The sequence below is a fragment of the Pseudomonas qingdaonensis genome, assembly GCF_018398475.1.
GTDB lineage: Bacteria > Pseudomonadota > Gammaproteobacteria > Pseudomonadales > Pseudomonadaceae > Aquipseudomonas > Aquipseudomonas palmensis.
In genome coordinates, this window is record NZ_CP074676.1 from 3,989,353 (window position 1) to 4,102,757 (window position 113,405).

105 protein-coding genes, 3 tRNA genes and 1 riboswitch (2 of these 109 only partly in view) are annotated in these 113,405 nt (G+C 63.8%); of the genes, 56 read left to right on the forward strand and 52 right to left on the reverse strand.

The genetic code is table 11. The features are described 5' to 3' along the window. The 7 genes from KH389_RS18095 to KH389_RS18125 all read right to left on the reverse strand — a co-directional run. Positions 1-147, reverse strand: partial view of a SurA N-terminal domain-containing protein gene (locus KH389_RS18095; protein WP_054915281.1) — the beginning only. The gene continues 1,725 nt to the left of window position 1, outside the view; only the first 147 of its 1,872 coding nucleotides appear in the window; the start codon lies at positions 145-147; its stop codon lies off the left edge, out of view. Between the two features lie 196 nt (positions 148-343). Then, positions 344-616: an HU family DNA-binding protein gene (locus tag KH389_RS18100; protein WP_003183171.1), complete on the reverse strand. Its 273-nt coding sequence runs from the start codon at positions 614-616 to the stop codon at positions 344-346. 146 nt (positions 617-762) lie between these two features. Further along, complete coding sequence (gene lon / locus KH389_RS18105; protein ID WP_043864491.1) at positions 763-3,159, reverse strand: endopeptidase La; 2,397 nt, start codon at positions 3,157-3,159, stop codon at positions 763-765. A 152-nt stretch (positions 3,160-3,311) separates the two neighbouring features. Continuing rightward, a complete protein-coding gene (gene clpX, locus KH389_RS18110; RefSeq protein WP_043864492.1) occupies positions 3,312-4,595 on the reverse strand; it encodes an ATP-dependent Clp protease ATP-binding subunit ClpX in 1,284 nt (427 codons plus the stop codon). Between the two features lie 105 nt (positions 4,596-4,700). Further along, positions 4,701-5,336, reverse strand: a complete 636-nt coding sequence (gene clpP / locus KH389_RS18115) for an ATP-dependent Clp endopeptidase proteolytic subunit ClpP (protein ID WP_043864493.1) — start codon at positions 5,334-5,336, stop codon at positions 4,701-4,703. Positions 5,337-5,427: 91 nt separating this feature from the next. Then, positions 5,428-6,738: a trigger factor gene (gene tig / locus KH389_RS18120; RefSeq protein ID WP_043864494.1), complete on the reverse strand. Its 1,311-nt coding sequence runs from the start codon at positions 6,736-6,738 to the stop codon at positions 5,428-5,430. A gap of 263 nt (positions 6,739-7,001) precedes the next feature. Further along, a complete protein-coding gene (locus tag KH389_RS18125) occupies positions 7,002-7,307 on the reverse strand; it encodes a DUF6388 family protein (protein WP_043864495.1) in 306 nt (101 codons plus the stop codon). Between the two features lie 226 nt (positions 7,308-7,533). Here KH389_RS18125 and KH389_RS18130 point away from each other — a divergent pair, with 226 nt between their 5' ends. The 3 genes from KH389_RS18130 (at position 7,534) to KH389_RS18140 (ending at position 10,969) form a co-directional block, all read left to right on the forward strand. Further along, entirely contained in the window at positions 7,534-9,363 is a 1,830-nt protein-coding gene (locus tag KH389_RS18130) for an SLC13 family permease (protein ID WP_058541306.1), read from the forward strand. Positions 9,364-9,506: 143 nt separating this feature from the next. Continuing rightward, a complete protein-coding gene (locus KH389_RS18135; protein ID WP_043864497.1) occupies positions 9,507-10,025 on the forward strand; it encodes a sigma-70 family RNA polymerase sigma factor in 519 nt (172 codons plus the stop codon). Further along, the gene (locus KH389_RS18140; protein ID WP_213605992.1) at positions 10,022-10,969 is read left to right on the forward strand and encodes a FecR domain-containing protein; all 948 of its coding nucleotides are present in this window, start codon (positions 10,022-10,024) and stop codon (positions 10,967-10,969) included. The genes KH389_RS18135 and KH389_RS18140 overlap by 4 nt, the downstream gene beginning before the upstream one ends. A 13-nt stretch (positions 10,970-10,982) precedes the next feature. Here KH389_RS18140 and KH389_RS18145 read toward each other — a convergent pair whose 3' ends face one another. The 6 genes from KH389_RS18145 to KH389_RS18170 are packed head-to-tail and all read right to left on the reverse strand — an operon-like array spanning position 10,983 to position 17,919. Continuing rightward, positions 10,983-11,747: an ATP-binding cassette domain-containing protein gene (locus KH389_RS18145; RefSeq protein ID WP_213605993.1), complete on the reverse strand. Its 765-nt coding sequence runs from the start codon at positions 11,745-11,747 to the stop codon at positions 10,983-10,985. Continuing rightward, positions 11,748-12,758, reverse strand: coding sequence for a FecCD family ABC transporter permease (locus KH389_RS18150; protein ID WP_054915286.1), 1,011 nt, complete (start codon positions 12,756-12,758; stop codon positions 11,748-11,750). It lies immediately after the preceding gene. Further along, positions 12,755-13,537 (reverse strand): heme/hemin ABC transporter substrate-binding protein, encoded by a 783-nt coding sequence (locus tag KH389_RS18155; RefSeq protein ID WP_052504327.1) that lies wholly within the window; start codon positions 13,535-13,537, stop codon positions 12,755-12,757. The genes KH389_RS18150 and KH389_RS18155 overlap by 4 nt, the downstream gene beginning before the upstream one ends. A gap of 50 nt (positions 13,538-13,587) precedes the next feature. Continuing rightward, entirely contained in the window at positions 13,588-14,532 is a 945-nt protein-coding gene (locus tag KH389_RS18160) for a ChuX/HutX family heme-like substrate-binding protein (RefSeq protein WP_213605994.1), read from the reverse strand. Positions 14,533-14,560: 28 nt separating this feature from the next. Further along, positions 14,561-15,493, reverse strand: coding sequence for a ChaN family lipoprotein (locus KH389_RS18165; RefSeq protein WP_213605995.1), 933 nt, complete (start codon positions 15,491-15,493; stop codon positions 14,561-14,563). Between the two features lie 17 nt (positions 15,494-15,510). After that, positions 15,511-17,919, reverse strand: coding sequence for a TonB-dependent receptor (locus KH389_RS18170; RefSeq protein WP_213605996.1), 2,409 nt, complete (start codon positions 17,917-17,919; stop codon positions 15,511-15,513). 268 nt (positions 17,920-18,187) lie between these two features. Between KH389_RS18170 and KH389_RS18175 the strand changes: the two genes are divergently transcribed. Together KH389_RS18175 and KH389_RS18180 are read left to right on the forward strand one after the other, a co-directional pair. Beyond that, a complete protein-coding gene (locus KH389_RS18175) occupies positions 18,188-18,373 on the forward strand; it encodes a hypothetical protein (protein WP_054915290.1) in 186 nt (61 codons plus the stop codon). 100 nt (positions 18,374-18,473) lie between these two features. Beyond that, positions 18,474-18,866 (forward strand): RidA family protein, encoded by a 393-nt coding sequence (locus KH389_RS18180; RefSeq protein ID WP_058541313.1) that lies wholly within the window; start codon positions 18,474-18,476, stop codon positions 18,864-18,866. A gap of 99 nt (positions 18,867-18,965) precedes the next feature. Here the strand turns inward: KH389_RS18180 and KH389_RS18185 are convergent. From KH389_RS18185 to KH389_RS18195, 3 genes are all read right to left on the reverse strand, one after another. Next, positions 18,966-19,050 (reverse strand) — tRNA-Leu (locus KH389_RS18185). A gap of 53 nt (positions 19,051-19,103) precedes the next feature. Then, positions 19,104-19,179, reverse strand: a tRNA-His gene (locus tag KH389_RS18190). Between the two features lie 41 nt (positions 19,180-19,220). Further along, positions 19,221-19,297, reverse strand: a tRNA-Arg gene (locus tag KH389_RS18195). A 285-nt stretch (positions 19,298-19,582) separates the two neighbouring features. Here KH389_RS18195 and folD point away from each other — a divergent pair. The 11 genes from folD to KH389_RS18250 all read left to right on the forward strand — a co-directional run bounded on the left by folD (position 19,583) and on the right by KH389_RS18250 (position 30,215). Then, complete coding sequence (gene folD / locus KH389_RS18200) at positions 19,583-20,437, forward strand: bifunctional methylenetetrahydrofolate dehydrogenase/methenyltetrahydrofolate cyclohydrolase FolD (RefSeq protein WP_043864505.1); 855 nt, start codon at positions 19,583-19,585, stop codon at positions 20,435-20,437. A gap of 118 nt (positions 20,438-20,555) precedes the next feature. Then, positions 20,556-20,758: riboswitch (cobalamin riboswitch) on the forward strand. A gap of 121 nt (positions 20,759-20,879) precedes the next feature. Then, positions 20,880-22,814 (forward strand): TonB-dependent receptor plug domain-containing protein, encoded by a 1,935-nt coding sequence (locus tag KH389_RS18205; protein ID WP_058541314.1) that lies wholly within the window; start codon positions 20,880-20,882, stop codon positions 22,812-22,814. 98 nt (positions 22,815-22,912) lie between these two features. Then, positions 22,913-23,254 carry a (2Fe-2S) ferredoxin domain-containing protein gene (locus KH389_RS18210; protein ID WP_043864507.1) on the forward strand — a complete coding sequence of 114 codons (342 nt, stop codon included), beginning with the start codon at positions 22,913-22,915 and terminating at the stop codon, positions 23,252-23,254. Further along, positions 23,251-24,177: an ABC transporter substrate-binding protein gene (locus KH389_RS18215; protein WP_213605997.1), complete on the forward strand. Its 927-nt coding sequence runs from the start codon at positions 23,251-23,253 to the stop codon at positions 24,175-24,177. The genes KH389_RS18210 and KH389_RS18215 overlap by 4 nt, the downstream gene beginning before the upstream one ends. A 133-nt stretch (positions 24,178-24,310) precedes the next feature. After that, complete coding sequence (gene ctlX, locus KH389_RS18220; RefSeq protein WP_043864655.1) at positions 24,311-25,228, forward strand: citrulline utilization hydrolase CtlX; 918 nt, start codon at positions 24,311-24,313, stop codon at positions 25,226-25,228. A gap of 23 nt (positions 25,229-25,251) precedes the next feature. Beyond that, the gene (locus tag KH389_RS18225; RefSeq protein WP_213605998.1) at positions 25,252-26,298 is read left to right on the forward strand and encodes an ornithine cyclodeaminase; all 1,047 of its coding nucleotides are present in this window, start codon (positions 25,252-25,254) and stop codon (positions 26,296-26,298) included. Positions 26,299-26,572: 274 nt separating this feature from the next. After that, positions 26,573-27,352 carry an ABC transporter substrate-binding protein gene (locus KH389_RS18230; protein ID WP_054915295.1) on the forward strand — a complete coding sequence of 260 codons (780 nt, stop codon included), beginning with the start codon at positions 26,573-26,575 and terminating at the stop codon, positions 27,350-27,352. A 74-nt stretch (positions 27,353-27,426) separates the two neighbouring features. After that, entirely contained in the window at positions 27,427-28,152 is a 726-nt protein-coding gene (locus KH389_RS18235) for an ABC transporter permease (protein ID WP_213605999.1), read from the forward strand. Further along, on the forward strand, positions 28,149-28,862 hold the full coding sequence (locus KH389_RS18240; protein ID WP_043864512.1) for an ABC transporter permease: 714 nt from the start codon (positions 28,149-28,151) through the stop codon (positions 28,860-28,862). Before KH389_RS18235 ends, KH389_RS18240 begins: the two co-directional genes overlap by 4 nt. A gap of 3 nt (positions 28,863-28,865) precedes the next feature. Beyond that, positions 28,866-29,708 (forward strand): ABC transporter ATP-binding protein, encoded by an 843-nt coding sequence (locus tag KH389_RS18245; protein WP_229589384.1) that lies wholly within the window; start codon positions 28,866-28,868, stop codon positions 29,706-29,708. 12 nt (positions 29,709-29,720) lie between these two features. Further along, on the forward strand, positions 29,721-30,215 hold the full coding sequence (locus KH389_RS18250) for an Lrp/AsnC family transcriptional regulator (RefSeq protein ID WP_043864513.1): 495 nt from the start codon (positions 29,721-29,723) through the stop codon (positions 30,213-30,215). Between the two features lie 49 nt (positions 30,216-30,264). On the opposite strand, the gene KH389_RS18255 is transcribed toward KH389_RS18250, so the two are convergent. Beyond that, positions 30,265-31,962 (reverse strand): putative bifunctional diguanylate cyclase/phosphodiesterase, encoded by a 1,698-nt coding sequence (locus KH389_RS18255; protein WP_043864514.1) that lies wholly within the window; start codon positions 31,960-31,962, stop codon positions 30,265-30,267. Between the two features lie 21 nt (positions 31,963-31,983). Continuing rightward, complete coding sequence (locus KH389_RS18260) at positions 31,984-33,549, reverse strand: methyl-accepting chemotaxis protein (protein WP_213606000.1); 1,566 nt, start codon at positions 33,547-33,549, stop codon at positions 31,984-31,986. A gap of 186 nt (positions 33,550-33,735) precedes the next feature. On the opposite strand from KH389_RS18260, the gene KH389_RS18265 reads away from it, so the two are divergent. The 5 genes from KH389_RS18265 to KH389_RS18285 all read left to right on the forward strand — a co-directional run bounded on the left by KH389_RS18265 (position 33,736) and on the right by KH389_RS18285 (position 37,569). After that, positions 33,736-34,050 (forward strand): helix-turn-helix domain-containing protein, encoded by a 315-nt coding sequence (locus tag KH389_RS18265; RefSeq protein ID WP_043864657.1) that lies wholly within the window; start codon positions 33,736-33,738, stop codon positions 34,048-34,050. A 251-nt stretch (positions 34,051-34,301) separates the two neighbouring features. After that, positions 34,302-35,615, forward strand: a complete 1,314-nt coding sequence (locus tag KH389_RS18270; RefSeq protein WP_043864516.1) for a C4-dicarboxylate transporter DctA — start codon at positions 34,302-34,304, stop codon at positions 35,613-35,615. 36 nt (positions 35,616-35,651) lie between these two features. Further along, positions 35,652-36,356 (forward strand): FadR/GntR family transcriptional regulator, encoded by a 705-nt coding sequence (locus KH389_RS18275; RefSeq protein ID WP_054915296.1) that lies wholly within the window; start codon positions 35,652-35,654, stop codon positions 36,354-36,356. A 14-nt stretch (positions 36,357-36,370) separates the two neighbouring features. Then, the gene (locus KH389_RS18280) at positions 36,371-37,057 is read left to right on the forward strand and encodes a GntR family transcriptional regulator (RefSeq protein ID WP_043864518.1); all 687 of its coding nucleotides are present in this window, start codon (positions 36,371-36,373) and stop codon (positions 37,055-37,057) included. Positions 37,058-37,203: 146 nt separating this feature from the next. Continuing rightward, positions 37,204-37,569, forward strand: a complete 366-nt coding sequence (locus tag KH389_RS18285; RefSeq protein WP_063612014.1) for a DUF7079 family protein — start codon at positions 37,204-37,206, stop codon at positions 37,567-37,569. A 17-nt stretch (positions 37,570-37,586) separates the two neighbouring features. Here KH389_RS18285 and KH389_RS18290 read toward each other — a convergent pair whose 3' ends face one another. The 4 genes from KH389_RS18290 to KH389_RS18305 all read right to left on the reverse strand — a co-directional run bounded on the left by KH389_RS18290 (position 37,587) and on the right by KH389_RS18305 (position 42,146). Then, a complete protein-coding gene (locus tag KH389_RS18290) occupies positions 37,587-40,013 on the reverse strand; it encodes a TonB-dependent siderophore receptor (protein WP_213606001.1) in 2,427 nt (808 codons plus the stop codon). A gap of 98 nt (positions 40,014-40,111) precedes the next feature. Further along, the gene (locus tag KH389_RS18295; protein WP_043864520.1) at positions 40,112-41,086 is read right to left on the reverse strand and encodes a FecR domain-containing protein; all 975 of its coding nucleotides are present in this window, start codon (positions 41,084-41,086) and stop codon (positions 40,112-40,114) included. A gap of 4 nt (positions 41,087-41,090) precedes the next feature. Next, positions 41,091-41,621, reverse strand: coding sequence for a sigma-70 family RNA polymerase sigma factor (locus KH389_RS18300; protein ID WP_043864521.1), 531 nt, complete (start codon positions 41,619-41,621; stop codon positions 41,091-41,093). A gap of 84 nt (positions 41,622-41,705) precedes the next feature. Beyond that, positions 41,706-42,146 carry a PACE efflux transporter gene (locus KH389_RS18305; RefSeq protein WP_213606002.1) on the reverse strand — a complete coding sequence of 147 codons (441 nt, stop codon included), beginning with the start codon at positions 42,144-42,146 and terminating at the stop codon, positions 41,706-41,708. Between the two features lie 99 nt (positions 42,147-42,245). Here KH389_RS18305 and KH389_RS18310 point away from each other — a divergent pair, with 99 nt between their 5' ends. The 11 genes from KH389_RS18310 to KH389_RS18360 all read left to right on the forward strand — a co-directional run bounded on the left by KH389_RS18310 (position 42,246) and on the right by KH389_RS18360 (position 54,111). Continuing rightward, positions 42,246-43,136 (forward strand): LysR family transcriptional regulator, encoded by an 891-nt coding sequence (locus KH389_RS18310; protein ID WP_043864522.1) that lies wholly within the window; start codon positions 42,246-42,248, stop codon positions 43,134-43,136. A 144-nt stretch (positions 43,137-43,280) separates the two neighbouring features. Beyond that, positions 43,281-45,161 (forward strand): methyl-accepting chemotaxis protein, encoded by a 1,881-nt coding sequence (locus KH389_RS18315; protein ID WP_058541318.1) that lies wholly within the window; start codon positions 43,281-43,283, stop codon positions 45,159-45,161. A 155-nt stretch (positions 45,162-45,316) separates the two neighbouring features. Continuing rightward, positions 45,317-46,102, forward strand: a complete 786-nt coding sequence (locus KH389_RS18320) for a sulfite exporter TauE/SafE family protein (RefSeq protein ID WP_043864524.1) — start codon at positions 45,317-45,319, stop codon at positions 46,100-46,102. Between the two features lie 478 nt (positions 46,103-46,580). Beyond that, complete coding sequence (locus KH389_RS18325) at positions 46,581-46,907, forward strand: DUF485 domain-containing protein (RefSeq protein ID WP_043864525.1); 327 nt, start codon at positions 46,581-46,583, stop codon at positions 46,905-46,907. Continuing rightward, positions 46,904-48,562, forward strand: coding sequence for a cation acetate symporter (locus KH389_RS18330; RefSeq protein ID WP_058541320.1), 1,659 nt, complete (start codon positions 46,904-46,906; stop codon positions 48,560-48,562). The genes KH389_RS18325 and KH389_RS18330 overlap by 4 nt, the downstream gene beginning before the upstream one ends. Positions 48,563-48,646: 84 nt before the next feature. After that, on the forward strand, positions 48,647-49,915 hold the full coding sequence (locus tag KH389_RS18335; RefSeq protein ID WP_043864527.1) for an OprD family porin: 1,269 nt from the start codon (positions 48,647-48,649) through the stop codon (positions 49,913-49,915). Between the two features lie 134 nt (positions 49,916-50,049). Beyond that, the gene (locus KH389_RS18340; protein ID WP_054915303.1) at positions 50,050-50,352 is read left to right on the forward strand and encodes a type II toxin-antitoxin system HigB family toxin; all 303 of its coding nucleotides are present in this window, start codon (positions 50,050-50,052) and stop codon (positions 50,350-50,352) included. 4 nt (positions 50,353-50,356) lie between these two features. Further along, entirely contained in the window at positions 50,357-50,746 is a 390-nt protein-coding gene (locus tag KH389_RS18345; protein ID WP_213606003.1) for a helix-turn-helix domain-containing protein, read from the forward strand. Between the two features lie 37 nt (positions 50,747-50,783). Then, positions 50,784-51,488: a hypothetical protein gene (locus KH389_RS18350; RefSeq protein WP_058541322.1), complete on the forward strand. Its 705-nt coding sequence runs from the start codon at positions 50,784-50,786 to the stop codon at positions 51,486-51,488. 38 nt (positions 51,489-51,526) lie between these two features. Then, on the forward strand, positions 51,527-53,404 hold the full coding sequence (locus KH389_RS18355) for a DUF294 nucleotidyltransferase-like domain-containing protein (protein WP_213606004.1): 1,878 nt from the start codon (positions 51,527-51,529) through the stop codon (positions 53,402-53,404). Continuing rightward, the gene (locus tag KH389_RS18360; RefSeq protein WP_043864532.1) at positions 53,401-54,111 is read left to right on the forward strand and encodes a 3'-5' exonuclease; all 711 of its coding nucleotides are present in this window, start codon (positions 53,401-53,403) and stop codon (positions 54,109-54,111) included. Before KH389_RS18355 ends, KH389_RS18360 begins: the two co-directional genes overlap by 4 nt. Positions 54,112-54,250: 139 nt before the next feature. Here KH389_RS18360 and KH389_RS18365 read toward each other — a convergent pair whose 3' ends face one another. Continuing rightward, positions 54,251-55,921 carry a BCCT family transporter gene (locus tag KH389_RS18365; RefSeq protein WP_054915306.1) on the reverse strand — a complete coding sequence of 557 codons (1,671 nt, stop codon included), beginning with the start codon at positions 55,919-55,921 and terminating at the stop codon, positions 54,251-54,253. A 203-nt stretch (positions 55,922-56,124) separates the two neighbouring features. On the opposite strand from KH389_RS18365, the gene KH389_RS18370 reads away from it, so the two are divergent. After that, positions 56,125-56,472, forward strand: a complete 348-nt coding sequence (locus KH389_RS18370) for a hypothetical protein (protein WP_054915307.1) — start codon at positions 56,125-56,127, stop codon at positions 56,470-56,472. A 6-nt stretch (positions 56,473-56,478) separates the two neighbouring features. Here KH389_RS18370 and KH389_RS18375 read toward each other — a convergent pair whose 3' ends face one another. Then, complete coding sequence (locus KH389_RS18375) at positions 56,479-57,444, reverse strand: GlxA family transcriptional regulator (RefSeq protein WP_078479611.1); 966 nt, start codon at positions 57,442-57,444, stop codon at positions 56,479-56,481. A 127-nt stretch (positions 57,445-57,571) separates the two neighbouring features. Here KH389_RS18375 and KH389_RS18380 point away from each other — a divergent pair, with 127 nt between their 5' ends. Then, positions 57,572-58,213 (forward strand): HD domain-containing protein, encoded by a 642-nt coding sequence (locus KH389_RS18380; RefSeq protein ID WP_213606005.1) that lies wholly within the window; start codon positions 57,572-57,574, stop codon positions 58,211-58,213. Here the strand turns inward: KH389_RS18380 and KH389_RS18385 are convergent. After that, the gene (locus tag KH389_RS18385) at positions 58,210-58,473 is read right to left on the reverse strand and encodes a divalent metal cation transporter (protein WP_213606006.1); all 264 of its coding nucleotides are present in this window, start codon (positions 58,471-58,473) and stop codon (positions 58,210-58,212) included. The genes KH389_RS18380 and KH389_RS18385 overlap by 4 nt on opposite strands. 235 nt (positions 58,474-58,708) lie before the next feature. Here KH389_RS18385 and dusA point away from each other — a divergent pair, with 235 nt between their 5' ends. From dusA to KH389_RS18400, 3 genes are all read left to right on the forward strand, one after another. Further along, positions 58,709-59,719 (forward strand): tRNA dihydrouridine(20/20a) synthase DusA, encoded by a 1,011-nt coding sequence (gene dusA / locus KH389_RS18390; RefSeq protein ID WP_213606007.1) that lies wholly within the window; start codon positions 58,709-58,711, stop codon positions 59,717-59,719. A gap of 120 nt (positions 59,720-59,839) precedes the next feature. Next, positions 59,840-60,766 (forward strand): transaldolase, encoded by a 927-nt coding sequence (tal, locus tag KH389_RS18395; RefSeq protein WP_043864539.1) that lies wholly within the window; start codon positions 59,840-59,842, stop codon positions 60,764-60,766. A gap of 174 nt (positions 60,767-60,940) precedes the next feature. Beyond that, positions 60,941-62,827, forward strand: coding sequence for an alkaline phosphatase D family protein (locus tag KH389_RS18400; protein WP_210014678.1), 1,887 nt, complete (start codon positions 60,941-60,943; stop codon positions 62,825-62,827). A 40-nt stretch (positions 62,828-62,867) separates the two neighbouring features. Here the strand turns inward: KH389_RS18400 and rssC are convergent, their stop codons facing one another. Together rssC and rssB are read right to left on the reverse strand one after the other, a co-directional pair. Continuing rightward, on the reverse strand, positions 62,868-63,350 hold the full coding sequence (gene rssC, locus KH389_RS18405) for an anti-sigma factor antagonist RssC (RefSeq protein WP_043864541.1): 483 nt from the start codon (positions 63,348-63,350) through the stop codon (positions 62,868-62,870). Next, complete coding sequence (gene rssB, locus KH389_RS18410) at positions 63,347-64,531, reverse strand: two-component system response regulator RssB (protein WP_043864542.1); 1,185 nt, start codon at positions 64,529-64,531, stop codon at positions 63,347-63,349. Before rssB ends, rssC begins: the two co-directional genes overlap by 4 nt. A gap of 270 nt (positions 64,532-64,801) precedes the next feature. Here rssB and KH389_RS18415 point away from each other — a divergent pair, with 270 nt between their 5' ends. Then, positions 64,802-65,101, forward strand: a complete 300-nt coding sequence (locus tag KH389_RS18415; protein WP_043864543.1) for a PilZ domain-containing protein — start codon at positions 64,802-64,804, stop codon at positions 65,099-65,101. A 50-nt stretch (positions 65,102-65,151) separates the two neighbouring features. On the opposite strand, the gene KH389_RS18420 is transcribed toward KH389_RS18415, so the two are convergent. Beyond that, positions 65,152-65,856: an MlaA family lipoprotein gene (locus tag KH389_RS18420; protein ID WP_213606008.1), complete on the reverse strand. Its 705-nt coding sequence runs from the start codon at positions 65,854-65,856 to the stop codon at positions 65,152-65,154. Positions 65,857-66,062: 206 nt separating this feature from the next. Between KH389_RS18420 and KH389_RS18425 the strand changes: the two genes are divergently transcribed. Together KH389_RS18425 and KH389_RS18430 are read left to right on the forward strand one after the other, a co-directional pair. Continuing rightward, the gene (locus KH389_RS18425) at positions 66,063-66,650 is read left to right on the forward strand and encodes an HAD superfamily inactivated hydrolase PcrP (RefSeq protein WP_054916180.1); all 588 of its coding nucleotides are present in this window, start codon (positions 66,063-66,065) and stop codon (positions 66,648-66,650) included. Between the two features lie 124 nt (positions 66,651-66,774). Further along, positions 66,775-67,038 carry a DUF4404 family protein gene (locus tag KH389_RS18430; RefSeq protein WP_043864546.1) on the forward strand — a complete coding sequence of 88 codons (264 nt, stop codon included), beginning with the start codon at positions 66,775-66,777 and terminating at the stop codon, positions 67,036-67,038. 49 nt (positions 67,039-67,087) lie between these two features. On the opposite strand, the gene queF is transcribed toward KH389_RS18430, so the two are convergent. Further along, positions 67,088-67,918, reverse strand: a complete 831-nt coding sequence (queF, locus tag KH389_RS18435; protein ID WP_100633167.1) for an NADPH-dependent 7-cyano-7-deazaguanine reductase QueF — start codon at positions 67,916-67,918, stop codon at positions 67,088-67,090. Positions 67,919-67,975: 57 nt separating this feature from the next. Further along, positions 67,976-68,497 (reverse strand): cupredoxin domain-containing protein, encoded by a 522-nt coding sequence (locus KH389_RS18440; RefSeq protein WP_043864548.1) that lies wholly within the window; start codon positions 68,495-68,497, stop codon positions 67,976-67,978. A gap of 152 nt (positions 68,498-68,649) precedes the next feature. On the opposite strand from KH389_RS18440, the gene KH389_RS18445 reads away from it, so the two are divergent. Both KH389_RS18445 and KH389_RS18450 read left to right on the forward strand, forming a co-directional pair. Further along, complete coding sequence (locus KH389_RS18445) at positions 68,650-69,330, forward strand: heavy metal response regulator transcription factor (protein WP_043864549.1); 681 nt, start codon at positions 68,650-68,652, stop codon at positions 69,328-69,330. Further along, positions 69,327-70,685, forward strand: a complete 1,359-nt coding sequence (locus KH389_RS18450; RefSeq protein ID WP_100633166.1) for a heavy metal sensor histidine kinase — start codon at positions 69,327-69,329, stop codon at positions 70,683-70,685. The genes KH389_RS18445 and KH389_RS18450 overlap by 4 nt, the downstream gene beginning before the upstream one ends. Before the next feature lie 102 nt (positions 70,686-70,787). Here the strand turns inward: KH389_RS18450 and KH389_RS18455 are convergent, their stop codons facing one another. From KH389_RS18455 to KH389_RS18465, 3 genes are all read right to left on the reverse strand, one after another. Next, positions 70,788-72,032, reverse strand: coding sequence for a lipoprotein-releasing ABC transporter permease subunit (locus KH389_RS18455; RefSeq protein ID WP_043864660.1), 1,245 nt, complete (start codon positions 72,030-72,032; stop codon positions 70,788-70,790). Between the two features lie 72 nt (positions 72,033-72,104). Then, positions 72,105-72,788 (reverse strand): lipoprotein-releasing ABC transporter ATP-binding protein LolD, encoded by a 684-nt coding sequence (gene lolD / locus KH389_RS18460; RefSeq protein ID WP_173925058.1) that lies wholly within the window; start codon positions 72,786-72,788, stop codon positions 72,105-72,107. Between the two features lie 7 nt (positions 72,789-72,795). Continuing rightward, positions 72,796-74,046, reverse strand: a complete 1,251-nt coding sequence (locus KH389_RS18465) for a lipoprotein-releasing ABC transporter permease subunit (protein WP_054916186.1) — start codon at positions 74,044-74,046, stop codon at positions 72,796-72,798. A gap of 94 nt (positions 74,047-74,140) precedes the next feature. Here KH389_RS18465 and KH389_RS18470 point away from each other — a divergent pair, with 94 nt between their 5' ends. Together KH389_RS18470 and KH389_RS18475 are read left to right on the forward strand one after the other, a co-directional pair. Continuing rightward, positions 74,141-74,728, forward strand: coding sequence for a PilZ domain-containing protein (locus KH389_RS18470; RefSeq protein ID WP_043864553.1), 588 nt, complete (start codon positions 74,141-74,143; stop codon positions 74,726-74,728). A gap of 27 nt (positions 74,729-74,755) precedes the next feature. Beyond that, the gene (locus KH389_RS18475; protein ID WP_043864554.1) at positions 74,756-75,478 is read left to right on the forward strand and encodes a glycerophosphodiester phosphodiesterase; all 723 of its coding nucleotides are present in this window, start codon (positions 74,756-74,758) and stop codon (positions 75,476-75,478) included. 42 nt (positions 75,479-75,520) lie between these two features. Here KH389_RS18475 and sthA read toward each other — a convergent pair whose 3' ends face one another. From sthA to KH389_RS18490, 3 genes are all read right to left on the reverse strand, one after another. Continuing rightward, positions 75,521-76,915 carry a Si-specific NAD(P)(+) transhydrogenase gene (gene sthA, locus KH389_RS18480; RefSeq protein ID WP_043864555.1) on the reverse strand — a complete coding sequence of 465 codons (1,395 nt, stop codon included), beginning with the start codon at positions 76,913-76,915 and terminating at the stop codon, positions 75,521-75,523. A 187-nt stretch (positions 76,916-77,102) separates the two neighbouring features. Next, on the reverse strand, positions 77,103-78,014 hold the full coding sequence (locus KH389_RS18485; protein ID WP_100633411.1) for an FAD:protein FMN transferase: 912 nt from the start codon (positions 78,012-78,014) through the stop codon (positions 77,103-77,105). 167 nt (positions 78,015-78,181) lie between these two features. After that, positions 78,182-79,645 (reverse strand): glyceraldehyde-3-phosphate dehydrogenase, encoded by a 1,464-nt coding sequence (locus KH389_RS18490; RefSeq protein WP_043864557.1) that lies wholly within the window; start codon positions 79,643-79,645, stop codon positions 78,182-78,184. 180 nt (positions 79,646-79,825) lie between these two features. Here KH389_RS18490 and mfd point away from each other — a divergent pair, with 180 nt between their 5' ends. From mfd to KH389_RS18505, 3 genes are read left to right on the forward strand one after another with little or no spacing between them, the layout of a single operon-like run. Next, positions 79,826-83,275, forward strand: a complete 3,450-nt coding sequence (gene mfd / locus KH389_RS18495; protein ID WP_043864558.1) for a transcription-repair coupling factor — start codon at positions 79,826-79,828, stop codon at positions 83,273-83,275. Between the two features lie 10 nt (positions 83,276-83,285). Beyond that, on the forward strand, positions 83,286-83,858 hold the full coding sequence (locus KH389_RS18500; RefSeq protein WP_043864559.1) for a CsiV family protein: 573 nt from the start codon (positions 83,286-83,288) through the stop codon (positions 83,856-83,858). Positions 83,859-83,862: 4 nt separating this feature from the next. Further along, positions 83,863-86,517 (forward strand): DEAD/DEAH box helicase, encoded by a 2,655-nt coding sequence (locus tag KH389_RS18505; RefSeq protein WP_213606009.1) that lies wholly within the window; start codon positions 83,863-83,865, stop codon positions 86,515-86,517. 73 nt (positions 86,518-86,590) lie between these two features. Here KH389_RS18505 and nagZ read toward each other — a convergent pair whose 3' ends face one another. The 3 genes from nagZ to KH389_RS18520 are packed head-to-tail and all read right to left on the reverse strand — an operon-like array spanning position 86,591 to position 88,895. After that, positions 86,591-87,589, reverse strand: a complete 999-nt coding sequence (gene nagZ, locus KH389_RS18510; RefSeq protein ID WP_173925092.1) for a beta-N-acetylhexosaminidase — start codon at positions 87,587-87,589, stop codon at positions 86,591-86,593. Between the two features lie 22 nt (positions 87,590-87,611). Further along, the gene (locus tag KH389_RS18515; protein WP_177333000.1) at positions 87,612-88,136 is read right to left on the reverse strand and encodes a L,D-transpeptidase; all 525 of its coding nucleotides are present in this window, start codon (positions 88,134-88,136) and stop codon (positions 87,612-87,614) included. A gap of 45 nt (positions 88,137-88,181) precedes the next feature. Further along, the gene (locus KH389_RS18520; protein WP_043864562.1) at positions 88,182-88,895 is read right to left on the reverse strand and encodes a TetR/AcrR family transcriptional regulator; all 714 of its coding nucleotides are present in this window, start codon (positions 88,893-88,895) and stop codon (positions 88,182-88,184) included. Between the two features lie 228 nt (positions 88,896-89,123). On the opposite strand from KH389_RS18520, the gene lexA reads away from it, so the two are divergent. Together lexA and sulA are read left to right on the forward strand one after the other, a co-directional pair. Beyond that, positions 89,124-89,732 carry a transcriptional repressor LexA gene (gene lexA / locus KH389_RS18525; protein ID WP_043864563.1) on the forward strand — a complete coding sequence of 203 codons (609 nt, stop codon included), beginning with the start codon at positions 89,124-89,126 and terminating at the stop codon, positions 89,730-89,732. Positions 89,733-89,744: 12 nt separating this feature from the next. Beyond that, complete coding sequence (sulA, locus tag KH389_RS18530; protein ID WP_213606010.1) at positions 89,745-90,227, forward strand: SOS-induced cell division inhibitor SulA; 483 nt, start codon at positions 89,745-89,747, stop codon at positions 90,225-90,227. A gap of 66 nt (positions 90,228-90,293) precedes the next feature. Here the strand turns inward: sulA and KH389_RS18535 are convergent, their stop codons facing one another. The 8 genes from KH389_RS18535 to KH389_RS18570 all read right to left on the reverse strand — a co-directional run bounded on the left by KH389_RS18535 (position 90,294) and on the right by KH389_RS18570 (position 99,350). Beyond that, complete coding sequence (locus tag KH389_RS18535) at positions 90,294-90,530, reverse strand: hypothetical protein (protein WP_043864565.1); 237 nt, start codon at positions 90,528-90,530, stop codon at positions 90,294-90,296. Between the two features lie 50 nt (positions 90,531-90,580). Next, the gene (locus KH389_RS18540) at positions 90,581-91,102 is read right to left on the reverse strand and encodes a DUF6586 family protein (RefSeq protein WP_213606011.1); all 522 of its coding nucleotides are present in this window, start codon (positions 91,100-91,102) and stop codon (positions 90,581-90,583) included. 89 nt (positions 91,103-91,191) lie between these two features. Next, entirely contained in the window at positions 91,192-91,944 is a 753-nt protein-coding gene (locus KH389_RS18545; protein WP_213607548.1) for an HAD-IB family hydrolase, read from the reverse strand. A 139-nt stretch (positions 91,945-92,083) separates the two neighbouring features. Beyond that, on the reverse strand, positions 92,084-94,690 hold the full coding sequence (topA, locus tag KH389_RS18550) for a type I DNA topoisomerase (protein ID WP_043864567.1): 2,607 nt from the start codon (positions 94,688-94,690) through the stop codon (positions 92,084-92,086). A gap of 100 nt (positions 94,691-94,790) precedes the next feature. Further along, on the reverse strand, positions 94,791-95,042 hold the full coding sequence (locus KH389_RS18555; RefSeq protein ID WP_043864568.1) for a DUF1653 domain-containing protein: 252 nt from the start codon (positions 95,040-95,042) through the stop codon (positions 94,791-94,793). A gap of 79 nt (positions 95,043-95,121) precedes the next feature. Continuing rightward, on the reverse strand, positions 95,122-96,297 hold the full coding sequence (gene fadA, locus KH389_RS18560) for an acetyl-CoA C-acyltransferase FadA (RefSeq protein WP_043864569.1): 1,176 nt from the start codon (positions 96,295-96,297) through the stop codon (positions 95,122-95,124). Between the two features lie 29 nt (positions 96,298-96,326). After that, positions 96,327-98,474 (reverse strand): fatty acid oxidation complex subunit alpha FadB, encoded by a 2,148-nt coding sequence (fadB, locus tag KH389_RS18565; RefSeq protein ID WP_043864570.1) that lies wholly within the window; start codon positions 98,472-98,474, stop codon positions 96,327-96,329. 438 nt (positions 98,475-98,912) lie between these two features. Continuing rightward, positions 98,913-99,350 (reverse strand): hypothetical protein, encoded by a 438-nt coding sequence (locus KH389_RS18570; protein WP_043864571.1) that lies wholly within the window; start codon positions 99,348-99,350, stop codon positions 98,913-98,915. 108 nt (positions 99,351-99,458) lie between these two features. On the opposite strand from KH389_RS18570, the gene KH389_RS18575 reads away from it, so the two are divergent. Next, on the forward strand, positions 99,459-99,902 hold the full coding sequence (locus tag KH389_RS18575) for a universal stress protein (RefSeq protein ID WP_043864572.1): 444 nt from the start codon (positions 99,459-99,461) through the stop codon (positions 99,900-99,902). A 42-nt stretch (positions 99,903-99,944) separates the two neighbouring features. Here KH389_RS18575 and KH389_RS18580 read toward each other — a convergent pair whose 3' ends face one another. Next, positions 99,945-101,864 (reverse strand): ATP-binding cassette domain-containing protein, encoded by a 1,920-nt coding sequence (locus KH389_RS18580; RefSeq protein ID WP_043864573.1) that lies wholly within the window; start codon positions 101,862-101,864, stop codon positions 99,945-99,947. A gap of 210 nt (positions 101,865-102,074) precedes the next feature. Here KH389_RS18580 and KH389_RS18585 point away from each other — a divergent pair, with 210 nt between their 5' ends. Further along, on the forward strand, positions 102,075-104,003 hold the full coding sequence (locus KH389_RS18585) for a transglycosylase SLT domain-containing protein (protein WP_213606012.1): 1,929 nt from the start codon (positions 102,075-102,077) through the stop codon (positions 104,001-104,003). A 97-nt stretch (positions 104,004-104,100) separates the two neighbouring features. Here KH389_RS18585 and KH389_RS18590 read toward each other — a convergent pair whose 3' ends face one another. Then, positions 104,101-104,904 carry an MOSC domain-containing protein gene (locus tag KH389_RS18590; RefSeq protein WP_196932507.1) on the reverse strand — a complete coding sequence of 268 codons (804 nt, stop codon included), beginning with the start codon at positions 104,902-104,904 and terminating at the stop codon, positions 104,101-104,103. 75 nt (positions 104,905-104,979) lie between these two features. Then, positions 104,980-105,915: a chemotaxis protein CheV gene (locus tag KH389_RS18595; RefSeq protein ID WP_043864576.1), complete on the reverse strand. Its 936-nt coding sequence runs from the start codon at positions 105,913-105,915 to the stop codon at positions 104,980-104,982. Positions 105,916-106,312: 397 nt separating this feature from the next. On the opposite strand from KH389_RS18595, the gene KH389_RS18600 reads away from it, so the two are divergent. The 3 genes from KH389_RS18600 to KH389_RS18610 all read left to right on the forward strand — a co-directional run bounded on the left by KH389_RS18600 (position 106,313) and on the right by KH389_RS18610 (position 108,779). Beyond that, positions 106,313-106,774 (forward strand): hypothetical protein, encoded by a 462-nt coding sequence (locus tag KH389_RS18600; RefSeq protein ID WP_043864577.1) that lies wholly within the window; start codon positions 106,313-106,315, stop codon positions 106,772-106,774. A gap of 459 nt (positions 106,775-107,233) precedes the next feature. Continuing rightward, on the forward strand, positions 107,234-108,130 hold the full coding sequence (locus tag KH389_RS18605; RefSeq protein WP_043864578.1) for a sensor histidine kinase: 897 nt from the start codon (positions 107,234-107,236) through the stop codon (positions 108,128-108,130). Beyond that, entirely contained in the window at positions 108,120-108,779 is a 660-nt protein-coding gene (locus KH389_RS18610; protein ID WP_043864579.1) for a response regulator, read from the forward strand. The genes KH389_RS18605 and KH389_RS18610 overlap by 11 nt, the downstream gene beginning before the upstream one ends. Here KH389_RS18610 and yegS read toward each other — a convergent pair. Then, the gene (yegS, locus tag KH389_RS18615; protein ID WP_043864580.1) at positions 108,763-109,662 is read right to left on the reverse strand and encodes a lipid kinase YegS; all 900 of its coding nucleotides are present in this window, start codon (positions 109,660-109,662) and stop codon (positions 108,763-108,765) included. The genes KH389_RS18610 and yegS overlap by 17 nt on opposite strands. A 299-nt stretch (positions 109,663-109,961) precedes the next feature. Here yegS and KH389_RS18620 point away from each other — a divergent pair, with 299 nt between their 5' ends. Together KH389_RS18620 and KH389_RS18625 are read left to right on the forward strand one after the other, a co-directional pair. Next, positions 109,962-111,416 carry a mannose-1-phosphate guanylyltransferase/mannose-6-phosphate isomerase gene (locus KH389_RS18620; protein ID WP_213606013.1) on the forward strand — a complete coding sequence of 485 codons (1,455 nt, stop codon included), beginning with the start codon at positions 109,962-109,964 and terminating at the stop codon, positions 111,414-111,416. A gap of 65 nt (positions 111,417-111,481) precedes the next feature. Next, positions 111,482-112,726, forward strand: a complete 1,245-nt coding sequence (locus KH389_RS18625; RefSeq protein WP_043864582.1) for a glycosyltransferase family 4 protein — start codon at positions 111,482-111,484, stop codon at positions 112,724-112,726. Here KH389_RS18625 and KH389_RS18630 read toward each other — a convergent pair. Beyond that, positions 112,715-113,405, reverse strand: partial view of a molybdopterin molybdotransferase MoeA gene (locus tag KH389_RS18630; protein ID WP_213606014.1) — the 3' portion only. 536 nt of this gene lie beyond the right edge of the window; the window shows 691 of its 1,227 coding nt (coding positions 537-1,227); its start codon lies beyond the right edge, outside the window; it ends in the stop codon at positions 112,715-112,717. The two genes, KH389_RS18625 and KH389_RS18630, sit on opposite strands and share 12 nt — an antisense overlap.

The window sequence follows — 113,405 nt, forward strand, 5'->3', positions numbered from 1 at the left end:
GTCGCCATTGACCTTGGCAGCGTCCTGGCTATGGGTGGTGGCCTGGAAGATGGCATCGAAGCCGGTCAGCGCCATCAAGGCCACGATGACACCGATGATGGTCTTGGCAATCCAACCTTGTGAATTGTCCCTGATATTTTGAAGCATGCGTCCCCCAGAAACGGCCGTACTAAATAAACAACCGCGGAGCGTGGGTAGAGTCCTGATAGAAGAAAGGCGCATCCGAGGATGCGCCTTCTCGTAACTGGCGAAGCAAACGGGAATCTGTTTTTGCGATTCCCCGTGCTGCGCTACCAGGCCAGGCGAAACCCGACCCGGTTAGGCGAAGCCTGAAAGAGACGCCTTAGTTGACGGCTTCTTTCAGTGCTTTGCCGGCCTTGAAGCCTGGCTTCTTGGCAGCAGGAATTTCCAGAGTCTTGCCGGTTTGCGGGTTGCGACCGGTACGGGCAGGACGATCGGTTACCGAGAAGGTACCGAAACCGACCAGCACCACGGAATCACCGGCTTTCAGGGCGCCGGTGACGGATTCGATGACTGCGTCCAGCGCACGGCCGGCAGCAGCTTTCGGGATATCAGCAGATGCGGCAATAGCGTCAATCAGTTCCGACTTGTTCACTCTAAGTCCCCTTATCTCTATTTGAGTTTGTTTCTAAGTATGTAATGAAAAGCAAAACGATTGCCGGGTGGCCCACCGACAAGTGGGCGCCGCTTTATAACAAGGGCCCGAATTAACGTCGTGGAGGCCCCCCAGCCAAATACGTACTAATGGGTACTGATTCGTTCCTTGGAATCGCTGTCGCGCTTTTCATCCTTGGCGACAATCTCGGGAGCCACATCTGGCAAGGGCTCCGGGGCGTATTGCAGCGCAATTTGGAGGACTTCGTCAATCCATTTGACAGGTTTAATCTGAAGATCCTGTTTAATATTGTCAGGAATTTCCTTCAGGTCGCGCACATTCTCTTCTGGAATGATCACGGTCTTGATCCCGCCGCGGTGTGCTGCCAGCAGTTTTTCCTTCAAACCGCCAATGGCCAGCACCTGGCCACGCAGGGTGATTTCCCCGGTCATGGCCACATCGGCGCGCACCGGAATCCCGGTCAGGGCCGACACCAGTGCAGTGCACATGCCGATGCCAGCGCTCGGGCCGTCCTTGGGGGTAGCCCCTTCCGGCATGTGAATGTGGGTGTCGCGCTTCTCGTGGAAGTCGGCCGGGATCCCCAGGCTGCGTGCACGGCTGCGCACCACGGTCTGCGCGGCAGTGATCGACTCGACCATCACATCGCCCAGCGAACCGGTCTTGATCAGTTGACCCTTGCCCGGAATCACCGCAGCCTCGATGGTCAGCAGCTCGCCGCCCACCTGGGTCCACGCCAGGCCGGTTACCTGCCCTACCTGGTCCTGCTGCTCGGCCAGGCCGTAGCGGAACTTGCGAACGCCCAGGTAATGCTCGAGGTTGTCACCATCGACCTTGACGGCCACCTGCTTGAGCCCGGCATGTTCCTTGACGACCTTGCGGCAGATCTTGGCGATCTGGCGCTCCAGGCCCCGCACACCGGCTTCGCGGGTGTAGTAGCGGATGATGTCGCGGATGGCGGCAGTGTCGATCTCCAGCTCGCCCTTCTTCAGGCCGTTGGCCTTGATCTGCTTGGGCGAGAGGTACTTGACCGCAATGTTGATCTTCTCGTCTTCGGTGTACCCCGGCAGACGAATCACTTCCATCCGGTCGAGCAGCGCCGGCGGGATATTCATCGAGTTGGAGGTGCACAGGAACATCACGTCCGACAGGTCGTAATCGACCTCCAGATAGTGATCGTTGAAGTTGTGGTTCTGCTCGGGGTCGAGCACTTCGAGCAGTGCCGAGGCCGGGTCGCCACGCATGTCGCTGCCCATCTTGTCGATTTCATCGAGCAGGAACAGCGGGTTGCGCACACCCACCTTGGTCATCTTCTGGATCAGGCGACCGGGCATCGAACCGATGTAGGTACGACGGTGGCCGCGAATCTCTGCCTCGTCACGCACGCCACCCAGGGCCATGCGCACGAACTTGCGATTGGTGGCGCTGGCAATGGACTCGGCCAGGGAGGTCTTGCCCACACCCGGCGGGCCGACCAGGCACAGTACCGGGCCGCGGATCTTCTTCACGCGCTTTTGCACGGCGAGGTATTCGAGGATGCGTTCCTTGACCTCGTCCAGGCCGTAGTGGTCGGCATCCAGGATCTCTTCGGCCTTGGCCAGGTCAAGGCGCACCTTGCTCTGCGCCTTCCACGGCACCTGCACCAGCCAGTCGAGGTACGAGCGCACCACGGTGGCTTCAGCCGACATCGGCGACATCTGCTTGAGCTTGTTCAGCTCGGCCTGGGCCTTGGCGTAGGCATCCTTGGGCAGGCCGGCAGCGTCGAGGCGCTTTTTCAGCTCTTCGACTTCGTTGTGGCCTTCGTCGCTGTCGCCGAGCTCTTTCTGAATGGCCTTCATCTGCTCATTCAGGTAGTACTCGCGCTGGCTGCGCTCCATCTGCTTCTTGACCCGACCACGGATGCGCTTCTCGACCTGCAACAGGTCGATTTCGGCATCCAGCAAGGCCAGGACATGCTCGACCCGGGCGCCCAGGTCGATGATTTCGAGAATTTCCTGCTTCTGCTCGATCTTCAGGGCCATGTGGGCGGCCATGGTGTCGACCAGGCGCCCCGGCTCGTCGATGCTGTTGAGCGACGAGAGGACTTCAGCCGGGACCTTCTTGCCCAGCTGCACATACTGTTCGAATTGCGACAGCAGGCTGCGCACGAAGACTTCGGACTCGCGATCGGCGGCCTCGACTTCGTCGATCAGCGCCACATCGGCGCGAATATGCCCGTCGACTTCGACAAAGCGCTCAACCGCACCGCGCTGCTCGCCCTCGACCAGCACCTTGACGGTGCCATCGGGCAGTTTGAGCAGTTGCAGTACGGTTGCGATGGTGCCGACACGGTACAGGGCATCTTCACCTGGATCGTCATCAGCTGGATTCTTCTGGGCCAGCAGGAGGATCTGCTTCTCGCCCGTCATCGCGGCCTCGAGGGCCTCGATGGACTTTTCACGCCCCACGAACAGCGGGATGACCATGTGCGGGTAAACGACGACATCGCGCAATGGCAAAAGAGGCAAGTCGAGGGTTGTCTTCATGATTTCGCCTCTACAGCGGCCTTATGGCCGTAATCCGATGGAAATTTGAGCATGGAGTTAATGTGGGGGCAGGCCCGCAAAAAAACAAGCTCTGCGACAGGAAAAGCAAAGGGGCCCGTAGGCCCCTTGCTGGTTTGCTGCCGTCACCCGACTCAGGCGTCGGGTGCAGCCTTGGCTTGCGGCTCGCTGTTCTCGTAGATCAACAGCGGCTTGGACGAGCCATCGATGACGCTCTCGTCGATCACCACCTTGCTGACATCCTTCTGCGAAGGAATCTCGTACATGGTGTCGAGCAGGATGCCTTCGAGAATCGAACGCAGGCCACGGGCACCGGTCTTGCGCTCCAGTGCCTTGCGGGCCACCGACTTGAGCGCATCGCTGCGGAACTCCAGGTCGACGCCTTCCATCTCGAACAGCTTGCCGTATTGCTTGGTCAAGGCGTTCTTCGGCTCGGTGAGGATCTGCATCAGTGCAGCCTCGTCGAGCTCGTCGAGGGTTGCCAGTACCGGCAGGCGGCCGACGAACTCGGGAATCAGGCCAAACTTGACCAGATCGTCCGGCTCGACTTCACGCAGCGACTCGCCAACCTTCTTGCCTTCTTCCTTGCTGCGAACTTCCGCACCAAAGCCGATGCCACCGCGGGTGGAACGGTTCTGGATGACCTTTTCGAGGCCCGAGAACGCACCGCCGCAAATGAACAGGATGTTGCGCGTATCGACCTGCAGGAACTCCTGCTGCGGGTGCTTGCGGCCACCTTGCGGCGGTACCGAGGCAACCGTGCCCTCGATCAGCTTGAGCAATGCCTGCTGCACGCCTTCGCCCGAAACGTCACGGGTGATGGATGGGTTGTCCGACTTGCGCGAGATCTTGTCGATTTCGTCGATGTAGACAATGCCCATCTGGGCCTTTTCCACGTCGTAGTCGCACTTCTGCAGCAGTTTCTGAATGATGTTCTCGACATCTTCACCGACATAACCCGCTTCGGTCAGCGTGGTGGCATCGGCAATGGTGAACGGCACATTCAACAGACGCGCGAGGGTTTCGGCGAGCAGGGTCTTACCCGAGCCCGTCGGTCCGATCAGCAGGATGTTGCTCTTGCCGAGCTCGACATCGTCGTTCTTCTTGTCACGTTGGTTCAGGCGCTTGTAGTGGTTGTACACCGCTACGGCCAAGACTTTTTTCGCGCGCTCCTGACCAATGACGTACTGGTCCAGGATGCCGCTGATTTCTTTCGGCGAAGGCAATTTATGCGCGCTGCTCTCGGCCTGGGCTTCCTGCACCTCCTCACGGATGATGTCGTTGCACAGGTCGACGCACTCGTCGCAGATAAAGACCGAGGGGCCGGCAATCAACTTGCGTACTTCATGCTGGCTTTTGCCGCAGAAGGAGCAATAGAGCAATTTGCCGTTGTCCTCGCCGTTACGGGTGTCAGTCATTCGATCGATCCAATCCGGTAGGCTTGCAACACAAGATGAAGGCAATTGCGGGCTTTTTCAAGTCCACAGGTGGCGGGAGGGCCCGGCCACCCGCTTGGCTGCCTATCAAACAGGCCGCTTGTGGAGCACCGAGTCGATCAGGCCGTATTCGGCAGCACGCTCGGCGCTCATGAAGTTGTCGCGGTTGGTGTCACGCTCGATGGTTTCGAGGTCCTGCCCGGTGTGATGGGCCAGCAGCTCGTTCAGACGCGAACGGATCTGCAGGATTTCCTTGGCGTGGATCTCGATATCCGAGGCCTGACCCTGGAAGCCACCCAGCGGCTGGTGAATCATCACCCGCGAGTTCGGCAGGCAGAAACGCTTGCCATGGGCACCGGCAGCCAGCAGGAACGCGCCCATGGAGCACGCCTGACCGATGCAGGTGGTGGAAACGTCGGGCTTGATGAACTGCATGGTGTCGTAGATCGACATGCCTGCTGTCACCGAACCACCCGGCGAGTTGATGTAGAGATGGATGTCCTTGTCCGGGTTTTCCGCTTCAAGGAACAGCAATTGCGCTGCGATCAGGTTGGCCATGTAGTCCTCTACCGGGCCGACCAGAAAGATCACCCGCTCCTTCAACAGGCGCGAGTAGATGTCATAGGCGCGTTCGCCACGAGCGGATTGCTCGATAACCATCGGGACCAGGCCGCCTGCGGCCTGGATGTCAGAGCTCTGCTGATAATAAGAATTGCGGGACATGTCCTGCACTCACTCCCAAATAGTCATGTCTTGAATACGCACAAGCCAGCTCGAAGGCTGGCTTGTGGTGTTTTCCTACAAGAGAAGGAAATCAGTCAGCGGCAGGTGCCTGCACCGGCTTGACAGCTTCTTCGTAAGAGACCGATTTGTCGGTCACAGTCGCTTTCTGCAGAACAGTATCCACAACTTGTTCTTCCAGCACAACCGAACGGACTTCGTTCAGCTGCTGGTCGTTCTTGTAGTACCAGGCCACGACTTGCTCAGGCTCCTGGTAGGCCGAGGCCATTTCCTGGATCATTTCGCGAACGCGGTCTTCGTCTGGCTTGAGGTCGAACTGCTTGACCACTTCGGCGACGATCAGGCCCAGCACGACGCGGCGCTTGGCTTGCTCTTCGAACAGCTCGGCCGGCAGTTGCTCAGGCTTGATGTTGCCACCGAACTGCTGAACGGCCTGCACGCGCAGACGGTTCACTTCGTTTTCCAGCAGGGCCTTTGGCACTTCGATCGGGTTGGCAGCCAGCAGGCCGTCCATTACCTGGTTCTTGACCTTGGTCTTGATGGCCTGGCGCAGTTCACGCTCCATGTTCTTGCGAACTTCGGTGCGGAAGCCTTCGATGCCGGTTTCCTTGATGCCGAACTGGGCGAAGAACTCTTCGGTCAGCTCAGGCAGTTTTGGCTCGGAAACGCTGTTGACGGTAACGGTGAACTCGGCGGCTTTGCCAGCCAGGTCCAGGTTCTGATAGTCCTCGGGGAAGGTCAGGTTCAGAACGCGCTCTTCACCGGCCTTGGCGCCGACCAGACCTTCTTCGAAGCCTGGGATCATGCGGCCGGAACCCAGCACCAGCTGGGTGCCCTGGGCCGAACCACCGGCGAACACTTCACCGTCGACCTTGCCGACGAAATCGATGTTCAGCTGGTCTTCGTTCTGGGCAGCACGATCGGTCGCTTCAAAGCGAACGTTCTGCTTGCGCAGCACTTCCAGCATGTTGTCCAGGTCGGCGTCAGCCACTTCGGCGCTCAGGCGCTCGACGTTGATCGACTCGAAACCGGCAACGGTGAACTCAGGGAACACTTCGAAGACGGCAACGTATTCCAGGTCCTTGCCCGCTTCGAGCGACTTCGGCTCGATCGACGGCGAACCGGCCGGGTTCAGCTTCTGCTCGACCACGGCTTCGTAGAAGGAGGACTGGATCACATCGCCTACTGCTTCCTGGCGAGCGTCAGCACCGAAACGGCGCTTGATTTCGCTCATTGGAACTTTGCCTGGACGGAAGCCAGCGATCTTGGCCTTTTGGGCGGTCTGCTGCAGACGCTTGTTGACCTGGCTCTCGATACGCTCAGCCGGCACGGTGACGCTCATGCGGCGCTCGAGAGCGGAAGTATTTTCAACAGAAACTTGCATGGATATTCCTCGTTGCACAGACGTTAGCCGGCGATACCGACTCCAGAATCAAGGGCAAGCATTCTAGTGACTCAAACACCAGAAGTCACCCCGTTCAAATCAAGGAGAACAGGCCGCGGCACATTTGAATTTCGCACAACTGCCCCGAAGCCTCTTGCCCGGGCGCCGGAACCCGCCGTTGAAGGCGTTGCGGCCTGACCGGCGGGCATCCCGATGCCCAGTGGAGGCTATGGAACAGAAACTTTTCAACACACTACCGCGCCTCAGGGCGCAGCATCTTCAATTTCGTTGAACTCGCAGTATTCCTGCCAGCTCAGGCCCAATGCCTCGGCCACTTCGCGGTGCACTTCAAGACGCATCTCGCGCAGTTGTTCGGGCGACTCGGCAATCAACTCCAGGGTCAACTCCCAGGATTGAAGGCCACGCTCCTGCGCCTGGTCATCGAACGCCCACTGGATCTGCTGCTGTTGCTCGTGGGCATTGAGCCCGGCTATCTCTTCGAGCAACTGCGGGTTTGCCTGGGCAAACCGCTCTAGCGCGACCGCCTGGCGTGATTCTTTTGCAATCATGGTGCATTCCTTCCTGCGGCCGATAACCCGGCCACTGCTTCAACCGCCTGAAATCTATCAGCTTTGGCTTATTTGTCACTAGCCAGGGTGACATCGGCGACAGGTGAACAGCAGAATGCCGCGCACCTTAACATCTGGCCCTGTGCCACCCAAGCGCTGCAGCAAATCAACAAACGGCCGCCCGGTTTCTGCCAGACTCACCGGCGTCTTCTTTTCGGATACCTGCATGAATCACGAATTGTTCTGGGTCCTTGGCCTGCTGTTCAGCGCCGTCGCGCTGTTTGTCATCAATCGCCCGCGCATGGACGTGGTGGCGCTGCTGGTGATCGTCGCCCTGCCCCTGCTCGGCATCCTGAGCGTGCAGGAAGCCCTGGCCGGCTTCAGCGACCCCAACGTGGTGCTGATTGCCGCGCTGTTCGTGATCGGCGAAGGGCTGGTGCGCACCGGTATTGCCTACCGCATCGGCGAGTGGATGGCCGAACGCGCCGGCAACAGCGAAACTCGCCTGATCGTGCTGCTGATGGTGTCGGTGGCAGGCCTGGGCTCGGTGATGAGTTCGACCGGCGTGGTGGCGATCTTCATCCCGGTAGTACTGAGCATCGCCGCACGCATGAAGGTGTCGCCCAGCCGCCTGATGATGCCACTGGCCTTCGCCGGGCTGATCAGCGGCATGCTCAGCCTGGTGGCCACGCCTCCCAACGTGGTGGTGCACAGCGAGCTGGTACGCCACGGTGAAACCGGTTTCAGCTTTTTCAGCTTCACCCCTTTCGGCCTGGTGATCCTGGTGCTGGGGGTGGGCTACATGCTGCTGACGCGCAACTGGCTGGGCAGCGCGACGCGCAAGGACGGCAGTACCGAAACCCGCCGCACCCTGCTCGACCTGATCATCGACTACAAGCTGGCCGGGCGTGAACGACGCCTGCGGGTCAGGCCCCATTCGCCGCTGATCGGCCACAGCCTGAGCGAGCTGAAGCTGCGCACCGAGCACGGTGCCAACGTGGTCGGCATCGAGCGCCAGCACAAGTTCAGCACCCGCGTGATCAGCCCCGACTCCAGTACCCTGGTGCACGAAGGCGACGTGCTGCTGCTTGACCTGTTCTCGCCCAAGGACGACCTGCGCAGCCTGTGCCAGACCATGCGCCTGGAGCCTCTGCACTTCAAGGCCGCCTACTTCATCGACCAGTCGCGCGAAGTGGGCATGGCCGAAGTGGCGCTGCCACCGGGCTCGCAGTTGATCGGCAAGAACCTGCTGGAGCTGACGTTCCGCAGCCGCTGGGGGCTGAACGTGGTGGGCCTGCGTCGCGACCAGGCGGCCATCGACGAGCAACTGGTGGAAGAAAAGCTCAAGCTGGGCGACACCCTGCTGGTGATCGGCACCTGGAAGGCGATTCGCCAGCTGCAGACGCAACCGCGAGACTTTCTGGTGCTGAGCCTGCCGGCGGAAGTGGACAACGTGGCCCCGGCCCTGAATCAGGCGCCTTATGCGCTGATCAGCCTGGCGGTGATGGTGGGCCTGATGATCAGCGGCCTGGTACCCAACGTGATCGCCGCGCTGATCGGCTGCCTGCTGATGGGCGCCAGCCGCTGCATCGACATGGAGAGCGCCTACCGGGCGATCCACTGGCAGAGCCTGATACTGATCGTGGGCATGCTGCCCTTTGCCCTGGCGTTGCAGAAAACCGGAGGCATCGCCCTGGCGGTGGACGGCCTGGTGGGCGTGCTGGGCGGTGCCGGGCCCTACGTGATCCTCGCCACGCTGTTTGCGATCACGGCGCTGATCGGGCTGTTCATTTCCAACACCGCAACAGCGGTACTGATGGCGCCGGTTGCGATCACCACCGCACAGCAACTGGGCGCATCGCCCTACCCGTTCGCCATGATCGTGGCGCTGGCCGCATCCGCCGCGTTCATGACGCCGGTGTCGTCGCCGGTGAACACCCTGGTGCTGGGGCCGGGGCAGTATCGCTTCGCCGACTTTGTGAAGGTGGGGGTACCGTTCACGATCCTGGTGATGATTGTGAGCGTGCTGATGGTGCCGTGGATTTTTGCTCTGTAGACGGCGGTGCTGCCTTCGCCGGCCATGCCGGCTCCTGCAGGAGCCGGTTTGGCGGCCACAACCCACTAACAATAACAATTATCATTTGAGAAATAATCTCGTTATACTCCGTAGCCTCATCAGCCCTGCACCGATCGCACTCGATGGAATCCAGCCCACACGCCCCTGCCAGCGCCCATGCGTACCTGCAGACGCTGTACACCGATCACCATCGCTGGCTACGCCAATGGCTGCGCAACCGTATGGGTTGCCCGGAGTCGGCGGCTGACCTGGCCCAGGACACGTTCCTGAGCATCCTGGCCTCCAAGGACCTGTTCAGCATCCGCGAGCCGCGCTCGTTCCTGTCCACCGTGGCGCGGCGCCTGATGGCGAACGTACACCGGCGCCGACTGGTGGAGCAGGCCTATCTCGAAGCCCTGGCCAACCTGCCCGAAGCCGTGGAGCCCTCGCCCGAGGTGCGCACCCTGGCCCTTGAAGCCCTGACCCTGCTGGACAGGCTGCTCGACGAACTGCCGGCCAAGGTCCGCGAAGCGTTTCTGCTGTCGCACCTGCAGGGTCTGAAGATCGCCGAGATCGCCGAGCGCCTGCAAGTCAGCACACGCTCGGTGAAGCTGTACCTGGTGCGCGCCAACCAGCACTGTTTTTTTGCGCAGCTGCCATGAGCACACCGCAACCGGCCTTCAAGCCCCGCACCACCCGTGAGGCTGCCCACTGGCTGACCCTTTGGATGGACGGCGACCTGCCGCCCGAGCAGGCCCAGGCCTTTGCACGCTGGCGCGCCGCCGACCCGGACAACGAACGCGCCTGGCTGCATATAGAAAGCCTGCGCGGTCGCCTGGCCGGGCTGGAGCCCACCGCCGGCTACCGCAGCCTCAGCCACGGCGGCGGCAGTCGTCGGCGGGTGGTCAAGGCATTGCTGCTGCTTGCCCTGGCCGGCGGCACCGGCGGCCTGGCCTACCGCGAGCCCTGGCGCAGCGGTGCGGGCCTGGCCTACCACAATGGCGCCAGCGCCCCTCGACACATCACCCTGGCCGATGGCAGCCAACTGACCCTGGATGCCGACAGCACGGTGGAGGTGGACTTCACCCCCACCCAGCGCACCCTGCACCTGCGCAGTGGGCGGCTGCTGATCAGTACCGGGCATGATGACGCGCAGCGCCCCTTCAGCGTGAAGACCGCCCAGGGCAGCGTCCTCGCGCTGGGCACCCGGTTCGTGGTGCAGGTGCAGCCCGAGCGCACCGATGTGCAACTGTTCGAAGGCGCGCTGAAACTCAGCCCGCTGCACACCACGCCACAGCGGCTCAGTGCCGGTGAGCGCACACGCTTTACTGCCATGCGCATCGACGACAGCACCCGGGTGGGCCGCGAGCCTTCATGGGGCGTAGGCGCACTGGAGGCCGACGACATGCGCCTGGGGCACTTCATTGCCGAACTGTCGCGCTATCGCCCCGGCCTGTTGCGCTGCGCCAGTGAAGTGGCCGACCTGCGCATCTCGGGGGTCTACCCGCTGGCCGACAGCGATGCGGTACTCGACGCGCTGACCCAGTCGCTGCCGGTCAGCATCAACCGGCGCTCGCGCTACTGGGTCACGGTCAGCGCCCGCTGAGGGAACTGGCCATTCAGCACGCCAGCTCGATGCCCACCGCGTGGCCGGGCCCCGCCGTTACACTGACCTGGGCCCCGAACACCGTCTCGATGGTATGTGCATTCAGTACCTGTGCGGGCGTCCCGCTGGCGCACAACCGGCCCTTTTCCATCAGCCACAGCCGGTCGCAGTAGCGCGCCGCCAGGTTGAGATCATGCAGCACGCACACCACCGCGATATGTGGCACGCGGGCCAGCCGGCGCAACAGGCGCATCAGATTCTGCTGCTGGCCGATATCCAGCGCGCTGGTGGGCTCGTCGAGCAGCAGCAGGCGCGGCGCCTGGCCCTCGGTGGGGCCCGCAGGGCTGATGGCCAACTGGTTCAGCGCGCGGGCGATGGTCACCCGCTGCAACTCGCCGCCCGACAGCGACAGCACGCCGCGGTCGAGCAGATGAGTGATGTCCATGGCCTCGACGATGCCGGCGCACGGCAACCCGGCATGCCCCTGGCCCAGCTGGATGAATTCGCCGACCTGCCAGTCGAACGCACTGTCCATGTGCTGGGTGACCAGGGCGCGGTTGCGCGCCAGCTGGCGCGGCGAATAGGCGCTCAACGGCTGATCGAGCAGCCGCACTTCGCCGCAGTTGGGCGTGATATAGCCGGAGATCAGCGACAACAATGTGCTTTTGCCTGCGCCGTTGGGGCCGATCAGCCCCAGTAGCTGGCCGCCCTGTATGGCCTCGGTGACCGGGCTGAGGGCAAATGGCCGATGCAGGCCGACAGCGAGAAGATCGAGCATTCAGAACTCCCGGACCTTGCGGCCCAGCAACAACCAGAGAAAGTACGGCCCGCCGATCACGCTGGTGACCAGGCCGACCGGAATCTCGGCAGGGCTGACCAGGCTGCGCGCCAGGGTGTCGGCAAGCAGCAGCAGAATCGCCCCGCACAGCATCGAGGCCGGAATCAGCAGACGGTGGCCCGGCCCGAAGTACAGGCGCAGGCAGTGCGGCACCAGCAGGCCGATGAAGCCGATGATGCCGGTGAGTGCGACGCACAGGCCCACGCCCAGCGAGGAGGCCAGCACAATGCGATTTTTCAGGCGCTCGGCATTGAGCCCCGCCGCATGGGCAGACACCTCACCCAACTGGAACAGGTCCAGGTCGGCGGCGCTGCGCACCAGCACCAGCAAGGTCAACGGCAACACCACCAGCGCTACGCTCAGGGTCGACCACTCGGCGCTGCCCAGGCTGCCCATGCCCCACAGGCTCAATTGGCGCAACTGTTCTTCGCTGGCCATGAAGGTCAGCATGCCGCCCACCGCGCCGGTCAGGGTATTGATCACCAGGCCGGCCAACAGCAGGGTGATGGTCGATTCACGACCTTTGTAGCCGCGCCCGATGCGGAAGATCACCAGCGTTACCAGCAACGCCCCGACAAACCCGGCCAGAAACTGCCCATACAGCTCCAGGCCGGCAAAACGCCCATTGAACAGCACGATCCAGATCGACACCGCCAACCCCGCACCGCTGGCCTGGCCCAGCAGCGTGGGGTCGGCCAGCGGGTTGCGAAACAGCCCCTGCATGGCGGTGCCGCCTGCTGCCAGGGTCGAGCCCACCAGCACCGCCAGCAGCAGCCGCGGCAGGCGTACCTCGCTCCACACTTGCCATTCCAGCGGCGCGGGCAGATGGCCCAGCAGGATGCGCGGCGACAGGCCGATGCTGCCCACCAGCGAACACAGCGCCAGCAAGGCGCACAGGCCGGCCAGCATCAGCAACAGCGTGGGCAATGAGCGGGTGTGCGAGCGCGTCATGGGAACAGCGCCCCGGCATCACGGCGCAGTTGCAGCATGGCCGCCACGGTGCGTGGGCCCAGGTTGAGCAGCGCCTGATCGTCCACCTGCACCAGGCGCCGGTGCTGACCGGCCGGGGTCAGCGCCAGGCCGCCGAGCTTCCACAGGTTGTCCTCGCCGCCCAGGGCCTGCAAACCGGCGCGGCTGATGATCACGAAATCCGGTGCAAGCGACACCATCGCTTCGGCCGCCACCTGCTTGTAGGCACTGAACGGCGCGCAGTTTTCGATGCCCGCCTGCTCCAGTGCGGCATGGGCTTCGGTGCCGCGCCCCATGATCAGCGGGATCATGCCCGCTCGATTGAAGATGAACAGCGCCCTGGGGCCCTTGAGCGGCGCCAGTGCAGCCAACTCGGCGGCCAGACGTTGCTGCTCTGCAACCAGCGGCGGGCTCAGGGTTTCACGGTCGAAGGCCTTGGCCACCTGTTCTATCTTGCGTGGGATATCGGCGATGCGCTTGCCCCTGGGCACTTCGATGACCTCGACGCCCACGGTATCCAGCTGGCGCAGCACCACGGCCGGACGCGCCGCATCGCTGAGCACCACCCGCCGCGGATGCAGGCTCAGGATGCCTTCGGACGACAACTGGCGCAGATAGCCCACCGACGGCAGGCGAGCCACTTCGGGTGGGTAGTGACTGGAATCGTCACGCCCCACCAACCGCGAAGTGGCCTGCAACTGCGCGGCAATCTCGGCCAGGTCGTTGCCGATGACCAATGTGTCGGCCTGATCGGCATGCACGGGCGCTGTACCTATTAAAAGAAGCAGGCACACACTCAGCAGCCGAGCGCTCATTGCCCCGCCTCCAACCGATCGAGCAACTCGCGCCAGGCTGGCTGTTCGGGCTGCCCGGCAGGGCGACGTCCGAACAGTTGCACGATCAGGCGCTGCTCGGCATCGAAGATCTCCAGGCTGTTGACCCCGCCTACGGCATTGGGTTTGTACACGCGCCAGGCTTCGGCTTCGACAGTGTCACGTATGCCGAAACGGGTTGGTGCGGCGTCACCGTCACCCGGCATGTCGAACACCAGGCTGTCGCCCTGCCGCGTGGCGCCGTCGAGCTTGCCGGTGTAGATCTGCGTGGAGCCGGGGCTATAGATGAAGACCATCAGTTCCAGCCCGCTGTCGGCCAGTTGCCCGAGCAGCGCCGCAGTGCCCGCGCTGCCGATACGCCGGGCAAACTGCGGGGCCACGCCCTGGTTGCCCTGATAGCGGGTCAGGCCATGACGCTTGAGCAGCGCGAAGTGGTCATGCACATCCCCCATCGCTGCCCAGTCGTCGACCAGCCCGGCGACCTGTACATCTTGTTTGACCAGCGCCTCGCGCGGTGTGAAGTGCGGGTGCTCCAGGCTGCCCTGGGCATACAGCTCGGCCCACGCCTGCAGGTTCGAGCCGGGTAGCGACGCCAGGCGCAACAGCGGCGCGGCATGCCGGTCGAACACCCTCAGCTCGAAATCACCAGCGGCCTGGCCACGGGTGAGGCACAGCCAGTGCCAAGCGCGCAGGTTCAGGCGCAGGTCCAGGCCATCTTCGCCAAGCACCAGACCGACCTGGGCAACATCGTCCGACCGTGGGAAGCGCCCCACCTGGTCGAGGAATGCATGACTGGCCTGGGTCATGACCCTCAGCGGGCCAAGGTGATACAGCCGGGCCGCCACTTCGGCGGCAGGCAGGGCGAGGCTGAGGCAGTCATGCCCAAGGCGTTGGCGGAGGTCGCTGGCAGTAATAGCAGGCATGTGGGGATTCCTTGTGAGCAGAAAAGGTTCAGTGAAGGGGTGGCTGCAAGGGTGTGTCGCAGCTGGCAGCCGCCGGGGCAAGCGCAACACCGTCGCCGTCCTGGCTGGGCAGTAGCCACACGAAGTCGGCATCCTGCACGGCTGGGGCCTGGCCCTCCTCACCCAGCACCAGCACCTTCAAACCGGGATCGCGCGCGCCATGCCTGAGGTACTGGGGCGCGCCCTGGGACTTGAGGGTGTGCAGCACACCGGCGAACAACAGGCGCGGGGCCGGCGCGGCGTCGAGCACCTGGGCCATGCGCCGGTCGCGACCGTGCTGAATGGCGAGCATGGCGTTCAGTCGCGGCAGGTCGATCTCGCCACAGTGCATCTGCACGATGCGCTGACGTTGCACCTCGGCGATTGCCGCTTGCGGAAACAGGCTGGCCGCATCCGCGGGCGCGTCGGCTGCCACCTGCTTGCGTTCGCGGGAAGACAGGTTGCCGGCCAGCACCGGTGCCGGGGCCTGCATCAGTGCCTGCATCAACGGGCCGTATTGCTCCCAGCTCCAGCGCTCATCCCACTGCATGATCTTGCGCAGACGCGCCAGCCGCACGCGGTTGCCTGCGCCCAGCCACGCCTGCACATCGCCAACCGGGCGCTGCTGATCGCTATCGAGCATCTCGAGCACCACGGCGCCTTGCTGGCGCCGCTCGGCCAGGCCGGTGGCCAGCCACTGCTCGATCAGGTGATGAGCCACGTTGTCGTGGGTCTCCCCCACCATCACCGTGGGGGCTTGCGCCAGTACGTCGAGCAATTGCCCGGCATCGATCTGCTGGCCGCTGCGCACATCAACGATCGCGCCCCAGCCGGGGATGTTGGCTTCGACACGGGCATAGGCGGTCTGGGCCGGCGGCGCATTGACCGTGGCGCAGCCGACGAGCAGGGCAAGGCACGCCCCAAGCAGGCAGTTCGTGTACATGAGAGGGTCCTGTGGGGTCAGTATTCGAACGTGACGCCGAACGAGGTGGTACGCCCACGCCCGGTACCGCGGTCCAGTGAGGCGGACATGATCGAGTCCACCGAGGCGTTGTAGCTGTAGGTCTTGTTCTCCACGTTCTCGACGTTGAAGAACAGGCTGACGTTCTGCTGCACCTGCCAGCTGCCGTAAAGGTCCCAGATCACGCCGGTGGACTGTGTCTTCCTGGTTTCGTACCAGTCCCAGCTTTCTTCGGCAGGGCCGGAGTACTCGCCGCGGGCGCCGAGCACCACGCGCTCGTCGAACCAGCGCGTGCCCAGGTCGAGGGTCCAGTAGCGGTCGGGCTGGCTGTTGATGTCTTCGAGTTCGATGCCCGAGGTGGTCGGCGCCTTGGTGGTGGCGCGGGTCCAGGAGAGGTTGGCGTAGACGAAGCCTGCGTCGTAGCGGCCCTCGATCTCGTAGCCGCTCATGCGCACCTGCTCGGGCCAGTTGACCCAGTTGGCCTTGGCCGAGTATTCGCCGTCGTCATCGACGATGTCGAACGACTGCGGGGTGATATAGCCGTCGATCTTGCTGATGAAGCGGTTGACCTTGAGCTGGGCGTAGTCGTTGCTGCTGAACAGCCCGGCGCGACTGAGATTGAAGCCGAACTCGTAGTTGGTGGAGCGCTCCTGGCGCAGGTACGGGTTGGCCCCTACGCCGTCGGCATCGCTGGCGTCGGCGGTCATCGGCACCTTCTCGAAGAACATCTCCTGCACCCGCGGTGCACGCGAGGTGCGCGACCAGCTGGTGTAGAGCTGCATCCAGTCATAGGGCTTTACGGCAAAGCCGATACGCGGGTTGAAGCTGTGCTCGCGGCGGGTGATGTCCACATCGCCCCCGCCGATACCCGTGCACTCGCGCAAAATCGAGCACTTGGGCACGTGGCCGCTGACCTTGTAGCCGTCGTAGTGCATGCCCAGGGTCATGGCATAAATGTCGTAGTCCAGCTCCAGGGTACTGAACAGGCTTTCGGTCTGCTGCTTGCCTTCGGGGTTGGCCCCGCGTTTTTCCGGCGTGTCGGCAACGAAGTCGTCGGTGTAGTAGCGCATGCCGTTGCTCCAGCTCGCTTCCACCGGGCCGAAGTTGAAACGGCTGAGGTTGGTGAAGTCGAAACCGTGGGCATCGTCGTGGGTCTTGCGGCCGATGAAGGTGGATTCCTCCACCGGCGGGTAATCGAGCTGGGTCTTGTTCTGGTAGGCGTTGACCGTCAGGTTCACCCATTCGTTGTAGGGCGTGTAGGCGTACTTGGCGCGGTAGGTTTCGTTGCGCAGTTCCCATGGGTAGTTGTGGTAGAACTCGTTGCGGTACTGCACGCCGCTGAGGTCCAGGCGGTGCAGGTCGTTGGGCTGCAGGCGCACCTTGAGCAGGCCCGAGCGCGGGCTCTGCTTGGTGGTGTCGTAGTGGTTTTCCTGGCCGGAGCTGGTCTTGTATTCGCCGGTTTGCGAACTGCTGGCGGCGGCGACGATGCCGTACACGCCCTCGCTATCCTCGGGACGGGTTCGTGCGCCAGCGGCGAGCATGCGCGTGTTGCCGTAACCGTTGTTGCCGGTGCGGTAGGTGCTGCGCACACCCACGCGGTGGTCGGGCTTGACGATGTCGTCGATATCGAAGGTGCGGAAGTTGGCGGTGCCCCCCAGGGTATTGGCCCCTTCGGCGCCGTCCACCGCGCCGCGCTGCACATCGACACCGGCCAGCAGGTTGGGGTCGACGAAGGCCATCGGCCCGCCTGAACCGTGACCGGCGTTGTTGCGGAAGGTCTGGGTCACGCCGTCGATCATGGTGTTGACCCGCCCCAGGCCCGACAGCCCGCGGATGTTCACCGAAACCCCGGGCTGGCTGCGTGAATGCAGGGTGTAGGTACCGGGCATGGAGCGCACCAGGCTGTTGAGGTCCTGGCGTTCGGCGTGCACTTCGCGGCTGCTGCGGATCACGCCCGGGCGCTCGCCCAGTGCGTTGACCAGCGTGGGGCCCACCTCCAGCGCGCTGCGGCTCTGTTCCTCGGCGCGCAGCACGAAGCTCTTGTCCTTGAGCTGCACGATGCGCAGCCCGGTACCCATCAGCAGCAGGTCGAAGGCTTCCTTGCGGTTGTACTCGCCATCCAGGCCCTGGGTCTGGCGCTTGTCGGTCAGCTCCGGGGCAAAGGTCAGCATCACGCCGGTGGCGCCCGCCAACTGATTGAGTGCGGGCGCCAGCGGGCCTGCCGCAATCTGGTAATGCTTGCGTACAGCTGCGTGCTGAGCGGTGGGCGCCTCCATGGGCGCCGCCATTGCAACGCTGGCACCACTGACGGCAAGCGCCAGCACAGTAAGCGCGCCCTGCGCCGCCTTGAAAACACGGTGCCTGTCGGGCTGCTGGCCTGGATTTACGGTCGGCGCGATGCGTTTCACGTGAAGCTCCCTGGAACGTTGCAATGGTCTTGCAATAGAGGTCACGTGAGGCAGGCAAAAAGGGAAATGAAAATCAGTATTATTTTTAAAATCATTCATCAGCATGCGCGCGGATAAATGTTGGAACAGTTCTGCCCGTGGTGTTCACGCGCCTACGGCGCAAAGGACGCTATGCTTGCAGGGCCTTCCGTTGACGAACGGTGCCACAGCACCCGCACACGGAACGGCCGACTCGAGTGGCAGGGAGGCCGTGATAAAGGAACCGCACATGGAAAAATACCGATTGGCCGCTGCGCAGCTCGACGAGAGCCTCAGCAGAATTCGCGAACAACGCGATCACCTCCTCGCCCTGGGGGAGGCGGAGCAAGCCGCTCCACTCACCAGAATCCTCAACATCGTTCGACTGGAGCTTGAGCTGTCACCGGTAGGTGGGCCCAAGGCGACCAGGCATTGACGCGAGGGCACTGAAACGCGAAAGCCACCTTGATCGGTGGCTTTTCTGTTCTATAGAGTGGCGCGTCGCTTGATAGCCCTACTCCCCTGGACCCTGCCCCATGACTGATCGCCAGATTATCGTCCCCGACGAGATGAAATTGCTTTGCGAGCGTGCTGGTTATGCCCCCGCGGTAAAGGTGGGCAGAACCCTGTACTGCGCCGGGCAGGTGGGTCGAACGCCGGAGCTGGAGGTGATTGAAGACCCGGAGCAGCAGTTTCTGGCGGCCTGGGAAAACCTTCGCCTCGTGCTCGCGGCGGGCGGTTGCGGGTTTGACGACGTGGTCGAAATGACGACCTATCACATCGACATGCAACGCCATATGCCGCTGTTCAGGAGCGTGAAGGACAAGGTCTTTCCAAGGGGCACCTGTGCATGGACCTGCATAGGCGTCAGCGAACTCGCCCGACCAGGGTTGCTGGTGGAGATCAAGTGCATTGCGGTGCAGCGGTAGGTGCGGGTAAGGAGTAGAAGCCCAGAAACGAAAAAAGCCGCTCAAGGCGGCTTGTTCCGGGCTTCAACGCACTTCAGCGAAGGGCGGTGAAAGCATCTATGGTGCGGACGAAGAGACTCGAACTCTTACAGCTTGCGCCGCTGGAACCTAAATCCAGTGTGTCTACCAATTTCACCACGTCCGCGTGAAGCTTTTAAAGCAAAGGCGCCGGATTTTCATCGGGCGCCTTTTAGAATATGGGGTGGACGATGGGGATCGAACCCACGACAACAGGAGTCACAATCCTGTGCTCTACCAACTGAGCTACGCCCACCATATTGCTTTACTGCTTTTACTTGTGCCAGCTGCCTGTATTGGCGCACCCGGCAGGACTCGAACCTGCGACCATCCGCTTAGAAGGCGGATGCTCTATCCAGCTGAGCTACGGGCGCATATTTAATCTGCTTTCTGTTAGGATTACAAATTAACTTTTAGTCATACCGAACAAGCTATCAAAACCACTTATTCTGCCTGACCTTGCTAACCAGTGCTAGGCTCTGCCCGACAAGTGCGATGAATGTTATAGACGAGCGGCAAAGTCGTCAACACCTTTTTGAAAAAAATTCATTTTATTTAAGGGGTTAGGGGAATTGCCAGACCAAGCGCCTTTGCCCTGCGCCCCGGTCATGCGAGAATGCGCGCTCTTTTTATTCCCTCTCGATGGTTAATCACGCGTCATGACTGCACAACTTATCGACGGCAAGGCGATCGCCGCCAGCCTGCGCCAGCAGATCGCCCAACGTGTCGCGCAACGTCGCGAGCAAGGCCTGCGCACCCCCGGCCTGGCAGTGATCCTGGTAGGCAGCGACCCCGCCTCCCAAGTCTATGTTTCGCACAAGCGTAAAGACTGTGAAGAGGTCGGCTTCAACTCCCAGGCCTATGACCTGCCCAGCGACACCACCCAGCAGGCGCTGACCGACCTGATCGACCGCCTAAATGAAGACGCCGACATCGACGGCATCCTGCTGCAGCTGCCACTGCCGGCGCACCTGGATGCCTCGCTGCTGCTCGAGCGCATTCGCCCCGACAAGGACGTGGACGGTTTCCACCCTTATAACGTAGGCCGCCTGGCCCAGCGCATCCCGCTGCTGCGCCCGTGCACCCCCAAAGGCATCATGACCCTGCTGCACAGCACCGGTCAGGACCTGTACGGCATGAATGCGGTGGTAGTGGGCGCCTCGAACATCGTCGGCCGCCCCATGGCCATGGAGCTGCTGCTGGCCGGCTGCACCGTGACCGTGACCCACCGCTTCACCAAGGACCTGGCCGGCCACGTCGGTCGCGCCGACCTGGTGGTGGTGGCTGCCGGCAAGCCGGGGTTGGTCAAGGGTGAATGGATCAAGGAAGGCGCCATCGTCATCGACGTGGGCATCAACCGCCAGGAAGACGGCAAGCTGGTGGGCGACGTGGTCTACGAGACCGCCCTGCCCCGCGCCGGCTGGATCACTCCGGTGCCAGGCGGCGTCGGGCCGATGACCCGGGCGTGCCTGCTGGAGAACACCTTGTATGCGGCCGAAGAGCTGCACAAGTAAGGCTCGATCGGCAGCATCAGATAACGGCACCTGAGAAGGTGCCGTTTTTTTTGGCCTGGAACAAACGCACGCTCGTCAGCAAAGGCCGTCAGGTTGACGAACGGTCATGACAATGGTCAGATGCGGCCCAGTTTCAGGTGCCTGCTGCCGCCGTGCAGCAGGTGAAACGGGAAGCCGGTGCGTCTTGCATGACTAGTCCGGCGCTGCCCCCGCAACGGTAAGCGAGTGAAGCATCCAACAGGCCACTGTGCGCAACGCATGGGAAGGCGGATGACTTCGAGCCTCGCAAGCCCGGAGACCGGCCTGCAAACCCACGACTGTTGAAAGGATGCGTTCAGTCATTTTGGCAAACCTGCGGTGGGCGGGCACGAGCCGGTATTCTGGCGCGCGTTCGCCGGAACCCTCCTGTGCGCTTCCCGAAAAATCCTTTTTCGAGAAGTAGATGAAGACACGTCGTTTTACCCTGATCGGTTGCCTGATCGGCAGCCCGGCCCTGGCGGCCAGCGAACCCCTGACCCTCGACCAGCAGATCGTTTCCGCACCCTCGGTGGAGTCCACCACGGTGGCCGAGATGGCGCGCTATGGCAGCAAGGTGGAGGTCGTGGACCGCGAGCAGATCGAGCGCGCCGGCCCCAGCGCCGACATCACCCGCGTGCTGCAGATGTTCGTGCCCGGCCTGTACGTGGCGCCCAAGCAGGGGCCGTTCGACTATGGCACCTATTCGCTGCTGGGCGGGCGCAACGACGACACGCTGATCATGCTCGACGGGGTGCGCCTGAACAACCGCCTCTACGGCGGCATCTATATAGACACCCTGCCCGCCGCCGCCATCGAGCGCATCGAGGTACTCAAGGGCGGCCAGAGCCTGCTGTTCGGCACCCAGGCCGTGGCCGGGGTCATCAACATCGTCACCCGTTCGGCCCATAGCCGTGACCCCTCGGGCCAGGTCAACCTGGGCGTCGACAGCTTCATGGGGCGCAACGGCGATGCACGTATCGAGCGCATCTTCAGCAACGGCCTGGGCGACCTGGGGCTGCTGGCCTACGTCAGCCACAACGTGTCCGAGGGCTACCAGCCCTACCACAGCAGCCAGATCACCTCGACGGTCAGCGACAAGAAGCGCAGCTACGAGGTCAACACCTTCGGCGCCAAGGCCGCACAAAGCCTGGGCGATGACAGCCGCCTGGAGCTGTTCTACCAGTACAGCGCCGCCAACCTGGACTTCCTGCGCCCGGACGCCAACCGCCGTACCACCAACGACCGCGTGCAGCAGATCGCCACGGCCACCTTCGAGCAGCGCCTGAACCCCGGCTTCAGCTACTTCGTCAAAGGCCACATGAACGATTGGGATACGCGCTACACCCGCATCTACAACAACACCGACGGCAGCACCCGCACCCTCAACCACGACGACTACTGGGGTTTCAGCGACTGGGGCATGCAGGCCGAAGGCAAGGCCGTGCTCCCCGGCGAGCACACCCTGGTGTTCGGTACCGACAACCAGTGGTTCAAGGGAAAGGACGACGTGCTCAAGATCGACAACAACCAGGCCGAGGCCCATGCGCTGTATGTGCAACTGCGCCCTGTCATCGACGCCCTGCCTGACTGGCACCCCAGCATCGGCGTGCGCCGCGAGCACCTGAGCGGCGGTGACAGTGCCACAGTGGGCATGCTCACCTCGCTCTACGACCTGACCGACCAGCTCAAGCTGCGCGGCCAGTTCGGCACCGCCTACAAGCTGCCCAACGCCGAGCAACTGTACGTCAACGAGCCGGGCGACGAGATGGGCAACCCCAACCTCAAGCCAGAGAAGAGCCGCAATGCCGAACTGGGCCTGGACTACACCGGCCTGATCCAGGGCCAGCCTTACAGCCTGAGCGGTACGCTGTTCACCCGGCGCATCGAGGACCTGATCACCATCGTGGATGCACAATGGGTCAACGGCGATGGCGAGATCCAGGTGCGCGGCGTCGAGGTCAACGGGCAGTTCCAGCTCAGTGACCGCTGGCAGCTGGCGGCAGACATGACGCGCAACCTGAGCGAGTCGCGCAACGGCGCCACCCTCAACAACATTCCCGGGTTCTTTGCACGCAGCCGGCTGGGGTACGAGTCGGGTGACCGGATGTGGGGCGCAGGCGCGGCGGTGCGCTACATCGGCACGGTAAAAAGCCCGCGGGATGTGGACTACGGGCATTACACCGTGGTGGACGCCGATGCCTACCGCTACCTGGACGGCGCCCGCCAGCATCGCCTGAGCCTGCTGCTGGAGAACCTGCTGGACCGCGACTACACCACCAGCATGGACAGCGGCGCGCGCAAGGTGCAGAACCTGGGAAGGCCGTTCACCAGCGAAGTGCGTTACACCTACAGCTTCTAGAAGCAGCGCGGGTCAATCCCGCTCCCACAGGTGACAGATGAGCCTGTGGGAGCGGGATTGACCCGCGAAAGCCGCACCACGGACTCAAGGACAAGCCCATGCCCATCCCCAGCAAACCCGAGTGGTCGCACATTCCCGCCCACGCCCGCCACGTGATGCTGTGCACCGGCCCGCGCTGCACCCAGCGCGGCGCGCAGCAGGTGTGGAAAGTGGTGCGCAACGAACTGCTCGCCGCCCAGCGCATGGAAACCGCCGACGGCGTGCTGCTGACCCGTACCCACTGCCAGTTCCCGTGCAACCTGGGCCCGGTCGCCACCGTCTACCCCGAGCGCTGCTGGTACCGCATCGCCAGCGCCGACGATGCCCGCCGCCTGGTGCGCGAGCACCTGGTCGCAGGTACCCCGGTCAGCGCACTGCTGCTCAATGGTGATACCCCATGACGCGCCTGCTCTGCCTGCTGTTGTGCCTGCTCGGCACCACGGCCCACGCCCAGACCTACCGTAACTGCGGCCAGGACTGGACCCTGCCGCACGCCCCGCCGCAGCGCATCCTGGCGCTCAACCAGCATGCCGCCGACCTGCTGCTGGCCCTGCAGGTCGGCCCGTCGCTGGTTGCGGTGAGCTACATCGATGACGACCCCGAGGCGCTGGCCTCCCGGCGCTACCGCGGCGTGCCCCTGCTGTCGCGGCTGTATCCCTCGCCGGAGGTGTTCTATGCCCAGCGCTACGACCTGGTGGTCGGCGGTTTCGCCAGCGCCTTTCGCGATGGCGTGGGCGCCCGCACCCACCTGACCCGCAATGGCATCGGCAGCTACCTGCTGGAGAACGCCTGCGACCCGCGCCCGGCCTCCGGCTTCGCGGCCATCGAAGACGACCTGCGCAGCCTGGGCAAGCTGCTGCAGCGCGAACCCCAGGCCGCTCGGCTGATCGCGCAGCAACGAGCAGACCTGGACCGCGCCCACCAGCTCGCCGCGCAGCATGCCCCACTTTCGGTGTTCTACCTGGACAGCGAGCACCAGGGCCTCGACAGCGAGGGCAGCCGCGGCTTCATCACCCAACTGATCCAGGTTGCCGGTGGGCGCAACCTGTTCGCCGACGTCGACCTGCACCGCGTGACCGTCGACCCCGAAACCCTGCTGCAACGCGACCCGGACGTGATCATCCTGGCCGACGCCGTCTGGTCGCCGGCCCGGCGCAAGCGCGAGTACCTGCACAACCACCCGGCCCTCTCGAAGTTGCGTGCTGTGCGCGAGGGCCGGCTGATCGACCTGCCCTTCACGCACCTGGTGGCAGGCGAACACAGCGCCCGTGCTGCCGTCGCGCTGGCCAACCAGTTGCGTGACATGGCCGAGCACCTGCCCTGAACCGGCACAGCCGATTACGCTGCAATACCCCGCTTTTCAGCTTTCCCCGCTGAGCGCCCCGCGCGCTTCAGCCGGGATTGCAGCGCCACTGCATCGACAATAGACGCACTGCCAACCCCGGATGCGTGCCTCGATGCAAACCACCAATACAGTCTTGATGATCCGCCCCGCGCGGTTCGCCTTCAACCCGGACACCGCACTCAACAACCGCTTCCAGCAGCCTGCACTGGACCCCGACCAGGCACAGCATAAAGCGCTGGAAGAGTTCGACGGCTATGTGGACACCCTGCGCCAGCATGGCGTCGAGGTGCTGGTGGTGCAGGACACGCCGGCCCCGCACACGCCTGACTCGATCTTCCCCAACAACTGGTGGAGCAGCCACGCCGACGGCAGCCTGGTGCTCTACCCGATGGAGGGCCACAACCGCCGCCTGGAACGCGACAAGGGCGTGCTGCAGGTGCTCGCCGACCGTTTCAGCATTCACAACACCATCGACCTGAGCCCGCTGGAGCAACAGAGCATGTTCCTGGAAGGCACCGGCAGCATGGTGCTCGACCGCGAACACCGCATCAGCTACGCCTGCCACTCCGGGCGCACCCACACCGAAGCACTGCGCCAGTTCGCCGACAGGCTCGACTACCGCCTGTGCCTGTTTCACGCCGTCGACCGGCACCGGGCGCCCATCTACCACTGCAACGTGATGATGAGCGTGGGCCGCGGGCTGTCGGTGGTGTGCCTCAAGGCACTGCCCGATGCCGACGAGCGCCGTACCCTGGAACACAGCCTGCGTGCCACCGGCAAGGACATCCTGGCCCTGGACTTCGACCAGCTCGAAGGCTTCGCCGGCAACATGCTCGAAGTGCACGACAAGCAAGGCCAGCCGCTGCTGGTGATGTCGCGCAGTGCCTGGCGCTCGCTGCACCCCGAGCAGCGCCGCCAGGTCGAGCGGCACACCCACCCGGTGGTGGTGAACATCGACAACATCGAACGCATCGGCGGCGGCAGCGCGCGCTGCATGCTCGCCGAAGTGCACCTGCCGGTGCGCAATTGACCGACCACAAGAAGGAGCTCCCCATGACCCGTTACATCGACGTCAACGACCTCAGCCAACTGGTCGCCCGCAAGGGCCTCACCACCTGCCTGGAAGAAATGGCCGAGTACATCCGCCAGGACTACCTGCGCTGGCACGACTTCGAAAAGTGCGCGCGCCTGGCCAACCACTCGCCAGACGGGGTGATCGAGCTGATGCCGGCCTCCGATGCCAACCTCTACGCCTTCAAGTACGTCAACGGCCACCCGAAGAACACCCAGCGCGGCATGCTCACCGTGATGGCGTTCGGTGCGCTGGGCGATGTCGACACCGGCGCGCCATTGCTGCTCAGCGAAATGACCCTGACCACCGCGATCCGCACCGCCGCCACCTCGGCCCTGGCCGCACGCTACCTGGCGCGTCCCGACAGCCGCAGCATGGCGCTGATCGGCAACGGTTCGCAGAGCGAGTTCCAGGCCATCGCCTTCCACGCGCTGGTGGGCATCGAGGAAATCCGCCTGTACGACCTGGACCCACAAGCCACGGCCAAACTGGCCGCGAACCTTCGCGCCTTCCCGGCGATCAAGGTGGTACTGGCCAGCTCCGTGGCCGATGCGGTACGCGGCGCCGACATCGTCACCACGGTCACCGCCGACAAGGCCTACGCCACCATCCTGACCGCCGACATGATCGAGCCGGGCATGCACCTGAACGCGGTGGGTGGCGACTGCCCGGGCAAGACCGAGCTGCACCGCGACATCGTCGACGCCGCACGGGTGATCGTCGAGTACGAACCGCAGAGCCGCATCGAGGGCGAGATCCAGCAGATGCCAGCCGACTCGCCGATCACCGAGTTCTGGCAAGTGGTCAACGGCCAGGTGCTCGGCCGCGAGAACGACACCCAGGTCACCCTGTTCGACTCGGTGGGCTTTGCCATCGAAGACTACTCGGCCCTGCGCTATGTGCTGGATGTGGCCAAGGCCCTGTATATCGGCCATGAAATCGACCTGGTGCCGGCCCTGGAAAACCCCAAGGACCTGTTTGCACGGCTGCTGCCCAAGGTTCAGGCGGTGCACAAGAAACGCGCCTAGACCGGGCCTGCACGTCAATCCAGGCGGCCGTGCACCTTGCACGGCCGTACACAGCAAGCTGCCCCGAAGCCAAAACAGGAGGTCATGCAGCCGATTCGGCTGACACCGAATCGCCAACAGCAGAATCCGGCAGCCAGCGCCGGCCCAAACGACACAAAAAAAATGCTGCCTTCACGCATTCTGACGCCAGACCGAAGAGTCACACACAGACCAAGGCTCAGGCCAACGAAGCGTTCACTGCCCTACATCAACTACAAGACACAGGGATACCTTTATGACCTCGCTGCGAAAGCTGCTCAGCGTGCTGCTCCTGCCCATGTGCGCGAGCACAGTCCAGGCCCAGGAATGGAAAGAAATCCGTTTCGGCGTGTTCCCCGAATACCCGCCCTTCGAATCCGTCGCCGCCGATGGCAGCCTGCAAGGTCTCGACATCGAGCTGGGCAATGCCATCTGTGAAAAGCTGCAGGTAAAGTGCACCTGGGTGCACAACGAATTCGACGGCATGATCCCGGCCCTGCGTGCACGCAAGTTCGACGCAATCATGTCGTCCATGGCGGTGACGCCGGCCCGTCAGAAGCAGATCGAGTTTTCCGATCGCCTGTTCCTCAGCCCCACCTCGGTGATCGTGCGCAAGGGCGCCGACTTCGGCGACACCCCCGAATCGCTCGAGGGCAAGACCGTTGGCGTGTTGCAAGGCTCGCTGCAAGAGGCCTACGCCCGCGCCAAGCTGGCGCCGCTGGGTGCCCGGGTCAAAGCCTACCAGGCCCAGAACCAGAACTATGCCGACCTCATGAACGGGCGCCTGGACGCCACCCTCACCGACAAGCTCGAAGCACAGCTGAACTTCCTCAACACCCCCGAAGGCGCGAACTTCAAGAGCGGCCCGGCAATCAAGGACCCCACCCTGCCCCTGGACATCGCCATGGGCCTGCGCAAGAACGACGCCGAGCTCAAGGCGCTGATCGACAAGGGCATCGCCGCGGTGCTGGCCGATGGCACCTTCGCCAGGATCCAGCAGAAGTACGTCGGCGACCTCGATATCTACAACGAGTAATCGCCTGCAGAGCCCGGGCCTGCACGGCCCGGTGCGCTGTCGCACCCGCCTTTGGTCCTACCGAGAGTTTTCCCGTGAACGACTTCCTCACCTCCACCGGCTTGCAGGCCCTGAGCGTGCAGGGCTTCGGCCCGCTGTTGCTGCAAGGAACCTGGATGACCCTGCAACTGGCCTTTCTGTCACTGGGCCTGAGCCTGCTGCTGGGCCTGATCGGCGCCAGCGCCAAGCTGTCCTCGCTGCGCCTGCTGCGCATTCCCGCCACCCTCTACACCACGCTGATTCGCAGCGTGCCCGACCTGGTGCTGATCCTGCTGATCTTCTACACCCTGCAGCTGTGGCTCAACGACCTGACCGAGCTGCTTGGCTGGGATTACGTCGAGATCAACCCATTCATGGCCGGCGTGATCACCCTGGGCTTCATCTATGGCGCCTACTTCACCGAGAACTTTCGCGCAGCGATCCTCAGCGTGCCCCATGGCCAGCTGGAAGCGGCTACCGCCTACGGGCTGAGCCGCGTGCAGCGCTTCCAGCTGGTGCTGTTCCCGCAACTGATGCGCTTCGCCCTGCCGGGGCTGGGCAACAACTGGCTGGTGCTGCTCAAGTCCACCGCGCTGGTGTCGATCATCGGCCTCTCCGACCTGGTAAAGGCTGCGCAGAACGCCGGCAAGACCACCAATGAGCCGTTGTACTTTCTGCTGTTCGCGGGGCTGGTCTACCTGCTTATCACCACCCTTTCCAATCGCCTGTTCAAGGTGCTGGAACGGCGCTACAACACCGGCATCAAGGGGTTGGCATCATGATCGAACTGCTTCAGGAATACGGCCGGGCCTACCTGTACAGCGATGGCGCGGGCATGTCGGGGCTGGCCATGACGCTGTGGCTGTTCATCGTGACCATGGTGCTGGGCCTGGTGCTGTCGTTGCCACTGGCGCTGGCGCGGGTGTCGCGCAAGCGCTGGCTGCGCTGGCCTGTAGAGCTGTACACCTTCGTGTTTCGCGGCACCCCGCTGTATATCCAGTTGTTGATCTGCTACACCGGGCTGTACGGGCTGGAGGTGGTGCGTGACAACGCGCTGCTCGACCAGTTCTTGCGCAATGCGCTCAACTGCACGCTGCTGGCCTTTGTGCTCAACACCTGCGCCTACACCGTGGAGATCTTCGCCGGGGCCATTCGCAACATTCCCCATGGCGAGATCGAGGCCGCCCAGGCCTACGGCCTGCATGGCTGGCGCCTGAACCTGTTCGTGGTGCTGCCGGCAGCCCTGCGCCGTGCGCTGCCGGTGTACAGCAACGAGCTGATCCTGATGCTGCATGCCACCTCGCTGGCGTTCACCGCCACCGTCGCCGACGTCCTCAAAGTGGCCCGCGACGCCAACGCCGCGACCTTTCTGACGTTCCAGGCCTTCGGCATCGCGGCCATTCTGTACATGTTGCTGTCCTTCGCGCTGGTCGGGCTGTTTCGCCTGGCCGAACGCCGCTGGATGCGTTTCCTTGTTCCTGCCCGAGGCTGACCCATGACCCTTTGCGCACACCCCCTGCCGGCCCATGGCCAGGCCCTGTACGAAACCCCCACCGCCCCGCGCGTCAGCAGCGCCGCCATCAAACTGAGCGTGGATGCCCTGCACAAGAGCTATGGCGATCACCAGGTACTCAAGGGCGTCTCGCTGCAGGCGCGCAAGGGCGACGTGATCAGCCTGATCGGTGCCAGCGGCTCGGGCAAGAGCACCATGCTGCGGTGCATCAACTTTCTCGAACAGCCGGACTCGGGCGTGATCACCCTCGACGACCAGAGCATCGAGATGCACCAGGGCCGCGCCGGCACCCGCGCGCCGAACCCGGCCCAGCTGCAGAACCTGCGCACGCGCCTGGCCATGGTGTTCCAGCACTTCAACCTGTGGAGCCACATGACCGTGCTGGAGAACATCTGCCTGGCGCCGCGCCGCGTGCTTGGGGTGAGCCCGCGCGAGGCCGAGGCCCGCGCCCGCGCCTACCTGGACAAGGTCGGCTTGCCAGGGCGCGCGGCCGATCAGTACCCGGCATTCCTGTCTGGCGGGCAACAGCAGCGCGTGGCCATTGCGCGGGCGCTGGCGATGGAACCGGAGATAATCCTGTTCGACGAACCGACCTCGGCACTGGACCCGGAACTGGTTGGCGAAGTGCTCAAGGTGATACAGACGCTGGCCGAGGAAGGCCGTACCATGCTGATGGTCACCCACGAGATGGGCTTTGCCCGCCAGGTGTCTAGCCAGGTACTGTTCCTGCACCAAGGCCGGGTCGAGGAACAGGGCGGCCCGCAGATGCTCGACCAGCCGCAGAGCGAACGCCTGCAGCAATTTCTTTCCAACCGTTTGAAGTGAACCGACGCCACCATGGACACCAAGGCCAACCGCTTGCATGACACGCCGCCTCTGGATCGGATCGACGAGGCGATCATCGACGTACTGCGCCACAACGGGCGCATCACCTACGAGAAGCTGTCTTCGCTGGTGCACCTGACGCCCAGGCCTTGCCTGGAGCGGGTGCGCAAACTGGAGCGACGCGGGGTGATACGTGGTTATGGCGCGATCATCGATGTGCAGCGGGTGTCGCCAGGGTTGTCGCTGCTGGTGCTGGTGGCGTTGTCCAACCAGAGCGGGCGCTCGGCCCAGCGGGCCTTCGAGGCCTGCATGAAGGCCTGCCCGCAGGTATTCGAGTGCCAGCTCATCAGCGGGCATTTCGACTACAGCCTGCGCATGCGCTGCCGGGACATGGAGCATTACCGGGTGCTGAGCGAAACCTGGATGAACAACGACGAGTTGCACATCGACAAGCTGGTGGCGCACCCGGAACTGGCGGTGGTGAAGAACACGGCGCCGCAGTTGTAGCGCCGGCCCTGCAGGAGCCGGCCTTGCCGGCCAAGGGCCCGATGCGGTATCAAGCCTGGCGCAACACCACCCACTCATGCGGCTGCACATACTCGCGCACCCATCCCACCACCTCCGCCGCCGGCATCGGCCGGGCGATGCCGTAGCCCTGCGCCACATCGCAGCCAAGCCCCATCAGCACCTCGCCATGCTCCACCGTCTCTACCCCCTCGGCGATCACCTGGCGCCCGAAGGCCCGTGCCAGGCCGATCACCGCGCGGGTCAGGGCCAGGTCATCCTGGTCATGCAGGATGTCGCGCACGAACGACTTGTCGATCTTGATCGCCTGGGTGGGCAGGCGCTTGAGATAGCTCAGCGACGAATAGCCGGTGCCAAAGTCATCCAGTGAAAACTGCACCCCCAACTGCTGACACGCCTCCAGGCATTCGCTGACCCGCTTGATGTTCTCGATTGCCACCGACTCGACGATCTCAAGGTCGAGCATGCGCGGCGCAACCCCGTCATGACGCGCAAGCAACAGGCGCAGGCGCTCGACGAAGTCAGACCGTTGAAAGTGGCGCGCCGCGATGTTCACGCTCACCGACCAGCGATACCCGGCGTCCTGCCAATGCTGCATCTGCGCCATCGCGCGGTCGATCACCCACTCGCCGATGTCCACGATCAGGTCGGTCTGCTCGATCAACGGCAGGAACTCCGCTGGCGGCACCAGCCCCTTGACCGGGTGCTGCCAGCGCAGCAAGGCCTCGAAGCCCAGCACCTCGCCACTGCGCATGTTCACCTTGGGCTGGTAGAACAGGCGCAGCTCGCCATTCTTCATGGCGCGGCGGACCCGCTCAACCGTCTGGTGCGTGGCCTTCACTTCCTGGTCCAGCGATACGTCGAACAGGTGGAAGCGGTTGCGTCCGCTCTGCTTGGCCACGTACATCGCCTGGTCGGCATGGCGCAGCAGGGTGTCGGCATCATCGTTGTCGGCCGGGTACAGGGTCACGCCGATACTGGCACTGACACTGATCTGCTGGCCGCGAATCGAATACGGCGCCGCCACCGCCGACAGCACCCGCCCCAGCACCGTGCGCAACTGCGCCTGGCCCTCGACATGGCGCAGAATCAGCACGAACTCGTCACCAGACAACCGCGCAACCGCATCGCCGCCACGCAGTATGCCCTTGAGCCGCGCCGCCACCTCGACCAGCAGCAGGTCGCCGCAGGCATGCCCATAGCCGTCGTTGACCGCCTTGAAGCCGTCCAGATCGAGCATGCACACCGCCAGCGGGAACTGCTCGGTGCGCGAGAATTCCAGGGCCTGGTTCAGCAGGTCCGAAAGGAATGCGCGGTTGGGCAGCCCGGTGAGCACGTCATGCCCCACGCGCCATTGCAGGGTGTGCACCAGCTGGCGTTTCTCGCTGACGTCGAAGCGGATCGACACATACTTGCGGACCTTGCCGGTGGCCGGGTCCAGCAGTGGCACCATGGTGCTGTCGACCCAGTACAACGAGCCGTTCTTGGCGCGGTTGCAGATCTCGCCCTTCCAGACCTTGCCGGCTACCAGCGATGCCCACATGCTCTCGAAGAAGTCACTGCCGTGCAGGCCGGAATTGAGGATGCGGTGGTTGGCCCCCAGCAGCTCTTCACGGCTGTAGCCGGAGATGCTGCAGAACTGCTGGTTGACGTAGGTGATGCGTCCGGCGAGGTCGGTTTCGGAAAAGATCGCGGCCGCGTCGACGGCCGCGCGGTAGTTGTCATCCATGCTCGTTCACTCGCCTGGCGGCTATCGGTTGAAGCGTTCAACCAAGGCACGCAGGCCGCTGGAAATATGCTCAAGCTCGCCACCACGGGTGGCGGCGGCATTGGCGTTGTCGGCAGTCTTCTGCACCGTGCCGGCTACCCGATTGATCTGCTGCGACACGTCCTCCGCCACGTAGGACTGCTCCTGCGAGGCGGCCGCCATCTGCTGGGTCATATCGGTGATGCGTGCCACCGCCTCGCGAATGCCTTGCAGTGCGCGCTGCGCCTCGACCACCTGCGCCACGCCCTGCTCGGCCTCCTGGATGCCCAGGTTGGCGATGCTCACCGCGTCATCGGCGCCGCTGCGCAGAGTCTCGATGATGCCCTGGATCTGCTGGGTCGACTGGCGGGTCTTGCCTGCCAGGGCGCGCACCTCATCGGCCACCACGGCAAAGCCGCGGCCCTGCTCGCCGGCCCGCGCCGCCTCGATGGCAGCGTTGAGCGCCAGCAGGTTGGTCTGGTCGGCAATCGCCTGGATCACGCTGGCAGCCAGCATGATGTCCTGGGTCTGCCCGGCCAGGTGGCCGACCGCCTGGTTGATCTGGGTGACGGTGCTGGCCAGCAGCTGGATCGCCTCGCGCGAGGTACCGGCCACCTGGCTGCCCTGTTCGGCCAGCTGGTTGGCGGTGCCGGCCTCGCTGGCGGTCTGCTGTACATGCACCGCCACTTCGGCGATGGATGCCGCCATCTCGGTCATCGCCGCCGCGGTCATGTCGGTTTCGGCGCGCTGGTCGAGCAGCGCCAGCTCGGTGGCATTGGACAGCCGGCTGGAATCGCTGGCGGCCACGGCCATCTGGTTGGCCAGGTCGCTCAGGCGCGTCAGCGCGGTTTTCAGGCGCGCCTCTTCACTGATCAACACCATCTGCAGTTGCGCGGTCGGCCCCAGCGCTTCGCTGTAGGCCAGCGCACTGATCGGGTCGGAGAACGTGTTGGGGGTGCTGCGCACGATCTGGCGCACTTCATGGCGCAGGCGATTGTGCCCCCACAGGCCCACCGCCACGAACAGCGCCAGGGTGATGACCTGCCCGCCCCAGCCCGGCAACAGCCGGTTGGCGCCTATGGCCAAAGCGGCTGCCAGCAACGGCAGCGCAAGCACGCGGCCCTGCAGGGCCAGGCGACGCCCGAAGGGCACGGGGGGCTTGCCTTCACGCAGACGGGCATACAGCGCTTCGGCGCGCTGCACCTGATCGCGAGTGGGCTTGACCCGTACCGATTCGTAGCCGACCAGGCGGCCGTCCTCGAGCACCGGTGTGACGTAGGCGCTGACCCAGTAGAAGTTGCCGTTCTTGCAGCGATTCTTGACGATGCCCATCCAGCTCTGGCCGGCCTTGAGGTACTGCCACATCAGGGCAAATACGGCAGGCGGCATGTCCGGGTGGCGCACCAGGTTGTGCGTGCTGCCGATCAGTTCCGCCTGGCTGAAGCCACTCATGGCGGCGAATTCGGCATTGCAATAGGTGATGTTACTGTCGGTATCGGTGGCGGAAATCAGCCGCTGATGGTCCGGAAAGGTCTGTTCGACAGCCGTGACCGGCAGATTGAGACGCACGTTAAAACTCCCTGAAGCGCACGCTAAAGCCTTGTCCAGCGGCCCTGAAACCTGCAGCGTAAATGTCGGTCCAAGTGAACGATTCTACGAAATACATCACATTTTGCAAGGAAAGGTGATGAAACGTGGCGTTGTGCAATGCCAATATTTATCGTTAAGTTCTTGATTCTAAATGGGAATCGAGCGATGGAATTATCTAGTTTGGGTCCAGCCATCAGACGCTATCGCAAGGTAGCCGGGCTTACTCAGGCTGAACTTGGCGAAAAAACCGGTTTTGACCCCAAAACCATAAGCCGCTTTGAAACCGGCACCTACACCCCCAGTGTCGAAGCGCTGTTCACCTTTGCCGACGTGCTGGGCGTCAAGCTCAATGCCTTTTTCGCCGACCTGGAAGATGCGGACGAGCAACGTGCCTACTTGTTCGGTGTTATTCACAAAGCTCCACCCAAGGACCTGGGAAAGCTGATTGCAGCGGTAGACCTGGCCCTTTCCAAGCCTTGATCACTGCCCTCGCAAAAGCGTGACAGGCGCCTGCCACTGTTGCTTGAAGCGCTTTTGTCGTCGATAAGTACTGTAACTGGTCAGACCGGTAAAACCGATCTGATGCCCTGGATTCGCGAAATACTTGCAAACCCGCAAAAACCCCGCCTACACTGCGCCTGCACTGGACATACCGGTAAGACCACAATAATTAAGTCTGTCGCTCGGCGCTTGTTGCCAGAAGCACGGACACCGACCAGAGATCCCTCCCCATGCTCAAATGGTGCTCGCGTTCGATCTTCCTCCAAGTGGTGCTCGGCCTGATGCTCGGCATCGCCTGCGGCCTGAGCTTTCCTGAAGTTTCCCTGCAACTCAAACCCCTCGGTGACGGCTTCATCAAGCTGATCAAGATGCTCATCGGGCTGATTGTGTTCTGCGTGGTGGTCAGCGGCATTTCCGGTGCCGGCGACCTCAAGAAGGTTGGCCGCATCGGCCTCAAGTCGGTGATCTACTTCGAAGTGCTGACCACCATTGCGCTGGTGCTGGGGCTGGTACTGGCATTCACCTCAGGCATCGGTACCGGTGCCAACATCCACCTCGACCAGTTGTCGACCGCCGATGCCGGCGCGCTGGCCGAGCGTGGCCAGCATATCCAGGGTACGGCAGCGTTCCTCATGGGCCTGATACCCAATTCGGTGCTCGGCGCCTTCGCCGACAACAACATCCTCCAGGTGCTGCTGTTCTCGGTGCTGTTCGGCAGCGCCCTGAACCTGGTGGGCGAGGCCGCGTCGGGCATCACCCGGCTGATAAACGAACTGAGCCATGTGATCTTCCGCATCATGGGCATGATCGTGCGCCTGGCGCCGATCGGCGTGTTCGGCGCCATCGCCTTCACCACCAGCCAGTACGGCCTGGACTCGCTGCAACACCTGGGCGGCCTGGTGGCGCTGTTCTACGTGACCTGTGCAGGCTTCGTGCTGGTGATCCTGGGGACAGTGATGCGCGTCTCGGGCCTGAAGCTGTTCCCGTTCCTCAAGTACATGCGCGAAGAACTGGGCATCGTGCTGGGTACTGCTTCGTCCGATGCGGTCCTGCCGCAGATCATGCGCAAGCTCGAACACCTGGGCATCGGCAGCTCCACCGTCGGCCTGGTGATCCCCACGGGCTACTCCTTCAACCTGGACGGTTTCTCCATCTACCTCACCCTGGCCATCGTGTTCATCGCCAACGCCACCGGCACGCCGCTGGCCATGACCGACCTGCTGACCATCCTGCTGGTGTCGCTGATCACCTCCAAGGGCGCCCACGGCATTCCGGGGTCGGCGCTGGTGATTCTGGCAGCCACCCTCACGGCAGTACCGGCCATCCCGGTAGTGGGCCTGGTGCTGGTGCTGGCGGTGGACTGGTTCATGGGCATCGGCCGCGCGCTGACCAACCTGATCGGCAACTGCGTGGCCACCGTGGCCATCGCCCGCTGGGAAAAGGACATTGATCTGGAACGCGCCAACAACGTACTCAACGGCAAGCAGGGCTTCAGCTTCCAGACGCGCAAGCTGCCCACCCCTGCCCATCAACAGGAATTCTAGGCAACGACGTATGCATGTGTTTTCAGGGAGCAAACAGTGATTACCTCATCGACGGTAGTGAATGCGGTAGTGGAGAAACTGCGCCAGGCACTGGCCCGTGGCCAGTGGCGCTCGGGCGAGATGCTCCCGGGTCAGCGAGAACTGGCCGAGCAACTGGGCATCAGCCGGCCAAGCCTGCGCGAGGCGGTCACGGTGCTGGAGACCCTCGGCCTGGTGCGTTCCATGCCAGGCAAGGGAGTGCTGGTGCTCGACCCCGGTACCCAGGAGCTGGTACAGGCCCCCGCGGCCGTGGCCGGAGCCAGCCTGGAGGACGTACTGCAGCTGCGTTACACGCTGGAGCCGTTCATTGTCGGGCTGGTGGCGCAGTCGGTCAGCAGCAAGGAAATCGGCCAGTTGCGCCTGACCCTGATGGACATGCGCGAGGCCCTGGAGGCCAGCGACAGCGAAGCCGGGGTGCGCGCCTACCTGGCATTTCACGAAGAGCTGTTCGCACTGACCGCCAACCCGATTTTCCAGAGTGTGGTGCAGCAGACCAGCAATGCCCTCAAGCAGAGCGCCCAGGTGCTGCACAACTCGCCCGAGCACCTGGCCGCGCGCCTGGAAGAGAACGAGGCGGTGGTGCGCGCCATCCGCAACAAGGACAGCGCCCAGGCCAGTGCGCAGATGCGCCGGCACATTCTGCAGGAAGGCCTGCGCATGGGCATCGAATTGACCATTCCGGATGAACACCCGGGCAACTGACCAGGAGAGCGACCATGAACGCCTGCCCTGCTACCCCGTCCGCGATCGCCCTGCCCGCGCTGCTGGCGGCCGGCGAGCAGCGCCTGAGCGCTGACGAGATCTACCCGCGCCTGTTCGATGCGATCCTCGAACAGCGCCTGGCGCCAGGTACCGCGCTGACCGAGCAGGCGCTGGGCCAGGCCTTCGGCGTGAGCCGCACGGTGATCCGCCGCGTGCTGGGGCGCCTGTCCGACCAGCAGGTGGTGGTGCAACGCCCGGCGCACACCGCCCGGCTGGCCGCACCCGACCCGCAGCAGGCGCGCCAGGTGCTCAGTGCCCGGCGCCTGGCTGAAACCACGCTGATCGGGCTGGCGGCGCGGCGCACCAGTGCCCCACGCATCCGCCAGTTGCGCGAGCTGATTGCCCGCGAGCGCAAGCACCACGAGCAGGGCCATCGGTGCACGGCGATTCGTCTGGGGGGCGAGTTTCACCTGAAGCTGGCGGAGATGGCCGACAATGCCCCGTTGACGCGGTTTCTCAACGGGCTGGTGCCCATGACGTCGCTGATCATTGCCCAGTACGAGACCCAGCCTTGCGAACACTGCGCCTGGCAGGAACATGCAGCCCTGGTGGACGCACTGGAGGACGGCGACAGCGAGGCGGCGCTGCAGTTGATGCACCAGCACCTGGACCGCATCGAGGCCAAGCTGAGCCTGGATTGAGAATGGCGGTGCGCCTTTCGCCGGCAAGGCCGGCTCCTGCAGGAGGTGTTGTGCAGGAGCCGACCTTGCCGGCGAAGGGTCTTGCTGCGCTTGACCTGCCAGCGACAAACCGCGCAGCATCGGGCATCCCCACAAGAGCCCGCCCCGTGACCCCAGAACAACGCCACAACGTCCGCGCCCTGCTCTCCGAGTCGTTCGTCGACAGCTGGGTGGACTACGCCTGGATCGCCCGCGAACTCGAACCCTTCGACCTGGCCGAGCTCAAGCGCATCTTCTACGAGGAAGTCGCGCCGGTCTGCTACTACAACATCGTGGCACCGGTACCACCGGTATGGACCGGTTTCGAGCCGGTATCGCTCAACGAAGAAATCGAAGAGCTGCTGGAGGCGCGCCGACGCAACCCGTTGCGCCGGCATTGGGACCGACTGTGGGCCGCCACCTGGATCCGCCTGTGGAGCCAGGAATGCTGGGACGCGATCCACCAGGCCTGCCTCGCCCAACGGCAGGCCTGATACCTCGGCACGCTGGCTCAGAAGTCCCAGCGAGTGGTCACCATCACGTTGCGCGGGTCGCCATAAGAGGCCGAGTTGTAGAAGCCGATATTGGTGAAGTAGGCCTTGTCGAACACGTTGTTGACGTTCAGCGTGGCCGACAGCTGCTCGCTGATCTGGTAACGCGCCATCAGGTCCACCAGCCAGTAAGGGTCCTGGGCAAACTCCTCGTCGCGCTTCTTGACGTTGTTCGACAACACCTGCCAGCCCTTGCCCTGCCAACGCGCACCACCGCCGATGGTCAAGCGGTCGAGCGCCCCCTTGAGCTTGTAGCTGGTATAGAAACTGACCTGGTCCTCGGGCTCCCAGGTCGACACCTTCTTGCCCTGGTCATCGCGGATCACCTTGTGGGTGTAACCCCCCTGCAGTTGCCAGCCCTCGGCCAGTTCGCCGGAGATCTCTGCCTCATAACCCTTGGTCTTGGCCTTGATGCCTTCGTAGGCATACTCGACCGCCGGGTTGGTCGGGTTGCCGTTGTAGGCCCGGTCCTCTTCGCCCCGGCTGCTCTGGTGAATCTCGAAATACGCCAGGCTCGCATTCAGGCGCCCGTCCAGGAACTCACCCTTCAGGCCCACCTCGTAGTTCTGCCCTTCATCCGGGTCGAGCAGGCGGTTGTTGCGGTCGCGGTACCAGGCATCCTGCGGCATGAAGATATCGGTGTAGCTGGCGTACAGCGACAGGTAGTCATTGAGGTCGTACACCGCCCCCAGGTAGGGCAGCAGGCGATCGTCCTCGCGACCGTTGGCGGTCACGCCGTTGATGCGGTAGTTGGCCAGGCGTGCACCGAGCAGCAGCGTCAGATCGTCGGTGGGGTGCAGGCGGGTGGTCACGTAGGTGCCGGTCTGGCGCACGCGGTCATCCACGGTCTGGGTCTGCTCCCCCCAGTCCGGTTCGGGGGTGTTGCCGTTCCAGCTGCCGTAGTCGACGGAGTTGCCATTGGGGTATCTGGCGCTCCACCAGCCCTTGCCTTCCCAGTGAGACTGGGCAAACGAGGTACCGATCACCAGTTCGTGCTCACGCCCCAGCAGCTCGAACGGCCCGCTGGCGTAGAGGTCGGCCGAATTGCTCACCGTCTCGCCCGTGTATTTGGCCGAATAGAGGCTGGCGGTGCCGTCGGCGCGCGGGTAGTAACCCTGGATCGAGCCCAGCGGCGCGTCATAGCCGTTGATCTTGTGGTCCAGCTGCGCCTTGGCAACCCAGCCGTTGGCCAGGTGATGCTCCAGGCTGGCAAACACGGTGCGGGTGTACTGGTTCCAGTGGCTCCACTTGGCGCCGTTGTTGAAGTGGCGTGGCAGGTCGTTGCGGTTGCCCTGGGCATCGAACAGCGGAATGCTGCCCGACCAGCTCGAGCCTTCCGGCTTGTTGTCCTGGTAGTCACCGCCCACGGTGAGCAGGGTGTCCGGGCTCAGGTCGAATTCGAGGATGCCGTAGTAGACGTTGGTCTTGCGCTGGTAGTGGTCCATGAACGAGTGCTTGTCCTGGTAGGCCGCCACCGCACGGCCGCGCACGTTGCCGCTGTCGGTCAGCGGGCCGCCCACGTCGAGTTCGCTGCGATAGTTGTCCCAGCTGCCGGCGCCCAGGGTGAAATGCCCCTTGAAATCGGCAGTCGGCTTCTTGCGCACCAGGTTGATCGTGGCCCCCAGCGACCCCGCGCCGGTGAGCAGGCCGGTAGCGCCCTTGAGCACTTCCACGCGGTCATAGATGGCCATGTCGCTCAAGGTGTTGCCGGCCGAATAGCCGACGTTGCGCGCCGTCGAGGGGATGCCGTCGTACTGGAAGTTGTTGATCGAGAAGCCGCGGGCATAGTAGCTGGTGCGGTCGCTGTCGAAGGCCGACACGGTGATGCCCGGGGTATGGCGCATCACATCGTCGATGTTGTTGAGCCCGAAATCGTCCATGTGCTGACGGGTGACCACGGTGATGGTCTGGGGCGTTTCGCGCGGTGTCAGCACCAGCCGTGTGGCGGTGGCGATGGTGCCTGGCGTGTACGAGCCGCTGTCTTCGGTGATGGTACCCAACTGGTTGCTGGTGACTTCGGTCACGCCCAGGTTCAGCGCCCCGGCAGTTTGCGGCAGCGGTGCCAGGCTGTAGCGCCCATCGTCTTCACGCACGGCGATCAGGCCATTGCCCTCGAGCAACGCCTGCAGGCCCTGCTCGACACTGTAACGCCCGTGCAGGCCGGCGCTGGCCTTGCCCGCGGTCAGGCTCGGTGCGAACGACAGCACCACGCCGGCCTGGGCGGCGAAGCGGTTCAGAACCTGACCCAGGTCGCCCTGGTCGAGGTTGTATTCGGTCGGTGTGGTGCTGTCGGCGTGCGCCATGCCCGGCATCGCCAGCGGCCACAGCAGGGTGGAGCACAACAGCGTGGTACGCAGCCTTGCCGCGACCGGTGATCGGGTATTCATCGGTTCTTTTCTCTTCTGGTTGGCAGTCAGGCCATCACGCCTGCATGCCTAGAAGTCGAACGAAGGAGCGAATACCTATCATTTACGAAAAATATTTTTCAGGTGGTGAGGGGTTCGATGCTTACCCAGTATTTTGTGCGCCGCTCGACCCGCACCGGCAGAGTCTTGCCGATGGCGCGCAGAATCTGCTCGGTGTCGTCGAGCTTGAAGGTACCGCTGATACGCAGGCTGGAAACCTCGTTGGCACAGTTGAGCCAACCGGGGCGATAACGCCGCAGCTCGGCGATGAATACCCCCAGCATCTGGTCGTTGGCAATCAGCAGCCCCCTGCGCCAGGCATCGCGGTCGGGCTCCAGCGGCGAGCCAAGCACGAACTTGGGGTGTGAAAACCGCACCTGATCCCCGGCATCGACCACGGCCCCCCCCATGCCATCGCGCGGCATCACGCCCACCTGGCCCTGGTACACCGCCAGTTGCGTGCTGCTGGCGTCGCTGTCGCGGCGCACCAGAAAGCGCGTGCCCAGCGCCTCGACGGTGCCGTTGACGGTCTGCACCCGCAACGGGCGCCCGGCCTTGTCGGCGGCGCTGGTGATCATCACCTCGCCCTGGCGCAGTACCAGCAGGCGCTGCTGGTTGTCGTAGCGCACATCCAGGGCAGTGTCGGTGTTGAGTTCGAGCCGGGTGCCATCGGCCAGGGTCAATGCCTGACGCTTGCCGACGCGGGTATGGTAGTCCGCCGTCCACGGTCCGCTGCTCAGCTCTCGGTAGCCGGCCCAGCCCAGGCCGCTGGTGCCGGCCAGCACCAGTATGCCCTTGAGCACGCCGCGCCGCGGGATCGCGGCAGGCTGCCCGGCGATGTCCAGGGTACGCCCGGCCAGCCCGCCAGATAGCTGGCCAAGCCGCTGCTGAACCTGGACGACCTGTTGCCAGGCCCAGCGATGCTGGTCGTGGGCGTCCAGCCAGGTCTGCCACGCTTGCCGGTCGGTATCATCCACGGCATCAGCATTGAGGCGGGCGCGCCAAAGCGCAGCCTGTTCCAGCGCGGCGCGCTGGAGAGGGTCGAGAGTAGCCATGGGGTCACGAGTCGGCTTGCAGGCTGTACAGCGTACAGTGGTGAAAGGCCTTGGCGATATAGCGGGTGACCGTCACCTCGGAAACCCCCAGCTCCTCGCCGATCAGCCTGTAGGTCATGCCATCGAGCTGCGACAGCAGAAAGGCCCGGCGTATGCGCGGGCCGAGCCCCGCCAGCATGGCATCCAGCTCGCACAGGGTCTGCAGCAGGATCAGCCGCTCCTGCTCGGATATCTCCACCGCTTCGGGCTGCTCGGCCAGTGCCTGCAACCAGGCCCGCTCGAGGCGGGCACGGCGAAAGTAGTCGATCATCAAACGCCGCGCGATGGTGGCCAGGTAGCCGCGTGGTTCGCGTACCGCGCCTAGCCGGTCGCTGGCGTCCGGGGCGCTGAGCACCCGCACGAACACGTCCTGCATCAGGTCGGCCGCCAGGTGCCGACAGGCCACCCGCGGACGCAGCCAGCCCTGCAACCAGCGGTGGTGGTCCTGATAGATACGGCTGACCTGTTCGCGCAACGCGGGATCGGGAGTGGACATGGGCGACCGGGGGTACGAATGAGAATTCCTATCATTCTATGCCTAGCCGACGCTCAGAAGCAAAGCATCGCGGGCCTGCACGACCTACACGGCGGGCGATACCTGTGCCGATGCCGAACTCGGCAGCCCGAACACCCGATCGAACAGCCAGTTGTAGAGGAACGTGTAGCAGGGGATCAGGATGATGAACGCCAGGTCCACCACGAAGGCCTCCCACAGCGAAATCCCCAGCCACCAGGCAATCAGCGGGATCAGGTACACCACCAGGGTCAGCTGGAACCCGATCGCGTGCGCCACGCGCCGGGCCACGCTGCGCCCCCGTGTGGCCTGGCGGCTCTCCCAGTACTCGAACAGGGTGTTGTAGATGAAATTCCACACCATCGCGATAGTGGTGATCATCACGGCCAGCGGCCCGGTGTTGCTGGGCGCGGTGCCGGACAGCAGCGCCAGCCCGAGTGTCGACAGGCACAGCCCGATACCTTCATAGGCCGCTACATACACCAGCTTGCGTTTCAGACCTTGCACCTTTTCACCCCTCGGCAAATCAAATTCGGCCGGCAGGATGCGTCAATCTTCTTGACAGAAAAAGTCAGCAGCTATCAGATCTATTGAAAGGAGAGGCTGATGAATTTTTCCAGCGACACTATCGAACTGTTTCTTGCAGTGCTCGACCGCGGCTCGTTCTCGGCTGCCGCCCGGGCATTGGGGCGGGTACCCTCGGCAGTCAGCATGGCCATCGCCAACCTGGAGGCGGAGCTAGGCTTTGCCCTGTTCGAGCGTACCCACCGTGAAACCCGCCCCACCCCGCTGGCCCTGGCGCTGGAGCCCCATGCCCGGCTGATCGCCGACCAGCTGACGCAGCTTCAGGTGCACGCCATCGAGCTTTCCCAGGGCCTGGAAAGCACCCTGGCCATCGGCGTGGTGCCCGACATCGATCACCAGCCGCTGCTCCAGGCCATCGGCCAGATCAGCCAGCGCCACCCGCTGCTGCAGGTGGAGGTGCTCAGCGCCCCGCAAGAAGATGCGCTGCACCTGCTGCACGAGGGTCGCGTGCAGCTGTGCCTGGCGTTTGCCGGGCTGACGGTCGACCCGCGCCAGCGCTTCGAACAGGTCGGCATGGAGTCGCTGACCGCCACCCTCTCGCCCCATCACCCCGCGCTGGGCGAGCAGGTGCGCTACCTCGAAGACCTGGTCAACGTGCGCCAGATCGTGGTGGCCAGCCGCGATTTGCCGATGCTCGACCCCCGCGTGCTGATCGGTGCCTCGCACTGGCGCACCGACAGCCTGAGCATGGCCATCGAGATGGTCGAGGCCGGGCTTGGCTGGGGCGACTTCCCGCTGTCGCGCATTGCCCCGCTGCTCAAGGCCGGGCGACTGGTGCAACTGGATTTTCGCAACACCCGCAATGAACTGCGCCTGCCGGTGCATGCCTTCTGGCTCAAGCAGCAGCCGCTGCAACGCGCTGCCCAGGAGCTGGTGAGGTTGCTGAGACAGACCGCAGCCCTGGCCGACTGACCCCGCGTCAAAATGGTACGTAAATATTTCGTGGTTTCAGCCGATACCTGAAAGGTCAGTCGCGTGCAATTCACGATGGCGGTGCTCACAAGGCTCCGACCCGTGACGCCGTCACTTCCCCTATCTGGCTAAAGGTCTCGAAACATGAACCTGAAATTTCGCCACAAGATCCTGCTCAGCGCCGGCGCAGTCGTCGTGTTGGCCTTTGCACTGTTCACCCTCTACAACGATTACCTGCAACGCAACACCATCCGCCAGAACATCGAATCGTCGGTCAACCAGGCCGGCGCGCTGACAGCCAGCAGTGTGCAGAACTGGATGAGCGGGCGCATCCTGGTGCTGGAAAACCTGGCCCAGAACATCGCCCATCAGGGCGCCAATGCCGACTTCCCCGGGCTGGTCGACCAGCCCGCCTTCACATCGAACTTCCAGTTCACCTATGTGGGCCAGACCAACGGCGTGTTCACCCAGCGCCCGGACGCGAAAATGCCCGACGGCTACGACCCGCGCCAGCGTCCCTGGTACACCGCTGCTGTCGCCGCCGGCAAACCCATGCTAACCCCACCCTACCTGGCGGCTGTCGGCGGGCTGGTGGTGACCATTGCGATGCCGGTCAAGAGCAACGGCGAACTGGTCGGCGTGGTGGGCGGCGACCTGAGCCTGGCCACCCTGGTGGACATCATCAATGCCGTGGACTTCGGCGGTATCGGCCACGCCTTCCTGGTCGACCGCGACGGGCAGATGATCGTCAGCCCGGACAGCGACCAGGCCATGAAGAACCTCAAGGACATCTACCCCGGCAGCAACCTGCAGGTCGCCGCCGGCCTGCACGACGTGACCCTCAACGGCGAACAGCGGATCATCTCGTTCGCCCCGGTCAGCGGCCTGCCGTCGGCCGACTGGTACATCGGCCTGTCCATCGACAAGGCAAAGGCCTACGCCCCGCTGAGCCAGTTCCGCACCTCGGCCATCATCGCCATGCTGATCGCCGTGGCCGCCATCGCCGGCCTGCTGAGCCTGCTGATTCCGGTGCTGATGCGCCCCCTCACCACCATGGGCCGCGCCATGCAGGACATCGCCCAGGGCGAAGGCGACCTGACCCGGCGCCTGACCGTGGAAAACAAGGATGAATTCGGCGAACTGGCCGGTGCCTTCAACCAGTTCGTGGAGCGCATCCATGCATCCATTTCCGAAGTGGCCTCGGCCACCCGCCAGGTGCACGACCTGTCGGAACGCGTGATGAGCGCCTCCAACGCCTCGATCATCGGCTCCGAGGAACAGAGCCTGCGCACCAACAGCGTGGCCGCTGCAATCAACGAACTGGGCGCCGCCACCCAGGAGATCGCGCGCAACGCCGCCGATGCCTCGCAACATGCCAGCGGTGCCAGCGACCAGGCCAACGATGGTCGCCAGGTGATGCAGGAGACCATCAGCGCGATGACGGCGCTGTCGCAGAAGATCAGCGAGTCGTGCGAGCAGATCGAAACCCTCAACGCCAGCACCGATGACATCGGCCAGATTCTCGACGTGATCAAGGGCATCTCGCAGCAGACCAACCTGCTGGCACTCAACGCCGCCATCGAGGCAGCACGGGCCGGTGAAGCCGGTCGCGGCTTTGCCGTGGTGGCCGACGAAGTGCGCAACCTGGCGCACCGTACCCAGGAATCGGCCGAAGAGATCCACAAGATGATCACCACCCTGCAGGTGGGGTCGCGCGAGGCAGTGCACAACATGAACGCCAGCCAGGTGTCCAGCGAGCAGAGCGTGCAGGTCGCCAACCAGGCCGGCGAACGCCTGACCAGCGTGACCCTGCGCATTGGCGAGATCGACGGCATGAACCAGTCGGTAGCAGCCGCCACCGAGGAACAGACCGCCGTGGTCGAGAGCCTGAACCTGGACATCACCCAGATCAACGTGCTCAACCAGCAGGGTGTGGCCAACCTCAACGACACCCTCAAGCACTGCGATGACCTGGCGCGTCAGGCCGGGCGCCTCAAGCAACTGGTAGACAGCTTCAAGATCTGACCCCCGCCCTCGCCCATCGGCCGCCCAGGCGGTCGATGGCACCCTCGCCTGCTGCGTTACGGTTATAAACTAATAACGAACAAGTCTATTTGGCTATAAAAAAACCTTTATGCTGGCGCCATCCGATCACGGGCTCGCTGGGTGTTTAGGTATTTATGGATGTTGGTTCTTTTGGTTTCACCATCGCAGGCCTGGTTGTTGGGTTCATTGTCGGCATGACCGGCGTTGGCGGTGGTTCGTTGATGACCCCGATCCTGCTCTGGTTCGGCATCAACCCGGCCACTGCAGTGGGCACCGACCTGTTGTATGCGGCCATCACCAAGGCCAGTGGCGTCTGGGTGCACAGCAAGCAAAAGAACATCGACTGGAAGATCACCGGGCTGCTGGCCATGGGCAGCGTGCCAGCGGCGGCCTTGACCCTGTGGTTTCTGAGCACCCTGCATACCGACACCCAGACGCTCAACGGCGTGATCAAGCAGGGCCTGGCGGTGGTGCTGATCCTCACGGCGCTGGCCATCCTGTTCAAGTCGCGGTTGCAGGCGTTTGCCAGCAAGCACGCCGGTGACCGCTACCACCTCAGCGAACGCAGCCTCAACGCCCTTACCGTGGTCACTGGCGTGGTGCTGGGCGTGATGGTGTCACTGACCTCGATTGGCGCGGGCGCCCTGGGCACTGTCGCGCTGTTTCTGCTGTACCCGTACCTGGTCACCCGGCGCCTGGTGGGCACCGAGATCGCCCACGCCGTACCTCTGACCCTGGTCGCCGGCCTGGGCCATGCCAGCATGGGCAACATGGACTGGTCGTTGCTGGGCTACCTGCTGTTGGGCTCGTTGCCGGGGATCTACCTGGGCAGCCACCTGACCGGGCGCATTTCCGACAACGTACTGCGCCCTTGCCTGGCGGGGATGCTGTTGCTGATCGGATACAAGCTCGCGTTCTGAGCGCATCTTTCCGACAACGCGTCGACGCCATTCGCCGGCAAGGCCGGCTCCTACCGTGATCATGTAGGAGCCGGCCTTGCCGGCGAAGCTTTTTATGACGCAACGTATAGTAGTATTACCATACGTCGCAGGTAGTACTTCCATAACAACCCGACATTGTTATATAAGATGCCCGGAGCCATCTGCGCTGCCGCCACCGACAAGGGGGCAGCTGACATCAAGAGCTAACAATCAGCCAACGGGTGCCACACATGTCGAATTCTCACCAGGGCCTCGCCCCTGCCTGTACGAGCCTGCTCAACCTCGGCTCACCCCCGCGCACGTTACCTCGCCCCGCGACCTGATCGCGGCGCGCCGGCGCCTGCCCCACAGCATTTACCGTCTGGCTGCGAGCCCTGCCCGCCGCCCTGACGCCCCACACCCGCAACAAAGTCGATGGCCCGCCCCAGGCAATAAAAACAACAAAGGAGCCCCACCCATGACGCACGCCCCAACCGATCACGCGCAGAGTTGCGACCGCATCCGCGCCAACCCCAAATTCCAGCAACTGGTGCGCACCCGATCGCGCCTGGCCTGGTCGCTCAGCGCCGCAGTGCTGGGTGCCTACTACCTGTTCATGCTGGTGGTGGCGTTCTACCCGCAGGTGCTGCACACACCGCTGGGGGACGGTCGCCAACTGACCCTCGGCATTCCCGTGGCCTCGGCACTGATCGTGCTGTCGTGGCTGCTGACCGGCTGGTACGTGCGCAGCGCCAATACCCGCTTCGACAGCCTCAGCGCACAGGTACTGGAGGAGTCGAAATGAACCGCACCGCACTGCTAGTGCTGAGCAGCCTGCTGCTGACCCCGGCGGCTTTCGCGGCGCCGCTGGTGGCCGACAAACAACCGGTCAACCTGCACGCCATCGCGATGTTCTTCGTGTTCGTGCTGGGCACCCTGGCGATCACCTGGTGGGCCGCGCGCCAGACCCGCTCCACCTCCGACTTCTACACCGCCGGCGGCGGCATCAGCGGTTTTCAGAACGGCCTGGCGATTGCCGGCGACTACATGTCGGCGGCCACCCTGCTGGGCCTGTCGAGCCTGGTGTTCGCCAAGGGCTACGACGGCTTCATCTACACCGTGGCGTTCTTCGTCGGCTGGCCGATCATCACCTTCCTGATGGCCGAGCGCCTGCGCAACCTGGGGCGCTACACCTTTGCCGACATCGTGTCGTACCGCCTCGACCAGACCCGCATCCGCACCTTCGCCGCCTTCGGCTCGCTGACCGTGGTGTGCTGCTACCTGGTGGTGCAGATGGTGGGTGCCGGGCAACTGATCAAGCTGCTGTTCGGCCTGGACTACAGCACCGCAGTGATGGTGGTGGGCGCCCTGATGCTGGTGTACGTGATCTTCGGCGGCATGATCGCCACCACCTGGGTGCAGATCATCAAGGCCGTGCTGTTGCTGGCCGGTGGCACCACCCTGGCGCTGCTGGCCATGGCCGAGTTCGGCTTCAGCCTGGAAACCCTGGCCAGTCGCGCAGTGAACGTACACAGCACAGGCTGGAGCATCATGGGCCCCGGCTCGATGCTGGCCGACCCGATCAACGCCGCGTCGCTGTCGCTGGGGCTGGTGTTCGGCATCGCCGGGCTGCCGCATATCCTGATGCGCTTTTTCACCGTGCCCAACGCCAAGGAAGCACGCAAGTCGGTGTTCTACGCCACCGGCTTCATCGGTTTCTTCTTTCTGGTGGTGATGGTGCTGGGCTACGCGGCCATCGTCATCGTCGGCACCGACCCGCAGTTCTACGTGGACGGCGACCTCAAGGGCGCGCTGATCGGTGGCGGCAACATGGTCGCCATGCACCTTGCAAAGGCAGTGGGCGGCAACCTGTTCCTGGGCTTCCTGTCGGCGGTGGCCTTCGCCACCATTCTCGCGGTGGTGTCTGGCCTGGCACTGGCCGGTGCGTCGGCCATCTCCCATGACCTCTACGCCACCGTGTGGAAAAAGGGCACCGCCAGCGAAAAGGACGAGATGCGCGTGACCCGTATCGCCACCGTCGGCCTGGGCATCATCGCGATCCTGCTGGGCATCCTGTTCGAGAAGCAGAACGTGGCCTTCCTGGTGGGCCTGACCTTCGGTATCGCCGCCTCCACCAACTTCCCGGTGCTGATCATGGCCATGTACTGGAAAGGCCTGACCACCCGCGGCGCGCTGGCCGGCGGCTTTGCCGGGCTGATCACCGCGCTGGGGCTGGTGATCCTGTCGCCGGCGGTGTGGGTGTCGGTGCTGGGCAACGCCCAGGCGATCTACCCCTATGACCATCCGGCACTGTTTTCCATGCCGCTGGCGTTCCTGGTCACGGTGATTGTGTCCAGGCTCGACCGCAGCGCCCGCGCAGCCCGCGAACGTGCCGCCTTCGACGACCAGTTCGTGCGCGCACAGACTGGCCTGGGCGCCGCCACCGCCGTCAGCCACTGAACCACTGCAACCCCTGTCACGGGCCGCTACGGCGGCTCGTGCGGGCATCGCTGCACCTCATAAAAACAAAAAAGAGGATTTACCATGCACCGCACTTTCCCACCGTTCAGCCTTGGCCTGCTGGCCACGGCAACACTCGCCGGCGTTTGCAGCACGGCCAACGCGGCCTTTGTCGATGACAGCAAGGCCAGCGTGGAACTGCGCAACTTCTACTTCAACCGCGACTTTCGCCAGCACGAGGCCCCGCAGTCCAAGGCCGAGGAATGGGCCCAGGGCTTTGTGCTGCGCTACGAGTCCGGCTTTACCGAGGGCACCCTGGGCGTTGGGGTGGACGCCATCGGCCTGCTCGGGCTCAAGCTCGATTCCAGCCCCGAACGCAGTGGTAGCGGCCTGCTGCAGCGTGACCGCGAGGCACCGCGCCGTGCCCAGGGCGAGTACAGCGAGCTGGGCCTGACCGCCAAGGTGCGCGCCAGTCACAGCGTGTTGAAGGTCGGCACCCTGATACCCAGGCTGCCGGTGCTGATGCCCAACGACTCGCGCCTGTTGCCGCAGACCTTTTCCGGCGGGCAGTTGAACGTGCAGGAGCTGGAGAACCTGAACCTCGACATCGGCCGGCTGCGCCAGGTCAACCAGCGCGACTCCACCGACTACGAGGACATGGGCGTGACCACGGGCGCGGCAAAAAACATCGTGGCCCGGCGCAGCGACAGCGATCGCTTCGACTTCGCCAGCCTGAGCTACAAGTGGACCGACAGCCTGAGCACCAGCTACAGCTACGGTGCGCTCGACAACCTCTACCGCCAGCACTTCGTGGGCCTGAACCACACCTGGGCGTTGGGCGAGGGGCAGTCGCTCAAAAGCGATATCCGGTTCGCCCGCTCCAGCGATGACGGCGCCAGCAACGTCGACAACAAGGCGCTGGGGGCGATGTTCACCTACGGCATACAGGGCCACGCCTTCGGTGTGGGCTACCAGCGCATGCGCGGCGACACCGGCTTTGCCTACCTCAACGGCGCCGATGCCTACCTGGTGAACTTCGTGCAGATCGGCGACTTCGCCAACAAGGACGAAACCTCGTGGCAGGCCCGCTACGACTTCAACTTCGCCAGCGTGGGCCTGCCGGGGCTGACCTTCATGACCCGCTACCTGCGCGGCGACGGCATCGACCTGGGTGCGGGGCGGCCCGATGGCAAGGAGTGGGAGCGCGACACCGATATCGGCTACGTGGTGCAAAGCGGCCCACTGAAAAACGTCGGCGTGAAGTGGCGCAACGCCACGGTACGCTCCACGCATTTCGGCAACGACCTGGACGAGAACCGGCTGATCCTGTCGTACACCGTTGCACTCTGGTAATTGAACATTGGCCATTCGCCGATAACACTCAGGCGTTGCTCGTGGTCCAGAGGGCAACGTCTGACGTCATCAAGCGACGAACAACTGGAAGTCGCGCTTGAAAAAGTCCCACCTTGGGACCAGAATGGGGCCTTATGAGAATCATTGCCATCAGTCACCTGAAAGCATTTTCCGAGAAGCATCCTGCATCCAAGCAACCCTTGCTCTCATGGATTGACGAAGCCAGGCAGGCAAGATGGTCCACGCCTGCGGATATCAAGGCGCAGTTCGGCAATGCCAGCATCCTCAAAAGTCGCAGAGTGGTGTTCAATATCAAAGGCAATGACTATCGGATCGTGGCTGCCGTGGCCTATCGCTTCGAAGCCATCTACATCAAGTTTGTCGGTACTCACGAACAATACGATGGCATTGACGCCGACACCGTTGAGATGGAGTGATCCTGTGAACATTCACCCAATTCATACCGAGCAGGACTACAAGGCCGCGTTGAACGCAGTGTCCGAGCTGTTCGACAACGAGCCGGAACCCGGCACGCCCGAAGGTGATTACTTCGATGTCATGGTCACGCTGATAGAGGCGTATGAGACCAAGCAGTTTCCGCTCGACCTGCCCGACCCCATCGAGGCTATTCGCTTCAGAATGGAGCAGTCCGGCCTGAGCGCCGCCGACCTGGTACCGGCAATCGGCCGGAAGAACCGGGTCTACGAAGTACTCAATGGAACGAGAGCGCTGACACTGCCGATGATATGGCGGTTGCACGAAATGTTCGGAATTCCGGCGCAAAGCCTGATAAAACCTCGACAAGTACAGGGCGTCGACATTACACGTTGACTGCTTGCGCAGAGCTATCGAGCCAGGGAGGCCCGGCATGTTGCACGTTCTGTTCCACCGCTTTCCTCTTGCCCTTGCCCTGAGCGCCCTGCTCGTCGCCTGCGTGCCCTACCCGCGAGAGCGCCCGGCCTATGCCGACCTGTGCGAGTCGCGCCAGGTGTTCGAGGTGCCGACCGCGCACGGGGTCAAGACCTTCTACCTGTACACCTACCTCTACGACCATGCGCTGATGTGGAGAGATCGACCCTACACGCAGGGTTACTTCAGCGTGCCCCATGGCTCGCCACAGCGCGAGTTCTACGTGCAGGTGATCGGCTTCAACAAGAATCGCCAGCAGCCTCTCAAGGCAGGGTCGGGCGAAGCGCCCATCCCCATGCTGTACGACAGCCGCAAGGCCTACCTGACCTTCGAGAATGGCCAGCGCCTGGCGGCCCGCCCGGACCTTTATCTGGGCGCGCTGAACAACGACTTCCCGCTTTCGGGCAAGGACTACGTGCGCCCCTCGCCGTTCGACATCAACAGTGACGAGGTGCACCGGCGCATTCCCAAGCTCACCAACAACAGCCGCTATGGCTCGGTCTACGTCGCGTTCAACACCCCGGACTTCAACGCCGACGCCAAGTGGACGATCAACCTGGGCACGTTGGAAATCGACGGGCAGTCGGTTACTGTGGCCCCACTGCAACTGTGCCACCACCCGAAAAAATCCTGGATCGGCGTCGAGCCGTTGATGCGGCCCTGAGCCCCGGTCCACTTCACGCCCACATTCAGCGAGGTTGCATGCAGATCGAGCTTCTGGAGGTTCGCGATCACCTCCACCGTTTCGCCCCTTTCGACGCCCTGCCCGAAGAAACCCTCAACGGCATTGCGCCACGAATCCAGGTGAGCTATTTCAAGGCCGGTAGCACCATCCTGGAAGCAGGCGCCAGCATCCAGGACCTGCACTACGTGCGCAGCGGTGCGGTGGAGATCTACCGGCGCAACGGCGAGCTCTACAACCGCCTGGGCGAAGGCGACATCTTCGGCCAGGCCGGGTTGCTGCGCAGCAACAAGGTGCGCTTTCCGGCCAAGGCGCTGGAAGACAGCCTGATCTACTTCATTCCGGCAGACCTGTTTGCCGAACTGTGCGAGCAGCACGACAGCTTTGCCGAGTTCGTGGAGGCCGAAGGACATTCGCGTCTCAAGTCCGCTGTCGAAGGCCAGGGCCGCGCCAGCGAGCTGATCCAGCTCAAGGCACGCACCCTGCTCTCGCGCAGCCTGGTGTGGGTGAGCCAGGACACTTCGATTCTGGACGCGGCGCGCCTGATGGCCGCCGAAAGCGTGTCGTGCGTGGCAGTGGTCGAACCGGTACCGGATGCCCCCGACAAACTGCTGGGGCTGGTCACCGACCGGGACCTGCGCACCCGCGTGCTGGCCGCCGACCTCAGCAGCAGCCTGCCCATCAGCACGGTGATGTCGAGCGAACCGGTGGTGATCCAGGCCAACGACTCGGTGTTCGAAGCCATGCTGTGCATGCTGCGGCGCAACATCCACCACCTGCCGGTGGTGCACAAGGGCCGCACGCTGGGGCTGATCAACCTGTCGGACATCATCCGCCACGAGTCCCAGAGCAGCCTGCACCTGGTCAACAGCATCTCCAACCAGAACAGCGTGGCCGGCCTGCGCTCGCTGCTGCGCGACCTGCGCGGCACCTATGTGCGCATGGTGCGCGATGGCGCCACCGCGCACATGATCGGCAGCGCGATTTCCGGTATCGGGCGCGCCTTCACCCAGCGCCTGCTGGAACTGGCCGAACGCGACCTGGGCCCGCCGCCGGTGCCGTACTGCTTCATGGCGCTGGGCTCGATGGCGCGGGACGAACAGTTGCTGGTCACCGACCAGGACAACGCCCTGGTGCTGGACGACAGCTTCGACCCGGTGCAGCACGACGCCTACTTCCTCAAACTCGCCACCTTCGTCAGCGACGGCCTGGCCGCGTGCGGCTACAGCTACTGCAAGGGCGGGATCATGGCCACCAACGACCAGTGGCGCCAGCCGCTGCGGGTATGGAAGGGCTACTTCACCCAGTGGATCGACAAACCCAACGCGGCCACCCTGCTCAACAGCAGCATCTTCTTCGACCTCGACGGGGTGTATGGCCAGCTGGAACTGGTGGAAACCCTCAAGACCCTGTGCGCGCAGAAGTCCAGCGCCAGCCCCGCCTTTCTTACCGCCATGGCGCGCAATGCACTGAACCGTACGCCGCCGCTGGGGTTCTTCCGGACCTTCGTGATGGAAACCGACGGCCGCCAGAAACAGATCATCAACCTCAAGGGCCGCGGCACCGCACCGCTCACCGACCTGATTCGCGTACATGCCCTGGCCTGCGCCAGTACCGCGCAGAACTCGGTCGAGCGCCTGGAAGCCATCAGCGCCACCAAGCTGATGCAGCCGGCGGCCATCGAGCACCTGCGTTATGCGCTGGAGTTCCTGTCGATGGTGCGCATTCGGCACCAGGTGGACGCCCTGGAAAACGGCCAGCAGCCGGACAACTACATCGAGCCCGAGCGCTTCTCCAGCAGCGAGCGACACAACCTCAAGGAAGCGTTCCAGGTGCTGAGCCATGCGCAGAAGTTCCTGCGCTTTCGCTACCCTGGCATCGTGCGGCACTCGCGATGAAGCCGCGTGGTATCGACCGTATCGACTGGGCAACGCGCTTTCAGGCATTGGCAGCCCAGGCGCGCAACCCGCTGCTGAAGAACTTCTATGCCGCCGGCGTGGTGCCGGCTGGCACTCCCCTGGAGCAGGTGCCGTTGCTGGCGCTGGATGTGGAAACCACCGGGCTGGATGCGCAGAAGGACGCCATTGTCAGCATTGGCCTGATGCCCTTCACCCTGCAGCGCATCCGCTGCGCCGAGGCGCGCTACTGGGTGGTGAAACCGCGCACCGAACTGAGCGACGAGTCGGTGACCTTCCACCACATCACCCACAGCGACATCCGCCATGCGCCCACCCTGCCCCATGTGCTCAACGCGTTGCTGGGAGCCATGGCCGGGCATGTGATGGTGGTGCATTACCGCAACCTGGAACGCGGGTTTCTCGACAATGCGGTGCGACGGCACCTGGGTGAGGGGTTGGAGTTTCCGGTGATCGACACCATGCAGCTGGAAGCACTGCTGCACCGTGGCAAACGCAGTTGGCGGGACCGCCTGCTGCGCCGGCCGCCAGCCTCGATACGCCTGGCCGACAGCCGCGCGCGCTATCACCTGCCGCCGTATCACGCGCACCATGCCCTGACCGATGCGTTGGCCACGGCCGAGCTGTTGCAGGCCCAGGTGGCACATCGGTTCGAAGCGGGAATGGAAATCGGGCGGCTGTGGGATTGAACGCCAGCAAACTGGCTTTGTGCAGAAGCCAGCCTTGCTGGCGATGCCCGGCTACGCCGGGCCAGGGGCGCCATGCACGCCATCGCCGGCAAGGCCGGCTGCTACGCCCCCACAATAAAGTTGCTGCGCCGGGCGGGCTTTAACCGCGCGGCTCCGACATCAGTCCCTTGACCAGCGACACACAGCCGAGCAGCAACACGATGGCGAACGGCAGGCCGGTCGACACCGCCATCGCCTGCAGCGCAATCAAGCCGCCACCGAGCAACAGCGCAATCGCGATCACGCCCTGCATCACCGCCCAGAACACCCGCTGCGGCACCGGTGCATCCACCTTGCCACCGGCAGTGATGGTATCGATCACCAGCGAGCCGGAGTCGGACGAGGTGATGAAGAACACCGCCACCAGCACGATGCCGATGAACGAGGTGATCTCCTTGAGCGGCAGGCCGCTGAGCATCGCGAACAGCTTGAGCTCCAGCACCGCATCGGTCACGCCGGCAAAGTGCTGGTTCACGGTCTGATCGATGGCGGTGCCGCCGAAAGTGGTCATCCACAGTACCGATACCAGCGAGGGCACCAGCAACACGGCGATGAGAAACTCGCGCACCGTGCGGCCACGGCTGACACGGGCGATGAACATGCCCACGAACGGCGACCAGCTGATCCACCAGGCCCAGTAGAAGGCAGTCCAGCCCTGGGTGAACTCGGCATCCTCGCGCCCCACCGGGTTGGACAACGCCGGCAGGTACTCGATGTACGCCGTGAGGTTTCTGAAGAAGCCGGTGAAGATCGCCAGGGTCGGCCCGACCACGATGATGAACACCAGCAGCAGCAACGCCAGGCCCATGTTCACCTGGGACAGCATCTTCACGCCCTTGTCCATGCCGGCCAGCACCGAGCCCAGTGCGATGATGCTGATGCCGATGATCAGCAGCACCTTGCTGACATTGGTCGAGGGGATCGCGAACAGGTATTCGAGCCCGGCTGCCGCCTGCTCGGCACCGATTCCGAGGGAAGTGGCCAGGCCGAACAGCGTGGCGAACACCGCCAGGATATCGATCACATGCCCCGGCCAGCCCCACACGCGCTCACCCAGCAACGGGTAGAACACCGAGCGGATCGACAGCGGCAAGCCCTTGTTGTAGGTGAACAGCGCCAGCGACAACGCAACGATCGCGTAGATCGCCCACGGGTGCAGGCCCCAGTGGTAGATGGTGGCCGCCATCGCCATGTCGGCCGCCACCTTGGCATCACCGCCTGCACCGCCCAGCGGCGCCCAGTCGGTACGCACGCCGTTGGCGTCGAGGGTGACCCCGCCCATGGCGGCCGAGAAATGCGACATCGGTTCGGCCACGCCATAGAACATCAGGCCGATACCCATGCCGGCGGCGAACAGCATCGAGAACCAGCCCACATAGGAATGGTCCGGCACCGCTTCGCGCCCGCCCAGACGCACCTTGCCCAACGGCGAGACGATCAGGCCCAGGCACAGCAGTACGAAGATGTTCGCGGTGCTCATGAAGAACCACGCCAGGTTGGCGGTCAACCAGCTGCGCATGGCGCTGAACACCGGCTCGACTTCGTTCTGCAAGGCCAGGGTGAGGATGACGAACAGGAAGATGGTGGCGGCAGAGATGAGGAACACCTTGCCGTGGATATCCAGCGAGAAGGAAAACTCGCCCTTGAAATTGTCCTGGCCGACGACGTAGTCGGTATCGATCAGGTTTACTTCACCGCTGGGAGCTGGAATGCCGTCGACGGTCGGCGGCTGAGAATGCCCGGGTGTGTCGTTGGAGGGGGTTCTTCCCACGAAATAGCTCCTTGAATTGCTGGCACGCTTCGACGTGCAGTGATCTGATAGCCCCGCTGTTCCTATGGCAAAACGAGAAATGTGAAGGCCACAGGGTAGCAGGCCTGAGGTCGGACCGCCGCACCCGTCATCGGTTCAAGGCTTTTTGCCATTATTTGCATTCACCTTGCCGGCCCTTTATTGCACGACTCAAGCGAGCCCCCATGTCCCGATACGCCATCGCCGTCACCGCCGCCGACCACAAGCCAGGGATCGTCAAGCTGCTGCGCCAGTGGTCTGCCGACAGCATCGGCGAGCTGATGCGCAAGGTGGGCACGCAAACGCCGGTCGTGCTGTTCGATACCACGGACTTCGCCCTGGAGGTGCCCAGCGAGCAAGGCACGGTGACGCAGCAGCAAACGCTGCTGGCAATCATCGATGCGCTGGAGCAGGCCGGCGCCAGCCTGCGCATCACCCACCATGCGGGCACGCTGGTGGAGCCGGTGACGCGTGAGATGCTGGAGAACCTGTTCGAAAGCGAGCTGCTCTACCTGGGCCAGGAGCACGACTGAGCGTTGCTACGCCCCGCCGTGCCCGTAACGCTTGCGGTACTCGGCAGGTGTCACCCCCACGTGCTTGAAGAACGCTCGGCGCAAGGTGTCGGCGTTGGCGAAGCCGCATTTGGCGGCGACCTGCTTGGGCGCATCACCACCGGCCTCCAGCAGGGCGCGTGCAGCGGCCACCCGCGCCGACTCCACCCAGGCCGCGGGGGTGACGCCCACCTCGGCATGAAACAGCCGGGCAAAATGCCGGGGGCTGAGGCCGGCATGTTCGGCCAGTGCCTCGACTGTCAGCGCCAGCTGCGGGTTGGCGGCCACCCAGCGCTGCACTTGCTGCAACACCGAACGCCCGGCTGGCTGCGCCTCGCCCTTGCGGCTGAACTGCAACTGCCCGCCCGGGCGCTTGAAGAACATCACCAGTTGCGCCGCTACCCGCAGCGCGATTTCACGGCCCAGGTCTTCCTCCACCAGCATCAGCGCCAGGTCCAGCCCGGCAGTGACCCCGGCGGCTGTGCGCAGCTTGCCGTCGCGCACATACAGCGCGTCCTCTTCCACGCTCAGGCTCGGGTAACGCTGTGCCAGGGCCTGTGCCGCGGCCCAGTGCGTGGTCACCCGCCGCCCATCCAGCAACCCGCTGGCCGCCAGCGCGAAGGCGCCGGTGCACACCGAGCCGAAGCGGCGCGACTGGCCCGCGCAATCGCGGATCCAGGCCAGCAGCGTGTTGTTCAGTTGCATCCGCGCCGCATCCGGCGCCCCGGCCACCAGCAAGGTGTCGAAGCGCTGCCCGGGCTCACCTGCCACCAGGTCGGGCAACAGCCGCGCACCGGACGAGCTGTGAATGGGCCCTGGCTCGCACGCCACCACCTGCAAAGTGTAGACCTGCCGACCCGCCTCGACATTGGCCTGGGCGAACACATCCAGCGGGCCCGACACATCGAGCAGTTGAACACCGGGCAGCGCGAGTACGGCAATGGTTCTGGTCATGGCGAAGGGGCGAACCTGAAGGCGTCGTGATTTCACGTGAAATGGCAGTATATGGCGTATCACGCCATTTGAGGACAGCAGTGTCGAGGCTGACAATGGAGGCGAACCGCAACCCGGAGCCTGCCCCATGACACTCGACATCCACGGCATCAAGATCCCCGACAGCCAGCTCGCCCGCGAAATCACCGAGGTGGTACGCGATACGGCCTCGCCCCTGCTGTTCCACCATTCCAGCCGCGTGTTCTACTTCGCCGCCCTGGCGGGCCAGAAGCGCGGCCTGAAGTTCGACGCCGAGCTGCTGTACTGCGGCTGCATGTTCCACGACATGGGCCTGACCCATCAGCACAGCAGCGCCTGCGAGCGTTTCGAAGTGGATGGCGCCAATGCCGCACGCGACTTCCTGTGCGGCCACGGCATCGCCCAGCAGGACATCGATACGGTATGGACCGCCATCGCGCTGCACACCACCCCAGGCATACCCGAGCACATGCACCCGGTGGTGGCGCTGGTGACGGCAGGGGTCGAGATGGACGTGCTGGGGCTGACCCACGGCCAGTACAGCACTACCGAGCGCGAAGCCATCGTCAGCGCCCACCCGCGGGGCGAGCACTTCAAGGAAGACATCATCCAGGCCTTCTACGACGGCATCCGCCACAAGCCGCAGACCACCTTCGGCAACGTCAAGGCGGATGTGCTGGCCGACAAGGACCCCGCCTTCAAGCCCGGGAATTTCTGTGCGGTGATTCGCGGCTCGAAGTGGGCGAGCTAGGCACCTGCTGGCCCGTGGTGCTTGATAGTGGCGGCCAGGCCGCGACGGGTGATGTAGCCGATGCGTGCGCTCACCAGTTGAATCGCGATCATCAGGGGCAGGGTCAGCACCACGGTCCACAGCATGGAGAAACCAAACTGTGCGCCGGCTTGAGAATAGGTGGCGATACCGCTCGGATCGTCGTCGGCGGCGCCGGTGATCAACCCGGGCCCAAGCCGTCGCAGGCTGCGGCGCAATCCGATTTTCCTGACAGGCTTCATGGCCGCGCCTCGATTCACCTGCGGGGGTGGGCCGAACATTGCGCAGGGGACAGCAACAGACTAGCCCGCCTACGGCCGTTTGGGCGCCGGCATGACGGGCTTGCAGGCGAAGGTTGCAGACTCTTGGTAAACTGGCGCACTTGTGTTTTTGGGGCTGGCCGGTGTGACGCGGTGTCAGCGCAGAACGCCCATCGCCCGAAACACCCCGAATTGGCTGCACCACACGTAGACGAACATGCTCTCAGAACCTGTTACAACTCCTGTAGATACGCGGCCCGAGCCGTCCCGCCGGTTCAGCGTTGCACCCATGATGGACTGGACCGACCGCCACTGCCGCTTCTTCCTGCGCCTGCTGTCGCGCAATGCCTTGCTCTACACCGAAATGGTCACCACCGGCGCCCTGCTGCATGGCGACGCCGAGCGTTTTCTGCGCCATGACGAAGCCGAGTACCCACTGGCCCTGCAACTGGGTGGCAGCGTGCCGGCGGACTTGGCCGCCTGCGCCGTACTCGCGCAAAACGCCGGCTACAACGAAGTGAACCTCAACGTCGGCTGCCCCAGCGACCGCGTGCAGAACAACATGATCGGCGCCTGCCTGATGGGCCATCCGGGGTTGGTGGGCGATTGTGTCAAGGCCATGCTCGACGCAGTGCAGATCCCGGTCACGGTCAAGCACCGCATCGGCATCAACGGCCGCGACAGCTACGCCGAGCTCTGCGACTTCGTCGGCCAGGTACGCGACGCAGGCTGCCGCAGCTTCACCGTACACGCGCGCATCGCCATCCTCGAGGGCCTCTCGCCCAAGGAGAACCGCGAGATCCCGCCACTGCGCTATGACGTCGCCGCGCAGCTCAAGGCCGACTTCCCGGACCTGGAGTTCATTCTCAATGGCGGCATCAAGACCCTCGCCGAATGCCAGCAGCACCTGCAGACCTTCGACGGCGTGATGCTCGGCCGCGAGGCGTACCACAACCCTTATGTACTGGCCGAAGTCGACCAGCAGCTGTTCGGCAGCGACGCCCCGGTGATCAGCCGCAGCGAAGCGCTGGCCAGGCTGCGCCCGTACATCGCCCAGCACCTGCAGAACGGCGGCGCCATGCACCATGTCACCCGGCATATCCTCGGCCTGGGCCAGGGCTTCCCCGGCGCTCGCAAGTTCCGCCAGCTGCTGTCGGTGGACATCCACAAGAGCACCGCCCCCCTGGGCCTGCTCGACCAGGCGGGGCTGCTGCTGGAAGGACGCTAGGAACCTGCGCGCGGCTGGACACTCCAATCGTTACCCTCCCCCGATAGCCTGCCGCACAGCCCTTGAGCGGCCGGCAGCGCTCGGGTAATGTCGTCCAACCGCACAGGACAGAGCACGCTCATGACTTCCAAGCTGGAACAACTCAAGCAGTTCACCACGGTCGTCGCCGACACCGGCGATATCGATGCGATCAGCCGGCTCAAGCCGGTCGACGCCACCACCAACCCGTCCCTGTTGCTCAAGGCCGCCGCCATGCCCGGCTATGCCGAGCTGCTCGATGACGCGCTCAAGCACAGCAAGGGCGACCTGGGCCTTGCCTGCGATGCATTCGCGGTATCGGTGGGCAGCGGAATTCTCAAGGTGATCCCGGGCCGTATTTCCACGGAAGTGGACGCCCGACTGTCCTTCGACCAACCTGCCCTGCTGTCCAAGGCGCGCCAATTGATCGAGTTGTACGACAAGGCCGGCATCGGCCGCGACCGCGTGCTGATCAAGCTGGCCTCCACCTGGGAGGGCATCCGCGCCGCCGAGGTACTGGAAAAGGAAGGCATCCAGACCAACCTGACCCTGCTGTTTTCCTTCGCCCAGGCGGCTGCCTGTGCCGATGCCGGGGTGTTCCTGATTTCGCCGTTCGTGGGCCGTATCTACGACTGGTACAAGAAATCGACCGGCAAGGAGTATGTCGGGGCCGAAGACCCGGGCGTGAAGTCGGTCACGCGTATTTACGATTACTACAAGGCCAACGGCTACGACACCGTGGTCATGGGCGCCAGCTTCCGCAACATCGGCCAGATCGAGCAGTTGGCCGGCTGCGACCGCCTGACCATCAGCCCTGAGTTGCTGCAGCAGCTCAGCGATGACCAGGGCACCCTGGCGCGCAAGCTCACCCCGGGCAAGGCTGGCGAGCCACGCCTGACACTCGACGAAAGCCAGTTCCGCTGGCTCTCCAACGAAGATGCCATGGCCACCGAGAAACTCGCCGAGGGCATCCGCCAATTTGCGCGGGATCAGGAGAAACTCGAGGCGTTGTTGGCTGCAAAGGCCTGATACAAATATGGTTTGCCAGGCAAGGTGTGAAGGCGGAGCATTAGCGGTTTTGCACGCTGGATCTTGCAGACCTCTTCGCCGGCAACGCCGACTCCTACAGGGCTGCACGATACTGTAGGAGCCGGCATTGCCGGCGAAGCGCCGAAGGCGCACCCATCCATCTTCGAGTAATCAATGCCCGAAAACACCCCGCTGCCCCTGGTACTGGCCGGCCCGTTGCTGCGCCGCCTGGAGCCTGCGCGCATGGTCCTGTGGCTGGTCGGCTCACAGCCGTTGCAGCCCGAACTGCACCTGCAACACTCCACCGAATACACCCTGAGCTGTCAGGTCATCCCCATCGGCCAGCACGCCTTCGTGCACCTGCTCGATATCCAGCTGCACACCCCACTGCCCACCGACGTGCAGATCGACTACGACGTGCTGATCGGCGGCCAGGGCATCGCCACCTGGGCCCCACACCTGCTGTATGAAGGCGCCCGCCTGCCCAACTTCGTGATACGCGAGCGCCTCGACCAGTTGTTGCATGGCTCGTGCCGCAAGCCGCACCACCCCGCCGCCGATGGCCTGTTGTGCGCCGACCGCCTGCTGGCCGCGCCCCACGCACCCGCCGAGCGCCCGGCGCTGCTGATGATGAGCGGCGACCAGGTGTACGCCGACGATGTCGCCGGCCCCATGCTGCGGGCCATCCACGGGCTGATCGAACGGCTGAGCCTGTACCACGAGCACCTGGAAGGCGCCGTGGTGGAGAACAGCGCCGAGCTGTACCGCCACCCGGCCAGCTACTATCACCGTGCTGACCTGCTGCCAGCCCTGGAGAGCAACGAAACCCTGCGCGAGCGCTTTTTCGGCGGCACGCGCAAACCCATCTTCACCAGCAGCAACGCCGACAACCACCTGGTAACCCTGGCCGAGATCATGGCCATGTACCTGCTGGTCTGGTCGCCTGTGCCCTGGACCTTGGTCGACACCCCCATGCCATCAGGCCTGACCACCCAGCGCCAGGCCCGCTACCAGCGCGAACAGCACTGCCTGAAGGGCTTCGTCGAAGGGCTGGATGGCGTGGCGCGGGTACTGGCGCACCTGCCCAGCCTGATGATCTTCGATGACCACGACATCACCGACGACTGGAACCTCTCGGCCCAATGGGAAGAAACCGCCTACGGGCACGCCTTCTCGCGGCGCATCATCGGCAACGCGCTGATCGGCTACATGCTCTGCCAGGGCTGGGGCAACAACCCGGACGTGTTTGGCGAGCTGCTGCAAAGCTGCCAGGCCCTGAGCCACAGCGCCGATGACGACGGCTATTTCGACCGCGCTGCACAAGATGGCCTGATCAAACAGCTGCTGCGCTTTCAGGAATGGCACTTCGTGCTGCCCACCCAGCCTGCGCTGCTGGTACTCGATACCCGCACACGTCGCTGGCGCAGCGAGAGCAAGCTGCAAAAGCCCTCCGGGCTGCTGGACTGGGAAGCGCTGTGCGAACTACAGCAGGCCTTGCTGGACCACCCCTCGGCCATCATCGTCTCCCCCGCCCCGCTGTTTGGCGTGAAGCTGATCGAAACCATCCAGCGTGTGTTCAGCTGGTGCGGCTATCCGCTGCTGGTGGACGCCGAGAACTGGATGGCGCACCGGGGGGCGGCACAGGTGATCCTGAATATCTTCCGTCACTCGCGCACGCCAGGGCATTACGTGATCCTCTCGGGCGACGTGCACTATTCCTTCGTTTACGAGGTAATGATTCGTCACAAACGCGGCGCCCCGCACCTGTGGCAGATCACCAGCAGCGGCATCAAGAACGAATTCCCGCGCCGGCTGCTCGATGTGTTCGACCGACTCAATCGCTGGCTCTACGCCCCACGATCACCGTTGAACTGGTTCACCAAGCGCCGCCTGATGCAGGTGGTGCCGCGTACACCCGCGCACAGCAAGGCCGGCGAGCGCCTGTGGAACAGCGCCGGGCTGGGCCAGGTGTTCTTCAACGCGCAGGGGCAGCCCGAGCGCATCTTCCAGCTCAACGCCAACGGCGCGCCGCCCACGGAGTTTCCCCGCGAGGCTGAATGAAAAGGTGAGTTCGGCGCCCGCTACAGGGCGCCAGGATCGATCAGGTCCGCTCCAGGGCGTTGACCAGGTCGTGGAAGGCTTCGCGGTTGGAGTCGTTCAGGCCCATGAGGATCTTGTGCGCTTCCAGCACCTTGGCGCGCACTACCTCTTCGTTCTGGTCCTGGGACGGCAGATCGGTCAGGCACTCGGGGCACGGGATTGGACGATCGACGATGTTGAACACCTGATCGAACCCCATCGACTGCAGAAGCCGGGTGATATCGGCATGGGTAGTCACCACCGTGGGCAGCAGGCCGACCTTCTGCCGCGACAGGATCGACAACTTGGCCAGCAGGCCCAGAGTGGTGCTGTCGATACTGTTGGTTTCGGTAAGATCGATGACGATCGCCGAGAAATTCAGCGCCGTGAAGATCTTTTCAATCGTTGCATCCAGCGCCGAACACAGGGTCAGACGCACTTCACCGACGAACTTCAGAACAAAGGTGCCATTCTGCTCGGCAAACTGGATTCTTCCAGTACTCATTGAAGGTTCCTGCTCAACACCATTAGGGCGATATCATCCGGCATCTCCCCAAGCGTAGCCAATTCGAATCGTTGGCGCAGCCCATCCAGGCTGCCACCTGCTGCCTTGATGATTTCAGGCAAGGCAGCCTCCTTATCTTTGAGTGTGTCGCCAGGCAAAAGGTCCAGAATGCCATCAGACAGCAATGTGAGGCTGAACTGCGGCGGCAACTCCAGAACGTGATCCTGGTAGGTGGCCTCGTCGAACAGCCCCACCGGCAGGCCGCGCCCTTCGAGGTACCGGGTGTCGTCCGGGGTGTACAGCACCGGCAACGGCAGATGGCCGCCGATGCTGTAGGTCATCAGGCCGGTGTGCTCGTCGATCACGCCGCCCACCATGGTCACGTGCTTGCCCAGCCTGCAATTGATCAGGCCGCGGTTGATATGCCCGAGCACCTCGGACGGCTTGAACTCGGGCAAGGTGCCGGCGCGCTTGAATTCGAACAGCAGGCGCGTGGTCATGAACTTGAGCAGCACAGTCACGAACGCCGAGGAGGCACCATGGCCGGACACGTCGGCCAGGTAGAACGCCACGCGTCGCTCGTCGACACGAAAGTAATCGGTGAAATCGCCAGACAGGTACAGAGACGGAATGATCTGGTGTTCGAAACGCAGGTCTCCGGCCTTCCAGGGGTTCTCCGGCAGCATGTTCATCTGCACCTGGCGCCCGGCAGTCTGGTCTTCCTGCAGCAGGTGCAGGCTGGCCTCCAGCTCACGGTTGGCGGTTTCGAGCTTGTCGCGGTAACGCTGGTTTTCCAGTACCAGATGCGCCCGATCCAACGCCCGGCGAACCGAGTGCTCCAGCACTGCCAGGTCTTCCAGGGGCTTGATCAGGTAGTCGGCAGCACCCAGGCGCAACGCTTCGACGGCATCGTTCATCACGCCCGCGCCCGACACCACGATCACCGGCAGGTCGGGGGCACGCTCGGTAACCTGGCGAATCAGCTCCAGGCCGCCCATTTGCGGCATGCGCAGATCGCAGATCACCAGATCAGGCTGTTCCTGCTCGAAGACCTGGAGACCCTGCTGGCCGTTGCTTGCCTGCAGGACGCTGAAGCCGCTGTCTTCCAGGTAGGCGGCGAGGCTCGCACGCACTACATCGTCATCATCGATTATCAGCAGCGTTGCACTGTTTTTCTGCATGTGGGCAAACGGCGCCAGAAATAGGTTGGGGTAGGCGGCCAGGCAAAACGAGGCCCGCTTACTGGATTCACTTCTAGCCACTCTTGCATTTCAGGTGTAGGACAAAAGGCCTGCCCGGCAAATGTCAGAGGTGCCCTGTAAGGCGCAGACGGTACTCCCATCCGCCGGGGGTTTCAAGCATGCACCGATGGTCGCCTGTGCTCTTTACAGCACAAATCACCGGGAGTTATAAAAACCCCTTCTATCGCAACCCAATGGAAGGATGCAGGCATGAGCCAGAACCACGCCGACTATAGCGAGAAGCGTGATTTCATCAGGATGCGGGTAGATACCGACGTTACCCTGATACATGCCGAGCAAGTGATTGCGGCGGTGTGCCTGGACCTCTCGAGCAGCGGCATGCAGGTACAGGCAGCGAAAACCTTTCAGGTTGGAGACAACCTCAGCGTCAGCATCGATTCGGACCACCCTTCACTCAAGGGCCTGCACGCCACAACGCAAGTGGTGTGGATTGCCGATCAGCCCCAGGGCCAGCAGAAGCTGGGCCTCAAGATCCTTGCGATGAGCTGAACAGCAGGCATGAAAAAGGCGGCCATGGCCGCCTTTTTCATGCATCACGATCAGAAATCGTCTTTTACATCCCCGTCCTTGACCTTGAACTCGCGGTTCTGCAGGTAGGCGTTGCGGATGAAGCTGTACTTGTCGCCACGGATCATCTTCTCGGCCGACAGCAGGCTGGCACGGGTGTCCACCACGTCCACCGCGATTGCGGTGTTGCGGGTGGGCACATGTTCCATGTAGCGGTAGGGTTCGGTGTAGGTATCCGGGTACTTGGCGATCGCATCGCGCACGGTGCTCGGCCCAAGCAGCGGCAGCATCACGTACGGGCCACTGCCTACACCCCAGTAGCCGAGGGTCTGGCCGAAGTCCTCGTCGCTGCGCTGCAGGCCCATCTTGGTACCCACATCGAAGAAGCCGGCCAGGCCGAAGGTGGTGTTGACGATCAACCGCGCGGTATCCACGCCGGCTGCGTGGGGCTTGAGCTGCAACACGTTGTTGGCAAGGTTGGTCACGTCACCAAGGTTGCGGAACATGTTGTGGATGCCGTCCTCGAGAAACTGCGGCGTCACCCACTGGTAGCCCTGGGCCAGCGGCTTGAGCGCGTAGGTATCGATCGTGTCGTTGAACCGGAAGATCGGCCGGTTGATGCTCTCCCACGGGTCTTCCTCGGTCGCCGCCTGGGCCAGTACCGGCGCCAGCAGCAGGCTCGCGCAGACACAGGCACGGGTCATACGATCGATCACGCCAGCACCGATCCCACGCATAAAATTTCTCCTAGGCAAACATTGCACTGCGCCGGCATCAGGCCGTCGACAGCCAAAAGGAAACAAGTATAAAGCCTCTCTGGCAGATTAGGCAGCTTCCTCCAACCTGCGTCGATATTTTGTGAAAGCCGCCTGAAGGTCATCAAAGCGTCACGCCACGGTCACACCCCGACGTTAGCCTTGCTGGTTATTTCAGGGACGTTGCCATGCCCCATTCCCCCGCCTTCACCGCCGTGCTGTTCGGCCTGCGCGGCTGCCTGGTCGACTTCGGCGCACGATGCCAGGCGCCCGGCAACGCACCGGCCAGGCCTACACCAGGCGCCCTGCCCGCCCTGCACTGGCTGCGGGAACACGGCGTGCCCTGTGCCTGGCTCGACGAACTGCCGGCTGCCCTGGGCCAACACCTGAGCCAGGCGCTGCCCGCCTGGGTGCGCCGACCGGATACCACCGGCCACGCGCCCTGGCCCGCGCCGGATGCCTGCTGGCACGCCCTGATGCAGCTCAAGGCCGACCGGCTCGATGGCTGCGTGCTGGTCAGCGGCGAGCCGCGCCTGCTGCAGGCCGGGCTCAACGCCGGGCTGTGGACCGTGGGCCTGGCCTCGTGCGGCTCGCTGTGCGGGCTGGACGAGGCTACCTGGCAGGCACTGGAGGAACGCGAGCGCGAACTCAAGCGAGGCAAGGCTACCGTTCACCTGTTCGGGCTGGGGGTGCATTCGGTGATCGACCAGCTGGAACAACTGGCCGATTGCCTGGCCGATATCGGCCTGCGCCGCCTCAAGGGCGAAAAACCCTGATACAGGCACATTGATCAGGGTCATGCAAAGCGGCGCCGGGTGGATTAACCTGAACAGCGAGGCACGGACCTTTCGCCCGCGCGCGGGGTCCATGTCTGAGCCTATTCATAGAGGGAGAACACCCATGCCTGCCCGCGAACTTCAAGCGCAACTCGACGCCCTGCGCGAGCAACTGGAGCAAAACCCACCGCTCTCGGAACAGGAGCGTGTCGAGCTGCACGAACTGATGGCGCAGATCCAAGCAAAAATCGAACTGGAGGCCGTAACCCCGGACAACAACCTGGTCGACGGCGTCAACCTCGCCGTCGAACGTTTCGAAGTCGAGCACCCGGGCCTGACCGCCACCCTGCGCAACATCGTTCAGAGCCTGCAAAGCATGGGCATCTGAACCCCGCGGCAAAAACGAAAGCCCCGTCACACTGGACGGGGCTTTTTCGTTACTGGCGAACCAGGCGCAGGTTCTTCAGGGTGACCGGCCCGGTGCTGCGGTACGGGTTGATGTCCAGCCCGCCCCGGCGCACGTAGCGCGCATACACCGTGAGGGTCTCAGGGTTGAGCAGGCGCTTGAGGTCCAGGTAGATACGTTCCACGCATTGCTCGTGGAAGTCGGCATGCTGACGGAAGCTGATCAGGTAGGTCAGCAGGCTGGCATGGTCCAGCGCCGCGCCACGGTAATGGACGGTCACGCTGCCCCAGTCCGGCTGCCCGGTCACCGGGCAGTTGGATTTGAGCAGATGGCTGTGCAGGGTCTCTTCCACCACACGCTCGGCATCGCAGCGCAGCAGCTCCGGTTGCGGCTGCTCGTAGTTGCTGATGCTGACCTCCAGGTCATCGATGCAGGTGCCCGGCAGCGCCATCACACCCTCGCGCTGAACCTCGGCCAGGCTGCGGATACGCACCCCTACCGGCTTGCCGGCTGCCGCAGACAGGTCCTTGACCAGACAGGCCTGCACCGCCTGCGCCGAGGCGAACTCGGTCTGGTTCAGCGAGTTCAGGTACAGCTTGAACGACTTGGACTCGATGATGGCCGGCGAATCGGCCGGGATGGCGAACTCGCCGATGGCCACCACCGGCTTGCCCGAAGGCAGCAGCCAGGACAGCTCGAAGCAGTTCCAGTAATCCACACCCGACCACGGCAACGTTTGCGCGGTGACCCCAAGCTCGGCCCATTTGGCTGCACGCGGGATGGCGAACAGCAGCGACGGCGTGTAGGTGCTGATGTATTCACTGGACTTGCCCAGTGGCGAATGTTCGGCGGCGGGATGCATGGCTCAAACCTGAAGGACGAAATTGGTCTAGTTTATCGGGTTTGCGCGCTGCATTGGTCATTTGGCGATAGTCAGCTTGCCCACCATGCCGGCCTGGTAATGCCCCGGCACGTTGCAGGCGAACTCGATCGGCGTGCTCTGGCTGAAGGTCCAGGTCAGTTCGGCGCGCTTGCCCGGCGCCACCATCACCATGTTCGGGTCGTCATGCTGCATGCCGCCGCTACCCATCGCACCATGATCATCACCGCCATGATTCATGCCGCCATGTCCCATTGCCGAATGATCCATCTGCCCCTGCATGGCGAGCATCTCCTGCTGGTGCCGGGCGTGCATGGCCGCATCCCCCAGGTTGAACTCGTGGGGCACCTGGCCGTTGTTCACCAGCACGAAACGCACCGTTTCGCCGGCCTTGACCTGCAGCGCGCGCGGCTCGAAGTACATGTCGCCCATCACGACCTCCACCGTGCGCGTGGCCTGCGCCGCCGCAGCCGGCTTGCCGAAGGCGTACTCGTGCCCGGGTGCCGCCAGCAGCGGCAGGCTCCACAGCGCCAGGGCGCTCGCGATCATCAAGCGTTTCATCGTGCATCCTCTATCATGTGCAAGCTCATGCCCCGCACTGTAGAAAACTGCCGCTGGCAACCACCTGACGAAAACATTACAACTTTGTCAGCTTTGCCCCGCGCACCCTGCCACAGGGTATAAACCCAGCCCCCAACGCTGCCGAGAAGCCCATGAAACTGTTGATCGTCGAAGACCAGCCCAAGACCGGCCTCTACCTGCGCCAGGGCCTCAACGAAGCCGGCTTCAGCACCGAACTGGCCACCGACGGCGATACCGGTCAGCACCTGGCCCTGAGCGGCGACTACGACCTGCTGATTCTCGACGTGATGCTCCCTGGGCGTGACGGCTGGCAGATTCTGCAAGCCGTGCGCGAGGCCGGCTTCGACACCCCGGTGCTGTTCCTCACGGCCCGCGATGCGGTAGAAGACCGCGTGCATGGCCTGGAACTGGGCGCCGACGATTACCTGATCAAACCCTTTGCGTTCTCCGAACTGCTGGCGCGGGTCCGCACCCTGCTGCGCCGCGGCGCCAGCCCGCCCCAGGAAACCACCCTGAACCTGGCCGACCTGCGCCTGGACCTGATTCGCCGCCGGGTGGAACGCGCCGGGGCACGCATCGACCTCACCGCCAAAGAGTTCGCCCTGCTCGAACTGCTGCTGCGCCGCCAGGGCGAGGTGCTGCCCAAATCGCTGATCGCCTCGCAGGTGTGGGACATGAACTTCGACAGCGACACCAATGTGATCGAAGTGGCGATCCGGCGCCTGCGCCTGAAGGTCGACGATGGCCACGACAACAAGCTGATCCACACCGTGCGCGGCATGGGCTACGTGCTCGAGGAGCGCCCGGCGTGATGCGCAGATTGTCCCTGGGCGCACGCCTGGCGCTGTTGTTCGCCGCCTGCACGGCGGCGGTGTCACTGACGGCGGGGCTCCTGTTCAGCCGGGCCAGCGAGGCGCACTTCATCGAGCTCGATCAGCAGTTGCTCGACAGTCGTCTGTCGGTACTGCGCCAGGCGCTCGTTGGCGTGCACGACCGCCCGAGCCTGGCAGCGCGGCTACCGCTGCTGCGCGGCGAACTGAGCCACCAGGCCGACCTTGCACTGCGCATTCGTGGCAGCGACGGGGCGCAGTGGTTTGCCAGCCGCCCCGGCCTGCCTGACGCACCCGACATACCGGGCCTGAGCACCCTGCGCAGCGAAGGCATGGATTTTCGCAGCCTGTGCGTGGTGCTTGAAGGCGGCAGCCGGCTCACTCTGTTTCTGGATATCACCCACCACCAGCACTTTCTGCAACGCATGCAGCGCCTGATCTGGCTGACGATGGGCCTTTCGGCGCTGGCCACCGCGCTGCTCGGTGCCTGGGCCGTGCGCCGTGGCTTGCGTCCGCTGCGCCGGATGGGCGAGGTGGCAGCCGGCGTTTCGGCGCGCTCGCTGACCACACGCCTGCCCCAGGCCCAGATGCCGCCAGAGCTGGCGCAACTGGCCGGCACCATGAATGCCATGCTCGAACGTCTGGACGATGCCTTCCAGCGCCTGTCGGCCTTCTCGGCCGACATTGCCCACGAGCTGCGCACGCCGCTGTCCAACCTGCTGACCCACACCCAGGTCACCCTCACCCGCCCGCGCAGCCTGGAGGAGTATCGCGAGGCATTGCACGGCAACCTCGAGGAACTGCAATGGATGGCGCAACTGGTCAACGACATGCTGTACCTGGCCAAGGCCGACCACGGCCTGCTGATGCCCAATCGCGAGCCCCTGGCGCTGGACCAGGAGGCCGATGCCTTGATCGAGTACTACGCGCCACTGGCCGAGGATGCACAGATCAGCCTGAGCCGCGAAGGGCTGGCCGAGCTGACGGGAGACCGCAACATGCTGCGACGGGCCCTGTCCAACCTGCTGGACAACGCGCTGCGCTTTACCCCGGCACAGGGCGAGATACGGGTCGAGATTGCGCAGGGTGATGGCAGGGTTCGCCTGGTGGTGGCCAATCGCGGGGCGCCGATCGATGCAGCGCTATTGCCGCGGCTGTTCGACCGGTTCTACCGGGCCGACCCGGCACGCCGGGAAGGCAGCAGCGAACATGCGGGGCTGGGGCTGGCGATCACCCGTTCGATCGTGCAGGCGCACGGTGGGGTGATCAGTGCCGAATCGGCGCAGGGGTGGACGCGGTTCCTGATCGACTTGCCGGAACACAACGCAGCCCTGTAGGAGCCGGCGTTGCCGGCGAATCGGCGCATGCGACATGCCTGAACATGGCCAGGCAGTGTGTCCGCTTCGCCGGAAACGCCGGCTCCTACAAGAGCGGTGGCATCACTCGTACCGCAAGGCGTACGCCGGCTCGACCTGCGAAGCACGCCACGCCGGATACAGGGTGGCCAGAAAGCTCATCACCAACCCCGCCGTGCAGATCAGCGCCACATCGCCCCATTGCAGTTCCGATGGCAGCGTACTGATGAAGTACACGTCCGAGGTAAAGATATGCTGCCCGCTGACCCGCTCCAGCCAGCCGACGATCTGGCTCACATTGAGCGCCGCGATCACACCGAGCACACCACCGATCAAGGTGCCCACCACACCGATCAGGCTGCCCTGCACCATGAACGTACCCATTATCTGCGCCGGCGTCGCGCCGATGGTACGCAGGATGGCGATGTCCGCGCCCTTGTCGTTCACCACCATGATCAGGGTGGCAATGATGTTGAACGCCGCCACCGCAATGATCATCATCAGCAGCAGGCCGATCATGGTCTTTTCCATCTTCATGGCACTGAACAGGCTGCCCTGGGTGTGTGTCCAGTCATCGGCGCGGTACTGCTCGCCCAGTTCGCCCACTATCGCCCTGGACACCTGCGGCGCGGCATACAGGTCCTTGACCTTGAGCCGCACGCCCTGCACCTGGTTCGGCGCCCAGCGCTGCATGCTCGCCGCATCGGCCATGTGGATCAGGCCCATGGAGCCATCCAGCTCGGCGCCCACCTTGAACACGCCGACCACGTTGAGGCGCTGCATGCGCGGGGTGATGCCGCCGGGCGCGGTGCTCACCTCGGGCACGATCAGGGTCAGCTTGTCACCGACCCTGAGGCCAAACCGACGCGCCGTCATCTCGCCTACCACCACGCCGAACTCGCCCGGCTTGAGGTCGTCGAGTCGGCCCTGAACGATGTGGTCGGCCACGATCGAGACCTTGCCTTCCTGCGCAGGGTCGATGCCGCTGATCTGGATCGGCTGCATCGCGCCCTTGTAGGAGAGCATGCCTTCCATCTCGGTCAGCGGCGCAGCGGCCAGCACTTCGGGGTTCTTCAACGCGGCATCGGCCACCGCCTGCCAGTTGTCCAGCGGCTGGGCGCCCAGCACGGCGGCATGCGGCACCATGCCCAGGATCCGCGCACTCATTTCACGCTGGAAGCCGTTCATCACCGACAGCACCACGATCATCGCCAGCACGCCCAGGGACAGGCCGATCATCGAGGTCATCGAGATGAACGAGATGAAATGGTTGCGGCGCTTGGCACGGGTGTAACGCGCACCGATGAAAATTGACAAGGGTCTGAACATGAACTGAAGCACCCAGGTAAAGAAAAGAGACAAGGGGCCCGCCATGCACGGCGGGCCACCTGTACTGCCAGGTCAGATCGAAACCAGACGCCCGTCTTCCAGGCGCAGCACACGGTCCATCTGCCGCGCCAGGTTGAGGTCGTGGGTCACCACCAGGAACGCGGTCTGCGAGGAGCTGCTCAGCTCCTGCATCAGGTCCTGGATGCCCTGTGCGGTGTGGTGGTCGAGGTTGCCGGTAGGCTCGTCGAGCATCACCAGCCCGGGCCGGTTGACCAGCGCCCGGGCAATCGCCACGCGCTGGCGCTCGCCGCCGGACAGCTCGGATGGCTTGTGCGTCAGGCGATGGCCCAGGCCGACACGCGTGAGCAGCGCCTCGGCACGTTCGCGCGCCTCGGGGATCGGCGTGCGGCCGATCAGCAGCGGCATGCACACGTTCTCCAGCGCGGTGAACTCCGGCAGCAGGTGGTGGAACTGGTAGACGAAGCCCAGTGCGCGGTTGCGCAGCAGGCCACGTGCACGCTCGCCCAGCGCCGACAGTTCTTCACCGGCCAGCCATACGCTGCCCTGGGTCGGGGTATCGAGGCCACCCAGCAGGTTGAGCAAGGTACTCTTGCCCGACCCCGAACTGCCGACGATCGCCACGCGCTCACCCGGGTGCAGCTCCAGCTGCAGGCCCGACAACACTTGCACCGACTCCGGGCCTTCCTCGTAGGATTTGCCCAGGTTGCGGCAACTCAGCACTGCTTTATCACTCATGCCCAACTCACTCATAACGTAGCGCCTCCGCAGGCTGGGTGCGCGCCGCACGCCAGGCCGGATACAGGGTGGCGAGGAAACTCAGGACCAGCGCCGCACCGCAGACCATCCACACGTCTTCGGCCATGACCTGGGACGGCAGGTAGTCGATGAAGTACACGTCGGCGTTGAGGAACTTGTGCCCCATCAACCGCTCGAGGCCGGCAATCGCTGCACTCACGTTGAGCGCGGCGGCAATGCCGACCACGGCGCCGATCAGGGTGCCGACCACGCCGATCACGGTGCCCTGCACCATGAAGATGGCCATGATCTGACCCGGCGTGGAGCCCAGCGTGCGCAGGATGGCGATGTCGCCCTTCTTGTCGTTGACCACCATCACCAGCGTGGAAATGATGTTGAACGCCGCCACCGCGACAATCAGCAGCAACAGCAGGCCGATCATGGCTTTTTCCATGCGGATGGCCTGGTACAGGTTGCCGTGGCTGCGGGTCCAGTCACGGGCGTAGAACTCGTGCTCGCCCAGCTTCTGGGCGATGTTCCAGGCCTCGCGGGGTGCCTGGAACAGGTCGTCGAACTTCAGGCGCAGGCCCTGCACCTGGTCGGCCTTCCAGCGGTGCAGGCGCGACAGGTCCGACAGGTTGGTCAGGCCCAGGTAGCCGTCGATCTCGCCGGCGCCCACGTGGAAGATGCCGACCACGGTGAAGCGCTTCATGCGCGGGAACATGCCGGCCGGGGTCACGGTGACCTCTGGGGCGACGAAGGTCAGCTTGTCGCCGATGCCCACGCCCAGCTTGGCTGCGGCCTTGTCGCCGATCATGATGCCGAAGCTGCCCGGCGCCAGCGCGTCGAGCTTACCCTCGCGCACGAAGTCGTCGATGATCGACACCTTGCGCTCTTGCGCCGGGTCAATACCGTTGAGCAGCACCTTCTGTACCTTGCCGTCATGGGTCAGCAGGCCCTGCATCTGGGTGAACGGCGCCACCGCCAGCACCGCCGGGTTCTGCTTTACTGTATCGGCAAGGGCTGGCCAGTCGCTGATCGGCTGTCCGGTCTCGAGGGTGGCATGGGGCACCATGCCCAATACGCGGGTACGCATTTCATGATCGAAGCCATTCATCACCGACAGCACCACGATCATCACCACCACGCCCAGGGCGAGGCCGATCATCGAGGTCAGCGAAATGAACGAGACGAAGTGATTGCGACGTTTGGCACGGGTGTAACGCGTACCGATAAATACGAAAAGAGGTCTGAACATGTCGGGGCTTGTTCGGAGGAAAGAGGAACGTCCTTGTGGCGGGGCTTGAATAGCAGCTTTACACTCAGACCACCGCCGCTACCATGGGTTCGCCATGTCGACATTAGATGAAGAAGATCGCCGCGAATACTACCGTATCGAGGACAGGATCGCACTGGAAATTACCCCTCTGAGCGCCGCCGAGGCCTTGGGCGGCGAGTTGTTGCAAGATGCTTCACCACTCTTCAACCTGCTCAGCGAACTGCACCTGAGCGAGTTCGAGTCCCAGCACCTGCTGCGCCAGCTCAGTGACAAGGACCGCACCCTGGCAGCCTTTCTCAAGGCCCAGAACAAACGCATCGACCTGCTCAGCGCCGTGGTTGCGCAAACCCTGCTGGGGCAGATCGGCGAGGCGCGCCCGGTGACTCTCTCCGAAGGTGGCGTCGAGGTGCACCAGGCCCAGGCCATCACCGCCGGCAGCCGCGTCTCGGTGAAGATGGTGCTGATGCCCCAGGCCCTGGGCCTGCTGCTGCGGGCCAAGGTGACCCACTGCGACAAGGCCGCTGACGGCCTGTTCGACATCGGCGCCGAATTCGTCGAGATGACCGACGCCCAGCGCCAGTTGCTGGCGCGCTATATCCTGCAGAAACAGGCACTGCAACGCCGCCAGGCACTGGAACAGAACACCCCGCCTGCCTCCTGATTTTCCGTCTTGCTTGAAGGAACGAACGTGACCCTGATTTACGGCCACCGCGGCGCCAAGGGCGAAGCCCCCGAGAATACCCTGACCAGTTTCCAGCAATGCCTGAGCCACGGCGTTCGCCGTTGCGAGCTGGACCTGCACCTGTCCTCCGACAACGAGCTGATGGTCATTCATGACCCCAGCCTCAAGCGCACCACCGGCCGTGGCGGCAAGGTGGTGGAGCACAGCGCCGCCGACCTGGTGACCTACGATGCGCGCAAGGGCGGCCCGGGCTGGGTCAACCCCTGCCCGATTCCACGCCTGGAAGAGCTGTTCGAGAAATGTGATTTCGACCACTGGCAGCTGGAGGTCAAGAGTGCCTCGCGCACCCGCGCTGCCACCACGGTGCTGGCGATTCGCGAAATGGCCCAGCGCTTCGGCCTGCTGGACAAGGTCACCATCACCTCAAGCTCGCGGGAGGTGCTGGGCGCCGCCCTGGAGCTGACCCCGGACGTGTCCCGCGGGCTGGTCGCGGAATACACCTGGCTCGACCCGTTGAAGGTCGCGCAGAACTACGGTTGCGAACTGCTGGCGCTGAACTGGACGCACTGCACCCCCGAGCGCCTGGCCAAGGCCCAGCGTCAGGGGTTGCATGTGTCGGTGTGGACAGTCAACGAGCCGGCGCTGATGCTCCGACTCGCCGACTTCGGCGTAGACAGCCTGATTACAGACTTTCCCGGTTTGGCCAGCGCCACCCTCGAGAATCGCTGAAATCGGTCTCCCCGGCCGGCTCAGGCCACCGGCCGGAGCCGCTCAAAAAAGCCGGTTGAGACCGTCGTAGGCGGCAACCCGATAGGCTTCGGCCATGGTCGGGTAGTTGAAGGTGGTGTTGACGAAGTACTTCAGCGTGTTCTGCTCGCCCGGCTGGCCCATGATCGCCTGACCGATGTGCACGATCTCCGAGGCCTGGTAGCCGAAGCAGTGCACGCCGAGGATCTGCAGCGTCTCGCGGTGGAACAGGATCTTGAGCATGCCTTGCGGCTCGCCGGCGATCTGCGCCCGGGCCATGCCCTTGAAGAACGCCTTGCCCACTTCGTACGGCACCTTGGCCTGGGTCAGCTCCTGCTCGTTCTTGCCGATCGAGCTGATCTCCGGAATGGTGTAGATGCCGGTCGGCACGTCGTTGACGAAGCGCCAGCTGCCATTGTCGACGATGCTGCCGGCGGCCGAGCGGCCCTGGTCGTGGGCGGCACTGGCCAGGCTTGGCCAGCCGATCACGTCACCGGCACCATAGATGTTCGGCACGCAGGTGCGGTAGGCCTCGTCCACTTCGATCTGGCCACGGCTGTTGACCTTCACGCCGATGTTTTCCAGGCCCAGGCGGTCGGTGTTGCCGGTACGCCCGTTGCACCACAGCAAAGCGTCGGCCTTGATCTTCTTGCCCGACTTCAGGTGCAAGATCACACCGTTGTCCAGGCCTTCGACGCGCTCGTACTCTTCGTTGTGGCGCACGGTGATGTTGTTGTTGCTGAAGTGATAGCTCAGGGCCTGGGAGATTTCCGAGTCCAGGAAGCTCAGCAGCTGGCCGCGGTTGTCCACCAGCTCCACCAGCACGCCCAGGCCGCTGAAGATCGAGGCGTACTCGCAGCCGATGACGCCGGCGCCGTACACGATCAGTTTGCGCGGGGTGTGGCCCAGGCTCAGGATGGTGTCGCTATCGTAGATGCGCGGGTGATGGAAATCGATATCGGCCGGGCGATACGGGCGCGAGCCGGTGGCGATGATGATGTGCTTGGCTACCAGCTTCTCGACCACACCGTTGGCGCAGACCACTTCGATGGTCTGCTCGTCGGCGAAGCTGCCGGTGCCGAAGAACACGTCAACGCGGTTGCGGGCGTAGTAGCCAGTGCGCGAGGCGACCTGCTTGGAGATGACCTTCTCGGCGCTTTTGAGCACGTCGGGGAAGGAGAACCAGCGCGGCTCACCGATGGCCCGGAACATCGGGTTGGTGTTGAACTGCATGATCTGGCGCACCGAGTGACGCAGGGCCTTGGACGGGATGGTGCCCAGATGGGTGCAGTTACCGCCGACCTGGCGACGGCTATCGACCATCGCTACCTTGCGTCCTGCTTTGGCGGCGTTCATTGCCGCCCCTTCTCCTGCCGGGCCGGAACCCAGCACCACTACGTCGTAGTTGTAGACAGCCATGCGTACTCCTTCAGAACAGGCCCGGACGCCAGATTGACCTCCGGGGCTACATCATGCCGCCATCGGCGCCATGCAAAAATTCGGGTGCAGTCTAATCAAGCTTGAACGCCGCGCACATTAACCCTTGGTCGCGTCGTAGGCTATTTTTCTCTGCACTACATGTAGGCCGCCTTGCTGGCGAAGCCTTTCATTTCCCCGCAATGCTGTTGAATGCTGGCGTGGCCCGGGAAACGAACCCACCCTCGACCCGATTCACGAACACTGCCGCAATCCGATGCTCGAGCGCGAAGCGCCAACCCTGCTCCGGGCCCAGGATCAGCAACAGGGTCGAGTACCCGTCAGCCATCAGCGCAGTGGGCGCCAGCACCGTCACCGCCGCCAACGCATGGGCCACCGGGGTGCCCAGGCGCGCATCGAAGGTATGCGAATAACGTTGGCCATTCTCCTCGAAATAATTGCGGTAGTCACCCGACGTGGACACCCCGTACCCCTCCAGCGGCAACACCTGCTGGGCTATCTGCAGATCGTCGCGCGGCAGTTCGAGTGCAATGCGCCAGGCACTGCCATCGGGCTTGCGCCCCATTGCCTTGAGCTCACCGGTAGCCTCCACCAGAAAGCTTTCGACCCCCAGGGCTTGCATACGTGCCACGATCAGGTCGACCGCATGCCCGGCGGCGATGCTGTTGAAGTCGACCTCGACGCCAGCGTCCTTGCACAGTTGCTGGCCTTCGATACGCAAGTGGGTATACCCCACCCGCTCGCGCACCTGCGCCAGCCGCCGGGCATCGGGCACCTTCTCTTCACGCGCCTGGGGCCCGAAGCCCCACAGGTCGAGCAGCGGCTCCACCGTGAGATCGAAGGCACCGTCACTCTGGCGCGAGAGCTGCTCACCTACCCGCACAAGCTGCAGCACGTCGGCCGGCATCGCCTGGCAGCGGTTGGCGGGCAACTGGTTGAACTGCCCCACCAGTGAATCGCTGCGGTAGGTGGAGAAGCGCTGGTCGATGCCCTGCAGGATCGCCTCGACCTCCTGCTGCACCTGCCCAGGCGTCGGGCCGCCGGCCTTGCGCACGTACTGCACGGTGTAGCTGCTGCCCATGGTCGGGCCACTGATGCGCTCGATCGAATCCCTGTGCTCGCAACCGGCCAGCAATGCCACCAGGGCAGGCAGCGCAGCCCATCCCTTTTTCACACGACGCCTCCTTTTCTGAAGCCAAAAAAAAACGGGAACCCGCAGGCTCCCGTTCTTTCAACGCAACGTAATGCTTAGCGTGGGAACGCTGGCGGGTTGACCCCGGCCATGTCTTCCATCACGCGCACTACCTGACAGCTGTAACCGAACTCGTTGTCGTACCAAACGTACAGTACAACGCGGTTGTCGTTGCAGATGGTGGCCTCGGCATCGACCACACCGGCGTGACGCGAGCCGACGAAGTCGCTGGAAACCACTTCCTGCGAGCTGACGAAGTCGATCTGCTTGTGCAGGTCCGAGTGCATGGCCATCTGGCGCAGGTACTCGTTGATCTCGTCGCGGCTGGTGGCCTTTTCCAGGTTCAGGTTCAGGATCGCCATCGAGACGTTCGGCGTCGGAACGCGGATCGCGTTACCGGTCAGCTTGCCCTTGAGCACTGGCAGCGCCTTGGCAGCGGCAGTGGCGGCGCCGGTCTCGGTGATGACCATGTTCAGCGCAGCGGAACGACCACGGCGGCTGCCCTTGTGGAAGTTGTCGATCAGGTTCTGGTCGTTGGTGTACGAGTGAACGGTTTCGACGTGACCGTTGACGATGCCGAACTTGTCGTTGACTGCCTTGAGCACCGGCACGATGGCGTTGGTGGTGCAGGAAGCCGCCGAGATGATCTTGTCGTCAGGGCTGATGTCGGCGTGGTTGATGCCGTGCACGATGTTCTTCAGCGCGCCCTTGCCCGGTGCGGTGAGGATAACGCGTGCGGCACCCGGGCAGGCCAGGTGCTGGCCCAGGCCGTCGGCATCGCGCCAGACGCCGGTGTTGTCGACCACCAGGGCGTTCTCGATACCGTACTGGGTATAGTCGACTTCGCTCGGGTTCTTCGCGTAGATAACCTGGATCAGGTTGCCGTTGGCGGTGATGGTGTTGTTTTCTTCGTCGATGGTGATGGTGCCATCGAACGGACCGTGCACCGAGTCGCGACGCAGCAGGCTGGCGCGCTTGATCAGGTCGTTCTCGGCGCCCTTGCGCACAACGATGGCACGCAGGCGCAGGCCGTCGCCACCACCGGTCTTCTCGATCAGGATACGCGCCAGCAGACGGCCGATACGACCGAAGCCGTACAGGACCACGTCGGTGCCCTTGCGTGCGGAGGCGTTCTGCTGGCCAACCACGTCGGCCATTTCTTCACGCACGAACTGCTCGGCGCTGCGGCCGTTGCCTTCTTGCTTGAACTTGTTGGCCAGCTTGCCCAGGTCGACCGAAGCGGCGCCCAGCTTGAGCTCGCTCATGGCCTTGAGCAGCGGGAATGTCTCGTGGACAGACAGTTCGGTTTCGTCGGTCTGGCGATGACGGGCAAAGCGGTGGGCTTTGAGGATCGCGATCACCGAACGGTTGATCAGGCTACGGCCATAGATCGAGCTCACCACATTGTTATTGCGGTAGAGCTGACCGATAAGCGGGATCATCGCTTCTGCAAGCGCTTCACGATCGATCCACTCACCAAGACACTGGTCGGGCTTCTGAGTCACGGGAACCTTCCACATGTAGGGACAGAAAAAAGGGGCTACATTATGACGCCCCGCGTCGCTTCGAGCAATGAGCGCCTGTCGCCGGCGCCGCACGGCATGATCCGGGCCCCACATTCAGGCGGCTGAAACCTGACAGCAATGCCCCGCGCCCGGTACAATCGGCGTTTTGTCGCAACGCTTGGAGCTCGACCTCCCGTGCCTGTTCTGCGTCTACCTCACCTGCCGGCCAGTGCCGGCAAACACACCTGGGGCAACCTGCCCGGTGCCGCCCTGAGCCTGGCCATCGCCGAGGCCGCCAGCGCCGCGAAGCGCTTCACCCTGCTGCTGACCGCCGACAGCCAGAGCGCCGACCGGCTGGAGCAGGAGCTGCGTTTCTTCGCCCCGGAACTGGCCGTGCTGCCGTTCCCCGACTGGGAAACCCTGCCCTACGACCTGTTCTCGCCGCACCAGGACATCATTTCGCAGCGGATCGCCAGCCTGTACCGGTTGCCGGAGCTGGACCACGGCATCCTCGTGGTGCCGATCACCACCGCACTGCACCGCCTGGCGCCCACGCGCTTTCTGCTGGGCAGCAGCCTGGTGCTGGACATCGGCCAGAAGCTGGATGTTGAACAGATGCGCACGCGCCTGGAGGCCAGCGGCTACCGCTGCGTCGACACCGTGTACGAGCATGGCGAGTTCGCCGTGCGCGGTGCCCTGATCGACCTGTTCCCGATGGGCAGCAAGCTGCCGTACCGCATCGACCTGTTCGATGACGAGATCGAGACCCTGCGCACCTTCGACCCGGAGAGCCAGCGCTCGATCGACAAGGTCGACTCGGTACGCCTGCTCCCGGCCCGCGAATTCCCGCTGCAAAAAGACGAAGTCACCCGCTTCAAAGCGCGCTTTCGCGAACGCTTCGACGTGGATTTTCGCCGCAGCCCGATCTTCCAGGACCTGAGCAGCGGTATCGTGCCGGCCGGCATCGAGTACTACCTGCCGCTGTTTTTCGAGGAAACCTCGACCCTGTTCGACTACTTGCCGGAAAACACCCAGGTGTTCTCCCTGCCCGGCGTGGAACAGGCCGCCGAGCACTTCTGGAGCGATGTACGCAACCGCTATGAAGAGCGGCGCATCGACCCTAACCGCCCTCTGCTGCCGCCTGCCGAGCTGTTCATGCCGGTGGAAGACTGCTTCGCCCGGCTCAAGGGCTGGCCACGGGTGGTGGTCAGCCAGGACGACATCGACGCCGGCCCCGGCCGCGAGCGCTTTGCCGCGCAGACGCTGCCCAACCTCGCCATCGAAGCCAAGGCCAACCAGCCCCTGGCGGCGCTGTCGGGGTTCCTCGAGCAATTCCCCGGCCGCGTGCTGTTCACCGCCGAATCGGCCGGGCGCCGCGAAGTACTGCTGGAACTGCTCGAACGCCTGAAACTGCGCCCGCAAACCGTCGATGGCTGGCACGAGTTCGTCGCCAGCAAGCAGCGCCTGGCAATCACCATCGCACCACTGGACGACGGCCTGCTGCTGGACGATCCGGCCCTGGCACTGGTTGCCGAGAGCCCGCTGTTCGGCCAGCGCGTGATGCAGCGGCGGCGGCGCGAGAAGCGCAGCGACGTCAACAACGACGCGGTGATCAAGAACCTTACCGAGCTGCGCGAAGGCGCCCCGGTGGTGCATATCGACCATGGCGTGGGCCGCTACCTGGGCCTGGCGACACTGGAGATCGATGGCCAGGCCGCCGAGTTTCTCACCCTTGAATACGCCGAAGGCGCCAAGCTGTACGTGCCGGTGGCCAACCTGCACCTGATCGCGCGCTACACCGGCAGCGACGATGCGCTGGCACCGCTGCACCGTCTGGGCTCCGAGACCTGGCAGAAGGCCAAGCGCAAGGCGGCCGAACAAGTGCGCGACGTGGCTGCCGAGCTGCTCGACATCTATGCCCGGCGCGCCGCGCGCAAGGGCTATGCGTTTGCCGACCCGTCGGTGGACTACGCCACCTTCAGTGCCGGCTTCCCGTTCGAGGAAACCCCGGACCAGCAGTCGGCCATCGAAGCGGTACGCGAGGACATGCTCGCCGCCAAGCCGATGGACCGCCTGGTGTGCGGCGATGTCGGCTTCGGCAAGACCGAAGTGGCCATGCGTGCCGCCTTCATCGCCGTGCACGGCGGGCGCCAGGTAGCGATCCTGGTGCCCACCACCCTGCTCGCCCAGCAGCACTACAACAGTTTCCGCGACCGCTTTGCCGACTGGCCGGTAACCGTCGAAGTGATGAGCCGCTTCAAGTCGGCCAAGGAAGTCGGTGCCGCCGTGGCGGACCTCGCCGAAGGCAAGATCGACATCGTCATCGGTACCCACAAGCTGCTGCAGGACGACGTCAAGTTCAAGGACCTGGGCCTGGTCATCATCGACGAGGAACACCGGTTCGGCGTGCGCCAGAAAGAGCAGCTCAAGGCGCTGCGCAGCGAAGTCGACATCCTGACCCTGACCGCCACGCCGATCCCGCGCACGCTGAACATGGCGGTGGCGGGCATGCGCGACCTGTCGATCATCGCCACCCCGCCGGCACGCCGGCTGTCGGTGCGCACCTTCGTGATGGAGCAGAACAAGAGCACCATCAAGGAGGCGCTGCTGCGCGAACTGCTGCGTGGCGGCCAGGTGTACTACCTGCACAACGACGTGAAGAGTATCGAGAAGTGCGCCGCCGACCTCGCCGAACTGGTACCCGAGGCGCGCATCGGTATCGGCCACGGGCAGATGCGCGAACGCGAACTCGAACAGGTGATGAGCGACTTCTACCACAAGCGCTTCAACGTGCTGATCGCCTCGACCATCATCGAGACCGGCATCGACGTGCCCAGCGCCAACACCATCATCATCGAGCGTGCCGACAAGTTCGGTCTGGCCCAGTTGCACCAGTTGCGCGGCCGCGTGGGGCGCAGCCACCACCAGGCGTATGCCTACCTGCTGACGCCCCCACGCCAGCAGATCACCCCCGACGCCGAAAAGCGCCTGGAGGCCATCGCCAATACCCAGGACCTGGGCGCAGGCTTCGTGCTGGCCACCAACGACCTGGAGATCCGCGGCGCCGGCGAACTGCTGGGTGAAGGCCAGAGCGGGCAGATCCAGGCGGTGGGCTTCACCCTCTACATGGAAATGCTCGAACGCGCCGTCAAGGCGATTCGCAAGGGCACCCAGCCCAACCTCGACCAGCCCCTGGGCGGCGGCCCGGAGATCAACCTGCGCGTACCGGCACTGATCCCCGAGGACTACCTGCCCGACGTGCATGCGCGCCTGATCCTGTACAAGCGCATCGCCTCGGCGGTGGACGAAGATGGCCTGAAGGATCTGCAGGTGGAGATGATCGACCGTTTCGGGCTGCTGCCCGAGCCGACCAAGAACCTGGTGCGCCTGACCCTGCTCAAGCTGCAGGCCGAGAAGCTGGGCATCAAGAAGGTCGACGCCGGCCCGCAAGGCGGACGGGTGGAATTCGAGGCCGAGACCCCGGTCGACCCGCTGGTGCTGATCAAGCTGATCCAGGGCCAGCCCAAGCGCTACAAGTTCGAAGGCGCGACGATGTTCAAGTTCATGGTGCCCATGGAACGCGCCGATGAACGCTTTACTACAGTGGAGGCGCTGTTCGAACGACTCGCCCCGAAACCCGCTTGAAGGATGATCCATGCGTGCAATTCGTAGCTTGACCCTGCTGCTGGCGCTGATTGCGCCGGCCGCCTTTGCCGACAGCCAGTACCAGGTCGAGATGTTCCTGCTGCGCCAGAATGCGGTGCCCGCGATCACCAGCCAGTTCGCCCCGGAAGACTGGCGCCAGGGCGCCAAGGCCCCCAGCGACTACGACGTGCGCAAGCCGGTGCTGACCGCACAGGCCGAAAAGCTGGCCGCCGACAGCAACTACACCGTGCTGCTGCACAAGGCCTGGCAGCAGCAGGTAGGCAGCGAACCGTCGCGGGTTGCCATCAGCGAGGGCCAGGAGCAGTTCGGCCACTTCCCGGTCGAAGGCAATGTCAGCCTCAGGCAGGGCCGTTTCATCGAAGTGCAGGCCAACTTCTGGGTCAACCAGCTCGATGGCAATGGCAGCGTGATCCAGAGCGAACAGCTCAGGCAGGTCAACAGCACGGTGAAGAACAACGAACTGACCTTCCTCGATGGCGGGCACCTGGCGGTCCTGTTCAAAGTGATCGCCGCCGGCACACGCACCACCTCTCCTGCTGAAGCGGAGATGATGGAACAGTAGAGCCATGTCGACCACACTGCAGCGCGCGCTCAAGAGCAAGCTTTGGCGCGAAAAATTCGGCCCCAAGACCCTCACCCGAGGGCTTGACTATGCAGACAACAAGCGCGTCAGGCTCGTTTCGGTTGACGACAAGGGCGCGACCACCCTGTGCCACGGGTCCGGCGGCAACCTCTACCGGCAGACCCTGCTGATCGAAGGCGACGTTCACCCCCTCCTGATCGCCACCTGCAGCTGCCCTGTCCGCCAGAACTGCAAGCATTGCGCAGCGGCGCTGTACACCCTGACGGAGCGGCTGACGGCCAACGACTTTCCGCCGCCTCCAGCCACAGCGACCTACCAGAACCAGGTCATCGAAAATGTACCGGCTGTTGCGCACCTCACCCTGGGCAGCTACGAATTCACCGCCTACATGCCCAAGACCGGCAAGATGCAGCGCCAGTTGCAACACCGTGCGGCACTGGCGTTCACGTATGACGGGCAGCGCACCAGCGACAAGAGCAGCAGCGAAGTCATCCGTATCGACGGCAACGTCCGCCAGCGTATCCAGCGTCAGCCAGACGCCGAAAAGGCGCTGCGCCAGACCTTGAAGAAAATGGGCTTCAGCGTTGCCACGCGCCAGAGCAAGGCATTGCCCGACAGCGCCGGCGAAATGCTGCAGATGCCCGACGACCAAGCCTGGCTGCAGTTCGCCCGCACCGGCATCGATACCCTGCGTGCAGCCGGCTGGGAGGTGGAAGTGAGGCCCGACTTCGCCTTCAACCTGCATGACATCGACGACTGGTACGCCGATGTCGAGGAAGCGCCGGGGCGCGAATGGTTCGACCTGGAGCTGGGCATCGTGGTCAACGGCCAGCGCCACAGCCTGCTGCCGATCGTGCTGCACCTGCTGCGCAGCAACCCCGAACTGCTGCGCCCCAGCGAACTGGCCCGGCGCAGCGACGACGAGCACCTGCTGATCGACCTGAACCGCGCCCGCCATGACAGCCCGGCGCTGCGCGTGGCCTTGCCCTACGCACGCATCAAGCCGCTGATGGCCACCCTGGGCGAGCTGTACCTGGGCAATGACAGCGGGCCTTCGCTGCGCCTGGCAGCGCCGGATGCCGCGCGCCTGAGCAGCATCGACGACATGGCGCTGACCTGGCGCGGCGGCGACCGGGTACGCGACTTTGCCCGCCGCCTGCGCGAGTCCAGGCGTACCGACATCGCCGCCCCCGAGGGCCTGAACGCCACGCTGCGACCCTACCAGCTCGAAGGCCTGAACTGGTTGCAGACCCTGCGCGAACTGGAGGTCGGCGGGATCCTGGGCGACGACATGGGCCTGGGCAAGACCCTGCAGACCCTGGCGCACCTGCTCACCGAAAAGAACGCGGGGCGCCTGCAGCGCCCTGCCCTGGCCGTGATGCCGACCAGCCTGATCCCCAACTGGCTCGACGAAGCGCAGCACTTCACCCCGCAGCTGAGCGTGCTGGCCCTGCATGGCCCCGGCCGCACCCGACACTTCGCCGACCTTGACCAGTACGACCTGGTACTGACCACCTACGCCCTGCTGCCCCGCGACCTGGCTCACTTCACCGCGCAGCCCTGGCACCTGCTGATTCTGGATGAAGCGCAGAACATCAAGAACGCCAACAGCAAGGCCGCCGAAGCGGCGCGCGAGATCCAGGCCAACCAGCGCCTGTGCCTGACCGGCACACCGATGGAAAACAACCTGGGCGAACTGTGGTCGATCTTCCACTTCCTGCTACCCGGCTGGCTGGGCGACAGCAAGGCCTTCAGCCGCGATTACCGCTCCCCTGTCGAACGCCATGGCGACGTCGAGCGCATGGCGCATCTTGCCGCGCGCATCAAGCCATTCCTGCTGCGCCGCACCAAGGAACAGGTGGCCCGCGAACTGCCGGCCAAGACCGAGATCGTGCATTGGGTGGAGCTGAGCGACGCGCAGCGCGACACCTACGAAACGGTGCGGGTGGCGATGGATAGGAAGGTCCGCGAGGAAATCACCCGCAACGGCGCGGCACGCAGCCAGATCGTGATTCTGGATGCGTTGCTCAAGCTGCGTCAGGTGTGCTGCGATCTGCGCCTGGTCAAAAGCATTGCGCCAAGAACCACCCATTCGGACAAGGGCAAGCTGGGCAGCCTGATGCAGATGCTCGACGAACTGCTCAGCGAAGGGCGACGCATCCTGCTGTTCTCGCAGTTCACCTCGATGCTCGAACTGATCGAGCAGGAGCTGCACAAGCGTGGCGTCCACTACAGCCTGCTGACCGGTGAAACCCGCGACCGGCGCACCCCGGTGCAGCAGTTCCAGAGCCTGCAGACGCCACTGTTTCTGATCAGCCTCAAAGCGGGCGGCACCGGCCTCAACCTCACCGCGGCCGACACGGTGATCCACTATGACCCGTGGTGGAACCCGGCCACCGAAAACCAGGCCACCGACCGCGCCTACCGCATCGGCCAGGACAAGCCGGTGTTCGTCTACAAGCTGATTACACGGGGCACGGTGGAAGAGAAGATCCAGAAGTTGCAACAGGAGAAGGCAGCGCTGGCTGCAGGCCTGCTGGAGGGGCGTCAGGCGGGGGACTGGAAGCTGGCGGATGAAGACATTGATGCGCTGTTTGCGCCGTTGCCCGGGAAGCGGCAGGCCGCAAAATCCAGTTGAGCCTTTCGCCGGCAAGGCCGGCTCCTACAGGTATCGCAGCACCTGCAGGAGCCGGCCTTGCCGGCGCAGGACCTCAGTCGATCAGTTGTGCATCTTTCAGCGCGCCAAGCGCCTCCAGCCAGCGGGGCTGCTGGCGGTAGTCGGTACGCGCAAAACCCTGCCCGCGCATCTGCGCGATCCGCGGCGACGGCCTCACCCTCAACCGCTGCGCCGCCGACAACGCAAGCTCGGCAGCCGCCCGATCATTGCACACCAGGCCCATGTCGCAACCGGCACTCAGCGCCGCCTCGATACGGCTGGCGGCGTCCCCCACCACATGCGCACCGGCCATCGACAGGTCATCGCTGAAGATCACCCCATCAAAGCCCAGCTCGCCACGCAGAATCTCCTGCAGCCAGCGCCGCGAGAAGCCGGCCGGCTGGTTATCGACCTGTGGATAGATCACGTGCGCCGGCATCACCGCCGCCAACTGCCCGCTCAGGCGCGTGAACGGCACCAGGTCGGCTGCGCGGATCTGCTCCAGGCTGCGCTCGTCGGTGGGTATCGCCACATGCGAATCCGCCTCGGCCCAGCCATGCCCCGGGAAGTGCTTGCCGCAGGCCGCCATGCCCGCCGCGTTCATGCCGCGAATGAAGGCACCGGCAAGCAAGGTGGCGCGCTGCGGGTCACCCTCGAAGGCGCGACTGCCAACCACCGCGCTGCGCTGGTGGTCAAGGTCCAGCACCGGGGCAAAGCTCAAGTCGAGCCCTACCGCCAGCACTTCGGTTGCCATCAGCCAGCCGCAGTGTTCGGCCAGGCGCTCGGCATTGGGGTTGTCGGCAATCGCACGCATCGCGGGCAAGCGCACGAAGCCCTGGCGCAGGCGCTGGACGCGACCACCCTCCTGGTCCACGGCCAGGATCAGGTCCGGGCGCACGGCACGGATCGACGCACTCAGTTCGCGCACCTGGCGCGGGCATTCGATGTTGCGGGCAAAGATGATCAGGCCGGCCACTTCGGGCTGACGCAGCAAATGGCGGTCTTCGGCAGTCAGCCAGGTGCCGGCCACGTCGACCATCAGGGAGCCTTGCAGGCGGGTACTCATAAATGATCCTTCAGTTGAGGGGCGCGCTCGCCCACTGGGGGCAGGCGGCTTCTTCGATCTGTACCGGGCAATGCACAGGCACCCGGTCGAACAGCGCTACCAGGTCGGCGTTGCGCAGGCGTATGCAGCCGTGGGACAACGGCACACCCATGGGTTCGCTGTCGGGCGTGCCGTGCAGGTAGATATAGCGGCGGAACGTATCCACGGGCCCGAGGCGGTTGCGCCCCGGCTCGCGACCGCTGAGCCAGAGAATGCGCGAGAGAATCCAGTCGCGCCCAGGGAACTGCGCGTGCAGGTCGGGCGTCCAGACCTCGCCGGTCCAGCGACGCCCGCGCAGCACCGCGCCCTGGGGCAAGCCCGCGCCGATCTTCGCACGCACCTGATGCAGCCCGCGCGGTGTACAACCGGAGCCGTTGTGCTCGCCCGGGCCATTGAGTGCGGTGGACACCGCAAGACGCACCGCCAGTCGCCCCTGGGCGAACCCATAAAGGCACTGGTCGGCGATGGAAATGTGCAGCAAATCGAGAATAGGCATGGGCGCTAGCTTAGCCGAAGCCGGCTGTGCCGCCCAGCCGGGGAATCAGGCCTTTGCCGGCACCGGGGCGTGGCTGGTCTTGCTGCGCGGACGCAACTGCGCCGCCGCCATCGCCTCGTCCGTGACCCCGCTGTCGGCACGCATGCCGGCGGCCAGGAACGGCACCATCAGGCGCATGACCTGCTCGATCGAGGTATTGACCCCGAAATCGGTCTCGGCAATCGCGCGCAGGGCCTTGATGCCCGACATGCTGAACGCTGCAGCGCCGAGCATGAAATGCACGCGCCAGAACAGTTCGAGGGGAGGAATCTGCGGCGCGGCCTCGTTGACCAGCAGCATGTAGCGGCGGAACACCTTGCCGTACATGTCTTCGAGGTAACGACGCAGGTGGCCCTGGCTCTGGCTGAAGGCCAGGCCCAGCAGGCGCATGAAGATCGACAGGTCATTGCCGCTGCGCGGCTGCACCACCAGCGCCTGCTCGACCAGCATCTCCAGCAGTTCTTCAAGGCTGGGCTTGTGCTCGGGGCGCGCCTGGCGCCGCTCGAGCTCACGCTCCAGGCTCTGGCAGAACGGCCCTAGAAAACGCGAGAAGACCGCCTGGATCAGCGCCTTCTTCGAACCGAAATGGTAGTTCACCGCCGCCAGGTTGACGCCGGCCTTGCTGGTGATCAGCCGCAATGAGGTTTCGGCAAAACCTTTTTCCGCGAACAACTGCTCGGCAGCATCGAGAATGCGTTCAACGGTTTCCGACTGGGCCATGACTACTCCGCGAGACAAACACTTGTTTGAAACATACGTTTCAAGGCAGGGTTCTGTCAAGTACGCACGGGCGTTTTGTGCCCGGCCGGTCATGGTATTGAAGGCAGCGACAAGCCACAAGCCGGAAGCGGCAGGCAACTGCGGGCACGCTTGGAGCTTGCCGCTTGTAGCTTGCCGCTATCACTGTATATAATCCCAGTCACTGTATAAAAAGACAGAGCGATCGACATGCTAAAACTGACGCCACGCCAAGCTGAGATTCTGGCTTTCATCAAGCGCTGCCTCGAAGACAACGGCTTCCCGCCCACCCGCGCGGAAATCGCCCAGGAACTGGGGTTCAAATCCCCCAACGCCGCCGAAGAGCATCTGAAGGCACTGGCCCGCAAGGGTGCAATCGAGATGACCCCTGGTGCCTCGCGCGGCATCCGCATTCCGGGGCTCGAGAGCAAGCCCGATGAAAACGCCCTGCCCATCATTGGCCGCGTGGCCGCGGGTGCCCCTATCCTCGCCCAGCAGCACATCGAGGAATCCTGCGCCATCAACCCGGCCTTCTTCCACCCCCGCGCCGACTACCTGCTGCGCGTGCACGGCATGAGCATGAAGGACGTCGGCATCGTCGACGGCGACCTGCTGGCCGTACACACCTGCCGCGAAGCGCGCAATGGTCAGATCGTCGTAGCCCGCCTGGGTGACGAAGTCACGGTCAAGCGCTTCAAACGGGAAGGCAACAAGGTCTGGCTGATCGCCGAGAACCCCGAATTCGCCCCTATCGAAGTCAACCTGAAAGAGCAGGACCTGGTCATCGAGGGCTTGAGCGTCGGCGTTATCCGCCGCTAATAAGGAGGCGTCATGCAGTTCCCCCACGTACCACAGCAAGCACAGTTGCCCTTGTTCGAAGCATTCCTGGCCCAGCCGGTACTGCCGCGGGTCAAAAACAGGCAGCCCGCCCGGCAAAGCAACAAGCCGCAGGCATTCAGCGAGCTGTCCTTGCGTGGCGCGCTGGAGCACTGCCAAAGCCTGCTGGCACCGGTGCTACGCGACCTGAGCGAACTGAGTGAAGAGCATGACGCCCGCTGGCTTACCCTGATCGCCCCACCCGGTAGCCTCACCCAGGCCTGGCTGAGGGACGCAGGGCTCAACCGCGAACGCATACTGCTGCTGCAGCCTCGCGGCAACCAGAGTGCGCTGCAACTGGCCTGTGATGCCCTGCGCCTGGGGCGCAGCCATACGGTGGTCACCTGGTTCAATCCGGTCAGCAACGGCGCCCGCCTGCAACTGACCAATGCTGCCCGTGCGGGTGACGCACAAAGCCTGAATATCCGCCTGGGCTGATACTCGCTGAACGCTCGAAGGGTATGCAGCAGGCTTCCTCAGGACGAGGAAGCCGGATACTGACGGTCAGTGCAGAACCCGTGGGCCTGCATGTTCCTGTTCGATCTCGCCTTCAACCAATTTGCCGGCCATCTGCACACCAACGCTGAGCATGGCCTTGGCCACCTCGACGTGTTGGCCCTGCAGGAACGCCTTGGCATCTTCCGAAAAATCCAGGGTTACCAACGACCCCTCGTCCTCGGCGCGGCGCAACTCGATGCGACCGTCAGGCAACTCTACAATTTCTAGAAAGGACGTGGGCATAAAAGACTGTTCTCCAGTAAAGGCCGGCATTGTACCAGCCACTGGCAGGATCAGCACTCACTCAGACCTTCGCGAAAACGCACCACGAGGCGTTTGAGATTCTGCCGCCAGCCCTCCAGTTCTTCGCGCGACAGCGCTGGCGCCTCGGGTTCATCCAGGCTCACGGCCTGAATCAACGGTTGGGTCACATCACCTTTGGGCGCCTTGGTCGCGACAGGTGGTCGGAACAAATCGGCATAAGCCCTGAGCAGTTGCGCCAGCCAGGTTTCAGGCTGCTCGGCGAGTTCGACCAGTTCAGCCAGCTCGGGAATGGCGATGGTCGCCAGTACTTCACGGCTCAGCAGTTGCTCGGCACGCAGCGCGGTTGCCTGGGGCAAGCGATAATAGCCACCGATCTCATGACACAGCCCCAACAGCGCACCATACAGGTGAAACAGCGCAGACTCCCGCTCGGCCTGGGTCTGCGCCTGGGCGTTCATGGCGCGACTGTCCTGCGCCTTGCCCAGTGCCTCCAGGGCCAGACCGGCGAAATAGATCTTCTGGTTGGTACGGGTATAGAGTTCCTGGGCCATCGAGGCGCGCTCCGAGGGAGTGTGAGGCGGGGGCTCAGTTTCTGTGATGGATCGCAGGCGCGCAAGCTGAATCACCGCAGGCGTGAGGCTCAACCGCCCTTGCGGTCATCGTTGCGCGGCAAACCGCCAACCGTGGTTGCAGCCGACTCTTTCGACGTGGCCGGGGTGACCGGGCCGTAGATCTTTTCGACGCGCAGGCGGCCACGCTGCCACGCGGGATGAAAGTGCCGCCAGTGTGCGTCCTGAGCCGCGGCCAGCAGCTCATGGTCGCCCCGCGTGTCGCCCCAGGCGCGCATGCGGTACTGCGTCAGCACCCCGTAAACCGCCTCCAGGCGCAGAACCTTGGCTTCGCAGCGGCAGTTGTCGCCACTGATCCTGCCGGTCAGCACGCCATCGATCACCTCCAGCTCGGTGCCGATCAGCTTGATGCCCAACTGTTCGGCAAAGGGCTTGAGCACCAGCGCCGGCGATGCCGAACAGATCGTCACCTCGGCACCAGAGGCCAGTTCCTGTTCCACCGAAATCACGCCCTGCGGGCGCATGAGCCGGGCCCACGCCTGCGACTTGAACGCCACCGCCTTCTGCGCGACCCATTGCTCTTTCACACCCGCAAGAAATGTCTGGATCAACTGGGCCTTGAGTTCATCGCGGCTGATCCGCCGCCCCAGATAGCGCAGGCTTGGCCAGATCATCCGCAGCATGCGGCGAGCAAAAAAGCCGTTGCCGAAAGCGAACCTCAAAAAAGGTACAAAGCTGTCACGGCGGGTCAGCGTGCCATCGAAATCGAACACCGACAGGATTCTGGCCGACTGCGGCCCTGCTTCCAACATTTCCTGACTCATCTGCTTGCCTCTGCTCGATGGTGTACAGCCCTGGCGGAGAAACGTCCCGATCAAACATCACAACCGTTCGCTGACATGACTAAAAAAAAGGCTGCGTCCAGGATCACCAGATGCAGCCTCTTGTAGCCGATTCTATCGCTTAGCGCTTGTCTTCCACCTTCCACGCCTTGCCGTCATAGAACGCTCGCCAGCCGGTCGGCTTGCCGTCGACCTCGGTCTGCACATACTGCTCCTTGGTCTTGCGGCTGTAGCGGATCACCGTAGGGCGACCGTCCGGGTCCTTCTTCGGCGCCTCACAGAGGAAGTGATACTTCGGATCGATCTCGTCCTTGTGCGGCACGATCTCCATCACCAGGGGCGCGCGGGTCTCGCGGTTCTTCGGGAACTGGCTGGCAGCCAGGAACAGGCCCGAAGCCCCGTCACGCAGCACATAGGTGTCGTTGACCTTCTCGCACTTGAGCTCGGGCATCTTCACCGCGTCCATCTTCGGCGGCGCCGCCTCGCCGCTCTTGAGCAGCTTGCGGGTGTTCTTGCACTCCGGGTTGGTACAGCCGAAGAACTTGCCGAAACGACCGGTCTTGAGCTGCATCTCGCTACCGCACTTGTCACACTCAAGGCTCGGGCCCTCGTAGCCCTTGATGCGGTAGCTGCCTTCCTCGATCTCGTAGCCCGTGCAATCGGGGTTGTTGCCGCAGATGTGCAGCTTGTGTTTCTCGTCGAGCAGGTAGGCGTCCATCGCCGTGGCGCAGATCGGGCAGCGGTGCTTGCCCAACAGCACGCGCGACTCGGACTCGCCCTCGTCGTCGGCGGCAATCTCGTCACCTGGCACCAGGTTCACGGTGGCCTTGCAACGCTCTTTGGGCGGCAGGCTGTAGCCCGAGCAACCGAGGAACACGCCCGTGGAGGCTGTGCGGATCATCATGTGCCTGCCGCATTCCTTGCAGGCAATGTTGGTCGGGGTCGGCTGGTTGGCACGCATGCCCTTTTCGGCATCTTCAGCCAGTTGCAGCTTCTTGCTGAAGTCGCCGTAGAACTCGTCCAGCACGTTTTTCCAGTCGCGCTCGCCCTGGGCCACATCGTCGAGGTTCTCTTCCATGCCGGCGGTGAAGCCGTAGTCCATCAGGTTGGAAAAGCTCTCGGACAGACGCTCGGTCACGATGTCGCCCATCTTCTCGGAGTAGAAGCGGCGGTTGTGCAGGGTCACATAGCCACGGTCCTGGATGGTGGAGATGATCGCCGCGTAGGTGGATGGGCGACCGATACCGCGTTTTTCCATTTCCTTGACCAGGCTCGCTTCCGAGAAACGTGCCGGCGGCTTGGTGAAGTGCTGGCTCGGGTCGAGCTTGATGAGCTTGAGCACTTCGCCCTGGTTCATTTCCGGCAGTACATCGTCATCGCCCGGCTTGCTCTGCTGCGGCAACACACGGGTGTAACCGTCGAACTTGAGGATACGGCCCTTGGCACGCAACTCGAACTCGCCCGCCGTGACGCTGACGGTGGTCGACAGGTACTGCGCCGGCGGCATCTGGCAGGCCAGGAACTGGCGCCAGATCAGCTCGTACAGGCGCTCGGCATCACGCTCCATGCCGCTGAGCTTGGTCGGGTGCGTGGCCACGTCCGAAGGTCGGATCGCTTCGTGCGCTTCCTGTGCGCCTTCCTTGCTGCCGTAGACGATCGGCGCTTCTGGCAGGTACTTCTTGCCGAACTCGCTTTCGATGTAGCTGCGCGCCATTTCCACCGCATCGACCGACAGGTTGGTCGAGTCGGTACGCATGTAGGTGATGTAGCCGGCTTCGTACAGACGCTGGGCCATCATCATGGTCTTCTTCACGCCGAAGCCGAGGCGATTGCTCGCCGCCTGCTGCAGGGTCGAGGTGATGAACGGCGCCGAGGGCTTGCTGCTGGTCGGGCGGTCTTCACGCTTGGCAATGGTGTAGCTGGAAGCCTTGAGCTTCTCCAGCGCGGCCATGGCCTGGGCTTCGTTGAGCGGCTTGAAGGCCTCGCCGTTCTGGCGAGCCACCTCGAAGCGCACCTTGGCGTCCTTGGCAGTACCCAGGTCGGCGTGCACTTCCCAGTACTCTTCGGGGATGAATGCGCGAATCTCGCGCTCACGCTCCACCACCAGCTTCACGGCCACCGACTGCACCCGGCCGGCCGACAGGCCACGGGCGATCTTCTGCCACAGCAGTGGCGAGACCATGTAGCCCACCACGCGGTCGAGGAAGCGACGCGCCTGCTGTGCATTGACACGGTCGATGTCCAGCTCGCCCGGCTGGGAGAAGGCCTCCTGGATGGCCTTCTTGGTGATTTCGTTGAACACCACGCGCTTGTAGCGGCTGTCATCCCCACCGATGGCTTCGCGCAGGTGCCAGGCAATGGCTTCCCCCTCGCGATCCAAGTCGGTTGCGAGATAGATGGTGTCGGCATCCTTGGCCAGGCGGCGCAACTCCTCGATGACCTTTTCCTTGCCCGGAAGGATCTCGTACTTGGCCTTCCAGCCGTGGTCCGGGTCGACGCCCATGCGCGCCACCAGTTGCTTGCGCGCCTTTTCTTTCGGCGACAGCGCGGGTGCCTCGCCGGCAGCAGCCTTGCCGCGCTTGGCAGCAGGCTCCTTGCTGGCGGAACCGCTGGTGGGCAGGTCTCGGATATGGCCGATACTCGACTTCACCACGTACTGGTTGCCCAGGTACTTGTTGATGGTCTTGGCCTTAGCCGGGGATTCCACAATGACCAGCGATTTGCCCATGGATCGGAAAATTCCTGAATAACGAAAATAAAAACACGGCAGGTACCTGACGTGGCACCGCTATATATAGTGGCAACAGAGTGAGGTCAAGCGCCGAAGGTTAGCCCACTTGCGCATCGGCACGCGAAAACCGCTCGGGTTCGGCCTCGACCAAAGCAAAGCGCGGCACGTGCTCGCCGTCAACCTCGACCGACTCGGTGAACATCGAAAGCGGGCGTACCCACAGGCCGAAATCGCCGTACAGGGCCTGGTAGAACACCACCCACTCCTCGGTCTCGGAATGGCGCGCGGCACCGAATACACGATACTCAGGCCCTTTGTAATGCCGGTATACGCCTGGTTGTATCTGCATGCTGCCAACCCTCTTGAAAAAAAATCTGCAAAAAGCAAAAAACCGGGGCACCAGGCCCCGGCTTCCGACAACGAAACGCTTAGATGCGTTCGAAGACGGTGGTGATCCCCTGACCAAGGCCGACGCACATGGTCGAAACACCCAGGGTACCGCCATTCTGCTTCATGACATTGAGCAGAGTGCCGGAAATCCGCGCACCGGAGCAACCGAAAGGGTGACCCAGGGCGATTGCGCCGCCGTGCAGGTTAACCTTCTCATCCATCTTGTCGAGCACTTTCAGATCCTTGAGCACCGGCAGGGCCTGTGCAGCGAAGGCTTCGTTGAGCTCGAAGAAGTCGATATCGGCAATGCTCAGGCCCGCACGCTTGAGGGCTTTCTGGGTTGCCGGCACCGGGCCGTAGCCCATGATCGCAGGGTCCACGCCGGCCACCGCCATCGAGCGGATCACCGCCAGCGGCTGGATGCCCAGGTCCTGGGCACGCTGGGCCGACATCACGATCATGCACGAGGCGCCGTCGGTGATCTGCGAGGAGGTACCCGCTGTCACGGTGCCGCCCTTGGGGTTGAACGCCGGCTTCAACGCCGCCAGGCTTTCCAGGGTGGTGTCCGGGCGAATGGTTTCGTCGTAGTCGAAGACCTTGAGGAAGCCGTTCTCGTCATAGCCCTGCATCGGGATGATTTCGTCCTTGAACTTGCCTTCGACCGTCGCCTTGTGGGCGAGCTGGTGCGAACGCAGACCGAAGGCGTCCTGCTGCTCACGGCTGATGCCATGCATCTTGCCCAGCATCTCGGCGGTCAGGCCCATCATGCCCGAGGCCTTGGCCGCATACAGCGACATGTGCGGGTTGGGGTCCACGCCGTGCATCATGCTCACGTGGCCCATGTGCTCGACACCGCCGACCACGAACACATCGCCGTTGCCGGTCATGATCGCCTGGGCAGCCGTGTGCAGCGCGCTCATCGACGAACCGCACAGGCGGCTGACAGTCTGGCCGGCCGCAGTGTGCGGGATCTGGGTCATCAGCGAAGCCATGCGCGCGATGTTCCAGCCCTGCTCCAGGGTCTGGTTCACGCAGCCCCAGATCACGTCCTCGACTTCACTCGGGTCGACCTTGACGTTGCGCTCCAGCAGCTTGCTGATCAGGTGCGCCGACATGTCTTCGGCGCGGGTGTTGCGGTGCATGCCGCCCTTGGAGCGGCCCATCGGCGTACGACCGAAGTCGACGATCACGACGTCTCTTGGATTCAAGCTCATACAATATTCTCGCTCTAGTCGTTGGGCGCTTAACCGAAGAAGCTCTGGCCGTTCTTGGCCATCTCGCGCAGCTTCTCGGTGGGGTGGTACAGCGCGCCCAGGTCGGCGTACTGGTCAGCCAGGGCAACGAACGCAGCCACACCGATCGAATCGATGTAGCGCAGTGCACCGCCACGGAACGGAGGGAAACCGATGCCGTAGACCAGGCCCATGTCGGCCTCGGCCGCCGTCTCGACGATGCCGTCTTCCAGGCAGCGCACGGTCTCCAGGCACAGCGGGATCATCATCCAGTTGATGATGTCCTCGTCGCTGACTTCACGCTGCTCGTAGACGATCGGCTTGAGCACTTCGAGCACCGACGGGTCGGCAACCTTCTTCTGCTTGCCGCGCTTGTCGGCCTCGTAGGCATAGAAACCCTTGCCGTTCTTCTGGCCCAGGCGCTTGGCTTCGTAGAGCACGTCGATGGCCGAGCGACGGTCATCCTTCATGCGGTCCGGGAAGCCCTCGGCCATCACGTCGCGGCCGTGGTGGCCGGTGTCGATGCCGACCACGTCCATCAGGTACGCCGGGCCCATCGGCCAGCCGAATTTTTCCATGATCTTGTCGATGCGCACGAAGTCCACACCGGCGCTCACCAGCTTGGCGAAACCGCCGAAGTACGGGAACAGCACGCGGTTGACCAGAAAGCCCGGGCAGTCGTTGACCACGATCGGGTTCTTGCCCATCTTCTTGGCGTAGGCAACGGTAGTGGCCACCGCCAGTTCGCTGGACTTCTCGCCACGGATCACTTCCACCAGCGGCATCATGTGCACCGGGTTGAAGAAGTGCATGCCGACGAAGTTTTCCGGACGCTTGAGGGCCTTGGCCAGCAGGCTGATGGAAATGGTCGAGGTGTTGGAAGCCAGGATGGTGTCCGCCTTGACCTGGTCTTCGACCTCGGCCAGCACGGCCTGCTTGACCTTGGGGTTTTCGACCACGGCTTCCACCACCAGGTCCACATGACCGAAGTCGCCGTAGGACAGGGTCGGACGGATGCCGTTGAGCACTTCAGCCATTTTCGCGGCGGTCATGCGGCCCTTGTCGACGCGGCTGACCAGCAGCTTGGCGGCTTCGGCCAGGCCCTGCTCGATACCGTGCTCGTTGATGTCCTTCATCAGGATCGGCGTGCCTTTGGAGGCCGACTGATAGGCGATGCCGCCACCCATGATGCCGGCGCCGAGTACGGCGGCCTGCTTCACGTCCTGGGCGATCTCGTCGTAGGCCTTGGCCTTTTTCTTCAGTTCCTGATCGTTCAGGAACAGGCCGATCAGGCTCTGGGCTGCCGAGGTCTTGGCCAGCTTGACGAAGCCGGCGGCCTCGACTTCCAGTGCCTTGTCACGCCCGAAGTTGGCGGCTTTCTGAATGGTCTTGATGGCTTCGACCGGCGCCGGATAGTTCGGGCCTGCCTGACCTGCCACGAAGCCCTTGGCGGTCTCGAAGGCCATCATCTGCTCGATGGCGTTGAGCTTGAGCTTTTCCAGCTTCGGCTGGCGCTTGGCCTTGTGGTCGAGCTCGCCGCTGATGGCGCGCTTGATCAGTTCCAGGGCAGCTTCCTGAAGTTTCTCCGGGACCACCACTGCATCGACGGCACCGACTTTCAATGCATCTTCAGGGCGGTTCTCCTTGCCGGCGGCAATCCATTCGATGGCATTGTCGGCGCCGATCAGGCGCGGCAGGCGTACGGTACCGCCGAAGCCCGGGTAGATGCCCAGCTTGACTTCAGGCAGGCCGATCTTGGCCTTGGTCGACATGACGCGGAAGTCGGCCGCCAGGCACATTTCCAGGCCGCCGCCCAGCGCGATGCCGTTGATCGCGGCAACGGTCGGTACATCGAGATCTTCGAAATCGCTGAAGATTCTGTTGGCTTCGAGGTTGCCTGCAACCAGCTCCGCATCCGGCAGCTTGAAGTTGTCGACGAATTCGGTGATGTCGGCGCCGACAATGAACACGTCCTTGCCGCTGCTGACGATCACACCTTTGATCGACGCATCTGCCTTGATGGTGTCTACGGCCTGACGCAACTCATTCAGGGTAAGACGGTTGAACTTGTTGACGGACTCACCCTTGAGGTCGAACTTCAGTTCGACGATGCCGCTTTCAAGAGCCTTAACCGTGATGGCTTTACCTTCGTAAATCATCAACTGATCTCCACGATATGGAAGCTGAACTGTACACGCCGAACGCTGGCACGAAATTCGGCACCAGGCACACCCGTCAGCGCGATAGTCGGGATTCTGCGAGCGTCATGTGACATACAAACGCTCAATTCATACGCCCGTTTGATTTGGGTACGGACACATTCACCGAAAAGCCTGCCGTTGTCAAATACCCAAAAGCACGAGCAAAACGCGACTTTACGGTCATTTTGAGCGAAGGGGTGCGGGTTCAGCCTGTAGGTGATTGGCCATCATTCATGCAGGTGATCGGCCATGGATACACACGAGAGAGGCAGCGAAGGGATAAAGCGCAGCTACACTGAGGGCATCGAAGAAGTTTCCGGCCTGCCTGGCCTTTTTTATTCAGTTGCCGGCCCCGCCATGGGGCTGGCCCTGGCGGTCAATCACACGACTCACGGGTCACGCCAGCGCCTTGAGCAACCGGGCAATGTCCTGCAACGCTGCGGCATCCCCCTTCTCTCCCCAGCACAACGCGATCATCTGCGGGTTGGCCTCGACCTTGTAGACACTCGCCGGCAGGCGCGAAAGGTGCTCGAGCACGCGCGCATCCTCGCAGGGCTCGCGCCACTGGTTGAGCCACACCCCTGGTGTCACCTGCCAGTAGCTCCAGCTGTCGGCATGCCCGCGACGGCGCGCACAATGATACTGCGCGCAGGTGTGCGGCGGCTCTTCGGGCAGCCAGTGCGGCCAGGTCTGCGGGGTGAGCTGCATGGCCAGCCCCATGCGCCGCGCCTCCAGGCGCAGGGCCATGCGCCCGCTGGTGCGACGCGAGGGCAACAGCCAGACCATGGGGCTGAGCATCAGCGCAAGGATTGACACTACTACCCAGAACGTCATATCTGTTATTCCTATAAAGACTTTGCAAATGAGCTGGTTAGCCGACATCGATGCGATCAGCCTGAAACCGACCATACTTTAACTATCGCGATTGTCAGGAGAGCCCTCATGCCCTACGAACACATTCTGGTCGCCGTCGACCTGACCGAAGAATGCGACCCGGTGATCAAGCGCGCTCGCGAGCTGGCCACGCCCAACGGCACCAAGGTTTCCCTGGTACATATCGTCGAGCCCATGGCCATGGCCTTCGGCGGCGACGTGCCGATGGACCTGTCGCAACTGCAGCAGCAACAGTTCGACCAGGCCAAGGAGCGCATGGACCGCCTGTTCAACAAGTATCCGGAGATCAACCGCGGCGATTCCCACCTGACCTACGGCCAGCCTCGCCAGGAGATCCACCAGTTGGCCAAGGACCAGAAGTGCGACCTGATCGTGGTCGGCAGCCATGGCCGCCACGGCCTGGCGCTGCTGCTGGGCTCCACCGCCAATGACGTGCTGCACGGCGCACCGTGCGATGTGCTGGCGGTACGCCTGCAGAAGAAGGCCGACTGATACCAGAAGGCCCGCTGTTGGACACAGCGGGCCTTCTTCATATCAGCTGTCGAGCTCGGCCCAACGCTCCACCAGTGTGTCCAGCTCGCCCTGCAGCTTCTCGAGGCTGGCCAGCACGGCGGTGGTCTGGTCGATTGGCCGCTGATAGAAGCCTGCATCGGAAATCTCTGCCTGCACCGCAGCCATCTTCTGCTCCAGGGCATCGATCTGCCCCGGCAGCGCCTCCAGCTCGCGCTGCAGCTTGTAGCTGAGCTTCTTCTTGCCTTCATTGACCACCGGCGCTGCCGCAGGCTCGGGTGCAACGGCCTCGACCACCGCACTGTTGAGCTCGGACTTGCCCGACTTGCTTTCGGTCACGCCGAGCAGCTTGGGCGAACCGCCCTGGCGAATCCAGTCCTGATAGCCGCCCACGTACTCACGCACCTTGCCCTCGCCTTCGAACACCAGGGTGCTGGTGACCACGTTGTCGAGGAACGCCCGGTCGTGACTGACCATCAGCACGGTGCCCTTGAAACCCGCCAGCACCTCTTCGAGCAGCTCCAGGGTTTCCACGTCCAGGTCGTTGGTCGGCTCGTCGAGCACCAGCAGGTTGGCCGGCTTGCTGAACAGCTTGGCCAGCAGCAGGCGCGCACGCTCGCCACCGGACAACGCCTTGACCGGCGTGCGTGCACGCTGGGGGCTGAACAGGAAGTCGCCCAGGTAGCTCAGTACGTGACGGTTCTGCCCATCGATCTCGATGAAGTCACGGCCTTCGGCCATGTTCTCGATCACGGTCTTTTCCAGGTCAAGCTGATGGCGCAACTGGTCGAAGTAGGCCACTTCGAGACGCGTGCCCGACTCCACCTTGCCCGAGCTTGGCTCCAGGTCGCCCAGCATCAGCTTGAGCAGCGTGGTCTTGCCGGTACCGTTGGCGCCCAGCAGGCCGATACGGTCCTCGCGCTGCAGGACCATCGAGAAATCCTTGACCAGGTAAGGGCCATCGGGGTGTGCGAAGCTGACGTTTTCCAGCACCATCACCTGCTTGCCGGACTTTTCCGCCACGTCGAGCAGGATGTTGGCCTTGCCCTGGCGCTCGCGACGCTCGCTGCGCTCCACACGCAGTGCCTTGAGGGCGCGCACGCGGCCTTCGTTGCGGGTACGCCGGGCCTTGATGCCCTGGCGGATCCACACCTCTTCCTGGGCCAGTTTCTTGTCGAACAGCGCGTTGGCAGTCTCTTCGGCAGCCAGCGCAGCTTCCTTGTGCACCAGGAAGCTGGCGTAGTCGCCGTTCCAGTCGATCAACCCGCCACGGTCCAGTTCGAGGATGCGCGTGGCCAGGTTCTGCAGGAAGGAACGGTCGTGGGTAATGAACAGCACGGCGCCGCCAAAACCGCTCAGGGCATCTTCAAGCCAGGCGATGGCGCCGATGTCCAGGTGGTTGGTCGGTTCGTCGAGCAGCAGCAGGTCGGGCTCGGACACCAGCGCCTGGGCCAGCAGCACACGCCGACGCCAACCACCGGACAGCTCGGCCAGGGTCTTGTCGGCCGGCAGCTGCAGGCGGCTCAGGGTGCTGTCGACCAGTTGCTGCAAGCGCCAGCCATCGCGCGCCTCAAGGTCGCTCTGCACGTGCATGAGCTTTTCCAGGTCGGCGTCGGTGTGAATGTTCTGGCTCAGGTGGTGATACTCGGCGAGCAATGCACCGACACCGTCCAGGCCTTCGGCAACCACATCGAACACGGTGCGCCCGTCGGCCACCGGCAGTTCCTGCGGCAGCTCGCCGATCTTCAGGCCCGGGGCACGCCACACATCGCCTTCGTCGGGCTTCTGGTCGCCCTTGACCAGGCGCAGCATGCTCGACTTGCCCGTGCCGTTGCGGCCGATGATGCAGACCCGCTCACCACGGGCGATCTGCCAGGACACCTTGTCCAGCAACGGCATGGCGCCGAACGCAAGGGACACATCGCTTAATTTGAGCAGGGTCATGATCTTCTCCAAAAACCGGGGGCGCATTCTACCTGAGTTGCGCCTGCTTCACATTAAGCGCGACCGGCGTGCCGACCGCAGTCCTGCATTACATGCCGATACAAGCACAATGCTTTCTTCCGCCCCCGGCAAACGGCTAAGCTTAAGCACGTAATCCCACCAGTGCTGGCGCCGCCGACACTCGTTTTGGTCAAACTGTCCGGAAGTATCATGCGCCGCAGCCTGCTCAGCCTCGTATCCTGTCTGCTTTTTTCCGCCACCGCGGCCAGCACCGTCCAGGCCGCCGACCTCACCCAGCAACGCCAGTACTACGATGAAGCCAAGCGTGCCCTGGCCAAGGGCGACAGCGGCCCTTACCGCCGTTACGAACAGGCCCTGCGTGATTATCCGCTGGAGCCCTACCTGGCCTACGACGAACTGACGGCGCGCCTCAAGAGCGCCAGCAACGCCGAGATCGAGAAGTTTCTTGCCGAGCATGGCGACCTGCCCCAGGCCAACTGGATGAAACTGCGCTGGTTGCGCTGGCTGGCAGAGCGCGGCGACTGGCAACCCTTCGTCAAGTACTACGACCCCAAGCTGAACTTCACCGAGCTCGACTGCCTCAACGGCCAGTATCAGCTCAGCCACAACCTGCGCGCCGAGGGCTACGCCACCGCCGACAAGCTGTGGCTGGTGGGCAAGTCGCAGCCGGCGGCCTGTGACGTGCTGTTCGACCGCTGGGCCGCCGAGGGCCAGCTGACCGAACAGAAGCGCTGGGAGCGCATCAAGCTCGCGGCCCAGGCGCGCAACTACGCCCTGGCCAACACCCTGATCAAAGGCCTGAACACCCTGGGCCCGCAAGGCCGTCTGCTGGTGGATGTGGCGCAGAAGCCCGAACTGCTCAACAACCCCGGGCGCTTCACCCCGGTCAACGAAGCGATGTCCGACGTGGTCAGCCTGGGCCTGCGCCGCCTGGCGCGCCAGGACCCGGAGCGGGCCATGGCGCTGCTCGACGACTACGCCAATCGCATGCATTTCTCCCGCGACGAGAAGGTGGCGATCGCCCGCGAAATCGGCCTTACCCTGGCACGGCGCTACGACCCCCGCGCCCTGGGCCTGATGACCCAGTACGACCCCGAGCTGCGCGACAACACCGTGACCGAATGGCGCCTGCGCCTGCTGCTGCGCCTGGGCCGCTGGGAAGATGCCTACGAGCTGACCAAACGCCTGCCCCAGGACCTGGCCACCACCAACCGCTGGCGCTACTGGCAGGCGCGCAGCCTGGAGCTGGCGCAGCCGAAGAACCCGCAGATTCCACTGCTGTACAAGACGGTAGCGCGAGAGCGCGACTTCTACGGGTTCCTGGCCGCCGATCGTGCACAGACCCCCTACCAGCTCAACAACAAGCCGCTGGTGCTCAGCCAGCAACTGATCAACAAGGTACGCAACACCCCCGGCGTGCGGCGCGCGCTGGAATTCCATGCCCGCGGCCAGATCGTTGACGGGCGCCGCGAGTGGTACCACGTCAGCCGTCATTTCAGCCGCGACGAGATGGTCGCCCAGGCGCGCCTGGCCTATGAAATGCGCTGGTACTTCCCGGCCATCCGCACCATCAGCCAGGCCCAGTACTGGGACGACCTGGATATCCGCTTCCCGATGGCCCACCGCGACACCCTGGTACGCGAAGCCAAGGTACGCGGCCTGCACTCGAGCTGGGTATTCGCGATCACCCGCCAGGAAAGCGCCTTCATGGACGACGCCCGCTCCCACGTGGGTGCCAGCGGCCTGATGCAGCTGATGCCGGCCACCGCCAAGGAGACGGCGCGCAAGTTCAACATCCCGCTGACTTCGCCGGCGCAGGTACTGAACCCGGACAAGAACATCCAGCTGGGCGCCGCCTACCTGAGCCAGGTGCACGGCCAGTTCAACGGCAACCGGGTGCTGGCCTCGGCCGCCTACAACGCCGGCCCCGGACGCGTGCGTCAGTGGCTGCGCGGCGCCGATCACCTGAGCTTCGACGTATGGGTGGAGTCGATTCCGTTCGACGAGACCCGCCAGTACGTGCAGAACGTGCTGTCGTATTCGGTGATCTACGGGCAGAAACTCAATTCACCGCAGCCACTGGTGGATTGGCACGAGCGGTTTTTCGACGATCAGTAAGCGGTGATCAGCGCTTCGCCGGCAACGCCGAAGCGCAACCTTGTGGAGGCGACGGTGCGTGTGCAGGGGCCCGCCTTGCTGGCGAAACGGCCCGTCGCTATTCCAGCACCTCGACCGCCATCCCCACCTCCAGCACGCCCTCGCCGTCGGCCACCAGGTTCTGGCCGAACAGCACATCCCCCTCCTTCTGCCGATAGGTCTTGAGCGTGGTCAAGGGTTCGCGATCGGGGCTGCGCTCGCCGGTCTGCGGGTCGAGGGTGGTGAGGATGCAGCGCGTGCACGGGGAAAGCACCCGAAAGGTCTGCTGGCCAATGCGAATGCGCTTCCAGCCATCCTCGGCATATGCCGCACTGCCCTCGACCACCAGATTGGGCCGAAAGCGCAGCATCTCCAAGGGGCGCCCAACCCGCTGTACCAGGTCGTCGAGCGACGCCTGGCCGATCAGCAGCAAGGGGAAACCATCGGCAAAGGCCACACGGTCGCTGTTCTCACCGTAGCCGGCCGGCAGATAGCGGGTACGCGGCTCGGGCACATGCACCAGGCGTACCGGCTTGCCGATGAAGCGGCTCAACCAGTCGGCCGCCGCATCGCCTGCATCCGGTACGCGCAGGGTGTCGCGCCAGATGGTCGCCCCACGCAGATTGGCGTCCGCTTGCGGCACCGCCACCTGCAAGGGGTCAAAACCCGGGGCACTGAGCACCAGCCCGCCATCGGCGTCGTACAGCGCCGATAACTGGCTCATCTGCGGGTAGGCGCGCTGGGTCAGGAAACGTCCGTTGTCCTGCTCCACCAGCATCCAGCGCCGGTCACCCAGCAAGCCCAGCAGGCCGCACGGCGACTGGCCCAGGGCTTGCGCCTGGGCCGACTTGAGTGGGTAACGATACAACGCGCTCAGACGCATGGGCCGGCTCCGGATGATAAAGGCGCAAGCTTACACCGAAGGCCGGGCAACCGCTGCCCGGCCCTTGGTGCCGGCTCAGACGGTCGCTTCGTCCAGCATCAGGCGCTGGCGCACCACATCCACCAGCTTGTCGGGCTGGAACTTGGACAAAAAGTTGTCACAACCGACCTTCTTCACCATCGACTCGTTGAAGCTGCCCGACAAGGACGTGTGCAGTACCACGTACAGGCTGCGCAGGCGTGGGTCGTTGCGGATCTCGGTGGTCAGGCGGTAGCCGTCCATTTCCGGCATTTCGGCATCGGTGAAGACCATCAGCAACTTCGAGCACACGTCCTCACCGGCATCCGCCCAGCCTTTGAGCAGGTTGAGTGCCTTGAGGCCATCGCTGGCCACATGCATCTTCACCCCCAGCTGGCTCAGGGTTTCACGCAACTGCGCCAGAGCCACGGTGGAGTCGTCCACCAGCAGCACCTCCCGCCCTCGCGCCTGCGCCAGTACCGGGTCTTCCAGCTTGTCGCGGGACACCTTGGCGTTGTACGGCACGATTTCGGCCAGCACTTTCTCCACGTCGATGATTTCTACCAGTTGCTCGTCGACCTTGCTGATGGCCGTCAGGTAATGCTGACGCCCGGCACTGGTGGGCGGCGGCATGATCGCCTCCCAGTTCATGTTGACGATACGGTCCACGCCTCCCACCAGGAACGCCTGCACCGAGCGGTTGTACTCGGTGACGATGATGGTGCTGTTGGGCCCCGGCTCCAGTGGGCGCATGCCGATGGCCTGGGACAGGTCGATCACCGGCAGGGTCTGCCCACGCAGGTTGACCACGCCGCACACATACGCATGGCGTTGCGGCATCAGGGTCAACTTGGGCATCTGCAGCACTTCCTGCACCTTGAACACGTTGATCGCGAACAGTTGGCGCCCGGCCAGGCGAAACATGAGGATTTCCAGACGGTTCTCGCCTACCAGCTGCGTCCTTTGGTCTACCGTGTCGAGAATGCCAGCCATTAAACAACCCCCAGGCGTGTCGCAAAAATTGAATTATCAACCGTGTATCGGCCGCGTTCGTCTTGGCTTGACCCCCCAAAATAAAATGCTGCGGGGGGCATTGATGTCACTTTAGCATCATGGTTTACTGCGCTGACAGTTTTGCAGTCGCGGCAGGTCATCAGCGATCACACCAAGCCAATACCATCAGGGAAACCCCTAGCCACAATCGGGCGAGACCTGATGTTCGCAATATCCTTTAGCCATTAATGTGACGCCATTCTCATTGCATGAATGGAGTCAGGCTTTTGCTCGCTACTGCCTTGTTGTCCACAACCAATGCTAGCGTCTTGCCAAAACACCGGCTCCAGGGCGTTTCAGCCCCCATCCGCAGTCTGCGCCTGGCAGGAAACGACTGATGTCCGACACCACTGCGGACATCAGCGCCCTACACGACTTTCAGGTCGATGCCCACGTACTGCTGACCCGCGCTCAGGAGTGCCTGTCGCACCTTGACCTGATCGGCCACGATACCGACGCGTGCGACTGCCTGCTGAACACCCTCGGCACACTGGCCGAGCGTGCCCACCTGCAGGCCCAGACGCAGATCGCCGACTTCTGTCGCCAACTCTGTCATGTGCTCGAACCGCAGCAATGCCGCGCGCGCCTTCACGCTGCACTGCCCAAGCTGAAAGCCTGCCTGAGCCTGCTGGCCTGGCAGCTTGAACTGATCGACCCGCACACCGGCCAATTGAACCTGGACCCCCAGGAGCAACTGGCCTTGCTGGAGGAACTGGAACAGACCTTCCGGCAGTTGCACGCAGAACCGGCCAAGGCGACCGCCACACCCGCCGCCCCTGCACCCGCCCTGGGCGCATGAAGTTGCACAACTAACCGGCGTGGGAAATTTCCCCGCCGCACATCATTTCAAAGCACTTTCCCACAACACTAAGCATTAACTTACGCGTGGGCGGCGAGTTTCTGTCAGCTGTATACAAAAACAATATCAGCGCATATAGGACAAGTTGTGTATCGCCACCAGTGATAGCAAAGTGCTAGACTTTGCGCCATCCGGAACGACCGTACCAGCCCGTAAAACTGACAGTTCGGACATCTTTCACGCCCCGCGACCATTTCCAAGCGAAGTGATACTATGCCCGACGCAAATTGCACACCGACAATGCACGGTGCTGAAGTTTGGCGTTTTCAGCACACTTGAAATCGTCTGATTCCAGTGTTGGCAAAACTGCACAAAGTTAAATCCAGGCGTTGCCCCAAACGCCTGTTGGGCGATATTCGACCGGCTTTCAACAGCGATACTTCAGTGGCTTCATTCCCTATGCTCTCAAGCCTCAAGACACTCAAGCGCGGCCCTCCGGGCGCTTCTCTGCTGCATTGGCTGAGCGCCCTGCTGTGCCTGGTGTCGGCGGCGGCCAACCTGTACCTGTACCTGCGTGCGGCACCGATGCCCGGCAGCCTGCTGGCACTGCAGCTGGCCGCCCTGCTCGGAATTGGCTGGCAATTGCGCCAGGCCGCGCGCTCGATCGCCATGCGCCCCCAGGAGCTGGCCCACCGCCTGCTCGAGGTACAGGAGAGCGAACGCCAGCGTCTGAGCCGCGAACTGCATGACGATATCGGCCAACTGCTGACAGCCGCCAAGCTGCAGGCAGACTGGCTGCAACGGCGCATGCCGGCCGACCTGCAGGAACACTGCGCCACATTGCGCAGCACCCTGGACGACACCCTGGCCAACGTGCGTGATGTGTCGGCGATCCTCAACCCACGCCAACTGGCCAGCCTGGGGCTTGAAGCGAGCCTGCGCGCGCACCTGCTGCGCACCCTGGAAAACACCGACGTGCACTGGAGCCTGGAGTGCAGGCAGCGCCTGGGTGGCATTCCGGAAGACATGGCCATCGCTGCCTTTCGCATTACCCAGGAAGCCGTCACCAACATTCTGCGACACGCCCGGGCACGCAACCTGAGCGTGCGCATCGAGCGCACCCCCGAAGGCCTGGCACTATCGATCAGCGACGACGGCCAGGGCTTCACGCCTGCTGCCGCCCCCGGCGAGGAGGGCCAGCGCGGCATGGCCGGCATGAGCGAACGGGTCAACCTGCTCAATGGCCGGCTGAGCGTGAACAGCCAACCCGGCCAGGGCACCCACATCGACGTACTGTTCCCCTGGCCACCGCGTGCCCGTGAACGCGCCAATACAAGTAAACCCCATGATCTGTAATCTGTTGCTGGTGGATGACCACTCCCTGATTCGCGCCGGCGTACGCGCCCTGGTCGCCGACATACCCGGCTACGCCGTGGTAGGCGAGGCCAACGACGGTAGCCAGTTGCTCGAACTGGTGCAGCGCCTGGACCCGGATATCGTGCTGCTGGACATCTCGATGCGCTCGACCGGGGGCCTGGAGGCCCTGGGCCGCCTGAAGGCTGCCGGCTGTCGCAGCAAGGTGCTGATCCTGTCGATGCACACCGACCCCGAGCTGATCATGCGCGCACTGGAAATCGGCGCCCATGGCTACCTGCTCAAGGACACCACCGCCACCGAACTGGAGCAGGCACTGGCCGCGCTGCGCAGCGACGAGCGCTACCTGAGCCCGGCCATCGCGCATACCGTGATCAACCAGGCGTTACTGCGCGCCCAGAGCAGCAAGCCCGAGGCCGTCGAGAACCACAACCTCACGGCGCGCCAGCTGGAAATCCTGCGCCTGATCGTGCGCGGCAAATCCACCCGTGAAATCGCCAACGGCCTGGGCCTGAGCATCAAGACCGTCGAGACCCACCGCTCGCAGATCATGAAACGCCTGCAGATCTACGACGTGGCGGGCCTGGTGCTGTTCGCCGTGCGCGAACAGATCATCAGCCTGGACGACTGAGCAGCGGCGACTCGGCGGGCAGGTGCACGCGCAACGCCCCCGGCAGCGCACTGAAGCGCCAGCTGTCGCCTTGCAGCGGCTCGCCATCGAGGTTGATGTCCAGGCCTTCGGCGCTCTTGATCTCGACCCACGGCAGGCGCGCGCGAACGAACAGATTGTCCAGCCCCAGACCCTCGCTCAGCAGGTCACGCAAAGTGCCGACCACCTCCTGCGGCGCCGGCAGGATGCTGATATCGAGCAGCCCGTCGTCCACCTGCGCCTGCGGGCACAGCACATGCCCGCCGCCGGCCTGGCGGCCGTTGCCGATTCCCAGGGCCAGCAACTGACCTTGCCAGTGAAAATCCGGACCTTGCAGCTCCACCGAGGCCGCACGCAACTCGCTGAAACGCGACAGCCCGGTGAACAGATAGGCCGCGGCACCGATCACCTTCTTCAGATCCTCGGAAGTGCTGGCCGTGACCTGGCTGCCGAAACCGCCGGTGGCCATGTTGAGAAACACCTGCCCGCCCACCTCGCCCAGGTCGATCGCCCGCGCCGGCAACTCCAGCAGGTTCAGAGCCTGGTCCGGCTCCAGCGGCACACCGGCAGCCCGTGCGAAATCGTTGGCGGTACCCAGCGGCAATAGCGCCAGGCTGGCATCACCCCGGGCCTGGGCCAGCGCCTCTGCCACATCGCGCAGGGTACCGTCGCCACCACCGGCCACCAGATGCGGGTACCCCGCCGCCAGCGCCTCGTGCACCAGGCGCTGGGCATCGCCCCCCTCCCAGGTGAGTCGAACATCGAGCTGCCAGCCGCGCTCGCGCAAGCCCATTACCGCCGCGCGCACCTCGTCGTTCATGGCCTGCTTGCCATGCAGAATCAACAATGCCCTGCGCTCACCCATAACTGCTCCCCCGCATTGATCACCGCCGACGGCGGTGCCGCGTCAGATGACGCCCGTGTATATCGACCGATTACAACACGGTTCCGTTGCATGCGGACCACGTCAAAAACAGCGCTTTCACACAATTGCCATTGAAAGATTCTCAATCGATGTGCATCATTCGACAAATATTTGGCCTTCACGGACGATGCCAGTGATAAAAGTCACTTTTTTGACTCATTGAGCAAAGCGCCTGCCAGGTTCACCTTTTCCCTGTTATCACACCGCTTAGCGGTGCCCAGAACACGAGGCTGAGTGAAATGAGCACACTGATCCCTTGCATCATTGCCGGTGGAGCCGGCACCCGATTGTGGCCGGTTTCACGCGAGGCCATGCCCAAGCCCTTCATGCGCATGCCCGATGGCCAGAGCCTGCTGCAGAAAACCTTCCTGCGTGCCTGCGCACTCAAGGATGTGGCCCGCGTACTCACCGTCACCAATCGCGAAGTGTTCTTCCGCACCCAGGATGAATACCGCCAGCTCAAACAGCCCGGCATCGCGCTGGACTTCATTCTCGAGCCCTGCGGGCGCAACACGGCCCCGGCGATTGCCGCCGCCGCCCTGCACTGTGCCCGTGAATACGGCGAAGACGCCCACCTGCTGGTGCTGCCCGCCGACCACCTGATCACCGACCAGGCAGCCTTCGAAGAGGCCGTGGAACGCGCCCGCGCCCTGGCCGAGCAAGGCTGGCTGACCACCTTCGGCCTGGTGCCCACCCAACCGGAAACCGGCTTCGGCTACATCGAGAAGGGCCAGGCCCTGGATGCCCATGGCTATCGCGTGGAGCGCTTCGTCGAAAAGCCGAACGCAGAGATCGCCCAGCGCTATGTCGAGGGCGGCCAGCACCTGTGGAACGCCGGCATGTTCTGCATGCGTGCAGATGCCATCCTGCGCGAGCTGCAGCAGCACGCACCGCAGGTTCTGGATGCGGTCGGCGAATGCCTGGGGCTGAGCCAGAGCAAACAGGGCAGCAACAGCCTGCAACTGGAACTGGATGCCACCAGCTTCGCGCAGGTTGCCGACATCTCCATCGACTACGCCGTGATGGAGCGTTCCACCCAGGTGGCAGTGCTGCCCAGCCAGTTGGGCTGGAGTGACATCGGCTGCTGGCGGGCGGTGCGCAGCCTGGCCCAGGGCGATGCCCAGGGCAACCAGTGCAACGGCGAGACCGTGCTGCACGACGTGAGCAACTGCTACATCGATTCGCCTCGCCGCCTGGTGGGCGCCATCGGCCTGGACAACCTGATCATCATCGACACCCCCGACGCCCTGCTGATCGCCGACGCGAGCCGCAGCCAGGAGGTCAAGCTGATTGCCCAGCAGCTCAAGCGCCAGGACCACGACGCCTATCGCCTGCACCGCACCGTGACGCGCCCCTGGGGCACCTACACCGTGCTCGAGGAAGGCCCGCGCTTCAAGATCAAGCGCATCATGGTACGCCCGCAGGCCTGCCTGTCCCTGCAGATGCACCATCACCGCAGCGAACACTGGATCGTGGTCAGCGGCATGGCCTGCGTGACCAACGGCGAAGAGGAATTTCTGCTCGACACCAACGAGTCGACCTTCATCAAGCCGGGGCGCGAGCATCGCCTGAGCAACCCCGGGGTGATCGATCTGGTAATGATCGAGGTGCAAAGCGGCGAATACCTGGGCGAGGACGACATCGTGCGCTTTACTGATATCTATGGACGCGCCCCGGCAGCAGCGATCGGCTGAGGCCCGCCAGGCGCGTTTTCGCATTCAGCCTGTCGACGCCCCTGCGGCAAGAGAGGAAGTGGGTCATGCGCGTACTCTGGACACTGCCTTACCTGCCCTGGCCCACCACCAGCGGCAGCAAGGCCCGGCAATACCACCTGTTGCGTGGCCTGGCTGAACGCGGGCACAGGATCACGCTGCTGGTGCACTCGAAAGTTCCGCTTGGCGAGGCAGCCCGACAGGCACTGGAGCCACTGCTCGAGCGCCTGATCGTGTTGCCGCGAAGGCCTTTGCGCAGCCCGCTCAACCTGCTGGCGGCGCTGTACGTCGGCTACCCGATGCGGGCCAGCACCAACGGCCTGGCGCCCCACCTGCGCCACTGCTTCGAAACGTTGCTGCGCGAGCAGTGGGATGTGATCCAGATCGAGCACAGCTACAGTTTCCAACCCTTCGAAAAGGCCCTGCAAGCCAGCGGCCTGCCTTTCATGGTCAGCGAGCATCATGTGGAGTCGGACACCGGCGCGGTGTGCCAGGACCGCCTGCCCCTGTGGCTGCGCCCGTTCAACAGCTTCGACCGCTGGCGCTACCGGCGCTGGGAGTCGCGGGTGCTGCGCCAGGCCAGCGAAGTGGTGGCCGTCAACCCGCGCGATGCCGAACAGATCCGCCAGTTCACCGGCCGCCCTGCCGAGGTGGTGATCAACGGCGTGGACTACGAGTACTACCAGCACATCAGCGCCTGCCCGCACAGCCAGCGCCTGCTGCTGGTGGGCAACTTCGAATACGGCGCCAACCTGGAGGCGCTGGAGTGGGCGCTGGAGGAGATCCTGCCGCAGGTATGGCTGAGCAACCCGGCCGTGCGCCTGGCGGTGGTCGGACATGCCCTGCCCACCCAGTGGAAGCTGCGCTGGAACGACCCGCGCATCGAATGGATCGGCTACCTGCCCGACCTGCGTGAGCTGCAACGCCACTCGGCGCTGTTCTTTGCCCCGCTGCGTCATGCCGGTGGGTGCAAGATCAAGTTGCTCGAGGCCATGGCCGCAGGCCTGCCGGTGGTCACCACCACCCAGGGCGCAGCGGGGTTGGCAGTGCGCAACGGCGAGCACTACCTGGGAGGGGACGACACCGACACACTGGCACTGATCATCACCCGCCTGCTGAGCCACCCGACGCGCATGCAGCAGTTGTCCGATGCCGCGCGCCAGTTCGTGCGCGAGCAGCATGACTGGAGCAGGGCCGCCGCGCAGCTGGAGAGCGTGTATGCGCGCCTCGCCGCGCAGGCCCCACTGGGCAACGACCGGGTTGCCCGGGGCCTGCTGCCGTCAGCCGAGTAGCTCGCTGAGGGGGATGAACTGCACGCTGTCGCCCTTGCCGGGCGCAGTGCCCTCGCGCACCTCCACCAGGCCCTCGGCCCACGCGGCGCTGCGCAGCACACCCGAGCTCTGGTTCTTGTAGATCAGCGCCTGGCCCTGCTCCATGCGCGCGCGCAGGTATTCGCGGCGATTGCCTGGCTTGGGCCAGACGAAACCGGCAGGCACGCTGAACTGCAGCGGTGTCACGTCCTGCACACCCTGGCGGCGCAACAGGTACGGCCGGGTGAGCAGGCCGAAGGTGACCAGGGTCGACGCCGGGTTGCCTGGCAGGCCGATCACCGGCACCCCGCGAAAATGCCCGAAGGTCAGCGGCTTGCCGGGCTTGATCGCAAGCTTCCACAGCGACAGCTCACCTTCTTCGCGCAGGGCGATACCCAGGTAATCGGCCTCGCCCACCGATACACCACCGGTGGACAGAATCAGGTCGACGTCCTTGAGCTGGCCCAGGCGCTCACGGGTCAACGCCAGATCATCGGGCAGGATGCCGGCGTCCTTCACCTCGCAGCCCAGGCGCTGCAGCCAGCTGACCAGCAGGCGCCGGTTGCTGTTGTAGATCTGCCCGGGGCCCAGGGGCAGCCCCGGCTCGACCAGTTCGTCGCCGGTGGAAAGCACCGCCACCCGCACCTTGCGCACTACCGAC

What these genes read in the sequence shown, in the direction of transcription:
- KH389_RS18515 (WP_177333000.1), bottom strand. Translation starts at nt 88,136, where the DNA reads ATGCCTATTCTCGATTTGCTGCACATTTCCATCGCCGACCAGTGCCTT.
- KH389_RS18180 (WP_058541313.1), top strand. Translation starts at nt 18,474, where the DNA reads ATGACTGATCGCCAGATTATCGTCCCCGACGAGATGAAATTGCTTTGC.
- KH389_RS18430 (WP_043864546.1), top strand. Translation starts at nt 66,775, where the DNA reads ATGCCTGCCCGCGAACTTCAAGCGCAACTCGACGCCCTGCGCGAGCAA.
- KH389_RS18375 (WP_078479611.1), bottom strand. Translation starts at nt 57,444, where the DNA reads ATGACCAGAACCATTGCCGTACTCGCGCTGCCCGGTGTTCAACTGCTC.
- KH389_RS18210 (WP_043864507.1), top strand. Translation starts at nt 22,913, where the DNA reads ATGCCCATCCCCAGCAAACCCGAGTGGTCGCACATTCCCGCCCACGCC.
- KH389_RS18620 (WP_213606013.1), top strand. Translation starts at nt 109,962, where the DNA reads ATGAGCACACTGATCCCTTGCATCATTGCCGGTGGAGCCGGCACCCGA.
- KH389_RS18290 (WP_213606001.1), bottom strand. Translation starts at nt 40,013, where the DNA reads ATGAATACCCGATCACCGGTCGCGGCAAGGCTGCGTACCACGCTGTTG.
- KH389_RS18125 (WP_043864495.1), bottom strand. Translation starts at nt 7,307, where the DNA reads ATGATTGCAAAAGAATCACGCCAGGCGGTCGCGCTAGAGCGGTTTGCC.
- KH389_RS18355 (WP_213606004.1), top strand. Translation starts at nt 51,527, where the DNA reads ATGCAGATCGAGCTTCTGGAGGTTCGCGATCACCTCCACCGTTTCGCC.
- KH389_RS18150 (WP_054915286.1), bottom strand. Translation starts at nt 12,758, where the DNA reads ATGACGCGCTCGCACACCCGCTCATTGCCCACGCTGTTGCTGATGCTG.
- KH389_RS18250 (WP_043864513.1), top strand. Translation starts at nt 29,721, where the DNA reads ATGGACACCAAGGCCAACCGCTTGCATGACACGCCGCCTCTGGATCGG.
- KH389_RS18300 (WP_043864521.1), bottom strand. Translation starts at nt 41,621, where the DNA reads ATGTCCACTCCCGATCCCGCGTTGCGCGAACAGGTCAGCCGTATCTAT.
- KH389_RS18605 (WP_043864578.1), top strand. Translation starts at nt 107,234, where the DNA reads ATGCTCTCAAGCCTCAAGACACTCAAGCGCGGCCCTCCGGGCGCTTCT.
- tal (WP_043864539.1), top strand. Translation starts at nt 59,840, where the DNA reads ATGACTTCCAAGCTGGAACAACTCAAGCAGTTCACCACGGTCGTCGCC.
- KH389_RS18230 (WP_054915295.1), top strand. Translation starts at nt 26,573, where the DNA reads ATGACCTCGCTGCGAAAGCTGCTCAGCGTGCTGCTCCTGCCCATGTGC.
- KH389_RS18215 (WP_213605997.1), top strand. Translation starts at nt 23,251, where the DNA reads ATGACGCGCCTGCTCTGCCTGCTGTTGTGCCTGCTCGGCACCACGGCC.
- KH389_RS18360 (WP_043864532.1), top strand. Translation starts at nt 53,401, where the DNA reads ATGAAGCCGCGTGGTATCGACCGTATCGACTGGGCAACGCGCTTTCAG.
- KH389_RS18445 (WP_043864549.1), top strand. Translation starts at nt 68,650, where the DNA reads ATGAAACTGTTGATCGTCGAAGACCAGCCCAAGACCGGCCTCTACCTG.
- KH389_RS18205 (WP_058541314.1), top strand. Translation starts at nt 20,880, where the DNA reads ATGAAGACACGTCGTTTTACCCTGATCGGTTGCCTGATCGGCAGCCCG.
- KH389_RS18315 (WP_058541318.1), top strand. Translation starts at nt 43,281, where the DNA reads ATGAACCTGAAATTTCGCCACAAGATCCTGCTCAGCGCCGGCGCAGTC.
- KH389_RS18135 (WP_043864497.1), top strand. Translation starts at nt 9,507, where the DNA reads ATGGAATCCAGCCCACACGCCCCTGCCAGCGCCCATGCGTACCTGCAG.
- KH389_RS18600 (WP_043864577.1), top strand. Translation starts at nt 106,313, where the DNA reads ATGTCCGACACCACTGCGGACATCAGCGCCCTACACGACTTTCAGGTC.
- KH389_RS18490 (WP_043864557.1), bottom strand. Translation starts at nt 79,645, where the DNA reads ATGTGGAAGGTTCCCGTGACTCAGAAGCCCGACCAGTGTCTTGGTGAG.
- KH389_RS18350 (WP_058541322.1), top strand. Translation starts at nt 50,784, where the DNA reads ATGTTGCACGTTCTGTTCCACCGCTTTCCTCTTGCCCTTGCCCTGAGC.
- KH389_RS18625 (WP_043864582.1), top strand. Translation starts at nt 111,482, where the DNA reads ATGCGCGTACTCTGGACACTGCCTTACCTGCCCTGGCCCACCACCAGC.
- KH389_RS18400 (WP_210014678.1), top strand. Translation starts at nt 60,941, where the DNA reads ATGCCCGAAAACACCCCGCTGCCCCTGGTACTGGCCGGCCCGTTGCTG.
- clpX (WP_043864492.1), bottom strand. Translation starts at nt 4,595, where the DNA reads ATGACTGACACCCGTAACGGCGAGGACAACGGCAAATTGCTCTATTGC.
- KH389_RS18280 (WP_043864518.1), top strand. Translation starts at nt 36,371, where the DNA reads ATGAACGCCTGCCCTGCTACCCCGTCCGCGATCGCCCTGCCCGCGCTG.
- dusA (WP_213606007.1), top strand. Translation starts at nt 58,709, where the DNA reads ATGCTCTCAGAACCTGTTACAACTCCTGTAGATACGCGGCCCGAGCCG.
- KH389_RS18580 (WP_043864573.1), bottom strand. Translation starts at nt 101,864, where the DNA reads ATGACCCTGCTCAAATTAAGCGATGTGTCCCTTGCGTTCGGCGCCATG.
- KH389_RS18240 (WP_043864512.1), top strand. Translation starts at nt 28,149, where the DNA reads ATGATCGAACTGCTTCAGGAATACGGCCGGGCCTACCTGTACAGCGAT.
- KH389_RS18585 (WP_213606012.1), top strand. Translation starts at nt 102,075, where the DNA reads ATGCGCCGCAGCCTGCTCAGCCTCGTATCCTGTCTGCTTTTTTCCGCC.
- KH389_RS18385 (WP_213606006.1), bottom strand. Translation starts at nt 58,473, where the DNA reads ATGAAGCCTGTCAGGAAAATCGGATTGCGCCGCAGCCTGCGACGGCTT.
- KH389_RS18310 (WP_043864522.1), top strand. Translation starts at nt 42,246, where the DNA reads ATGAATTTTTCCAGCGACACTATCGAACTGTTTCTTGCAGTGCTCGAC.
- KH389_RS18470 (WP_043864553.1), top strand. Translation starts at nt 74,141, where the DNA reads ATGTCGACATTAGATGAAGAAGATCGCCGCGAATACTACCGTATCGAG.
- KH389_RS18535 (WP_043864565.1), bottom strand. Translation starts at nt 90,530, where the DNA reads ATGCCCACGTCCTTTCTAGAAATTGTAGAGTTGCCTGACGGTCGCATC.
- KH389_RS18485 (WP_100633411.1), bottom strand. Translation starts at nt 78,014, where the DNA reads ATGGGCAGCAGCTACACCGTGCAGTACGTGCGCAAGGCCGGCGGCCCG.
- KH389_RS18380 (WP_213606005.1), top strand. Translation starts at nt 57,572, where the DNA reads ATGACACTCGACATCCACGGCATCAAGATCCCCGACAGCCAGCTCGCC.
- sthA (WP_043864555.1), bottom strand. Translation starts at nt 76,915, where the DNA reads ATGGCTGTCTACAACTACGACGTAGTGGTGCTGGGTTCCGGCCCGGCA.
- rssC (WP_043864541.1), bottom strand. Translation starts at nt 63,350, where the DNA reads ATGAGTACTGGAAGAATCCAGTTTGCCGAGCAGAATGGCACCTTTGTT.
- sulA (WP_213606010.1), top strand. Translation starts at nt 89,745, where the DNA reads ATGCAGTTCCCCCACGTACCACAGCAAGCACAGTTGCCCTTGTTCGAA.
- KH389_RS18505 (WP_213606009.1), top strand. Translation starts at nt 83,863, where the DNA reads ATGTCGACCACACTGCAGCGCGCGCTCAAGAGCAAGCTTTGGCGCGAA.
- yegS (WP_043864580.1), bottom strand. Translation starts at nt 109,662, where the DNA reads ATGGGTGAGCGCAGGGCATTGTTGATTCTGCATGGCAAGCAGGCCATG.
- KH389_RS18140 (WP_213605992.1), top strand. Translation starts at nt 10,022, where the DNA reads ATGAGCACACCGCAACCGGCCTTCAAGCCCCGCACCACCCGTGAGGCT.
- clpP (WP_043864493.1), bottom strand. Translation starts at nt 5,336, where the DNA reads ATGTCCCGCAATTCTTATTATCAGCAGAGCTCTGACATCCAGGCCGCA.
- KH389_RS18570 (WP_043864571.1), bottom strand. Translation starts at nt 99,350, where the DNA reads ATGACGTTCTGGGTAGTAGTGTCAATCCTTGCGCTGATGCTCAGCCCC.
- KH389_RS18555 (WP_043864568.1), bottom strand. Translation starts at nt 95,042, where the DNA reads ATGCAGATACAACCAGGCGTATACCGGCATTACAAAGGGCCTGAGTAT.
- KH389_RS18145 (WP_213605993.1), bottom strand. Translation starts at nt 11,747, where the DNA reads ATGCTCGATCTTCTCGCTGTCGGCCTGCATCGGCCATTTGCCCTCAGC.
- ctlX (WP_043864655.1), top strand. Translation starts at nt 24,311, where the DNA reads ATGCAAACCACCAATACAGTCTTGATGATCCGCCCCGCGCGGTTCGCC.
- KH389_RS18325 (WP_043864525.1), top strand. Translation starts at nt 46,581, where the DNA reads ATGACGCACGCCCCAACCGATCACGCGCAGAGTTGCGACCGCATCCGC.
- KH389_RS18455 (WP_043864660.1), bottom strand. Translation starts at nt 72,032, where the DNA reads ATGTTCAGACCCTTGTCAATTTTCATCGGTGCGCGTTACACCCGTGCC.
- KH389_RS18130 (WP_058541306.1), top strand. Translation starts at nt 7,534, where the DNA reads ATGAATCACGAATTGTTCTGGGTCCTTGGCCTGCTGTTCAGCGCCGTC.
- KH389_RS18340 (WP_054915303.1), top strand. Translation starts at nt 50,050, where the DNA reads ATGAGAATCATTGCCATCAGTCACCTGAAAGCATTTTCCGAGAAGCAT.
- fadB (WP_043864570.1), bottom strand. Translation starts at nt 98,474, where the DNA reads ATGATTTACGAAGGTAAAGCCATCACGGTTAAGGCTCTTGAAAGCGGC.
- queF (WP_100633167.1), bottom strand. Translation starts at nt 67,918, where the DNA reads ATGCATCCCGCCGCCGAACATTCGCCACTGGGCAAGTCCAGTGAATAC.
- KH389_RS18500 (WP_043864559.1), top strand. Translation starts at nt 83,286, where the DNA reads ATGCGTGCAATTCGTAGCTTGACCCTGCTGCTGGCGCTGATTGCGCCG.
- lolD (WP_173925058.1), bottom strand. Translation starts at nt 72,788, where the DNA reads ATGAGTGATAAAGCAGTGCTGAGTTGCCGCAACCTGGGCAAATCCTAC.
- KH389_RS18160 (WP_213605994.1), bottom strand. Translation starts at nt 14,532, where the DNA reads ATGCCTGCTATTACTGCCAGCGACCTCCGCCAACGCCTTGGGCATGAC.
- KH389_RS18225 (WP_213605998.1), top strand. Translation starts at nt 25,252, where the DNA reads ATGACCCGTTACATCGACGTCAACGACCTCAGCCAACTGGTCGCCCGC.
- KH389_RS18595 (WP_043864576.1), bottom strand. Translation starts at nt 105,915, where the DNA reads ATGGCTGGCATTCTCGACACGGTAGACCAAAGGACGCAGCTGGTAGGC.
- KH389_RS18335 (WP_043864527.1), top strand. Translation starts at nt 48,647, where the DNA reads ATGCACCGCACTTTCCCACCGTTCAGCCTTGGCCTGCTGGCCACGGCA.
- KH389_RS18295 (WP_043864520.1), bottom strand. Translation starts at nt 41,086, where the DNA reads ATGGCTACTCTCGACCCTCTCCAGCGCGCCGCGCTGGAACAGGCTGCG.
- rssB (WP_043864542.1), bottom strand. Translation starts at nt 64,531, where the DNA reads ATGCAGAAAAACAGTGCAACGCTGCTGATAATCGATGATGACGATGTA.
- fadA (WP_043864569.1), bottom strand. Translation starts at nt 96,297, where the DNA reads ATGAGCTTGAATCCAAGAGACGTCGTGATCGTCGACTTCGGTCGTACG.
- KH389_RS18255 (WP_043864514.1), bottom strand. Translation starts at nt 31,962, where the DNA reads ATGGATGACAACTACCGCGCGGCCGTCGACGCGGCCGCGATCTTTTCC.
- KH389_RS18165 (WP_213605995.1), bottom strand. Translation starts at nt 15,493, where the DNA reads ATGTACACGAACTGCCTGCTTGGGGCGTGCCTTGCCCTGCTCGTCGGC.
- KH389_RS18520 (WP_043864562.1), bottom strand. Translation starts at nt 88,895, where the DNA reads ATGGCCCAGTCGGAAACCGTTGAACGCATTCTCGATGCTGCCGAGCAG.
- KH389_RS18420 (WP_213606008.1), bottom strand. Translation starts at nt 65,856, where the DNA reads ATGCGTGGGATCGGTGCTGGCGTGATCGATCGTATGACCCGTGCCTGT.
- KH389_RS18265 (WP_043864657.1), top strand. Translation starts at nt 33,736, where the DNA reads ATGGAATTATCTAGTTTGGGTCCAGCCATCAGACGCTATCGCAAGGTA.
- KH389_RS18370 (WP_054915307.1), top strand. Translation starts at nt 56,125, where the DNA reads ATGTCCCGATACGCCATCGCCGTCACCGCCGCCGACCACAAGCCAGGG.
- KH389_RS18545 (WP_213607548.1), bottom strand. Translation starts at nt 91,944, where the DNA reads ATGAGTCAGGAAATGTTGGAAGCAGGGCCGCAGTCGGCCAGAATCCTG.
- lon (WP_043864491.1), bottom strand. Translation starts at nt 3,159, where the DNA reads ATGAAGACAACCCTCGACTTGCCTCTTTTGCCATTGCGCGATGTCGTC.
- tig (WP_043864494.1), bottom strand. Translation starts at nt 6,738, where the DNA reads ATGCAAGTTTCTGTTGAAAATACTTCCGCTCTCGAGCGCCGCATGAGC.
- KH389_RS18175 (WP_054915290.1), top strand. Translation starts at nt 18,188, where the DNA reads ATGGAAAAATACCGATTGGCCGCTGCGCAGCTCGACGAGAGCCTCAGC.
- KH389_RS18415 (WP_043864543.1), top strand. Translation starts at nt 64,802, where the DNA reads ATGAGCCAGAACCACGCCGACTATAGCGAGAAGCGTGATTTCATCAGG.
- KH389_RS18610 (WP_043864579.1), top strand. Translation starts at nt 108,120, where the DNA reads ATGATCTGTAATCTGTTGCTGGTGGATGACCACTCCCTGATTCGCGCC.
- KH389_RS18465 (WP_054916186.1), bottom strand. Translation starts at nt 74,046, where the DNA reads ATGTTCAGACCTCTTTTCGTATTTATCGGTACGCGTTACACCCGTGCC.
- folD (WP_043864505.1), top strand. Translation starts at nt 19,583, where the DNA reads ATGACTGCACAACTTATCGACGGCAAGGCGATCGCCGCCAGCCTGCGC.
- KH389_RS18575 (WP_043864572.1), top strand. Translation starts at nt 99,459, where the DNA reads ATGCCCTACGAACACATTCTGGTCGCCGTCGACCTGACCGAAGAATGC.
- KH389_RS18440 (WP_043864548.1), bottom strand. Translation starts at nt 68,497, where the DNA reads ATGAAACGCTTGATGATCGCGAGCGCCCTGGCGCTGTGGAGCCTGCCG.
- KH389_RS18425 (WP_054916180.1), top strand. Translation starts at nt 66,063, where the DNA reads ATGCCCCATTCCCCCGCCTTCACCGCCGTGCTGTTCGGCCTGCGCGGC.
- KH389_RS18330 (WP_058541320.1), top strand. Translation starts at nt 46,904, where the DNA reads ATGAACCGCACCGCACTGCTAGTGCTGAGCAGCCTGCTGCTGACCCCG.
- lexA (WP_043864563.1), top strand. Translation starts at nt 89,124, where the DNA reads ATGCTAAAACTGACGCCACGCCAAGCTGAGATTCTGGCTTTCATCAAG.
- KH389_RS18320 (WP_043864524.1), top strand. Translation starts at nt 45,317, where the DNA reads ATGGATGTTGGTTCTTTTGGTTTCACCATCGCAGGCCTGGTTGTTGGG.
- KH389_RS18540 (WP_213606011.1), bottom strand. Translation starts at nt 91,102, where the DNA reads ATGGCCCAGGAACTCTATACCCGTACCAACCAGAAGATCTATTTCGCC.
- KH389_RS18245 (WP_229589384.1), top strand. Translation starts at nt 28,866, where the DNA reads ATGACCCTTTGCGCACACCCCCTGCCGGCCCATGGCCAGGCCCTGTAC.
- KH389_RS18270 (WP_043864516.1), top strand. Translation starts at nt 34,302, where the DNA reads ATGCTCAAATGGTGCTCGCGTTCGATCTTCCTCCAAGTGGTGCTCGGC.
- topA (WP_043864567.1), bottom strand. Translation starts at nt 94,690, where the DNA reads ATGGGCAAATCGCTGGTCATTGTGGAATCCCCGGCTAAGGCCAAGACC.
- KH389_RS18590 (WP_196932507.1), bottom strand. Translation starts at nt 104,904, where the DNA reads ATGCGTCTGAGCGCGTTGTATCGTTACCCACTCAAGTCGGCCCAGGCG.